This is a genomic window from Maribacter sp. TH_r10 (assembly GCF_033101095.1).
GTDB lineage: Bacteria > Bacteroidota > Bacteroidia > Flavobacteriales > Flavobacteriaceae > Maribacter_A > Maribacter_A luteus.
This window is the reverse complement of record NZ_JAWMPY010000001.1, coordinates 1-115,343: the sequence shown is the minus strand read 5'-3', so window position 1 is coordinate 115,343 and position 115,343 is coordinate 1. Positions and strand designations below refer to the sequence as shown.

Below are 115,343 nucleotides of genomic sequence, written 5' to 3'. Positions count from 1 at the left end.
CCTTTAAGCTTCCGGTCTTTTCTTTTAAAACATTCGCTTCCTGAGCTTTGCCACTTTTAAAAAGCATACCGATCTCTTTCGATAATTTGTTGGACTCGGCCAAGGTATTATCCAATAAAGATTGGGTGGTACGTCTTTTTTCATCCAATTGAAGTACTTTTTCCAATAATGGGGCAGCATCAATATTCCGCTTCTGTAAAGCGGTGATGATTTTATCCTTTTCTTCTCTTACGACCTGTAGCTGTAGCATGGAATTTTATTGTTAAGGGGCAAATTTAAGGTTAATTGGTCAATGTTTCAATCGAGGGTTTAACTATTTTATTCGGTCTTGTTTTTATGGTTTGAAGGGAATATCCATTCATGATGTTTTAAGTGATCCCATTTTTCATTCGCCAGGTCTACCTTGGGATCGATAAAGGCTTTGAGCGGCTTTCCGTTAATACTTACTTTGGAATTCAAGGCGTAGACCGATATGCTATCTCCTTTGGCTTGGTGTTCCTGACGTAGATGTTGTGAAAATTGCCAAATAAAATCGGGATAGGCAGCGATTTTCCGCATTTGTTTTTTCGATAGGTAGTCTTTCAGTTTTATAATATGGGCGCTACCGCTGGTATGGTTTACGACTTTGAATTGGATTTTCCCTGATCGGCTTCGAAGCATCATTCGCCAACTTAAGCGATGTCCTTCCTCGGTCCAAAGAACATCGTCAGCAATAAAATGATGCCTAATTGGGAGAATAATCTGTATAAGAAGATAAAGGCTACAACCCACTATGAATAAATTACCTTTTGAAGGTTTTGTGATGCTTTTATCGGCATTCTTGTTTTTGTCTCTGAAAAAGATGCCCCGAATGGTCTGGGGTTCAAAAAAGAATACAGTAAAAGCCAAGGCGAGATAAGGGAAAATGCCGATTTGGAAAATTATGGAATTGAAGAGGTGAAAAAATATGGCAATGATAAAGGCTATCTTTCGAGTGGGTTTCCAGAGCAAAGCAAGTATGACCAATGCATCAAAGACTATTCCGGTTATGGCAATGGTTTTATGAACCCATGGTTGCTGTAAAAAAGGGCCAACGATGGGGTAATTCTGCCTGCTACGCATTAAGATTTCGATTATGCCATAATCGAGCCAATCACCATACAATTTTGCTATAGAGGCGTAAGTATATACAATGAACAATTGGGCAACGACCATCCATTTAACATAAGAAAACATGGTATTGCTACGGATAGCTTCATTATGTTTCGCATCAATCGACAACCCGGTATTTGCAGGGAAAAAACACATCAAGAAAGAAACCAGGAACAATAGGTAGTAATGGTTGTTGTACGATGTTTTTTGCATTAGGTACACGCAAAGCCATAAGAGGGTAAAACCAATGATACTCCATCTGTACTTATATCCAAGGGCAACAAAGATCCCTAGTGTTCCCATGACTACAAAATAGAAGTACATACCGGGCCCGGGCAAGGGTTGAAGAAATTCAAAGCCAATGAACGAAAAGGTTGTTTTAGGCAGTATAAGGGTGTTCTTGACCCATCCGGTGGCAATGGCCCCGAAACTTTCCAAAGTGATGAGGATACCGAAGAAAACCCTAAAAACCAGTAAAGGTGCGTTATCGATCTTGCTGAAAAAAATACGATCGAACATTAGTTGTTTAGTAAAGCAAGTGAGGTTTCTTTGTCTTTTTGCAATTGATCCCTTAACGCGGAGACCGATTCAAATTTATGTTCATCACGTAGGCGGGCCAAAATTTCTACTTGTAGTTTTTGGTCATAAAGGTCTTGTTTAAAATCGAACAGATGTACTTCTATACTCTTTTCTTTACCCGCGACCGTAGGGTTATAACCAATATTCATCATGCCATAGACCAAATTGTCATTTATTTTGGTTTGTACCACGTAAACACCATTTTTAGGTATGAGCTTATACGTTTCTTTGATAAATAGATTGGCTGTCGGGAAATCGAGAGTACGCCCCAAACCCTTACCTTTCTGTACAACTCCCGTAAGCATGTAGGGGTAGCCCAAATAACTGTTTGCAACATCGATATCGCCCTCTTCCAGGGCTTTTCTTATTTTAGTGGAACTTACCGATACCTCGTCGATTTCTTGGGCAGGAATTTCGCTCACTTCAAAATCCAATGCATTTCCGAATGCGATCAGGTCATTGATGTTCGCTTCCCTGTTTCTTCCAAAACGGTGGTCGTATCCGATTATGATTTTTTTGGCCATTAGTGAATTCACCAAAATATCCCTAACAAACTCAGTGGCCGATAATCGGGAGAACTCCTTGGTGAATGGATGTATGATCAGGTAATCCAAACCTAAACGTTCCAATATCATTTTTTTCTCCTCGATGGTGTTCAACAATTTAATGTCGGTGTCCTTTTGAAGCACCATCCTAGGATGCGGGAAGAAGGTAAGTACGGTTGATTTTAAATTCAGGCTTTGGGCATTTTCGATAAGTTTGCCCAAGATTTTCCTATGCCCGATATGAACCCCGTCAAAGGTTCCTATGGTAATTGCCGTAGGATGTTCTTTATCATAATTATCGATGCGTTGGACTGTTATCACGAAGAATAAAAAATAAAAAGACTTATATTTGATATTGTTAAAAACCCTTGAATGGTTTCAAAATTACGTCTAGTTTTTTCAATATCCATATTATTTCTTTCCTTTTGCGGATATGCACAACGTAACTATTGGAAACAGGAATCCGGTTCCGCTAATTTAAAAACATCGATTTCCAATAGATTTGATGTAAAAAAAGGACGAATCTATTCCTTTGATGAGACTGCGTTCAAAACTGAAATCAGTCAAGGAAATACCGGAAAAAAATCATCAAGGACGGTTCGTTTCCCTAATGAAAAAGGGGAGATGGTTGAATATATGGTTGTTGAAACCCCGGTGTTGTCCAAAGAGTTGGCAGATAAATTCCCCCAAATAAAATCATATTCAGGTTATAGTTTAAAAAACAGGGATGATAAGGTGCGTTTCAGTTCGTCCCACAAAGGTATTCAGGCCATGTTTGTTTATGGGGATAAAAAAGGTAACACATATCTGCAAAAAACTGGTGAAGGTGAATATCTCATTTATTCCAGGGAAGGGGAAGCCAATGTTGACAAGGTATTTATTTGTGATACCAAAAGTTCGGTTATTCAAGGGCTACCTTCCTTAACCGCTAAGCAGGTAGATGATCGTAAATTACGAAAGTTCAGACTGGCAATTTCGGCTTCAGGGGAATATACCTCATATCATGGTGGTACGGTTGCAGACGCTTTGGCAGCTATCAATGCAACGGTTACGAGGGTTAATCAGGTTTTTGAGTCTGATTTGGGCGTTACCTTGGAAATCATACCTGATACTGATAAGATCATTTATACAGATAGTTCTACGGATCCCTATGGCTCCGATTTAAACTCCGAGGCGCAAAGTGCCATTACGGATAGTATCGGTTCTGAGAATTTTGATGTGGCCCATTTGTTCCATAGGGTAGAAAGTAGTGATCAAAATAGTGGTAATGCGGGTTATATTGGGTCTGTGTGTGCAGATAACAAAAAGGCCAGTGCATACTCGGCGAAAAAAAACCCGGTAGGTGATACTTTTGATTTGGATTATGTGGCCCATGAAATGGGACATCAATTCGGGGCCAACCATACCTGGTCTTTTGAATCTGAAGGTACCCAAGTACAAGCGGAACCGGGTAGTGGAACAACTATTATGGGATATGCCGGTATTTCAGGGGTAAACAATGTGGCTGCAAACGGAGATGATTATTTTCATTATTACAGTATCTTTCAGATATCGGAGTATCTGAATACGGTTGATTGTGCACAAATCGTAGATCTTACCAATACCCCCCCTGTCATAGTTCCTATCGGTGATTATGCTATACCACGGTCAACCGCATTCGCCCTAATGGGAAATGCTTCCGATGTAGATGTTGACGATATTTTAACCTATACTTGGGAACAAACTGACGATGGGGTAGTGACCCAATCATCCTTTGGGCCAACAAATGTAAGTGGGGCGAATTTCCGTTCCCAAAAACCAACAACCGATCCTACACGTTATTTTCCCAAGTTATCGAGCGTTTTGGCGGGTAATTTAACAGAAACGAATCCTGACGTAAATTCTTCATGGGAAACGGTTTCTGATGTAGAACGGGAAATGAATTTTGCATTAACGGTCAGGGACAACGCTGAAGGTGGCGGCCAAGTAGTGTCCGATCTAATGCAGGTTTCCGTGGTCAGTAGCGCAGGCCCGTTTGAAATGATATCGCAGGCCGCGAGTCAAACATATACCGCCGGGACCGCTCAAAATATAGTTTGGGATGTCGCAAATACCGATATTGCCCCGGTTAACGTTCAAACGGTTGATATTTTATTATCTATAGATGGGGGAGCGACCTTTACAATCCCTTTGGCGGAAGATGTGCAAAATGACGGTGACCATAAAGTGGTTTTACCAGGTACTCCGACTACTACGGCCCGAATTATGGTCAAGGCAAAGGACAACATATTCTTTGCGGTAAATGCAGCTGATTTTACTATTGAAGAGTCTAGTGTAGTATTGAATTTTACCGAGTTGGAATATGAAGTTTGTCAGCCCAATGAACTGGTCACTACATTTGAATATGAGACTTATGCCGGTTTTATGGATGAGGTCACCTTTAGTGTGCCTAACCCTCCGTTAGGCATGGATATTGTTTTTTCGCCGGAAACAGCTGTCAATGATACAACGGTTACCGTAACATTCTCAAATACCGCCAGTGTTCCCGAAGCGTTATATGCCATCGAAATTGAGGCGATTTCAGATAGTGTTACCAAGAATATTGCTTTGGAGCTACAAGTTTATGATGACGTTTTTCCGAATGCAGTGCCATTAGCACCGGCAGACGGGGCGGTCGATATTTCGGCGAGCTCCTTCTTGGAATGGGAAGATGCGGCCTCATATACTTCCTATGAAGTTCAAATAGCAACGGACGTTTTGTTCACGGATATTATAGAGACGAATACGGTTACCGATAATACATACTCCCCTTTGAACCTTGAATATGAGACGGAATATTTTTGGAGGGTGAAACCTATAAATGGTTGCGGGGAAGGTGAGTATTCCGATCCTTTCGGTTTCACTACTGTCGAATATAATTGTGATAGTAAGGAAGCAACGGATCTTCCTTTGGAGATATCCCCGGTAGAAACCCCTACGATTATTTCGAAAATCGCATTTTTTGATGATATAGCTTTGGCAGATGTAAATGTTCATGTGGAGTTGGATCATAGTTATTTGGCCGATTTAGTGGTTAAGTTGATTTCTCCCTCAGGAACTACAGTGGTCTTGATGTCAAGCTCATGTGGGGATTTGGAAAACGTGAATGCCACTTTCGACGACGATGCACCGAATTTTATCTGTAATGGTGACCCGGCCATTAGTGGTACCGTTAAACCTTTAGGCTCATTGAGCTCTTTTAATGGGGAGTCGCTCTACGGGGAGTGGATTTTGGAAATCGATGATACCGCGGCTTCTGACGGAGGGTCGTTAATAGCTTTTTCCATGGATGTTTGTGTAGAAGGTGCTTTTAGACCCGATGAGGATCAAGATGGCGTATTTGATGATGGTGATGATCTTTGTTTAGGCACTCCATTAGGTGCCGAGGTTGATGTTTTCGGATGCCCGGTATATAGGTTTGCAAGTGATAACTTTACGGTTACTGCCCAGAGTGAAGCATGTCATGATAGTAATGATGGTGCTATTGAAATCTCAACTTTGGAAACAATGGATTATGATATAGCCGTAACCGGTAACGGGGTTAGCGTAAACGATTCTTTCAGTAGCGATTACACCCTTGGCAATTTAATGGCCGGTACCTATAATGTGTGTGTTGGGGGAACTGATGGAATATTGGATTATGAGGAGTATTGTTTTGAAGTCGTAATTTCCCAGCCGGAAGCATTGTCAGTTCTCTCTAAAGTGTCTTATGAAGAAGACTTGACGGTCTTAACCTTGCAAGGCTCTGACGACTTTACGATTGAATTGAACAATGAAATTATTAGAACATCAGCTTCTCAAATTTCCCTTGGATTAAATAAAGGGGTCAATGTGTTGAAAGTGTATACCGATATACCTTGCCAAGGTGTATATGAAGAAACTATATTTATAGATGCCCAGCCTTTCATTTACCCAAATCCGTTTGTGGCATCTACAACGGTTTTTCTAGGGGTTTATATGGAGAACGTGAATATCGAGGTGTTTACGATGGAAGGTAGGTTGGTAATGGCCGGTACATTTACCGTTGATGGTATGGAGCTTCCTTTGGATATGTCAACATTGACATCCGGAGTATATATTGTTAAGTTTACGGGCGATAGAATAAAAGGAACAACTAAAATCGTTAAACAATGAGGGTAATCGCATTATTGCTATTTGGTGTTCTTCTGTTGGGATGTAGTAAAAAAAGCAGTCCTAGCCCTCCAGAGGCCGCTAGTTTGGTCTTTCCGGACAAAGACTCGGAATGTACGACCGGAAGTGATCTGAACGATACGACAAGTGAAATCGAGTTTAAATGGATAGCCGCCGACCATACCGATAGTTATGAGCTTAGGGTAACCAATTTAAATACCAATATTACCCAAACCTTGAATACAAGCGCCGTATCGGCCAAATTGCCGATTGAAAAGGGCGAACCTTTTTCTTGGTTCGTTAGATCTAGGAATACGGAGGTTTCCGAAACTGCCAGTAGTAACGTATGGTATTTTTATAATGCCGGCTCTGTTGAGACGCACACTCCTTTTCCGGCTCAAGTGGTTTACCCTGAAAATGGCGCATCACTTTTTAAGGATGTAAACAATGAAGTGACTTTAGAATGGACGGGAGCGGATGTCGATGGAGACATTACCGGATATGAGATCTATTTTTCTACTGAAAACCCACCAGTGGACCTTATCGCAACAATCACTTCCACGAATTTGGAACAGGTAGTCAGTGTAAGTGCCGATACTACATATTATTGGCGGGTAATAACAAGGGATGGTGAGGGTAACAGTTCGCAATCAGGTGTTTTTAGTTTCAAAGCACTTTGATTTTATGTATTGTTGAACTGGTTCATGGTTAATTTCACCCCAGAGAGAACAAAGGAGTTTATTAGTTGGGATGATCTTTCGAGCCTTTCGGTTAAGGCCGTTTTTTCTGTTTCATTCCATTCTCCAAGAACATAATCTATTTGTCTTCCTTTACTGAAATCGGCGCCTACCCCAAAACGGAATCTATTATAATTTGTTGAATTGAGAAAGAGTTGAATATCCTTGAGTCCGTTGTGCCCCCCGTCACTACCTTTTGTTTTCAGTCTTATAGTACCGAATTCCAGGTTGATATCATCGGTTACTACCAGAACATTTTCCAATGGAATTTTTTCCTTCTCCATCCAATACTTCAAGGCTTTGCCGCTTCGATTCATATATGTTGAAGGTTTTAGGCACAGAACACTACGTCCTTTTATCTTAAATGTACCTATATCACCAAGTTTCGCGGTTTCAAAAGTGAATTCCTGTGTCTTGGCCAATTGGTCTAAAACCTTAAAGCCGATATTGTGTCTCGTTTCGGCATATTCACTTCCAATATTACCGAGTCCTACGACTAAAAATTTTTTCATAGGGTCTGTTTCTTTCAAAAATGATCTTTCGCTTTTAAATATGGTCTTTAAAAAATGTAACATGGAAAGGTGAACATATTTATAAAAATACAAAAGCATCCCGAATGTTCGGGATGCTTTTTATTTAGGGTTAGACCCGATTTATTCGTTGCTCTCAGCTGCTTCGGCCGCTGGGGCTTCTGCACCTTCTGCTTCTTCATCTTCTTCATCCTCTTCAACAGCAACAGCGGCACGAGCGGTTTTAACTTGTACTACTACTGTGGTGTCAGGGTGTAAGATGGTGAAATCATCATTTCTTAACGACTCAACGGAAATGTTCTGACCGATTTTCAATTTAGATATATCCACATTGAAGAAATCGGGAAGGTTGTCCGGTAATGCCTTGATGGTAAGTTTTCTTTTTCTGAATAACAAACGACCACCACTTCTTACCCCAGGAGAGTTTCCTTCCAATGTTACAGGGATATCCATAGTAACCTCTTTGTCTTTGAAAAGTTGATAAAAATCAATGTGGATGATTTTATCGGTTACAGGATGAAATTGGATATCCTGCATTACCGCATCAATTTTGTCACCATTATCCAATTCAATCACAGCTGTGTGTGCATTTGGAGTGTAAACCAAGTTTTTGAATGATAATTCATCCGCTGAAAAATGTAATGGTTTTTCCCCTCCGTATATCACGCAAGGAACCTTTCCAGCATTACGTAGGGCTTTTGTTGCCTTTTTGCCCACGCTTTCTCTTTCTGATCCTTTAATTGTAATTGACTTCATTGTTATATTTAAAATTAATACTAAACTTTTTATGGTTACATCAAGAACTTTGAACTTATTGATGTATTGTGCTGTACCCTATGCATAACATCGGCAAATAAATCGGCACAACTAATAACTTTAACTTTATCACTTTTTATTTCTATCGGAATTGAATCGGTAATGATCAATTCCAATAATTGTGACTTTTCTATTTTTTCATAAGCATTACCGGAAAGAAGCCCGTGGGTCGTAATCGCCCTTACGCTAGTAGCACCGCGCTCCATCATTAAATCGGCTGCTTTGGTCAATGTTCCTGCAGTATCTACCATATCATCTACCAGTACCACATTTTTGCCTTTGACGTCACCAATGAGCTCCATATGGGAAATAACATTGGCCATGGCCCTTTGTTTATAGCAGATTACCACATCGCAATCCAATGCCTTGGAATAGGCATATGCCCTTTTTGAACCTCCCATATCAGGTGATGCAATGGTCAGGTTGTCCAAGTTTAATTTTTTAAGATAAGGCAAGAAAAGGGTAGAAGCGAACAAATGATCTACCGGTTTTTCAAAAAAGCCTTGTATCTGATCCGCATGAAGATCCATGGTGATTATACGGGTGGCCCCAGCGGTTTCGAGCATCTTGGCAATCAATTTTGCTGCAATGGGAACCCTAGGTTTGTCCTTTCTGTCTTGGCGTGCCCAACCAAAATATGGCATTACGGCTGTAATGTGTCTAGCTGAGGCACGTTTGGCAGCATCTAGCATCAACAACATTTCCATAAGGTTTTCTGAACTTGGGTTGGTAGAACCTATAATGAAGATACGGGCCCCACGTACCGACTCCTCGAATGAGGGTTGAAATTCCCCGTCGCTATATCGGGAGAATTTTACCTTTCCTAAATGGGTGCCATAGGCCTTGGCAATTTTTTCCGCTAATGCCGTACTCTGTGTACAGGCAAAAATCTTAGGTTCAGGTCTTTGGTAAGCCATGTTTAACGCGTTGTTTTTCAATTTATTGAACTCCTTTTGGCCAAAGGAGGTGCAAATTTAGAAATTTATTTGGGTTGCTAAAGGATAAATCTTGTTATTTTTTGTTCTGGAAAGAAAAATATTTTATAGTTTTGCAGTCCTAATTTGAAATGCTCGAGTGGCGGAACTGGTAGACGCGCTGGATTCAAAATCCAGTTCCTTTGGAGTGTGGGTTCGATTCCCACCTCGAGTACATAAAAAAAAGCCAAGACGTTCGTCTTGGCTTTTTTCATTTTGTACAGTTCATGATTACTCTATTTACCCCCTAAGTACATGGTGTGTATTTCTTATTTAACTGTCAGGAAGATGTTCTTATCCCCTTGAACGGATTTCACGTTTCATAAAGACGAGGTACGAAAACAAAAAACACAGCAGCGTCAATGCCAGTAAGCCGGTAAACTGTGGCCAAACCAATAAGATACTTTGCCCCAATGGCAGTGAAGTGGGGATGGCCCCTTGCAATTGTTCCATGGTAAGGGGTCCCAAGCTACGTACAGAAGGCATTAGAATGGCAGAGGTAATCTCATCGAACAGTTCATTGGGGATAATCTGTACTAAATAGAACTTAAGATTTTCATAAAAGTGAATGGCCTTGGGAGAAGCGTATTTTGTAGGTTCATATCCTTTTACGATCATATTCACGATCAAGGGGTAAAAAATGGTGAAAAACAACCAAACCGCAATTCCTGATAAAGCGGAAGTTGCCGGTTGTCTAAAACGTACGGAAAACAATATGGAAAGGTTCAGCCAGAAAGATACATAGATGATACTGAAAAACGTATAAACCATTATACGCATGAATTCTTCGGCCGAAGGAGGAATGCCCACGGCTATCAATCCAGTTCCCAAGACCAGGAAGGTCAAGGAGAACAGCATTACGCTTATCACGATTATACCTGCCAAAAATTTGGCATTAAGAATACTGTCACGGGGAATGGGTTGTGCCAATACACGACTTAACGTGCCTTTGTTCTGTTCGGAGCTAATGGCATCGAACCCCAAACTTATGCCGAACAAAGGCCCCAAGAATCCCACAAACACAAAATATGAGGGCAAGGTGCCGTCGGACTTGGTGAAGAGGTTCAAGAAAAAAAAGCTGTTTTCCGCATTGTCGGCCGCAAGTGTTTTCATTCCGTCATTCAATGTGGAGAATAAGGTTCCCATGCAGGCCAGGGAAATAATGGCAAATAGGATGATAAAACGCCAATTTCTAATATGGTCGGTAATTTCCTTTTGTACCATGGCTTTGAACGGTTCCCAAGGGAATGAACTTTTGTTTTCCCCTATGCTTTTGTCCATTGCGATTAAGGTACGTAGTTTCGATATCCGACCGGGAATGTCAATTGCTGTTATTTTTGAAACGCCTGTGGTAATGATATTGTTTTTCATGAACTTTTGCCTGCTTGAAAATATTGATGATAAATGTCGTCCAGACCATATTCTTTTTTGATTAAGTGGCTAAGGCCATAACCGGATTCCACGATCAGTCTGGATAACTCGTGGGAAACATCGTTTTGGGATTCAACCGTAAAATGATTGTCTTTGAAATCAACCTTTGCAACACCTTTAAGCCCTGTTAATCGATCGGTCAGTTCTTTTATGGGTTTGGGATTTTTACCAACACCATTGTTAATTAATGATATTCCTCCTTCTAGGGTAAATGTGTTTTTAGTGAACAATTGTTCTGCCAAAGAACTGATTTTACCTTCTGCCAGTAATTTGCCCTTGACAAAAATTCCAACCCGATCGCATACTTGCTGTATCTGATGTAAATGATGGGATGAGAATAGAACGGTAATCCCCTTTTTTCTGCTAAGTCCCACAATAAGTTGTAGAAATTTTTTCACCCCTTCAGGATCTAGTCCCAAGGTTGGTTCGTCCAAGATGATCACTTCCGGATTTTTTATAAGTACATCGGCAAGGCCAAGTCTTTGGCGCATACCTCTCGAGTAACTAGAGACTTTATTGTCCTTTGCATCTTCAAGACCTACTTGGGCCAAGATATCGAGGGCGGTATGCTTTGCCTGTTCCGAGGGAATGTTGTTCAAACGTGCAACGTATAAAAGGTTTTGTAGACCTGTATACTCATTGTAGAATCCGACGTCCTCCGGTAAATAGCCCACCTTTTTTTTGACCTCTAGCGGATATCTACTGGTGTCTATGCCGCACACATTTACACTGCCGGAATCGAATTGGGTAAGACCCAGTAGCATAAGAATCGTAGTTGATTTACCCGCGCCATTGGGTCCCAATAAACCGAAAATCTCGCCTTTTTTAATGGATAAGCTTAGGTTGTCCACAGCAACATAACCACCGTATTTTTTTGTTAATCCGGTTATTTCAATACTCTTTTCAGCCATTACCTTCTCCCGTATTTAGTAAATAGGTAATAAATAGCACCTAAGGTTCCCAATATAATGAAGATTCCCAGCCAACCCCATAATAAAGGAGTTTTGACCAGTACCCTGATTGAAGCTGTTGATGAGGCTTCCGGAGTCTTCGCTGTAATCTTGGGAAGGTAATCACCTGGAACTGATTTATCCGCTGCTTTAATGGTCGCTTGCACTTTTTCACTTCCACCTGCCTTTATCTGGGGAATAGTGTCCGGTTCAATGGTTACTTCCCAATCTTTGGGTTTCGTAGAGCTAAAAGTAACATTGCGTAATTCACTTGAACCTATGTTCCGCACCAGAAGTTCTATCTGTTTTTCCCTCCCTGAAGTAATGCTGGAACTCAATAATCCCGTGGGGGTGGTAAGTTCCATGTCATAGGAGCCTTTAATGACCACTTCAAGTTCCAATTCGGCAGTGCTATATTTATTGGCGGCCTTAATAGGTATTTTGTAGGAACCCGATTTTACAAGAGGCGAAGGCTTTATTTCTACGGTAACATTCGTTGTTTTGTTTGGGGCAATCTCTACTGCGGTCGCTTGCCTGCCATTAGGTTTAAAAGCTACGTTCCAGCCTCGTGGTGGTGAGGCCATCAATGAATAGACTTGTTTTTCGCCCGTATGGTTTTTTAATTTAGTGGAAAAGTTGAAATTGGATTTGGCATGCCCTTCCATGTTTATTTGATCGGAACTGAACTCGGTTTTGAATGTTCCTTGTTCAGAAACATTGATCACTAAGGGGAGAATGTCGTAATTCTTACCAATGAGTTTAATGTTATATTTTCCCTTATCTACCTTTAAAGGCACATTTATGGTAAGCGATAAGGTTTTTTTCTCTCCAGGAAGTACCGCTATACGATTAATGGTATAGCCGCCGGCCTTTAAGGTGTGGTCCCAGCCATCGGGAATACCTGTCAGGTTAATTTCTACATCCTTTAATTGGCTTCCATAGTTGTTTACCTCAATGGAGTAGTCTATCGATTCCCCAGGAGGTACCGAAATATTGGTGTACGGTGTGTAAAGGGTTATGCCGTTGCCGGCCTTTACGGTTTGACCATAAAAAAACAGAAAGGTGAACAAAAACAATACGCTTTGCACGTAATTTCTACTAGATTTCATATAAAAGTGTTTAATACAAAAGGGTTAAAGATTTTGCCGCTTAACCAGCGTATATTAAAATTGATTTTTCATAGTTTGGTTGGAAGTCGTTTTCATATGGAATCAGACCTCCCTGTTGTGTTGTGCATAAAGTCATGAAGCTGCCAGTTGATCGAACCTGAAAGCGGATTGATTCACTTCTGCCCTTGCTTTATCGGTCAGGTGTATTTTCAAGGTTCCTTTGTGAAAATGAACGGAATTTAAATGTTGGTGTAGTTTGTCGGGAAGACTGATATGAAAATCCATATCCCTATTGTATCCGATTGTGGGCATTGATTTTCCATAATGACCATAAATATCATCCGGTTGATGTATTTTCAAATGTAAAACCCCATTATTCACCGTTATGGAGTAGTTTCCTTTTTTAAGGAAATTGGCAGATATAAGGATATGGATACCTCTTTCGTCCAATTTCATTCTAAATTTTTTGAATTTAAGGGGAGGAAAGAAATTTAGGTTCCTACTATTATTTTTTCTTTTGGTTTTATGTAGTTGTTCCATGACTATTTTTTTAAATTATACTTCGTGTTAAAAAGTATTCGTCTAAAGAAATAGAACGAAAATAATCTATAAGTTATAGGGAAAAAATCCTGAATACCCTATACTTTCTTAAGGGGTACGTTCTCCGGTTACCGAAATAAGGAAGGGGATTTATGCACTCATCTATAAAACTTGAATTCAAAAAGATTGTTCTTGAACAGAAAAAAAGGGAGTATGTGATTAAACCACGACCTTATGGAAGGTGGTCGTGAAGAATGCCCGCTTTTGGTGTTATTTGATAATAGATGGTCCGATGTATTTTCAATTGACCAAACAGAAAACGCGGGCAAAAAACCGTCTTCATGTTTACTGAATTGCATGATATCGCTATTTCAAATTTTGAATAAAAATAATGATTCGAATAAAAATCAAAAGTTAAAAAATGTGAAAATATCACTCGGTCGCTGAAGGCTGGTTTTCACTTTATAATTGATCGGGTTTTTCTTTTAGGTTGATTCTGTTGGTGCAAATTAGATGGATTGCCGTTGACCTCAATCGTCTTCTTTCTTGTTTACCAGACCTTTTGTGAACTCGTTCAGGGTTTCTACTTTTTCTTCGAAATCACCTTTTATGGTCTTGCGGTATTCATTCAGGTTCTTAACAAGGTCGTCTATGTTTTCGGGAATAACATCTTCAAAAAACTGGCGTAGGCGTTTTGCCGTGGTAGGTGATTTCCCATTTGTGGAAATGGCGACTTTTACGTTTCCCTTAGTAACAATACCTCCCATATAAAAATCGCAAAAGGGAGGATTGTCCGCTACATTGACCAATATGTTTTTCTCTCTACAGTCATGGTACACTTTTTCGTTTATAGCGGTGTTATCCGTTGTTGCGATGACCATGTGTTTGTCTTTCAGGTACTTTGGGGCGTAGGTGTCTTCGATCATTTGTAAATTGAACTTTTTGGCCAATTCAATGGTCGGTTCCCTGAACATTGGGGAGACCAATTGCACTTGGGCGTCGGGGCTCGACTTCAAAAGAAACCTTAGTTTCTCTTCCGCTACATTGCCACCGCCTACAATTAAGATGTTCAGCTGCGATACTTTTAAAAAAACCGGGTATAATTGATTGCTTTCCATGCTATTCATCTGTTTTATCGGTTTTGTAATTAATAGTTATACGTGTTCCTTTTCCTAGCTCTGAATTTATGAATATTCGGCCATTGATATAATCTATACGTTCTTTCATAAAAAATAAGCCCATGCCGCCTTCACTACTATTTTTGGGTACTTGGGTCAAAATTGTGGGATCAAAACCCTTTCCGTCATCATCGATTACAATACTCAATATATCATTGTTGAAATTGATCGTGACCAGGATATAACTTGCTTTGGCATACTTAATCGCATTGTTTACCGCCTCTTGGGTAACCCGATAAATGTTGGTTTCTGCCAAGGAATCGAAACGTATGTTCTTTTCCGCTTTATTCTCGAACAAAATGGTCTTTCCCGTTAATTTGGATAGTTCTACCGTCATTTTGTGAATAGCGGGAAAAATACCATGATCGCTTAATTCCGGAGGGGTTAAATTAAAGGTTGCGGTTCGTACACCTTTTATGAGATCCGAGGTCAAGTCTTTTAAATAGGCTATTTTTTCGATGGTTTTTTCTTTATTTTCTATATCAATCGATTCGATATTGAACTTTAAGGCGGTCAACATTTGACCTATTCCATCATGGATATCCTTTGAGATGCGTTTACGTTCTTCCTCTTGTCCTTCAACGATCTGACTTGCCTGCATTTTCTTTTGTTGCATACGCTCCTCAAAATTCTGTTGGGTCAATTGCTCAACTTTCAACAGGTTTTGTTTACGTTCGGTAATATCGGAACATAGAATAAGGATACTTTGCTGCTTGCTTGCTTGGTGCATGGGAATGATCGAAATATCTAACCAAATACGGTCGCCGGTATTGGTTTTTATCTGAATTTCTTCTTTGCGTATATTGTTCTTCCGGTTGCTTTTCAGAATTTCCTTTAGGTATTGTTGTTGGCCTTCGTCAACAGTCAATAATTCGGATAAAGGTTTGTTCAGTTGTTCTTGTTTTATACCTAGAAGGTTAACGAATTTTTTACTTATGAACACAACGCTACCATCTTTTTTGGCACTTGCGAAAAGAGCGGCATTGTCTATGACGAAATTCAATTCTTGTAATTCCTTAAGTGATTTTTCCTTCTCCGATAATAAAGTTTCTATTTTTTTTGAATTGATATCCGATTCATGTTGGCTTTGCATCAAATTCGTAATCGTTTTACGTATTTGTATGGATAGGGGTCGAAATATGAATAGTATTTCCAAAATAAGGATCAAAAGGGAAAAGGCCAGCAAGAGGTACTCCTTTTGTTTTAGATTCTGTAATTGCTCCTTGCTACGTTTGTCATATTCATTAACAATCGTATCCATCAGATTTAAAAAAGGGCGTTCGTTTTTAAGTAAGATGGCAATATTGGAATCTAAGTTGCCTTGGGCCATAGTATCACCTTTTTTGGGAATTGAACCCAGGATAGATTCAACCGCTTTGACCATGGCAGTATGGTGGGGTTCAAGTTTACTGAACAGTTTTAATATCTCCGGGTCGTCTTCCAAAGGGAGGTTCATGGATCTGTTCCCTTCTATAAGGCCTCTATGCGAAGTTTTCCAAACCTCCAATGTTCTTTGCAGTTCTGAAACGATAAGGTCTGGGTTGTCTATTTCAAATGCGTCTTTAAGAAGAAGCGCCTCTTTGGTCAACTTTTGACTGTAGGCCCTTTGCCGACCGGCAACGTTTATGACCCTAGAGTCATCCAATTGCGAATTAAGATGTAGCTGAATCAGGATCTGAGCGATGATAATGGTAATCGCGATACCGGCCAATGCCAACAAATACCACTTACGAATCCTGACGAAGGTCGCTGAATCTAAGGGTCTTTCAAGTTGACTTTTTGACATTGGATGGTCGGATGTTATTATATACCTTCAAAACCAGGCATTAATTACTGATCGCTTTCGTGACCAATTCAAGCGCGTTTTTTGAAAGCGGTAGTTGTAAAGCGGCCTTATGGCCTTTTTCAGACATTTTACGCCATGTTTTTTGAAGAATGTCAATGGTTTTTTCCTCAGGGTGTTTATTAGCGAAAGGTTCAAAATAATAGGCAAGGAACACCAGGCATATCACATCTTCCAAGGTTTGTGTGTCTTCATTCTTCTTTAGCTGTTTCTTTTCTAAAAGAAACCTGACCTTTTTAATGGTCTCTTCGGAATATCCTACTTTTTCCAAAATGGATTCGGCTTTATCGGCATGGAATTTCTTCAGCTCCAGACGCCACCTTAAATACCCTTCCCTGTTCATCTCAAAGGAATCCCGAGGTATTTCCCAACGGCATATGTGTTGGCAACGGGCTGTCAATTGTAAGGCTTCGGAGGCGTTAGGGGCAAATGTGTTCAGTTGCTCCGTCATCCTAAGGGCGTACAACAATTCTTTAGGGTAAGTCTTACCCTGAAAGATCTCGGTGTTTGGATCCTGCTGATTGGCAGCATCAAAAAGTTGAAACGCAGCTTGAAGTTTTCCTGACATTGGCATAGTATTTAAATATAGCCAAAACTATTCAGAAAAGCCTACATATACAATGTCGTCCTCTACTTTTACCGGATAAGTTGCAATTGCCTCTAGATCCCCGTTCAAATGGTTTCCGTTTTTCAATGAAAATGTATTTTTATGTAAAGGGCAAGCCACTTTAGGTTCCATGTTCTCTTCCCCTATGATTCCGCGCGAAAGGACCATTTCCATTTTATGTGGACATAAGTTTTGACAGGCGTACCACCGACCCTCCCGCGCAAAATTGAAAACGGCTATTTGTTTGTCTTTATATTTGATGCAGGCACCTCCGTTTATAGGGAATCTTGATGTCGGTGCTGCTTTGAACCAGACTTTCACCTTTTCGGTAGTAACGGTTTCGTATGTTTTTATGCTTGAAATCATGATTATTGGCTATAATAGGTCTTGTTTGTGTGAGACCTCGGTTTATTCTAATACTTGATGTCTTTAGTTGTTTTTGGACAGTGAAAAGGGGATAAGCCTTTTTATGCCCATTCCTTTGGCATTTTTTGTTCTCTTAAGGCTACAAATTCAATATTGCTATCGGTTTCGTCAGAATTTACGAAATGGGTATAACGTTCCCGAATTTCGGGGGTTTCCACAGCTTCTTTCCATTCGCATTTATAAGAATCGACCAAAGCTTGCATTTCTTGGTCAAGTTCGTCGGCGATGCCTAAGGAATCATTGATGACCACATTTTGCAGATATGTGATTCCCCCTTCCAGTTTTTCCAACCATGGGGCGGTACGTTGTAAGGGCTGTGCGGTTTTAATGTAGTACATGATAAAGCGGTCTACATATTTTATGGCGGTGGCCTTGTCTACCTTTTCGGCCAATAATTCGGCGTGTTTAGGGCTGGCCCCCCCATTTCCTCCGACATATACGTTCCATCCTCCTTCTACGGCAATAAAACCGAAATCCTTGCCTCTTGCCTCGGCGCATTCACGGATACATCCGGATACCCCGCCTTTGAATTTATGGGGGGAGCGAATGCCTTTGTAGCGATTTTCTATCTCTACGGCAAAACTCACACTCTCATCCATACCATATCTACACCATGTTGAGCCTACGCAACTTTTGACGGTACGTAACGATTTTCCGTAAGCTTGTCCGGTTTCAAACCCTTCTTTTATCAAAGCTTCCCAAATTAAAGGCAGTTCATGTAGTTTAGCTCCGAACATATCTATACGTTGTCCTCCCGTTATTTTCGTGTATAGGTCATATTTCTGGGCAATACTCCCAATAGCGATCAGTTGCTTTGGGGTAATCTCTCCGCCTGCCACCCTAGGTACAACAGAATACGTTCCGTTACGTTGGATATTCGCTAAAAACCTATCATTGGTGTCTTGTATCGTTTCTTGTCGGTTAGCTGTCTCGTTATGTAGACTGGCGAATATGGCCGCAATAGTAGGCTTACAGACTTCACATCCATGCCCCGTGCCCACGGCATCCAATAGCTCATAATAATCTTTAATATCCCTGAGTTTTACGATATCGAACAGTTCTTGTCTTGAAAAGTCGAAATGTTCACAGATGCGCTCTTTAACCGTTTTTCCCAAAGTCTTCAGACTTTCCTTTACTAAATCGGCGACCATCGGTTTGCAGCCTCCACAACCCGAGGTGGCCTTGGTAGCTTTGGCCACGGCTTTTACGGTCTCGTTCCCATCTTCCAAAACGGAACAGCAAATGGCCCCTTTGGTTACCGCTTCGCAGGAACATATGACGGCGTCATCAGGGAGGTCCATTGCACTACCGAATGGTGAGCCACCTTCACCTCGCGCCCCTACGATCAATTCTTCGGCGTTCTCTGGAAGGGGAATGTTGTTCAGGTACATTTGGTGTAGAATACTATAATCTTCAGCATCACCTACCATTATACCTCCCAACAGTGTTTTGCCATCATGGCTTACATTAATACGTTTATATACGCCTTTTGTTTTGTTCTCGTAAATTATGGAAAGGCCTTTATCGGCGGGCATATAAGGAATGCCGAAACTAGCGACATCCACACCGATTAATTTCAGTTTTGTTGACATGTCTATATGCTGTTGCATCAACACCTCTTTTTGAAGAATTTGGTTCACGGCCACTTCTGCCATTTCGTATCCAGGGGCCACTAGGCCATAAATCATTTGATTGTAAAGGGCAACCTCCCCTATAGCGTAGATATTAGGGTCTGAGGTTCTCATTTTGTCGTCTACGACTATACCACCACGCACTCCCATTTCCAAGTTGCAGGTTTTTCCTAACTCGTCCCTAGGTCTGATTCCGGCCGAAATGACCAACATATCTACGTTTAGCATGTCATCTTCCCCGAAATCCAAACCGGTAATGGAACCGTTGCCTAGTATTTTATTGGTAGCTTTTCCTAAATGAATATTCATACCAGTAGATTCCAAGGTCAGTTTTAGTACATTGCTACTTCTACTGTCCAATTGTCTGGGCATCAACTTTGGGGCATATTCCACAACATGTGGCTCCAATCCCATGTCCATAACCGCTTTACCTGCCTCCAAACCTAAAAGTCCACCACCAAGAATGGCCGCTTTACCAATTTTATTCTCTTTCTTTATTTTTTCGGCATATGACAGCATGGATTCAAGGTCTTCGATGGTACGGTATACGAATACCCCTTCTTTTTCCACTCCGTTTATCGGGGGCACAAAGGGTACTGAGCCTGTGGCCAAAACCAAATGGTCATAAAAGAATTCTTGATCACTGGCGGTCGTTATCGATTTTTTGGACCGATGAATATCGGTTACCCTTTCGTTTACTATGAGGTCTATATTGTTTTCGGCATACCAAGTTAATGGTGCGAGCTCTAGGGCTTTTGCATCTTGGTTTTCAAAATATTCACTTAAATGTACCCGATCATAGGCTGCACGAGGTTCTTCCCCGAATACCAATAGTTTAAACTGTTTGCCTTCTTCTCGGGAAACCAATTTCTCGCAGAATTTGTATCCGACCATTCCATTGCCAACAACTATAATAGTTTTCATATGCTTTTGATTTAAAACTAAAGTACAATAATACGTAAAAATACGTATAAACTAAGTAGTTATATGAAAATAATTACGTATTCTTGTTGTAGAATTCTAAAAATAACATTTAAAGAATTGTACTGATGAAAATAAGGAACGAGTTAAAAGTAAGTTTGGTAGGTGCCGGCCCGGGGAGTGAAGACCTCATAACTGTTAGGGGTTTGAGGGTTTTACAAAGTGCTGACGTTGTTTTGTACGATGCTCTTGTCAGTGATGGGTTACTTTCCTTGATAGATTCGGATATACCTAAGATATACGTAGGTAAACGATGCGGTAAACACTCCTTTACACAGGATGACATTAATATAATGATTGTGGAAAATGCATTTAGGTTCGGTCATGTAGTTCGATTGAAAGGGGGTGATCCTTTCGTATTCGGAAGGGCATTGGAGGAAATTGAGTATGTGGAATCCTTTGGTATACCTGTTTCTGTTGTCCCTGGGGTTTCGAGTGCGCTTGCTGTTCCTGCCAGCCAAGGGATGCCCATGACCCTCCGTGGTGTAAGTAGTAGTTTTTGGGTGATGACCGCAACCAAACGAGATGGTTCTTTTACCGAAGATTTGAAATTTGCCGCGCAGTCTTCTGCCACCATGGTCATCTTGATGGGGGTTCGTAAATTAAAGGAAATCGTTGATGAAGTTAATAAATACAGGGGTTCATCAACCCCCATCGCTGTTATTCAAAATGGCACCAAAGCCAATGAGAGTTGTGAAATCTCCAGTTTAGGGAATGTGGATAATATAATAGGTGTCATAGATGTGACACAAGCTGGAATAATTGTTATTGGGGAAGTTGTAGCAAAACACCCGACTTTTTTCGAAGAAGAAGTTCAGCGTGTTTTACATTCAAATATGTAGTGCCTGATAGCTATATTACGTATTTATTTGAAAAATAGCTCATTTTATGTTAAGGTCAATTCTTCAAGGATATTAAAAATATAATTCTGGATGTGTATTTTCATCAATCTGAAAAAATAATGAATTGATTTTATCCAACTTCGTAAAAATCACCTTTAATTTTAATATTCTACGCAGATATACGTAAAAATACGTAGAAATACGTAAGTTTGAATCGATATTAAAATTAATAACCGGAAAAACTATTCACTATGAAAATGAATTTTAAAAAAATATCACTTCTATTGTCTACCGCTCTTCTTATGGTTGCTTGCGGGGGAAAAGAAGCAAAAAAAGCACAAACGGCTTCTGAGGTTGAAGATGCGGTCGCTTCAAAAACCAAAATGTTGGATATAGAAAAACCACAACTTACTTTCGGATTTATCAAATTGACCGATATGGCTCCTTTGGCCATTGCCAAAGAAAAAGGGTTTTTTGAAGATGAAGGGCTTTTTGTTTCCGTAGAGGCGCAATCAAACTGGAAGAACGTATTGGACCGTGTTATTGATGGCCAGCTTGATGGTTCCCATATGTTAGCGGGTCAACCTATTGCTGCCGGTGCTGGGTTCGGAAGGCAGGCCAAATTGGTCACACCTTTTTCAATGGATCTAAACGGAAACGGTATTACCGTGTCTAACGATGTTTGGTCTAAAATGAAGCCCAATGTTCCTAAAGACGGAGATGGAAAAACCATTCACCCTATTAAAGCAGATGCCTTGAAACCGGTGATTACGGAATATAAGAATAGTGGTAAGCCATTTAAAATGGGTATGGTTTTCCCGGTTTCCACGCACAACTATGAAATACGATATTGGTTGGCTGCTGCGGGTATACATCCAGGTATGTACACCGCCGATAATGTTCAAGGACAGATAGATGCTGAGGTGTTGTTGTCCGTTACACCACCGCCACAAATGCCTGCCACTTTGGAGTCGGGTACTATCTATGGCTATTGTGTAGGTGAGCCTTGGAACCAACAAGCCGTTTTTAAAGGGATTGGCGTTCCGGTGACCACGAATTATGATATTTGGAAGAACAACCCAGAGAAGGTATTTGTAATGACCAAGAAATTCGTTGATGAAAATCCGAATACCGCCATAGCAGTGACTAAAGCACTGATTCGTGCAGGAAAATGGTTAGATGAACCTAGTAATAGGGCAGAAGCGGTAAAAATTCTTTCTATGTCACAATACGTTGGTGCCCCGGAAGAAGTATTGGCGAATTCGATGACCGGTACTTTTGAATTTGAAAAAGGGGACAAACGTGAAATGCCCGATTTTAATGTATTCTACAAGTACAATGCCACATATCCTTTCTATTCCGATGGTATTTGGTTCTTGACACAAATGAGAAGATGGGGACAGATACCTGAAACAAAATCGGCAGCATGGTATGGTGAGACGATTAAAGATATTTACAGACCCGATATTTGGAAGAAAGCGGCGGATTTGTTAGTGGCCGAAGGGCAGATTCCTGCTACTGATATTCCAGATACCGACGGATTTAAACCAGCAACTTCGGATTTTATCGATGGCACCACTTTCGATGCCAAAGATCCTATAGGTTACATCAACAGTTTTTCCATCGGAAATAAGGATTAAGACTTACCCATAGTCGGACAAATCGAATCAAAAGTATAATATTATGAAACAAGACATCACTTTAAAGAGAGAAGGGCAGTTCCTGGCATTTTTGAAACCTTTGGTAGGTAAGTTTACCCCTAATTTTCAGAGAATGGATATCATGGGGTCTCTCAAGAAAACCGTAATTACCATATTCTCCGTACTTGTGTTTTTAGGTTTATGGCATTTGGGATCCAAGGCACTTTACAATAAAGAGGCCAATTTCAAAATAGAGAAAGCCTTGAATGAACAAGGCGCTGTAGCTGCTGAAGCGGAACGGGCCTGTATAGCTTCCGGTGATAGTAGTTGTCAGCCAAATACATTGCCTTCCCCACTACAGGTGTGGGCTTCTTTGCAATCTTTGATCGCTGACCATAAGGTGATAACCGCCGATAAAGCGGCTTTCGTTGAAAAGATGTCGGAAAGGAACGCACAATTAATTGCCCAGGGTAAAGATTCCATTGTTTATACCGGAAGGGCATCGTTCGTCGACATCGTATTAACGAGTATAAAAACGGTGTTCGCAGGGTTCTTGTTGGCACTTTTGATTGCGGTCCCTATCGGAATCGTTATCGGTTTGAGTCCGTCTTTGCGGAGCGCCTTTAACTGGTTTATCCAGATTTTTAAACCAGTCTCCCCTGTTGTATGGTATCTGTTGGTTTTTATGATCGTAAAAACATTGTACATAGGTGACAGCTCTGACAATGCCTTCGTAATCTCGTTTATAAGCGTAGGTTTATGTGCAATGTGGGCAACATTGGTCAATACGGCCATGGGCGTTTCTACGGTTGACAAAGACTATATCAATGTAGCAAAGGTCTTGAAGTTGGGTACTTTCCAAAAGATATTCAAGGTTATTTTGCCATCTTCATTACCATTGATATTTACGGGATTACGGATAACCCTTTCCGTGGCATGGATGGTGTTGATCGCCATTGAGCTTTTGGCACAAAGTCAAGGACTGGGACTTTTTGTGTGGGAAGAATTCCAGAATGGGGCCAATGATTCCAACTCCAAGATTATCGTGGCCATGTTCGTCATAGGTATTATCGGTTTTCTGTTGGATCGATTGATGTTGGCCATTCAGAACATGGTCTCTTTCAATAAGAACGAATCAGTTTAAACCTTATAAACAATATTCAAATGGCCTATTTAGAACTGAATAATATATATAAAACCTATGGGGAGGGGGATAGCAGTACAGAGGTGCTGTCTAACATTAACCTTTCTATTGAGGAAGGCGAATTCGTTGCCATCGTCGGTTTTACCGGAAGTGGAAAAACAACATTGGTGAATCTGATCAATGGACTTTTAAAACCTACAAGCGGGGAGGTCTTGTTCAAAGGACAACCGGTGGTAGATACCAGTCATGAACGTGGGGTTATTTTTCAGAATTACTCTTTATTGCCTTGGTTGACCGTTGGTCAGAATGTGTTTATGGCTGTAAAGGAAGCCTTTCCAAAAGAAAACAAGACTTTTTTGAAACAACGGGTAAGTGACTATGTAGCGATGGTTGGTTTGTCTCCGGCCATTAATAAAAGGCCGAAAGAACTTTCGGGAGGAATGCGACAGCGTGTTGCTGTTGCCAGGGCTTTGGCCATGAATCCCGAAATGATCATCATGGATGAGCCTTTAGGGGCCCTGGATGCTTTGACAAGAGGAAACCTACAAGATGAAATATTGAATATTTGGAGTCAGGACAAGCGTACTGCATTATTGATAACCAATGATGTGGATGAGGGTATTTATATGGCCGACCGCATAATTCCGTTGAAACCAGGGCCTAATGCAACATTGGGGCCGGAGTTTAAGATCGATATAGAACGTCCACGGGATAAGACGGCATTGAATGACAATCCCAATTTCAAGAAAACAAGAAATGCCATCATAGAATATCTGATGGATATCGGGAATGAGCGTAAGTCGGTTTCACAAAAGGAGTATGTGTTGCCGGATATCAGTCCAAAAAGTTTTGTAGCCTAAAATTTAAAAAAATTAAGATGAGCACAGAAAACACCCTCGAGACAGTAACGGTTCAGAATGGTATTTTTTATTCTTCCCAAGTTATGTTGGATCTGGCCAAATTAAAAAAAGTATATCCTACCCCAAAAGGCGACTATGTGGTGTTGGAAGATTTGGACCTTCAAATCATGAAGGAAGAATTTGTTACCATAATAGGTCATTCAGGTTGTGGAAAAACTACGATGCTATCAATGATTGCAGGACTTAATCCTATCTCTGGAGGTAACATAGCAGTATTGGGAAACCCTGTAAAAGGCCCAGGTCCGGATAGAGGGGTTATTTTTCAATCCCCCAGTTTAATGCCTTGGATGACTGCCTTGGAAAATGTTCTTTTAGGCGTAAACCAGGTCTTTAAACATGCCACTAAAACACAACGAAAAGATATTGCCAAATATTATTTGCATAAGGTGGGTCTGGAAGGCGCATTCGATAAGAAAGCCATTGAACTTTCTCAAGGTATGCAGCAACGGGTAGGTATTGCCAGGGCATTTGCAATCAAACCGAAGGTGCTGTTATTGGACGAGCCTTTCGGTATGCTCGATTCTTTGACCCGAGGGGAGTTACAGGATATTTTGATTGAAATTTGGAACAAAGAAAAGATAACCGCCGTTATGATCACACACGATGTGGATGAGGCCATATTCCTGGCAGATAGGGTCGTAATGATGACCAGTGGCCCACGAGCAAAAATCGGCGATATATTGAATATTGATTTTGAGCGGCCACGTACTCGAAAATCCGTTTTGGAACACGACGATTACTATAGCTATAGAAAGCACTTGATCGACTTTTTAGAACATTAACCAACAACCTAACTTTTTAATAAAATAAGATTATGAAAAAACAGTACACTCTTATATTCCTATTATTCCTATCGGTTCAATTCACTATGGCCCAGTTTACTTTAGACGGGGAGTTTAGGCCACGTGCGGAATACAGACATGGTTTTGGAAGTATAATTCCTGATGCGGCCGATGCGGGTTTCGCGATTTCAAGCAGATTACGGTTGAATGCAGGATATGAATTCGAATCCTATAAGTTTTATATGAGCTTACAGGATGTTATGGTTTGGGGAGAAAATAGACAGTTGAAACCAGAAGACAGTAATAACTCTTTTTCAGTATTTGAAGCTTGGGCCGATATAAAATTGGGTGAAGGATTCTCTACCAAACTTGGGCGCCAAACTTTGGTATATGATGATCAGCGTATCTTAGGTTCGGTCGGTTGGGCCCAGCAAGCACGTAATCACGATGCGGCTCTCTTGCGTTATAACAAAGGAAATTTTATGATGGATGCGGCTTTGGCCTTCAATCAGGATTTCAGTACTACGACCGGTAATCCAGGAGGTTTCCAATCAGTGGGCACGGCCTATAATACCACAGGGTTCTTTTCCTATAAAACCATGCAATACCTTTATTTGAAGCAAAAATGGGATACATTTTCGGCCAGTGCGTTGATCATGAACAATGGATATCAGAACTTTACTGGTGATGAAGCCCAAGTTGCCGATGGGGTCAGTAACCTTTTAACAGTAGGAGCACACTTAAATTATAAAAAAGGTGCTTTCGGAGCAGCTTTCAATGGTTATCTACAGAGTGGTGAGCGGCAAAATAGCGTTGATGTGGGCGGAGCATATTTGTTGGGACTGGATCTTAACTATAAAGTTTCTAAAGGAGTTGTTTTGGGATTGGGAGCTGAATTGATAAGTGGTAACGATACGGGCACCACGGATAAGACCGAGGCATTTTTCCCTCTTTTTGGTACCAACCATAAATTCAATGGTTTTATGGATTATTTCTACGTAGGTAACCATGCGAATTCCGTAGGATTGACCGACGTTCATGCTAGTGCCAAATTTACTTTGGGTGAAAAATCCAGCTTGTTGGTCAAAGTGTTGAATTTTAGTGGGGACCAAGAATTACCAAGTGGTGAAAAATCATTGGGAACAGAGCTCGATTTGGTGTATTCCCAAGGTTTTAAGGGTTTTGGCTTGGCCATAGGGTATTCTCAGATGTTCGCAAGCGATGGTATGTATGAATTAAAAGGTGTTACCGAGGATGCTGCAGCAGGAAGTCAAAATTGGGCTTGGGTACAATTGACCGTAAAACCTAAATTCCTGAATACGACCAAAAAAGATTAAGATAGGAGAACCTTAATTATTTTGATTCGATAGGCTATCATGACCTTTTTTGGTTGTGGTAGCTTTTTTTTTTGAATAACTATCCTATCTGTTACCACACTTATTTAATTGGAAGTAGTTTGATTACCATAATGCGAACATTTCTTATCTTTGTACGTATAACTACTTGCATATTGAATCAAACAACCATAGTTTTAGTAGACGACCATTCTTTGGTCAGGGACGGCATAAAGGCTCTTCTGGAAAGTGAACAAGATCTTAAGGTTATCGGTGAGGGTGCTGATGGTGCCGAGGCCATAACATTGGTAGAGCAGAAGAAGCCGGACATACTCGTCGTGGATATACGCATGCCCAAAATGACAGGTATCGAAGCTGTTGAAAGACTTAATAAGTTGAATTCCGATGTAAAATGTATTATACTTTCCATGCATGATTCTGAGGAATATATATTACAATCTGTGGCTGCCGGGGCAAAAGGCTATTTACTTAAAGACACAGGAAAGGCAGAGTTCATAAAAGCTATCCATACGGTTCGCGATGGTGGTAAATACTATAGTGGTGATATTTCCAATGTTTTGGTGAATAATCTACTGAACCCTACGGCCAAGATTTTGGAAAGTCCCAAAAAAGCAGTTCGTACAAGTAATCCTTTTGATTTGACCAATAAGGAAATCCAAATATTGGAATTGGTGCTTTCCGGGCTTACCAACAAACAGATATCCGAAAAATTGCAGAATAGCAAGCGTACCGTTGAAACCCATCGTTTTAATTTAATGAGAAAGATGGAAGTTAAAAATTTGATGGACTTGTCCAAAAAGGCCAAAGCATACAATTTAGTTTAAACTCATTTTCTTCATTCATTAGGAAATAGTCTATTCTAAGCCTATATTATTATCAAACCCTTAGAATAAGTCCGTACTTTTATTATAAAAACTACGTATTAATACGTATTTTTTGTATTTTGCTTCTTGAAATTTGATGTTTATCATCAAAATAATTTGCAATGCTAAAAAAGAAGACAGAAAAGACCATTTGTTCCTATTGTGGTGTAGGCTGTGGTATTTTGGTTGATGTTGATGCCAAGGGTACCATATCGGTAACGGGAAATCCCGATTACCCAGCTAATAAGGGTATGTTGTGTTCAAAGGGGAGAAATCTAAATTATGTTGCACAAGATACTACTGATCGCATACTTTATCCTGAAATGCGATGGAGTAGGAACCATCCCATGCAGAGAATTTCTTGGGATACGGCTTTTGAGCGTGCAGCGGCAGTTTTTAAAAGTATTATCCAAAAGCATGGTCCCGATAGTGTTGGTTTTTACGTTTCGGGTCAATGTTTGACCGAGGAGTATTATTTGGCCAATAAAATCACCAAAGGTTTTATAGGAACGAATAATATCGACACCAACTCCCGCCTGTGTATGAGCTCGGCAGTGGTAGGTTATAAAAAAACCGTTGGCGAAGATTCCGTACCCATTTCCTATGAAGACATTGAACTTGCCGATTGTTTTTTGATCGCTGGGGCAAATCCGGCATGGTGCCACCCTATCTTATATCGTAGATTGGAACAACGAAAAGCGGATAACCCGCAGGTAAAGGTCATCGTGGTCGACCCGCGGAAGACCCAGACAGCCGCCGCGGCGGATCTGCATTTGCAAATTCTTCCAGGAACAGACGTTATTTTGTTCAATGCCATTGCCCGATGGTTGATTGAAAAACGAAAAATCGACAAAAATTTTATAAAAAAGCATACCGTCAATTTCGAGGCATGTAAGCAAAGTGCCTTTACCCTTTCCATACGCCAAGCAGCTGAAAAATGTGGGGTAGCCATATCCGATATCCGGAAAGCTGCTGATTATATTGGAAACGCAGGTAAGTTTATCAGTATGTGGACCATGGGTTTAAATCAAAGCGTTATAGGGGTTGATAAAAATGTAGCCTTAATGAACCTGTCCTTATTGACCGGGCAGATCGGAAAACCGGGTTCTGGCCCTTTTTCATTGACCGGGCAGCCCAATGCCATGGGAGGAAGGGAAGTTGGGGGTATGGCCAGTCTCTTGGCGGCACATAAAGATCTGGGCAATCCCAGTCATAGAAAGGAAGTTGCCGAATTTTGGGGAGGTAAGGAAATTAAACAAGAACCGGGTTATACGGCCACTGAAATGTTCGATGCACTTGAAAAAGGTAAACTAAAAGCAATTTGGATCATTTGTACCAATCCTGTAGTGAGTATGCCCAATGCCCATAAAATAGAAAAGGCATTGAAAAAGGCCAGTTTTGTGGTTGTTCAGGATATTTCACATAACGCGGAAACAACCAAATATGCGGACTTGCTCTTGCCAGCTGCCGGCTGGTTGGAAAAAGAAGGGACCATGACCAATTCGGAAAGAAGGATAAGTCACTTGCCTAAAGTGATAGACGCTCCGGGTGAAGCAATGGCAGATGTAGAAATTCTATGGTGTTTTGCGAAAGCCATGGGTTTTGAAGGTTTCGATTACAATAATGCCAGTGAGGTGTTCGATGAGCATTGCCTACTTACAAAGGGCACGAATATCGATATCTCCGGTTTATCGTATGATAGATTAAAGAACGAAGGGAGTTTTCAATGGCCCGTACCCCACCCGACGCACAAGGGTACGCCTAGACTGTTTACAGACTTTCAATTTCATACAAATGATAAAAAAGCACATTTCAATGCCCCGAAAAAGCTTTATAATACTTCCGAGGAAACCGATGCGGACTATCCGTTGGTATTGACTACAGGTAGGGTTAGGGATCAATGGCATACACGTACGAAAACAGGAAAAGTCAAACGTCTCCTTACACATATTCCGGAACCGTATTTGGAAATGAATAAAGTAGATGCCTATTTGCGTAATTTAAAGGAGGGGGATATTGCCGTAATAAAGAGTAGAAGGGGACAAGTACAGGTAAAAGTGAAGGTCAATTATGATATCAGGGAAAATGTGGTTTTCTTACCCATGCATTGGGGAAAAGTATTGAACAATGATTTCGGTAGGGCAAATAACATAACGAACGATATTGTGGATCCCATCTCAAAAGAACCGGATTTTAAGTACTGTGCCGTTCAAGTTTCAAGTTTTGTAAAACCAAAACAAAAGATAGTCGTTGTAGGTGCCGGTGCTGCGGCCTATCGCTTTATTCAATCGTATCGGGAGAAAGATTCGCATGATGAGGTGCATGTGTTCTCAAAAGAGAAAGACCCGTTCTACAATCGGGTATTATTACCCGAATATGTTAGCGAGGAACTTTCATGGGAAGCTTTGGAAAAACTAAAAAAAGGGGAAGTTGCAAAATTGGGGGTCACCTTGCATTCAGGAGTTGGAATTATCGACATAGACGCTACGGATAAAACGGTTACCGACTCTAATAATGAAAAGCATAATTATGATATTCTGGTCATGGCTACGGGTAGTCGTGCTTTTGTGCCCAATGATGTACAAATGGATAGGCCCGGACGATTTACCATGCGCGAACGTACGGATGCCGATAGGTTGAGGCAATATTTGCAGAATACAGGGCTTCCGTCAGAAAAACAGCACGTTGTAATCGTAGGTGGTGGCTTGTTGGGTCTGGAATTAGCTGCGGCCCTTAAGAAAATAAATATAAATATCAGTATTGTTCAGCGTGCACCGAGATTAATGGAGCGGCAACTGGATAGTGTGGCCAGTAGACTTTTGGCCGAAGATGTTTCGGAAAGGAACATCAATCTATATTTCGACAATGAAGTCAGTACTGTTTTTGAGGAAAAAGGGAATGCGTTCAATCTACTGGTAAATCTTAAAACAGGTAGAACCTTACAATGTAATGCCATTGTATATGCCATAGGAACACGACCGAATATTGAGTTGGCCAAGGTCGCCAAATTAAACACAAGAAGGGGGGTTGTGGTAAATTCCTATTTACAAACCAGTGATCCCGACATTTTCGGACTTGGTGAAATCGCGGAGTTCGAGAATTCACTTTTCGGAATCACATCTGCGGCAGAACAACAGGCAGATATTGCCGCGAATTATATTTTAGGCGATTTCAGTAGTATTTATAAAGGCTCCGTGCTGATGAACATCCTAAAGTTCGAAAACCTTGATCTGTGCAGCATAGGTATGGTGAATGCCCCAAAAGAAGATCCCGGTTACGAGGAAATAATCTTAATGGATGTTAGTAAGCGCTTCTATAAAAAATGTATCGTAAAAGACGATACTTTGAAGGGTGCTATCTTAATGGGGGATAAAAACGAGTTTCCCGAATTTAAAAGATTGATTGAAGAGGAAATTGAACTTTCGGAAAAGAGGAACGAACTTCTTAGAGGGGCGACGAATACCGTTTCTTTAAAAGGGAAATTGGTCTGCTCTTGCAGCCAAGTGGGTGAAGGTAACATTGTCGATGCCATTTTGGGCGGGTGTTCCGATTTTAAGGAAATATGTTCGCAAACCGGAGCAGGGTTGGGCTGTGGAAGTTGTAAACCCGAAATAAAGGCTCTATTGGATAAGGAATTGAGTCTAAAGTAAAAAAAGTGTAAACCTAAAGGGAAGAAACATGAAAGACGATCTGCATCGCGTACTTTTAAAAGGAGGGGTTACATCCCCAGGAGAGTTGAAAGACATTATATCAATGCTTGAAACCGCTGGTTTAAAAGAAGTACATTTTGGGTCACGGCAAGACCTGTTGTTCCCTTTAAAAGAATATAAGGAGGGGGAAAAACTAGAGAATCTATCGAAATTCAATACGGATATTGTTGTTGATAGGGGGTATCAGAATATCGTGAGTTCCTATGTTTCCGCCGATGTATTCGACATGACCTATTGGTTAAAAGGCTCTACATACTTATATATTTTAGAGGGATTTGATTATCTGCCCCAATTAAAGATCAATATTACCGACCCAAAACAACGTTTGGTACCACTTTTTAGCGGCAACCTTAATTTCATTGCTTCCGAAAGTGAGGATTATTGGTATTTGAATGTAAAACTACCGCATTGGCAGAGCTCGGCCTATTATCCCGTTTTGGTCTATAGTTGGGATATGGTCACCATTTCTAAAACCATTGAAACTATTTATGAGGATATTTCTGATGTAGACGAACTATTCTATGTGTTGAGCAAGAAAATAGACACGAACAATAAAACAGTGGACAAACCATTGATCGTACCCTATCTTACCTTCCCTTATTATGAGGGTATGAACCGGATGGGAATTGATCAGTATTGGTTGGGATTATACTGGCGGAATAATAAATACGATCTTTCTTTCCTAAAAGAGTTTTGCGGATTTTGCTTGGACAATAGCATAGGGAAAATTTGTATTACCCCATGGAAATCGTTCATTGTAAAAGGAATCAAACAGAATAGTCGACCTGAATTGGAACGTTTTTTGGGCCAATGGGGAATAAATATAAGGCACTCACAATTAGAGATGAACTGGCATGTGCCGGTAGATGATTCTGAAGCCTTGGAACTCAAGAAATTCTTGGTACGTAGCTTCGACCAAAATGATATTAGTACTTACGGACTTACTTTCGGTATAAGTAACGATGTAGGGAAACGTTCACATTTTGCGTCGATTATCATTGAAAAGAATAGTGCTCCGACCCTAGTAAAGGATTTTGAGATCAGGCCAACTTATAATGTACTTCACTTCGAAAATTTTGATCCTAACAGTCAAAAATATCATGCTTATGCCCAAGATGTTGATAAAATTGAACTACCCGGACTACTCATGGAACTGAGTAAAAAGTATTTTGAACAACTAGGAAAGGCCAATGTTCAAAAAGAACCACAGGAAAAGAAAGAAGAGAAAATAATCCGATCCGTATACCAGTGCACCTCATGTTTTACAGTTTATGACGAATTCTATGGAGACGAAAAAGCTGGAATACCCAAGGGCACGGCCTTTGTTGATTTACCTGAAGACTACCATTGTTCTGTATGTGAAGCCCCAAAAAAAGAGTTTGATGTTGTTGAACTTCACATGGAAGGGGTGTAAGTATCATCTAACTGATTTTAAAAATAATTTCTCAAAAAGAATAAATAAAGGGAGGCTAATTTGCGTCCCTTTATTTAATGCATACGCTAAAAAAGTCGGCTACAGAATTAGGGTTGATTCATAAAACCGTATTATTCATATTTGAGATGGGAAACCAGATCCAACTTTAGGGCTTTTGCCGCTTGGGCCAGAATGATGGCTATGGTCAAAGTCAGCATGATAATAGGGGTAATAAGAAAGGGTGCCAGTGGAATATCGATGCGATAGGCAAAGTCTTGCAGCCATCTATTCGATAGGTAAAATGAGATGGGGAGGGCAATGAATAATGCGATTATGGTGATGAGAATAAAGTCCTTGATGAGTCCGAACACCAACTCTTTTTCCGAGGCTCCCAAGGTTTTTTTTATGGCCACTTCCTTATAACGCAGTTGAACGGTGTGCGAGGCAATTGCGAACAACCCAAGCAATGAGATGAAAATCATCAGTATGGAGAGTCCGGTCACCAGTTTTTCCAATCGTTCGTGTTTGGAGAATAGTTCGGCAAAATTCTGGTCAAGAAACTCATATTTAAACGGAAAACGGGGTTCAATACGAGTCGTCCAGAATTTTTCGATCTCGTTCAAGGTGGTTTTCATGTCCTGGTTGTTCAATTTTATCATTACAAAGGACGGTTTGCCCCAATCCCCATTATCACCTTTAAGATAGTTCATATATAAGGCAGGGTAGGCGCCTTCGTCAAACCCTTTGGAGATATAATTATCGACTACGCCAATTATGGTACCTTTATAGCCCCAATAGGAAACCTCTGTGCCAATAGGGTTTTCAAATCCGAATTTGTCCACCAATTTTTTGTTTACAATGATTTCATTCAAGAGTAAGGTATCCCCATCTGAATTCATTATGAATTTTGATCGATCCGTCTGCATCCAATCTTGAATGAAGTTTTTTCCTTCAGAAAGTTTTATGTCCATGGTGGGAAAATAGTCCGCATCGATAAAATGCATATCGGACTGATAGTTCAGTTCACGGTAATCAACATTTGAATTTGATCCATATCCTGCATAGGTACCTGGGGGCCTTGTGGTAGTGGCCACCCTTTCAATTCCGTTCAGTTTGGTGAGTTCCTGTTTGAATGTCTCCAACTTTTTCCAGGTTTCCCCCCCATTCTGAATGCGTATGAATAGCATTTGGTCTTTGTGGAACCCGAGATCCTTATTGTTCATATAATCCAATTGTGATTTTATGATGAATGCGGAAATCAGAAAGATCGCGGAAATACAAAATTGGAAGATGATCATCGTCTTTTTAAGGGTGTTTCCGCTTTTTGAACGCCCGAAATTACCTTTCAACACTTTTACCGGATTGAAGTTTGAGAGGTACATCCCAGGGAAAATGCCGGCAATAAAGACGAGTAACCCAATAATGCCTAACGCCCAGAACCACTTGTTGTACGGGTCAAGGATTTCCAATTCGGTGTTCATTAGGCTGTTGAACATGGGTAGAAGAATTTCTACCAGCGCCAAAGAAATTACGATGGCGAATAGGCATTGCAGGGTAACTTCAAAGATAAACTGCAATACGATTTTTGTTTTACTGGTGCCTAGGGTTTTTCGAACCGCAACTTCCTTGGCCCTTTGTGTTGAACCGGATATGCTCAGGTTTATAAAGTTGATCGAAGATATTACCAAGATAAGGAATGCCAATAAGGAAAGAATGAAAATGGTATTTGCCCCTTTGCCCTTATGGGCCTTTGAGAATAAGTGGATATCCCCTAAATTTTCTATCGACATTCGTTCTTCCTTCCCTTTTAGGTATTCTTCCCAAGAAATCCCCCAAGATTTATAGGTGTTTTCATCATAGAATTTATCGAATTTGGAAATGAAGGACCCAATATCGGTTCCGGGATGTAACTTGAATAGGGCCGTATAGTTGAAGTTGCCCCAATGGTCCATATTGTCGGTTTTCTTTATCAACTTTAAGATTGCAGGCTGGGTTTCACTGGGATAACCTTTGGTCGTATACACCCCGGTTATGAGGTACGTTATAGGTTCGTTTCTGAAGAGGGCTTCTATTGTTTTGCCAACGGGATTGGTGTCCCCAAAAAGTTCAAAGGCGAATGTATCGCTTAAGACAAGTTCATTCTCGTTTTTGAAAAGGTTCTCTTTTGTCCCATATTTAAATGGATAAGGATAAAAATCAAAGAAATTGGGAGTGGTACCCATGGCTCCTTTCATCAGTTTTTTTCCATCGGAATTAAAGAGAATGCTTCCCATCCAATTCATCATCATGGCATCTTCCAATTCAGGGAGTTGTTCTTTGGCCGTTTTTACCATGATGCCTGGTGAGGTGGTCCATACTTCCCCATTGTCGAATAGGCGAATGGGTCTGTATATATGCTCTAGGTTGGGATTCCATTTTTCATAACTCAATTCTTTGCTCACAAAAAGAATGACCATGATAAAACAGGTGATTCCCAAGGTAAGTCCAAGGGTATTGATGAGCGGGTAGAGTGGTCTTTTTTTTAGGTTCCAAAGGAAGATCTTAAGCCAGGAATTAATCATGAATGTTCGTTTTTTGATTGATTTAGATGATTTCTATTTGACGTTGATTTACTTTTTCGCCAACGATTATGCCATCACGCAGTGTTATGATTTTACTTGAAAAGCCAGCGTCGTAACTTGAGTGTGTCACCATAATGATGGTAGCACCTTGCGTGTTCAGCTCAGTCATTAATTCCAAAACCTCATTGCCGTTCTTACTGTCAAGGTTACCCGTGGGTTCGTCTGCCAAAATGAGTCTGGGTCTGTTTACCAATGCCCGGGCTACCGCGACGCGTTGTTGTTGGCCCCCTGATAGCTGTTGTGGGTAATGTTTGCTTCGGTGTGAAATATTAAGACGTTCCATGGCTTCCTCAACCCTGATTTTACGGTCTGCCTTGCCAATTTTATTGTAAATAAGGGGCAGTTCAATATTTTCATAAACACTTAGTTCGTCGATCAAATTGAAATTCTGGAACACAAAACCAATGTTCTGCTTTCTGAACATGGCACGGTCCCTTTCCTTTAATCCGAACATTTCCTTTTCTAAAAAAGAATAGCTACCCGTGTCAAAGGAATCCAAGAGACCTATAATGTTCAATAAAGTGGATTTTCCACATCCCGAGGGCCCCATAATGGCCAGAAATTCACCTTCTTTGACTTCGAGGGAAATATCATTTAAGGCTGTGGTCTCTACTTCCTCCGTGCTATAGGTTTTACTTAAATTTTTAAGGTGTATCATAATTGAATGGTTCTAACTGATTGATGAATGTTTTATACTGTTTTTTGGTTTCTTAGTTTAATGCCAGTACATCTTTGTCCTTAAAGTCGTCATAGGATGAGGTAATTACCCTGTCACCTTCGACAAGGCCCTCCAGTACTTGGTAAAAGTTGGCATTGGCCTTTCCAATGCTTATTTTCCGCTTCTTCGCAGTATTGTCATTGGTTAACACAAAGACATATTGTCCGCCCGATGATTGGTAAAATGAGCCCTTGGGAAGCAAAAGTGCCTTTTCTTTTTTATTGGATAAATAGATCTTAATGGGCAGTGTCATTCCCTGTTGTATGGTTTCGGGTGCTTTATCCTCGAAAACGAGTTCAATATCAAATTTGCCATTGATGACCTCGGCTACTACTTTTTCAACCTTTAGATGATATTGTTTATCGTTAAATTCCAAGAGGGCCATTTTTCCTGTTTTCAATTGATTGAAGTAATACTCATCGGCCCGAACCAAAAGTTTATATCCATCCTGCATGTCTACTTTTCCAATAAGTTCCCCTTTGTTATAGCTCTTTCCCAGTAAAGGGTTGAATGAAGATAATAGTCCGGTTGCGGGGGCTTTAACAATGAAATTTTCTTTGTTCTCTCGCAATTGTTCCAGGCTTTTTTCCATTTTTTCTATAGAGGCATTGATCAATCGTAACTGGGTTTCCCTATCCTTTTGTTCATTTTGCATGTATTTTTTGGTATTCTCTTGTTGTTTCCCTTGGAATTCGAAAGTCTCCTTTGATTTTAGATAATCATTTTTTGATATTACCCCTTTTCGGTACAATGTGGTGTCCATACGGTATTGTCGTGCCGCATTGTTGAAATTGTACGACATTTGAATAAGGTCCTTGTCCAGGGTCATTTGTTGGTTCTTAATCGATATCCGGGTGTTTCTGAGATTATTGATCTGTTCGATTATCGCTGTTTCCTGGGTGAGATAACTAAGTTCGGTATTGGGGTTGTAAAGTTCAAGTAAAAGTTCCCCTTCTTTGATAAGTGCACCATTTTGCCCGTGTATCTTTTTGACCGTGCCACTCTCAATAGTGTTTATTTGAAGGGTGTTCAGGGGTTGTACCTTTCCGTTGAAGAGGGCCATATCCTCAAAAGAATCATATTCCACGGTTTTTATACTTACCCTATCCCTGTCAATCGTTACTTTGTTGCCGGCTGCCAATGCCGACCATAATAGCAGGCATAATAAAATGGTAAGTAGGGTATACAGGAGTATGCGTTTGAGAGGATTTTTTTTATGTTCGATCTTTCTGTCCATTAAGGTAATTTTTTCAACTTATCTTTAGCGTATATCATGCCAAAGGAAACAGAAGCTGTTAAGTAGCTGTAAATCAGTAGATAAAATTTTTTAACAGACAAATAAGTGTCCGTTTTCGGACACTTATTTGTACGATATCGAACATATCATTAAAATTGAATATGGGAAAAAAGAAACATACATTGTTATTGGTCGATGATGACCCGGACATCCTTTATTCCCTAAAGCTATTCTTAGGTCGTTTCTACAGTGAGGTTATTACCCTGTCAGATCCCAAGAAGATTATGTCGACCTTAAGTCAATCGGTGGTAGACTTGGTGTTGATGGACATGAATTTTAGAAGGGGGGAACAATCGGGAAACGAAGGGCTTTATTGGTTAAAACGTATCAATGAAGTTTCCCCGGAAACGGTAGTTGTTCTTATGACGGCCTATTCCAGTGTTGGTCTGGCTGTTGAAGGGATTAAACTAGGGGCATATGATTTTTTGTTGAAACCATGGGACAATGATAAACTTTTGGTGACCATTGATGGGGGTATTGCCCAGAGAAAATCTAAGAAACAAGGGGAAAAGTTCAAAAAGATAACCACCTCGTTAGATATTGATGGCCATAGGGTAATCGGAACATCAAAGACATTTAAGGAAGTGGTAAATATGGCTGAAAAAGTTGCTGACACCAATGCCAATGTACTACTGTTGGGGGAAAATGGAACAGGGAAATACGTTGTTGCCAAGATGTTGCACAACCTATCCTCGAGAAGGGATAAGATTTTCGCACATGTTGATCTTGGGTCATTGAACGGTAATCTTTTCGAGAGTGAATTGTTCGGTTATGCAAAAGGCGCTTTTACCGATGCCAAAGAGGATAGTATAGGACGATTTGAATTGGCTGATGAAGGAACCCTTTTTTTAGATGAAATCGGTAACTTGCCCATACACTTGCAAACCAAACTATTGGCAGTACTTCAAAACAGGAAAGTGGTACGTTTAGGGGAGTCTCGGGAACGAGCGATCGATGTCAGGATAATCTGTGCGACCAATATGGATCTACATGCTATGGTAGAACAGAAAGAATTCCGTCAGGACCTTTTGTATCGCATCAATACCATGGAGATACTTGTGCCGCCCCTTAGGGATCGTGTGGATGATATTCCGTTATTGGCCACTTTTTTCTTGGAAAGGAATAAGAAAAAATATCAAAAGGGGAAGTTACAATTTTCACCCGAGGCCATTGAGGCATTAAAGAATTACAGATGGCCGGGAAACGTTAGGGAACTCGAGCATATGGTTGAGCGGGCGGTGATTCTTTGTGATGAAAATGAGATATCGGAATCCGATCTGCATTTTGGCCCCCAAAGAAAAAAGGAAAATTTAATTGCAAGCCTTAATTTGGAGGAGACCGAAAGAATGTTGGTGGAAATGGCACTTGAAAAGCACCAGGGCAATGTCACCAATGCCGCAAGGGATTTAGGTATAACACGTGCAGCACTTTATCGCCGCATGGATAAATTTAAGCTGTAACCTACCATGCGAAAACTAGGTATTTCATTTATTTTATTGGTTGGGTTATCCCTTGCACTTACCGTTTGTGGAACGATCTTGGTCATGAAAGGATATCCATTCGTGGCCTTATTGGTCTTTGTATTGGCCATTTCGGCAGCCTATTCGTTTTTCGATAAAACCAAGGAAACCTTACTTCGAACGTCACAGACTTTACAGGCAATGGTACAGCAGGATCTCTCAGTAAAGATCCCTAAAAGCAAGCTCACCAAGAACATCGCGAAACCATTACAGGAACTCTTGGTGCAATCGCAGGAGACAAGGGCCCAGTCAGAATCAATGAAGTTGGTATACGAATCGATTATCGGGTCGATGGATACAGGGATATTGATTTTGAAGCAAGATTCGGAACGGATATTTTTTTCGAACAAAGCATTTTTCGAAATACTTGAATTACCACAGTATACCAATTGGTCAATGGCCAAGAAATATTTAAATGCCTTTGAAAAATTTTTGAATGAAGAAAGTTGGCGGAATTTAAGGGATGTTATCACATTGAAAATAAATGATAAAGAGGAAGTTTTTAGTTTGCGAACCTATACTTCCGAAATTTATGGCAACCGTTATCTCGTCGTAAATCTTGATCCCATTCAAAATATCATGGATCGCACGGAAAAGGAAGCTTGGTTTAATCTGATGAAGGTAATGAGTCATGAGATCATCAATACCATAGCCCCAATAACATCCTTGACCAATAACCTTGAATTTTTGATTGGGGAAGAAAGTCAAGGAGTGGGGGAGCACCAAAAGGATATAGAGCAGAGTCTATTGACCATAAAAAAAAGAACTTTACATCTTCTGGATTTCATTGAGAATTACCGACTCTTGGCAGAACTGCCAACACCCAAGCCCACTTGGTTCGTTATAGAGGAACTTTTTAGGCATAGCAAGACGTTCCTCTCCGGATTATTGAAAGAAAAGGGAATCCAAGTCGAGATTGATTTAGTGACAAAATCTTTACGTCTGTATGCAGATAAAAACCAGTTGGAGCAGGTGTTAATCAATTTAATGACGAATAGTGTTTATGCACTGCAAAACAGTGAACATCCCAAAATTTCGTTGAAAGCCTATCGGGCAAATACGTCAACGATCATTGAAGTAAGCGATAATGGCCATGGTATAAAAGATTCGATCAAAAAGGAGGTTTTCGTTCCTTTTTTCACGACCCGAAATAATGGTTCTGGTATTGGCCTAAGCCTGAGCAGGAATATTATGAACGCACATTATGGGACGATCAGCTTCCATTCCATTGGGCAATCAACCACATTTAAATTGACATTTAAGAATCAGGTGGATTAAGGTTATCCTAGGATTATGTGTTAAGTTCAATCAATAGGTTTAGGTCATTGCAGTTCTTTCTTAAAAAAGGCAATGGTCCTATCCCACGCCAATTCTGCAGCTTCCCGATCATATCTTGGGGTAGTGTCGTTGTGAAAACCATGGTTTGCCTTTTCATAGATATGGGCTTCGTATTTTTTACCATGTGCTTTCAATGCAGCCTCATAGGCAGGCCATCCTGCGTTTACCCTTTTATCCAATTCACCAAAATGTAGCAGGAGAGGGGCATTGATCTTATCAATATCCTCGGTTGGTTGTCCCCCATAAAAAGGAACGGCTGCTTCAAGATCAGTTACCTTAACGGCCATCATATTCGATATCCATCCTCCAAAACAAAATCCAACGACACCAACATGGCCATTACAGTCAGGATGGTTTTTCAAATAGAGGAAGGCATTTATAAAGTCGGTCAGCATTTCGTCCCGATCACGTTTACGTTGTAGTTCACGTCCGTCGTCATCGTTCCCGGGGTATCCGCCCAAGGGCGTAAGGGCATCAGGTGCCAAGGATATGAATCCGGCCAAGGCCGCACGCCGACCAACATCCTCGATATGCGGATTCAATCCTCGATTTTCATGTACCACGACAATGCCCGGAAGTTTTCCCGTGGCATCCGAAGGTTTTGAAAGTAATCCTTTTATGGATCCCCCTCCATTAGGGGAATCGTAATGGATGTACTCCGATTTTAATCGGGGGTCATCTTGCTTTATCTGTATTTTTTTGACATAATCGGGGGAAATAAAACTTAATAAAGACGGAAGCGTGAGCCCACCAACTGCATAGGTCGATAATTTATCAAGGAACAGTCTTCTACTTACCCTATTATGGGCGTAATCGTCATAGAGGTCGAACACTTCTTGTTTAATATCCTCTTTTTTTAATTTTTTCATATCCCAATGGTTTAAATGCCTGTTTGATTGAAAGATACAAAAACTTGAAGTATTTTTTATAATGCTTGGGTTCTCGTTTTTGGCTTTCGGTATTAAAGCGTAATTTTAATACAAATCAAATTCAGAATGGGAACACGAAGGGATTTTCTCGGAAAAATGTCGCTTACCGCGCTAAGCCTACCGATTTTATATAGTCCAACCAGTCTTTTTGCTGCCTGCGAACAACCTTATGACGGTCCCATGTTAAGGGTCGCGATCATGGGTTTGGGTAGCTATGGGACCAGGGTGGCAAAGGCAATGGTAGATTGTAAGCGGGCAAAATTGGTGGGGGTGATCAGTGGTACACCTTCAAAAATCCTTAAATGGCAAGCTACATATGACATTCCACAGAATAACTGCTATAACTATGATGATTTTGATGCCATAAAGGATAATCCCGATATCGATGCGGTTTATATTATAACCCCCAATGCACTCCATTGCGGGCAGGCCATTCGGGTTGCCAAGGCAGGCAAGCATGTAATCTGTGAAAAACCCATGGCGATCAATGCTGAAGAAGCAGAGCGGATGATCAATGCGTGTAAAGACGCCAAGGTGAAACTATTGGTGGGTTACCGAATGCATTTTGAACCTAAAACAGTTGAGGTTATTCGAATGCGCCAAGCGGGTGAATTTGGGCAACCTAAATTTTTTCAAGGACAATCGGGATTCGTAATGGGTAATCCGAACCAATGGCGATTGGATAAAGAATTATCAGGTGGCGGTGCCATGATGGATATTGGTATCTATTCAATCAATGGCGCGCGATATATGTTGGGTGAGGAGCCTATTTGGATAACCGCCCAAGAAACCAAAACCGATCCGGTAAAGTTCAAGGAAGGTATTGATGAGACCATAACATTTCAAATGGGCTTCCCCAGCGGTGCGGTGGCATCTTGCCTTTCAACCTATGCCATGAACCATTTGGATTGTTTTTATATGACCGGGGAAAAAGGTTGGGTAGAAATGAGACCCTCCACGGGGTATGGTCCTATCAAAGGACGAACACATAAAGGGGAATTACTTCAGCCCCATATTACACATCAAACGTTGCAGATGGATGGTATGGCCCAACTCATTTTTGAAGATGTTCAGCCCTTGGTCCCTGTTGATGGGGAGGAAGGATTAAGGGATATGAAAATTATCGACGCTATTTATAAGGCCGTTAAAACAGGGGGGAAAGTTGATTTATAAAGATTTCTGATACAAACTATTTATTTACGCTGATCATTACCGCCTCACAACTTTTAAGATCGGAATTCAGGATAATGTTCTCAGAGGTCGTTCCGTCGGTAATCTCGACAGAAACGGTATTGGGGGCGTATTTTCCCAAGTTATGGGCATAGAGGAACAGGTCGTTTTTCTTATTGGGGTCTAAAGTGATTTCTATCTGCTTCTTGGAATAGGTCAATAGGTGTTTTGAAATTATAGTATACCCATTAAGATAAATGGAAACAATGTCTCCATCCTGTCGGCCATGGTCCCAAACACTTATTTTAATTTTCTCGTTTTTAAAGGTCAATTCCTTCACGTACGTAATATTACGCCCGTCGAACTCCATTCTCTTGGGAGCTTCATCGGTTTTTGGCGCTTCAGGTTTCTTAGGTGTTTCTGGCTTTGCCCCAGTATTGTTTTTTGATGCGTTCAAAAGACGATATTGTTCTTTGCGAGCATCCGATTCTTTATTCCGGATAGAAAAATAAGGTGTCGATACTTTTGCGATATGAAACTTATCATCAGGAAACATCTCAATGCCCACAACTTGATAATTATCCCCAGAGCTAATGTTCTTGGCTAAAATGATTCCGTCGGCCTTACCTGTATTTTTAAAAGTCCCCAGTTCCTGTACTACCATATCATCCTTTGCAAGGAAAAAACGGATGGATTTTGTCGCATCGATATTCTTCGTATTCCATTCCAGTTCTGCCGGCCCGGGTATGGTCCATATGGTATTTCTGTTCGGGGAGGTAATATTGATGGTCGATTTCAGAATATCGAATTCTTGGGTCTCCCCAATGGTCTCTGAAAGGTTTGAAGTGGTAAGTGCCTTATAAGAAGCTATAAAATCATTGTGGGTTGGTGCCAAATCAAATCCATAGGTATGCCCTTGTATACATTGACACAACAAAAAAGTACTGAATAAAAAAATAATACGCATATAAAAACCTAATCCGATTTGACGGTTAACAAGAATCAAAGTCTATGCCAATCCCTATATTTACGAAGATACAGCATAAATATTTGGTATGCTTCATATTTGTATACGTGTATTATGGGTGTCATGGATTTCTTCGTAGATTTAAGCGTAGTTTTTTCAGATACTTGTTAAAGTGAATAGTGAGATGCAAAAAAAACAATTGATAGAATGTCACCAAAGAATCACCCCTTTCATTCATAGGACCCCGGTACTCACTTCCCATTTATTGAATAAAATCGCTGGGGTCGAGGTTTTCTTCAAGTGTGAGAATTTTCAAAGGATGGGAGCTTATAAAATGCGGGGCGCTACGAATGCCATTCTACAATTGACCAAGGAGCAAAAGGAAAAAGGGGTGGTCACTCATTCTTCCGGCAATTTTGCCCAGGCCTTATCATTGGCAGCCAAAAGCTTAGGGGTCAGATCCTATATTGTTATGCCCTCATCAGCTCCACAGGTAAAGAAAGAAGCCGTTAAGGGGTATGGGGGAAATATTATCGAATGTGAACCTACCCTCCAGGCCAGACAGGCAATGGCCAAAAAGATTGAAAAACAAATGGGGGCCACTTTTATCCACCCCTCCAATGATTTGGATGTAATCGCCGGGCAGGGCACCGCCTGTATGGAATTGTTGCAGGAACATCCCGATCTTGATGTAGTGGTCGTTCCTGTTGGGGGTGGCGGACTCATTGCCGGGACAGCACTTGCAGCACATTATTTTGGGGATGATTGTACCGTGATCGGTGCGGAACCTTTTGAAGTCGATGATGCTTATCGCTCCTTGAAAAGCGGTAAAATAGAATCGAATGACACTACGAATACCATCGCAGACGGACTCAAGACCGAGCTCGGGGATAATACCTTTCCGTTGATCCAAAAATATGTGGAAGGTATTGTTCGTGTTGGCGAGGATGAAATAATAGCGGCCATGAAATTGGTTTGGGAGCGTATGAAGATCATTATAGAGCCTTCAAGTACGGTGGCTTTTGCCGCAGTGCTTCGTGAAAAGGAGCTGTTCAAGAATAAAAAAGTAGGAATCATTATTTCTGGAGGGAATGTAGATCTTAAGAATCTTCCTTTTTAGGTTATATCCGGTTGATTTAAATCATATCCATTTCATTTTCTTTAATCAGATTATTTGGTGCCACACCTGTTTTTCATTAGATCTTTACCAGATTTCTTTGTGGTCATATCAAAAATGTTGATAATATTATTATGGAAATAATCCATAAAATAGGAAATAATCCATAATTTAGCTATCCCGTTTTTTTAGAGGGATAGTTATGAGCAAGACCATTTTACATTTAGATCTCGATACTTTTTTTGTATCCGTGGAACGACTCTTGAACAGCGAGTTGCAAAATCGACCCTTATTGGTGGGTGGTACTAGTGATCGCGGAGTGGTAGCGGCCTGTAGTTATGAGACTCGTGGTTTTGGGGTGCATTCGGGAATGCCCATGAAAATGGCAAAGGAATTATGTCCTGAAGCGGTCGTCATTAGGGGCAATGCGGGTACCTATAGTAAACATTCCGATATGGTCACCGATATCATAAAGGAGCAGGTGCCCTTGTTCGAGAAGTCGAGTATTGATGAATTCTATGCCGACCTCTCTGGAATGGACCGTTTTTTTGGCTGTTACCAATATGCTTCCGAACTCCGACAAAGAATAAGTAAAGAAACGGGGTTGCCGATTTCTTTTGGACTTTCGGCAAATAAAGTGGTCTCCAAAGTAGCTACTGGTGAGGCCAAGCCCAACAATCAACTGAAAATAGATTTGGGGTATGAAAAACCTTTTTTGGCTCCCCTGTCGATAAAAAAAATACCCATGGTGGGCGATAAGACCTACCAGACGCTTCGCAATCTGGGGTTGCGGAAAGTAAAGACGGTTCAAGAAATGCCGATGGATTTGATGCAGCGCGTATTGGGAAAGAACGGGGAGGTCATCTGGAAACGGGCCAATGGGGTAGACCATACGCCCGTAATCCCTTTTTGCGAGCGAAAATCAATTTCCAACGAACGTACTTTTGATAAGGATACTATTGATGTGGTAAAACTGAGGGGCATTCTTATCGCGATGACCGAGAATCTGGCCTTTCAATTACGTAGGGGAGAAAAACTGACAGCCTGTATTGCCGTCAAGATCCGTTATTCCGATTTTAATACGTATTCCAAACAAATGCGCATTCCGTATACGAGTGCCGACCATATTCTCATTCCTAAGATTTTGGAAATGTTCAAAACATTGTACAACAGAAGGTTATTGGTTCGCTTGGTCGGCATACGGTTCAGTCATTTGGTGTCCGGAAATTATCAGATCAATCTTTTTGAAGATACCGAAGAAGCGTTGAACCTTTATGCGGCCATGGATCGTATGCGGGAACGCTACGGGGATAAAAGTGTGGTGAGGGCTTCAGCCATGGGGGCAAGGACCATAGGTAGAATGCATAACCCGTTCAACGGACAACCACCGATTGTGTTGGCACATCGGAAACAGTAGGTTTTGGGTTTGCTGTCACCTCGAGCGCAGTCGAGAGGTCTTTGAAGCATTGCAACTATCAACATGGGTCTCGACTGCGCTCGACCAGACAGTATGTAACGATTCATTTTGGCAACACCCAATATCCAACATCTAAAATCTAACGTCTATCTATCTAAATTGTCACACATATTACAGCCTTCGCTTTGGAACTTTTTCCGAACTGGAACTCCTGCAATTGGCCCAAACCAACCATGTGACCCAATTGGCACTGACCGATATTAACAATACCTCGGCCGGACTCAATTTCGTACGTAAGGCCAAGCAATTTAATATACGGCCTATTTTGGGCATCGATTTTAGGAATGGGATGGATTGTTGTTTTGTGGGTATTGCCAAGAATAATGAAGGCTATCAAGAATTGAATGCCTTTTTATCATGGCACCTGCATAAAGAGGAAAAATTACCCGCCATTGCCCCACATTTTGATAATGTCTATATTATTTATCCCTTTGAGAAGGTGTTGCTCAATGACCAGATTACCTTTTCCGAAGATGAATATATCGGTATTTCGATTGCTGATCTACGGCGATTGCCTTTTTCCAAATTGGTGGAGCTCAAGTCAAAATTGGTAGTGTTACAACCTGTAACCTTTAGGAATAAGCGTGATTACAATGCACATCGCCTTTTACGTGCCATTGATAATAACACGTTGCTGAGTAAATTACCTAAGACTGAGGAAGCCCATGAGGATGAAAAGATGTTTCCCGTACAGAATCTGGCGGCGGCCTTTTCGGAATATCCCTTTATTTTGGAGAATACCGAGAAGTTGATGAACTCCTGTAGCATACATTTTGATTTTTCGGAAGGACGCGAACCCCAGAATCAAAAGACGTATCTACAGTCTAAGGAAGAGGATGAAAGATTGCTCGAGGAACTATGTCGAAAAGGGTTGCCGTATCGCTATCCCGAGATGAACGAAACGATTTTGAATCGGCTGGATAAAGAGTTGGGATTGATTAAGAAAATGGGGTTCGTTTCTTATTTCCTTATCAATTGGAATATTGTTTCCCATGCCCAAAAGAAGGGGTTTTTCTATGTAGGCCGGGGTAGTGGGGCCAATAGCATCGTGGCCTATTTATTACGGATCACCGATGTGGACCCCATAGAGTTGGACCTGTATTTTGAACGTTTCATCAACCTTTATCGGGTGAATCCCCCCGACTTCGATATCGATTTTTCATGGCGTGACCGGGAGGAAATGACCCAGTATATTTTTGACACGTTCAAGAATGTCGTGCTTTTGGGAACCTACGTCACCTTTAAGCATCGTGGAGTGGTGCGTGAGTTGGGGAAGGTGTTCGGGTTGCCTAAAAACGAAATCGATTTATTGGCCGATGGGCGGTATCAACCTTCACGGTTGGATGAGGTTTCGAATTTGGTCCTGAAGTATGGGGAATTGATCAAGGGCATGCCCAATTATTTGAGCATTCATGCCAGTGGAATCCTGATCAGCGAAAAACCGGCACATTATTTTTCCGCGACCCATTTACCTCCCAAGGGATTTGCTACGGTTTTGTTCGATATGGTCATTGCCGAGGATGTCGGACTGTATAAGTACGATATTTTAGGGCAGCGGGGTTTGGCAAAAATAAAAGAGACCATGGAGATCCTGGAAGCAAGTCGCCCCGAGGAAATCGCTAAGTTCGATATTCATGATATCAAAGCTTTTAAGAACGACCCCAATATCAATAACATGATAAAGAGTGCACAATGTATGGGGTGTTTTTACGTAGAATCACCCGCCATGCGTATGTTGCTCAAAAAATTGCAGGTAGACAGTTATTTGGGCCTAGTGGCGGCAAGCTCGATTATACGCCCTGGAGTGGCCAAAAGTGGAATGATGCGGGAGTATATATTACGACATCGCAATCCGGGGCGGGCCGAAGAGAAAGCACATCCGGTAATGTTGGATATTATGCCCGAGACCTATGGCGTTATGGTCTATCAGGAAGATGTGATCAAAGTGGCCAATTGTTTCGCAGGTTTGGATTTAGGTGAGGCCGATGTACTTCGAAGGGGGATGAGCGGTAAATTCCGTTCACGGGAGGAATTTCAAAAAGTAAAGGACAAATTCATTGATAATTGTCGGGAAAAGGGTTATGATGATAAGCTTATTTTTGAGATTTGGGGGCAGATTGCCAGTTTTGCGGGTTATGCCTTTGCCAAGGGGCATTCGGCTTCCTATGCTGTGGAAAGTTACCAGAGCCTTTTTTTAAGAACGTATTATCCGTTGGAATATATGGTCGCCGTACTCAATAACGGAGGCGGATTTTACCGTGCTGAAAGCTATATTCATGAAGCCCGTATGTTGGGGGCCACTATTCATGCTCCTTGTGTAAATAAAAGTCAACCTGCCAATTGTCTTTACGGCACACAGCTGTATCTGGGACTTATGTATCTAAAGGAGTTGGAAAGTCGGGTTATGGATCGTATCCTTAAGGAACGGACAGCGAACGGACCTTTTACCTCTTTGGCCGATTTCCTGGATCGGGTGGTCATTTCCATAGAACAGGTAAGCATTCTTATCCGTATCGATGCCTTTCGGTTTACCCAGGTCAACCAGCACGAATTGTTGTGGCAAGCTCATTTGTTCCTATCCAAGGGGATGTTGGTAGAGCATCCAAAGTTGTTTCCCCCGCGACATCAAAAATTCAGCATTCCCAAGATGCATACCACCGATCTTGAGATGGCCTTTACCCAATTGGAGCTTTTAGGTTTTTGCCTGTGCAGCCCCTTTGAACTCTTGAAAGAACCACTAAAGAACGACCATGGCAGTAAGGATTTGGAACGCTATTTGGGTAACCATATCGATATTTACGGTTATTTGGTCACGGTCAAGAACACTAGCACCCATAACGGGAAACGTATGCATTTTGCCACGTTGTTAGATCAACACGGGGAAGTGTTCGATACGGTATTGTTTCCACCCGTAGCGGCCAAATACCATTTTAGGGGTAGGGGAGTATATCGTTTTTATGGTAAGGTGGTCAGTGAGTTTGGGTTTTTGAGTATCGAAGTCATTAAAATGTTGAAACAGGATTATATACAGGATCCAAGATATGCCGATATGAAGACAGCGAATAAGGTATTCTCAAATAAAAAATAGGGAAACCTTATGCTACATGCGTTCTAATGCCATAATCGCCCAAGGGTAATACTTCTTCCCATTCATTCAAAACTATTTCGAACACGGGGTCAATAATAAATTCATCTTCTTTTTTTGCTGAGAAACAAAAAACTTCCAAAGGGTTAATACCGGGTTTTATACATGAAGGGTCTAGAGCCAATTTTCGAATTAAAAACTTACCTAAGGCTTTATGCCTATTTTTAATCAGTATGTTTATGAGTTCAATGGCCCACTCCATATTCGAAAGAATTAATCTGGTACAATCACTATGGTCCTTTGTCAAGGTATAGTTTATTTTACAAGATCTACAACGAACCACTAACAATTCGTCGTGTTGATGGTTCCATAATTGCATTTTAAAGTCATTACACTGTTTGCATACTGGAGTCGTCTGTCCCAGATGTTCAAGTTGCTCCATCAAATCCCCATACCTGACAAGTGATCGCATATTTCGGGTTAACCATAATCTTTTCTCTTTTTTCTGCTTGATGCGGTCATAGGCGAAATACCAGTTTAAAAAAAGAAATAAGGAAAGGGAAAATGAAACCAGCAATATAGGGCCAATATCCAAAATAAAGGATTGGATAGAGACAGAAAGGCTCATCAAACTTGTTTGAGTAAGTGCTAAATACATAGTCGGGGGGACTTTAAAAGTCCATAAGATAGAAAATCGACTTATATAACGTGTATTTTAAATATTACGAAAATGTTAAGTTTCGCGTATTTTAGTTCCTTTTTATTACTGAAATGGCGTATTAGGGTTATGCTCCAAATTAAAGACAGAACGTTATGATAAAAATTGTAATACAGTTTTTGGGGAAATGAATTGAGTCTTTGGTTTAGGTGAAAAAAATGGTTTAAGCATTAGGTCGAGCTAAAGTCATCTGATTGTAAGGATTAAATAACAATATAGACTACGTATATTTGGTCAAGGCCTTTTATGCCATTAAACCAATGTCAGGAATACATTGGGAGTGTCTAACAAGAATTAACAGAACCATATGTGGGACGAACGATATGCCAATGAAGAATACGCCTACGGCACGGAACCCAATACTTTTTTTAAGAATGTAATAGCTCAACAGAGCCTTGGTGGTAGTATTTTATTGCCAGCCGAAGGTGAAGGTCGAAATGCGGTATATGCGGCAAAAACGGGTTTAGAGGTAAGTGCTTTTGATATAAGTATAGAAGGTAAAAACAAGGCCATGAAATTGGCCGAGAAAGAAATGGTAAGAATAAATTATGAAGTTGGGGAGTTTTTTAATCTGTCATTGGTTAATAAAGAATATGATGCGGCAGCCCTTATTTTTGCACATTTTCCACCCCAAATCGCATCAAAATACCATCATAAAATCGCTGATTTAATAAAACCGGGCGGACTAATGATCATTGAAGGGTTCAGTGTTGGGCATTTGGCATTGAGAAAGTTGAATCCGGAAGTTGGTGGTCCGGGCCATATAGATATGTTGTATTCCGAAGAAACGATACAAAGGGATTTTCCGAATTTCGAGATCATACAACTTGAAGAGGCCCATGTTGAACTGAATGAAGGTAATTTTCATAACGGTATGAGTAAGGTGATCCGATTTATTGGGAAGAAAATCGGATAAGGTTCAAAACTCATAAATTTCTAGTTGTCACTAAGGCGATCACGTTCGATCTTATCAATGTCCCGTTTATTGTCCTCCAATCTAAAATTACCAAAGTTGAAGGTGAACCCTAATCGCACATATTGTGTCTCTGGGCGCGTAAGATAGCTGTTGTCTTGATTTAGGTATTTCGATGAGATGCGGCTGTTCACTTTGTTCAAAAGGTCATTGGCCTGTAAACTGAGTACTGCTCTTTTATTCCAAAGTGTTTTGCGTAAACCAAGTGTAAGGTTGGTTCTTTCTTCTTGGGTATAGGACCCTTCTAAAAATCCGGATAAGTAAGTCAACCCAATTTCTCCTTTAAAAGTGCCATCCTTAGAGAGGTTCAGATAATTCGTAAGGTCTATGTAGGCGCCATTCACCTCATTGGTAACGGTTTGGTCATTACTTTCAAGGGCAATAAAGGTTTCATCTTCATGAAAGATGGAAATATAAGTATAGAGGTACCACCAATTCATCACAGACTTGCCATAAGTGAAATCCAATCCGTAAGATGTACTTTCGAGGACATTCTGGGTAATGTCGCGAAGAACGAGGTTTTGATTGTCCTGAAAGAGAAGTGAAGAGATGTATTTGCCATTATCGCGATAGTAAAGGTCAAAATAAAATTCCTCGTTTAAGGTATAGTTCAGATTAAAATTATGGCTGAAAGATGGACTTAAATTCGGGTTGCCCTCACTGAAATTATTCTCATTGATATAATATCGAAACGGATTCAATTCCTCATATCGTGGGCGGGTTAATTTTCGGGAATAATTAAAAGCGAAACTATGGTTGTCGTGTGGTTTATAGTTGAGGTGTACTGTAGGAAACAGTTCAAAATACATTAAATCATTTATTTCGGAAAGGGATGTTGAAAAACCGGTGCTTTTGGTCTGTTCTGCACGTAACCCAGCTTTGAAACTTGTTTTTTCCCAATCTTTGGACAAACTGAAGTAACCTGCATATACCTGCTCTTCGTAACGGTAATCATCTGACAGGTTTGAAATAAGCACCTTTTCGTCATTGGTGGTATTGTAATAAGCGATGCCACTATCCGAGTTGATAAAGGATCCTTTCAATCCAGTTTCAAAATCGAAAATGCCAATGGTAGTCGTTAGGTCCAATTGTGTTGTAAAGATTTCAATGTCCTGGTCTGCATCCGTATAAAAACCGAAGGTTCTCATAAATTCGTTATCCACATTAAAATAGTCAGATTGCGCATTTTGGGTATTGTCACCTTTGTATTTTGTAAAATGACCGTTTAAGACCAAGCTTCCTTCTTCCTTAAAACTGTATTCATACGTTAGGTCCGTTGAAAAATTGTTTTTATTCTCAAGTAAGTCACTTTGGGTTACAAAAGTCGAATCTAATTGCCCTTGTCCATTTCGCATTTCTGTAAATTGCATGTTGTCGAATGTCTTATTAGGGGAAATAGATGCACTAGAAGCAAGAATGATCGTATTCCTATCATTGATTGCATAATCAAGGTTGAGTTGAGCAGTATGGCTTTTTGCCTTTGTGGTTTTATCGTAATCGGTTAGCCATCGAGAAAAAACCCCGGTGTCGTCGATAAAATTTATGGCACTTTCGGTATTTTTAAAATCTTTTCGAGGCCCATGAATATATGAGGCGAACAAGTTTAATTTTTCGGTTTTATAAAAATGCGAGGTTCCTAAAGTGTATTTAGGAAAAATGGATTGGGTATAGGTGCTACTGATGTTGCCTTTGTACCCCATTGAGATATTCTTGTTGGTCACGATATTCAATACAGGTCCGCCTTCGGCATCATATTTTGCGGGAGGATTACTGATTACCTCAATTTGTTTAATGTGACCGGCTGAATAGTTCTCCAAGAGTTCACGGATTTCATCTGAGGACAATTGTACTTTTCGATCATTAATGTAGACGGTTGCCGCTTGTCCGCGGATCATTAAATTCTCCTGCATGGCAATAACCCCGGGAGTACGTTTAAGAACATCCCAAGAACTACCTTGGGACACCACGGAATTTTCTATATTGAAGACCAAACGATCTGTTAGTCGTTCTATTTTCGGTTTCATTGAGGTTACAATGACCTCATCTAGGTTTTCAGTGCTTTGGTCAATGATCAACGCTCCTAGGACAATGTCCTTTGAAACATCTAACCCTATTAAATTGGAAGATCTGCCAATATAACTGGCTTTTATTAAATAGGTGCTGGGCGTAACATTTTTAAAAGTGAACATTCCATTATCATCGGCTGATACCCCCTTTACCATTGTACTATCAGAGACTTTTAATAAGAACACCGATGCAAAGGGGATATTTTGGTCTTCTCCATTTTTAATAGTGCCGGAAACCTCGAAATTCTGGGCATTCAATTGAAGGGTAAAGGTGAATAAGGTCACTAAAATGAGGGGAATGTACTTCACTTAACATTTTTATTACACATCAAATCTAACAAAAATGATTCTTTTTCCTTACAAAATCTTCATTTGATTTTCCATTATTCTTTTGATTATATGGTATTTGCAATGTGGATTTTATAAAAAGAATCAAGAAAATGCAAAGGTGTGTTAAAAATAATTGTTCTCCTGTATTGATCTAAGGTAAATTTAGGTATGTGATTTGGTTTTAATGTTTTAAAAATAACACGATGAAAAGAAGATCATAATTACCTAGAAATAATGTAGTAAATTTTTAGTAGAGAAAATTTCAAACCAGAATAATTCATTTAATTTCTAAAAACTTACCGTTTTAATCTGTTTAATTGAATATGGACATCTTTGGCGGTATGTAATCTGGAATGGAGGTATTAGATGAATAGGATTCTATAAAGAGTTAACGGCGATCTTGTGTATTTCTTTAGGGGCAATAGCAGTTTCACGATAAACCTTCTGGACAATTTCATATAAATCCGGAATTACCGTCTTCGCTATTTGTGAATTGTTGTTCATTAGTACACAAATACCTAGATCGGATTCTGGGTAAAGGGCAATTTCATTTCTATAATTATTTACACTTCCACCGTGGTGCCATATGGTTTTTTCAGCAGTTGAATCCTCTTCGATGAATTTATGAATCCTCCATCCAAAGCCGTAATACGACCCTGTATGGCCGGGCCAACGTTGATAATATTTACTATGTCCCGAAATCTCGATAAAAGGATTAAATGCCTCGCCTATAGCGGTACTTTTCATGACATCAGGATTGTGTCCTAGTAAAAAACGCATCCATAAACCCATATCATGGGCATTGGAACTGATACCCCCAGCTGCTACGGCATTGTAATAATTGTCCCTGATATGTCCCGCTTTCCAACCATTATGGGTTTTAACATGGGGCATGGCAATATTGGACTCATGTGTCAAAGTTTCATATTCCGTAGTAGTGGCACTCATGTGCAAAGGCTTAAAAAATCTATCGTCTAACAGTGCATTTATTTTTTCCCCGGTTGCCTTGCGCATCATTTCACCACAAAGGGCGAACATGGCGTTTTGATAGCTGTACATGGTGCCCGGTTTGCTAATCGGCATTACTTCTTTAAAACGTTTGGCTATATCTTTCAGGGGCAAACCAGCTTCTACAAGATTGGTAAAACTGTGATATGGAGTACCCGAAGTGTGGGATAAAATATTGGCTAGGGTAATATTATTTGTGCTCGTGCCATCACCTAATTGAAATTCAGGAAGGTAATCACTCACTTTATCCGTCCAATTAAATTTACCTTCATTTTTGATATTTGCCGCCAGTATGCCCGCAAAACCTTTGGACAATGATCCTAATCTAAAAACGGTTTCTCCGTTTACCTGACTATTTTCAAAACTCTTCTTTTTGCCAAAACCTTCAGAGATTAGAATAGAATCCCCTTTTACAATACTCACTCCGGCTCCTACAATATCCCCGTTGGCGATGGCTTTATTAAAATAGTCAATTAATGCTGTTTGTATTTTTCTTTGTCTAATGGTGTAGCGTAAAGCTTCCTTTTTATTGCTCTTTGTATTCTCAGTTTTGGTTATCGCGGTCTCTATTTTTTTTGGAATTTCAGAAGAATTCGAATGAAATGGGCCTGTAGCAAACATCGATAATGTAAGGATAACGAGCGCCGATGCGATTAATATTTTATGTTTCTGCATAGAAGAACGTTTCTTTATAGATTAGAGGTAGAACAAAAATAGGATGAATTGCTTAAATAACGGTTGAAATGCACTTTTCTTGTAGTTTTTGGCTGTTTTTATGGTTTTTTAACATTAATTGGGGCTTAGATGAAAGTTGGTGGTGGTAAAGGGGTTTTCCTATCCGATTTCTTAATAAATTGTCCTCAAGTGAAAAAAATGTTTTAGTCGAAATCCTTATCAGTTTAATAAGTTTGAAGAATCAAAAAATTTCAGATTTGTATATGTGCTGTAATATATATCCGTGGGTTTAATTTAAAACAACCAACTTTTTATTTGATAATCCGACAACATCAATTTACATCTTATGCCGCTGATTTTAAAGAACAAAAACCTAGAGCTTCAATTAGATTATCCCAACGAAGGATATAATTCGGCACGTTTTGACTGGTCGGGGAAAATTACCAAAGTAAAGTTTAAAAGCCGTTCGATTACTGGGTTAGAAAGGACCGATTATAAAAACGATGGATTTTTGGGTAAAGGATTTTATAATGAATTCGGTATCGATTCTGCCTTGGGTTTCACCGATACCGAAATAGGGGGGTGGTTTCATAAAATAGGCGTAGGCTTACTTAAGAAAAAGAGTAATCAATATCTCTTTCATGAAAAATACGAGATCAAACCGGCCAAATTTAAGATAACGAAAAGTCCTTATGTCTTAACGTTCAATTGTATATCGGAATTGGTTAATGGGTATGCCTATACCTTGAAAAAAGTGGTTACACTTAATGAAAGTGGTTTTACAATTGATTATACCCTAACAAATACGGGGAGTAAAGATATTTATACCGATGAGTATGTACATAATTTTATGGCGCTGGACAAAGCATTGATGGGTAAGGGTTATGTTTTGAATTTCCCTTTTGCCTTGCAACCCGAAAAGTTTGGGGAAACTTTGAACCCGGAACAAAAGGTTGTTATAGGAACAAAAGGTTTTGGCTTTAACGGTACACCCAACGAGCAGTTCTTTTTTAGTAACCTTTCAGGTGGGGAAGATGTGAATGCCACTTGGGAATTGCATCATCAAGAAAGCAGGATCGGTATTTGTGAAACGGGTAATTTTAAAACCGATAAAATAAATCTTTGGGGCTGGAGGCATGTGATCAGTCCAGAATTGTTTTTTTCAATTTCCATACGTTCAGGGGAATCGGCAAAATGGTCCAGAACCTACAAGGTGTACGATTTAGATTGAATTGGATGTAAAAATGGTTTAATAATTGAAATCCGGCCTTGTAATTAGTGATATCTTTAAGGGTCTTAAATAACCCGAACCAATGAAGAGGATATTATTGTCATTACTGGTGATTGCCCATTTTGCGGGAGTTGCCCAGAATACGGAAAACGATTCTAAAAAAACCACTGTAAAAGATATACGCAGAACCAATCCCTTTGCGGCACATCCCAATCCCAATGACCCAATAACCTATAAGAATCCTGTAATACCCGGATTTTACTCTGATCCAAGTATATGTAGGGTAGGAGAAGATTATTATTTGATCACAAGTACATTTGAATATTTTCCAGGCGTACCCGTTTTCCATAGTAAGGATTTGGTGAATTGGGAACAGATAGGACACTGCATTCATCGAAAAGAGCAATTGCCCAATGGAATTAATATTTTTGCCGCCACGATCCGTTACCATAAGGGTATTTTTTATATGATTACGACTAATGTGGTGAATGGAGGTAATTTTTATGTTACATCTACAAATCCGGCGGGACCGTGGTCAGATCCAATTTGGGTTGATATTCCGGGAATAGATCCCGATTTGTTTTTTGATGGGGACGGAAAGTCTTACGTCATTTCATCCCCGTTTATTCTATATGAAATAGATTTGTCTACAGGCAAACTATTGACAGAAGGTCGAAAAGTCTGGAACGGAACCGGTGGTAGGTATTCCGAAGGTCCACATATTTACAAAAAAGATGGTTTCTATTATTTAATGGGAGCCGAAGGGGGCACAGAAGAAGCGCATTCGGAAACCATTGCGCGCAGTCATGATATCTGGGGCCCATATACCGATAACCCTGCTAACCCAATTTTGGCACATGCCAATGCAGCGGGTCAAGGAAATCCTATTCAGGGTGTTGGGCATGCCGATATGATTGAAGCACATGACGGATCACGATGGGTGGTCTTTCATGGGTATCGCGATATATCGGGAATGGCAGGTGGGGTACATCATATTTTGGGACGGGAAACTTGTTTGGCACCTGTAACATGGCCTAAGAATGGATGGCCTGTTATAAATGGAAATGGTACCGTTAACATGAACATGACCGTGCCTACCTTGCCATTGAAGCCTTTTCCCGAGAAACCCAAAAGGACTGATTTTAATAATGACAAACTTGGGCTCGAATTCAATTACTTACATATGCCCCAAGAAGCTAATTATACGTTGGATTCCCGTAAGGGCGTCTTACGGTTAAAGGGATCCGATCTGGTGATTGGGGATGAAGGTTCCCCGACTTTTGTTGGCCGTAGGTTGCAGCATCTGGATTTCACAGCAAGCACTAAGGTCGATTTTGACCCCAAAAATGAAAATGAAGAAGCAGGTGTGATTCTTCTGAACAACGATTCGCACTTTGATCTTTTGATCCATAGGAAAAACGGGAAACGAATACTTCAGGTAAATCTTCAATTTGGTTCTACGAACTACTCATCCAAAACGTTTGAACTGAAACCTGGTCCGGTTACATTAAGGGTCAAAGGGGAGCGAACATCATTTACATTTTCTTATTCCCAGGGCAATGGGGAATTCACAGATATCGAATCGGTTGATGCTAAGTTTCTGAGTTCGGAAACTGTTGGCTGGTTCACAGGGGTGTATGTAGGCATGTATGCAACGGGTAACGGTAAAAAAAGTAAAGAAATAGCTTTTTTTGATTGGTTTGAATATGAGGGGAAATAATCTCTTGTTCGTAATAAATCAAAAGTAAGTAGGATTGATATGGTCGGCTGAGCGAGCGATTCTTGCGATTTTATGGTTTAACGGTGTTAGTGTATTCAAATATTTTTGAGGTATTCTAAAAATCATCACCTTTTTGTTGAATAATCCGTAAATTACCACTCAAATAAAGAGTGTTTATTACAGATGAAACAAGTTATTCCTTATAAACCCAAGAATAAAGTACGTATCGTTACGGCAGCTTCCCTCTTCGATGGGCACGATGCATCTATAAATATTATGCGACGCATTATCCAAGCCACCGGGGTCGAAGTCATTCACCTAGGGCATGATCGTAGTGTGGAAGAAGTGGTGCAAACTGCCATTCAGGAAGATGTGAACGCCATTGCCATGACCTCCTATCAAGGAGGGCATAATGAGTATTTTAGATATATGTATGATTTGCTCAAGGAAAAAAAAGCAGATCATATCAAGATTTTTTGTGGAGGGGGAGGTGTTATCCTTCCAGAAGAGATAAAGGCTTTGATGGATTATGGTATCACTAAAATTTATTCTCCTGATGATGGGCGCACCATGGGCCTTCAAGGTATGATTAATGATTTGGTGCAAAAGTCAGATTTTCCCAATCCGCCATTGGTACTTCCTGAAGGAAAGGGAATAGAACAGCTTCTTCAAGGGAAACATGTGAAAACCATTGCACGTGGTATCAGTTTGGCTGAGAACAGGCCTGAAGAGTTCAAAAATATTTTTGCCCATTTAAGTGCATCTGATGCCGGTATTTTTCCCGTACTTGGGATTACCGGGACAGGGGGTGCCGGCAAATCTTCGTTAGTGGATGAGTTGGTACGTCGATTCTTAATTGATTTCCCTAATAAAACGATTGGTATAATATCGGTCGACCCTTCAAAACGTAAGACAGGCGGGGCATTGCTCGGTGATCGTATTCGAATGAACGCCATTAACGATCCTCGGGTTTATATGCGTAGTTTGGCCACCCGTCAAAGTAATTTGGCCCTTTCAAAACATGTACATGAAGCTGTTGGTATATTAAAGGCCGCCCAATTTGATTTGATCATCCTGGAGACTTCGGGAATTGGGCAATCCGATACCGAGATCATAGAACATAGCGATGTTTCGTTATATGTAATGACACCCGAATTTGGGGCCGCCACCCAACTTGAAAAGATAGATATGCTAGATTTTGCGGATCTGGTGGTCATCAACAAATTCGACAAACGAGGTGCCCTGGATGCTCTTCGTGATGTTAAGAAACAGTATATGAGGAGCCATGGTTTGTGGGAGACAAGTCAAGACGACCTTCCGGTTTTCGGAACCATAGCCTCACAATTCAATGACCCAGGGATGAATACCCTTTATAAGGCGGTCATGAACCAACTAGTAGAAAAAACCAATGTAGATTTGAATTCTACCTTTACCGCTTCAGAGGAACAATCGGAGAAGGTTTTTGTTATCCCTCCGGCTAGGACACGTTATCTCTCTGAAATTGCCGAAAGTAACCGGGCATACGATAAAAAGGTCAATGAACAAGTGCAATTGGCCCAGAGGCTTTATGGTGTTTTTAAAACGATTGAAACCATTTCGGATATTGCTCCAAATAGGGTTGAGACCTCTTACCTGACAATGGTTGGATTGAACGAGGAAGAGATTCTGAAACATGTCCGGGATAATGAGGAAAAAGAACACCTACTAAAAATGTTGTTCAAGGAATTCAGTCGTATAAAAATGGATTTTGACCCCTATTATTGGGAAATGTTGGTGCAATGGGACCAAAAGGTCAAGAGATACAAAGATCCCGTTTATAGTTTCGAGGTAAGAGGGAAAGAAATAAAGATCCAGACACATACCAAATCCCTTTCGCATAGCAGTATTCCTAAAGTGGCCTTGCCCAAGTACCAGGCTTGGGGTGATCTTTTACGATGGATGTTGCAAGAGAATGTGCCTGGGGAATTCCCGTTTACTTCAGGTTTGTATCCGTTTAAACGAACAGGTGAAGATCCAACGCGCATGTTTGCTGGTGAGGGTGGTCCCGAACGAACCAATAGACGGTTTCATTATCTGAGTATGGGTATGCCAGCTAAAAGACTTTCCACTGCCTTTGATAGTGTAACCCTATATGGCGGCGATCCAGACCATCGTCCTGATATTTATGGTAAAATAGGTAATGCCGGTGTTTCAATCTGTTGTTTGGATGATGCCAAGAAACTTTATTCCGGCTTTGATCTGGCAAATTCGATGACCTCGGTTAGTATGACAATCAATGGTCCTGCTCCCATGCTCCTCGGCTTTTTCATGAATGCGGCCATTGACCAACAATGTGAGTTGTACATCAAAGAAAATGGACTCGAAAAAGAAGTGGGGACCAAGATTGCATCCATTTATAAGAAGAAAGGTATAGAGCGGCCAAAGTACAACGGGGATCTTCCAAAAGGGCATAATGGTCTAGGCCTGTTTTTGCTCGGTGTCACAGGAGACCAGGTACTACCAAAAGAAATCTATGAAAAGATAAAGTCGAAGACCCTTTCCCAAGTACGAGGAACGGTGCAAGCAGACATTTTAAAGGAAGACCAAGCGCAGAATACCTGCATTTTTTCTACGGAATTCGCCCTACGTCTAATGGGTGATGTGCAAGAATATTTTATTCGCGAAGAGGTGCGTAACTTCTATTCGGTCTCAATTTCGGGCTATCATATTGCTGAGGCCGGTGCCAATCCCATATCCCAATTGGCATTTACATTGGCTAACGGATTTACGTATGTGGAGTACTATTTGGCAAGGGGGATGGACATAAACCAATTCGGCCCTAACCTTTCCTTTTTCTTCAGTAACGGTATCGATCCCGAATATGCGGTGATCGGTCGTGTGGCCCGTAAAATTTGGTCAAAGGCAATGAAAGATAAATATGGTGCGAACGAAAGGGCTCAGATGCTCAAATACCATATTCAAACATCGGGTCGCAGTTTGCATGCGCAAGAGATAGATTTTAATGATATTCGCACAACGCTGCAAGCATTGTATGCCATATATGACAATTGCAACTCCTTACATACCAATGCCTATGACGAAGCCATCACTACCCCGACCGAGGAATCGGTTCGTAGGGCGATGGCCATTCAATTGATCATTAATAAGGAATTGGGTCTTGCCAAGAACGAAAACCCTATTCAAGGGGCTTTTATCATTGAGGAGTTGACCGATTTGGTAGAGGATGCCGTACTTCAGGAATTTGACCGCATCACGGAACGCGGAGGTGTATTGGGGGCTATGGAGACGATGTACCAACGGAGTAAGATTCAGGAAGAAAGTTTGCATTATGAAACACTGAAACACACAGGGGAATACCCTATTATCGGTGTAAATACCTTTTTGAGCTCCAAGGGCTCACCGACCATTATGCCGGCTGAGGTCATTCGGGCTACCGAGGAAGAAAAGCAATTACAGATCAAAACCAAGGAAAACCTGAACAAGGCGAATGCGGACCAAGTTGAAGCTCAGGTCAAATCCTTGCAACAGGCGGCCATAAACAACGATAACCTATTTGAAAGGTTGATGGAAGTAACCAAGTACTGTACCTTAGGCCAGATTACTTCTGCATTGTTCAAGGTAGGGGGGCAATATCGCAGAAATATGTAGTGGTTTATAGTATCCAAAATCATTATCTTTGGAATACTACAAAAAAAGGATATGAAAATACGGATCAAAGAAAATTCTGTGCGGTTTCGATTAACACCCACTGAGGTGAAAAGGTTTTGTACTGAAGGCTCCATTGAGGAATCTACCCGATTTAGTTCAACCACCTTTAATTATGGGGTGAAGCAGAAAAATATTGAGAATTTACAGGTAGATTTCAACGGTAATACCATTACACTTTACGTGCCCGAAAGTTTTGCTAAAGAATGGTATGAAAATGACGTGGTGGGTATTGACCATCGTGAATCACTTGATGATGGGGGTACATTCTTTCTTTTATTGGAGAAAGATTTCGCTTGTTTGGATAACACCCATGAAGACCAGACGGATAAATATCCGAATCCCAAGGCAGGGCAATGCTGATGTGACTTTCCTCATTCATCGTTAGATGCGAATTAGGAAAAAGTACATTTTTAGTGAAAGGCCCGATTTGATAATAGTGTTAGATTCAGGCATATGTATTGATATTGACTTTAAACAATCAGCATGGTATTAAACCGATTTCGCCCTCTCTTTTTTCTGTTCTTATGTATTCCCGCCATCGTTCTAGGCCAAGTTCGTAGTGTTTTGACCCTTAAAAAAAATTGGAAATTCCACAATGGCCAGGATAGTATGGCTTATAAGATGGCTTTCGACGATTCTAAATGGCAATCGGTGACCATTCCCCATGATTGGGCTATTTATGGTCCTTTTGATAAGGAAATAGATAAGCAGGTGGTTGCTATTGAACAGAATAATGAGACTGTGGCCACTGAGAAAACCGGGAGAACCGGAGCTTTGCCGTATGTTGGCCAAGGTTGGTATCGAAACAAGTTTAGGATTCCCCAGTATAAAAAAGGGCAAAAGGTAATCTTGCTTTTTGAAGGGGCCATGAGCGAACCTAAAGTTTACGTGAACGGCAACAAGGTAGGTGAGTGGGGCTATGGATACAGTTATTTTCATTTTGATATTACAGAGCAGGTTTTGGCCGATAAGTTAAATACGATCGCAGTACAACTTACGAATGTTGAATCTTCATCGCGCTGGTATCCAGGAGCCGGACTATACAGGAATGTTCGCGTAATCGTCAAGAATAATGAGAGTATCGATCTATGGGGTACGTTTATAACCACACCGTTTATTTCCCCCGAAATGGCAAAAGTGAACATTAAGACAAAAGCATCTGGCGATGGTGTTCATTTGGTAACCCGGATAATCGATGCGGTAGGTGATACCCTTTCCACCGATATAACCCACTTAAAATTCGGTAATGAATTCGATCAGAACATTGCAGTGCCTGATCCAAAATTATGGAGTCCCGAGTCACCTTATCTCTATACGGCAGTTTCTCAATTGTTTGTTGGTGACGAATTGAAAGATGAAGTAACCACTCGTTTTGGAATACGTGATATTAAATATGATTCAAAAACCGGTTTTAGCTTAAACGGTAAAACCAGGAAGTTCAAAGGAGTTTGTCTGCATCACGATTTAGGACCCCTTGGTGCCGCTGTTAACCGTTCAGCGTTAAAAAGACAATTGCGGATATTAAAAGATATGGGTTGTGATGCCATTCGAAGTTCACATAATATGCCGTCGTTGGAACAACTGGAGTTGTGTGATGAGTTGGGTTTTATGTTCTTGGCTGAAAGCTTTGATGAATGGGCAAAACCTAAGGTTGAAAACGGATATAATCGTTTTTTCGAAGAATATGCTGAGAAAGATATCGTCAATTTGGTTCGGGCAACCCGTAATCACCCAAGTATCGTAATGTGGAGTGCGGGGAATGAAGTACCCGACCAATATGGCCTAATTGGGGTAAAACGGGCAAAATGGATACAGGATATTTTTCATCGTGAGGACCCAACACGACCGGTTACGGTAGGTATGGATCAAGTACAGAATTCGATGGAATCCGGCTTTGGTGCCATTCTCGATATCCCAGGACTTAATTATCGTTTACCGTTATACGAAGAAGCTTATGAAAAATTTCCCCAAGGGTTCATTTTGGGGTCAGAGACTGCTTCAACGGTAAGTTCGCGTGGTATTTACAAATTTCCCGTGGTCGAGGCTAAAATGAAACAATACAAGGACTATCAAAGTTCTTCCTATGATTTGGAAACCTGCAGTTGGTCGAATATTCCTGATGACGATTTTGTTTGGCAAGATGATAAGTCTTGGGTCATTGGTGAGTTCGTATGGACAGGTTTTGATTATTTGGGAGAGCCTACACCATATGACGAAAAGTGGCCATCGCGCAGTTCATATTTTGGCATCAATGATTTGGCAGGGCTACCAAAAGACCGTTATTATTTATATCGTAGTCGATGGAATACCGAGGAGGAAACTTTACATATACTGCCCCATTGGAATTGGGAAGGACGTGAAGGCGAGACTACGCCGGTTTTCGTTTATACAAGTTATGACAGTGCAGAGTTGTTCGTGAACGGGAAAAGTATGGGTGTTCGGAAAAAGCATTTTGGAACATCGAAGAACAGATATCGCCTTATGTGGATGGATGTTCAATACGACCCCGGCTCTTTAAAAGTCGTTGCTTTTGACGGCCAGGGTAAAGTAGCGGTGGAGAAAGAGATGGTCACTGCGGGTAAGCCTTATAGAATAGTACTTGACCCCGATAGGACCGAATTGAATGCCGATGGCGAAGATTTGGCATTCGTTACCGTTTCTGTAGTAGATAAACATGGGATTTTATGCCCGACTGCTACAAACCAATTAAAGTTTAAGGTCAAGGGCGAAGGTAAGTATAGGGCTGCGTGCAACGGTGATCCTACATCCTTAGAGATGTTCCATCATCCGACCATGAAATTGTTTAGTGGAAAACTGGTCGTTTTGGTAACAACTACGGAAAAGGCCGGTTCAATTGAATTATCCGTAACAGGTAAAGGATTGAAAAGTGCTAAAATCGGTTTGTCTTCTAAAAAGCCTTTGTAATCCAAGGCCCTAACATATAGAAAGGTGTTAACTAAAAAGAGTCCGATCAATAAAGACCGGACTCTTTTACGAGAACACTATATGAAAATGAAAAATTTTATTTCGTTTTTATTACATGGTAAATGTACCCTAAGCAACACATTAGTGAAAACAAATGATGTGTACCTACCGAAAGTTGTGGTGTACGCTTCTAATTTTGTTTTTAAGGATGGAGTAAGGTTTAGAATTGGCTTCATAATCAATCCATACGAACCGTTTACTTAAAAAACTGATAGATTCGATTGTGTTAGAACGCGGATAGTCCTGTGATATCGGCCCCTGTAATCAAAAGGTGAATGTCATGGGTGCCTTCGTATGTGATAACACTCTCAAGGTTCATCATATGCCGCATAATGCTGTAGTCACCCGTTATCCCCATCGCGCCCAATACTTGTCTTGCTTCCCGGGCTATATGTAAGGCCATGTCCACATTATTGCGTTTGGCCATTGAGATTTGTGCCGAAGTTGCGCGTTCCTCATTTTTCAATTGTCCGAGGCGAAACGTCAATAATTGAGCTTTTGTGATCTCCGTGATCATTTCGGCCAATTTTTTCTGTTGTAATTGTTTGGCGGCTATAGGTTTACCAAATTGAATACGTTCCTTGGCGTAACGCAAGGCGGTATCGTAACAATCCATCGCAGCTCCGATTGCACCCCATGCAATGCCATAACGGGCAGAATCCAAACATCCTAAAGGTGCACCAAGACCATTTTTGCCCGGTAAAAGATTTTCTTTGGGCACTTTTACATTGTCAAAAATGAGTTCTCCGGTTGCCGATGCCCTCAAAGACCACTTGCCATGGGTTTCAGGGGTGGAAAAACCTTCCATACCACGCTCAACGATCAAACCGTGTATACGGCCTTCTTCATTTTTGGCCCATACTACGGCAATGTCGGCGAAAGGGGAGTTAGATATCCATAATTTCGCCCCATTTAAAAGGAAATGATCGCCCATATCCTTGAATTTGGTTTCCATTCCCCCTGGATTGGATCCATGGTTGGGTTCAGTAAGTCCAAAACAGCCCATAAATTCGCCAGAGGCCAATTTTGGTAAGTACTTTTTACGTTGTTCTTCCGTCCCATATTTGAAAATAGGATACATCACCAATGAAGATTGTACAGAGGCCGTAGAGCGCACGCCACTATCCCCACGTTCTATTTCCTGCATAATGAGTCCGTAACTGATCTGATCCAAACCAGCCCCACCATATTCCTCAGGAATATAAGGGCCAAAAGCCCCGATTTCTGCCAAACCACCTAAGATTTGCTTGGGAAACTCTGCTTTTTGGGCATATTCTTCAATAATCGGGGTAATATCACGCTTTACCCATTGGCGGGCTGCGTCGCGAACCAACAGATGTTCTTCAGAGAAAAGTTCATCTAAATTATAGTAATCGGGAGCTTCAAATAGGTCAGGTTTCATAGCGCTTGTTTTTCTCAAATATAGATAAAGAAATATAACATATCAAAAGCATATTGTTACATATTTAAATAAAAATCTTTTGTCAGGGCAATATAATCATCAGTATACTGGTGTCTTTCCTTCTCAATTACCAGTTCATTGATTTCAATTTTTTGTTCAGAAAATGAAAACTGTAAAAGGCTCCTTTTTACATCGGTTGTTGAATTTCCTTTAACACGGGTGATTCGTGAAGGGTAAAGTCCGTTTTGCCTGGTCAAGTTTAAAAATTGGCTTTCTTCTTTAAAAGGGATAATCGTAGAAAATGAACCGTCTTTTGTTAATAATTTGGTAACACCCTCTACTAATTCATTAAAGGGTAGGGATGTATTCTGTCTTGCTGAATCCCTAGCATAATCCCCGCTGGTAACTTCTTCTTTATAGAAAGGGGGATTCGATACAATCAGGTTGTATAGTTCAGATTCATCAGGTTTTTCTTCTGTGTATTCATCAACAAATTCATCAAAACCGGCATGAAAACAAAACAACCGGTCTCCCCAAGGCGAATTTTCGAAATTCTCCGTGCATTGTTCAAAAGCGTCTCCATCTAATTCTATGGCTTCAATGTTCTCCGCGAAACTACGTTGTGCCAGCATCAATGCTATTATCCCTGTGCCAGCGCCAATATCCAAAATGTTATAAGTGTTGTTATTTATTGCTGTCCAAGCCCCTAATAGTACACCGTCAGTGCCTATTTTCATGGCACAACGATCTTGTTTTATTGTGAATTGTTTGAATTTAAAAGGCTTCATGATTTCATTGTGTTAGGTGATTCTATAAGACCTGTTTAGAGGTTTGGGTTTACCGTGATTTTAGTCAAGCCTTCCAGGTTGCCGTGTCTCGCTACCTTCCAATTCCAATAATGAGTCTCCCAATCTTGACCGCATATCATTGGCAAGTAATTTTATTTCGGTTACGATGTTAGGGTGCTGATCGGCAATATTTTGGGTCTCACTCTCATCGTTCTCCACATTGTACAACTCAATTTCTTCCAAGTCGACCATTCGGTATTCGCCGGGTTGACCATCTTTTCCGGGGTCCTGTCCTTCCATGGTTCTATAGCGATGGGGAAAGTACATTTTCCATTTGCCATAACGTACCCCGAAAAGTTCATTGACCCGATAATAAAAGAAATAGGCTTTTTGAGGACTTTTAGTTGTTTGTCCTGAAATAACCTGCCAGACATCCTTGCCATCAATGGTCAATTCTGGAAGTTTGGATTGTGTAAGTGAGGCTAGGGTAGGTAACATGTCGATGGCCATCACGGGAACGTCAACAACCTTTCCTGCCGGCAGTTTATCCGGATATTTAATTATGAAAGGTTCGCGCTGACCGCCTTCCCAGGCAGTTCCTTTGCCTTCACGGTGCGGCAATGCACTGCCCGCATGATTACCATAAGATAGCCAAGGACCATTGTCAGAGGTGAAAATTACGATAGTGTTATCTTCCAGTCCATTCTTTTTTAAAGCATCCATTATTTGCCCCACTGACCAATCAATTTCCATAATCACATCACCATATAAACCCCTTTTTGATTTCCCTTTGAATTTGTCCGATACGAACAAAGGTACATGGGGTTGCGGATGGGGTACATATAAAAAGAATGGATTTTCTTTGTTTCTGTTAATGAAATCAACGCTGCGCTCAGTAATTTGGGTAGTTAATTGTGACTGCTCGGTCAAGGTATCAATGACCGTTTCATTTTCATAAAGGGGAAGGTCCGGAAAATTGAAAATAGGACCTTGTTGGGGATGGTAAGGCCACATATCGTTGGAATACGGAATACCGAAATATTCATCAAAACCATGGCGATTTGGCATAAATTCTGGATAATGGCCTAAATGCCACTTTCCGAAAATTGCAGTTTTATACCCTTTGGTCTTTAGCATTTCCGCAATGGTGGTTTCTTCACTATTTATGCCATGGGTATTGTCTGGTCCCAAAGCATTGTGTATTCCTATTCGGTTGGGATAGCACCCTGTCAATAAACCGGCCCGTGATGCCGAGCATACGGCTTGGGCGGCATAGTAATTCGTTAATTTTACACCTTCTGAGGCCATTTGGTCCAAATGGGGTGTTTCTATATTCGGAGACCCGAATACGCCCACATCTTGGTAGCCTTGGTCGTCTGTGAGAATCAAAACAATATTTGGTGGAGTGTTGGGCCCGGATTTTTTTGTTGCCTTATTTTGGCACGAGCAAAAGCATAAAAACAGTAGAGGGAGTAGTATTCTGTACATAAGGGTTTTGGTTCGATTATACCCTAAAGATAACACTAATAAAAGCCAAACCTGATTTTTGAATTTAGTTTTAGGGTTGAATATTGACTTACCCTAAATAGAGGTCTACCAAACCTTCCGGAGTACTTACATGAATGGTCTTGTTTTCCCGATCTACTTGGGTAATGATTTCGTCATTGATGGGGATCAACAATTCCTTTCCCTCCTTATCTACTTCAAAAAGGGCCTGGGAAGTGTTGTCATTAACGCTTTTGATAATTCCGATATCTCCATGCACACTATCTATAAGTGTAAAACCGATTACTTCATGAAAATAGAATTTATCCCCGCTAAGTTTGGGAAGAAAAGAAAGGGGAAGGTAAAGTTCGGAACCCATGATGCGGTCCGCATCACTTTCGGTTTTTACCTCTTCAAAATCTATACGCAGAAGACTGCTCTTGTGCAGGCGGCATTTATCAATAAAAAATGGAACCAGATTGTTTCCTAAAGAAACAAAAACTGATTCCATGTTTTCGTAAATCTCAGGCTCATCGGTATCGAGTTTAACGAGTACCTCACCTTTGAAACTATATTTTGAAACGATCTTACCTAAGTAGAAACAAGAAGACTTGTCCATCGTTTCGGGTTATTTTACTTTTCTTCTTTAGGAGCTTCTCCTTTTGCTTCTTCTACAGCAGCATCAAGGGCGGAAACTTCTTCAACTGGTGCTTCGTCAACTACAGGTGCTTCCTCAACTATTTCTTCTGGTTCAGGTAAAGCGGCAGCGGCTGCTTCGGCAGCACGTTTTTCGTTGATTTCTTTTTCAGCAGCCAATGCTTTAGATTTAGCATCTGCTTTTTCTTTATCCAATCCACTTACTTTAGATGCAACGGCCTGTTCTTTTTCAGCGATCCAAGCATTGAATTTTTCTTCAGCTTGCTCTTCGGTCAAGGCTCCTTTACGAACACCACCTAATAAATGGTGCTTTAAAAGAACACCTTTATAAGAAAGTATTGCTCTGGCGGTATCAGTGGGTTGTGCCCCATTGTTCAACCACTCTACGGAATTGTCTATTTTTAATTCAATGGTTGCTGGGTTGGTGTTGGGATTGTAGATTCCTAGTTTTTCCAAGAATTTACCATCTCTCTTTGCACGGGAATCAGCGGCTACGATCCAATAGAAAGGTTTTCCTTTTTTTCCGTGTCTTTGTAATCTAATCTTTACTGGCATATCACATTAATTTTGTAGGGTGCCCGACCCTCGGTTATTAATTCTTTTTTTTTGTCCCTTAAAATGGGCTGCAAATATACTTCAATTCTTGAAATGCACAATAGGTTTTGTTGTTATTTGTATTGAATTGGGGTGAGGTTAATAACTCATGATAACTAGATATTTGCCTAAAGCCCCTTTTTGTATATTTTTATAAGCTATTTTCTTGTTACTAAAACACACTGAATGTACCTTATTTTTGATACTGAGACTACTGGTTTGCCCAAGCGATGGGATGCACCCATTACCGACACCGATAACTGGCCACGCTGTATTCAGATTGCTTGGCAATTGCATGATGCCATGGGTAATTTGGTCGAAAGTCAGGATTATTTGGTGAAACCCGACGGATTCAACATACCCTATGATGCAGAGCAGATCCATGGTATTTCTACCGAGCTTGCCGCCCAAAAAGGGATTCCGTTGGCCGAGGTTTTGGAAAAGTTCAATGTTGCCATGTCCAAAACAAAATTCATTGTGGGGCAGAATGTAGGGTTCGATGTGAATATCATGGGGGCTGAGTATCACCGACTGGATGTTGCGAACCCCTTACAAGAACTACCGGTTTTGGATACCTGTACCGAGGAGACGGCATTACTATGCAAGATACCGGGAGGTCGTGGGGGAAAATTCAAGTTGCCTACACTGACAGAACTCCATGAGTATCTTTTTAACCAGCCATTTGCAGAGGCGCATAATGCCACTGCCGATGTGGAGGCAACTACACGGTGTTTCTTGGAATTGGTGCGCCAAGGGCATTATACCCAAGAGCAACTCGATGTGCAACCCGATTATTTTCGACAATTCTCCGAAGCCAACCCTAAGGAGATAGAGCTTATTGGGCTAAAACACATCAATCTAAAGAAGGCTTCCAAGAAAATTGCCGATGCCCTTTGGAAAAAAGATACTGGTGGTGCAACACATGAAGAAATTCAGGAAAACCTTGCATCATTGGAGTCGGCGGAGTTCGTACACCTTCACAACCATACCCAGTTCTCCATATTGCAATCAACAATCAGTGTGCCCGATTTGATCCAGGCGACAGCGAAGAACAATATGCCCGCCGTTGCCATGACCGATCATGCGAATATGATGGGTGCCTTTCATTTTGTGAACGGGGTCATGAACCACAATAAGGGGGTCGTTTCAAGAAATAAGGAGCTGAAAAGAAGGTTTGAGGCGACCCAAAACGACACTTTGGAAGAAGGGGAAGAGCCTTTGAATGAGTTGCCGGAATTAGAAAAGGAAATAACCCCAATTGTCGGATGCGAGTTTCAGGTCTGTGAAAATCATACCGATAAAACCCAAAAAGATAACGGGTATCAAATCGTGATGTTGGCCAAGAACAAGAACGGCTACCATAATTTGGCCAAAATGTCCTCTATCGCATTTGTAGACGGGAAATACTATGTTCCGAGGATTGATAAAAAAATTGTTGAACAGTACAAGGAAGACATCATTGTACTTACAGGTAACTTGTATGGCGAGGTGCCGAGCAAGGTGCTGAATGTTGGTGAGAAACAGGCAGAAGAAGCTTTGTTATGGTGGAAAGGGACATTCGGCGATGATCTTTACATTGAGCTGATGCGCCATGGTCAAGAAGATGAAAACCGTGTTAATCAGGTATTGATCCAATTTGCCAAAAAACACGACATTAAATTAATAGCGTCGAACAATACCTATTACGCCAAAAAAGAAAATGCCAATGCGCATGATATTCTTTTGTGTGTAAAAGATGGTGAAAAGCAAGCAACGCCTATAGGTCGTGGGCGTGGATATAGATACGGACTACCCAATCAGGAGTATTATTTTAAGTCCTCCGAAGAGATGAAAGAGCTCTTTAAGGATATTCCTGAAGCTATTATCAATATACAGGAAGTAATAGATAAGATTGAAACCTATACCCTGGCTCGGGACGTATTGTTACCTGCTTTTGATATTCCCGAGGAATTTCAGTTCGAAGAGGATAAAGTGGATGGAGGTAAACGCGGGGAAAATAAATTCTTGCGACATATAACGTATGAGGGTGCTAAAAAACGATATGGTGAAATTACACCTGAAATCGCGGAACGCATAGATTTTGAGTTGGAGGTCATTGAGAAAACCGGATATCCCGGCTATTTCTTGATTGTTGAGGATTTTATTCGTGCGGCCCGTAAAATGGATGTATCAGTAGGTCCGGGCCGTGGATCGGCAGCAGGTTCGGTAGTTGCCTATTGTTTATGGATCACGAATTTGGATCCTATTAAGTACGATCTGCTTTTTGAGCGTTTCTTGAATCCGGATCGTGTGTCAATGCCCGATATCGATATCGATTTTGATGATGAAGGTCGTGGGCGTGTCATGGATTATGTGATCGATAAATATGGCGCCAATCAGGTGGCGCAGATCATCACCTATGGTACTATGGCGGCAAAATCATCTATTCGGGATACCGCCCGTGCCTTGGACTTGCCTTTGGGAGATGCCGATCGTATGGCTAAGTTGATTCCCAACATGTCCAAACTCAAAAAGATCATTGGGGTCGATGAAGCTGTTTTAAAGAAAAAATTCAACAGTGAAGAACTGCTCAAGATCAATGAGTTGTTGAACATATCGGAAGGTCAGGGCTTGGAGTCGGAAACCTTGAACCAAGCATTTGTATTGGAAGGCTCGGTTCGTAATACCGGAATCCATGCCTGTGGGGTGATCATTACCCCTGATGATATAACCAAGTTCGTACCCGTGGCTTTGGCCAAGGATTCTGACATGTATTGCACACAGTTCGACAACTCTGTTGTTGAAAGTGCCGGACTGTTGAAGATGGATTTCTTGGGATTGAAGACCTTGACCCTTATTAAGGATACGGTTAAGATCGTAAAAGCCAAACATGGTATTGAGCTAGATCCGGAGAACTTTCCTTTGGATGATGAAAAAACCTACGAACTTTTCCAACGGGGTGAAACGGTAGGGGTGTTCCAGTATGAATCCCCTGGTATGCAAAAACACATGCGGTCGTTAAAGCCTACCGTATTTGCCGACCTTATTGCCATGAACGCTTTGTACCGTCCAGGTCCGATGGAATACATACCTAGTTTCATTGCCCGTAAACACGGTACCGAAGAAATTATCTATGACCTTGATGCCTGTGAGGAATATTTGGCCGAAACGTATGGTATTACGGTTTATCAAGAGCAGGTGATGCTACTTTCCCAGAAACTGGCGGACTTTACCAAAGGTGAGGCCGATGTTTTGAGGAAAGCGATGGGGAAAAAGCAGAAGCATGTGCTTGATAAGATGAAGCCCAAGTTCATTAAGCAAGCTGCGGCCAAAGGGCACCCTGAAGATGTTCTTGAAAAAATCTGGAAAGACTGGGAAGCCTTTGCTTCCTATGCATTCAACAAGAGTCACTCTACGTGTTATGCATGGATTGCCTACCAGACAGCTTATTGTAAGGCACATTACCCTGCTGAATACATGGCGGCGGTACTGTCTAACAACATGAACGACATAAAGCAGGTTACCTTCTTTATGGAAGAGTGTAAGCGAATGGGCTTGGATGTTTTAGGTCCTGATGTGAATGAATCTTACTATAAATTCGCCGTGAACAAAGAGGGGGCCGTTCGTTTTGGAATGGGTGCTATCAAGGGCGTCGGTAGGGGAGCTGTTGAAACCATTGTAGAGAACAGGAAAGAAGAAGGGCCTTACAAATCGGTTTTCGATATGGCCAAGCGAATAGACTTAAGGGCCTCGAACAAAAAGGCTTTCGAGAGTTTGGCCGTTGCAGGTGGGTTCGATTCTTTCGGTACCACCCATAGGGCACAATATTTTCATCATGATGGTGATGGGGTTACCTTTCTGGAAAAGGTAATCAAGTATGGTTCAAAATTTCAGGAAAACCAGAACTCTTCACAAGTAAGTCTGTTCGGTGAAGCCAGTGAGGTGCAGATTCCCGAACCTGAGGTTCCGCCATGTGAAGAATGGGGGACCATGGAAAAACTCCGTAGGGAAAAAGAAGTGGTCGGTATTTATATTTCCGGTCACCCTTTAGATGATTTCAAGACCGAGATCAATGCATTCTGTAATGCCAGTGTGGCCAATGTCCAGAATTTAGAGGAAATCGTAAACCGTGAAATCTCAATTGCCGGGGTAGTATCTGACGTTCAGCACCGTGTATCGAAGAACGGGAAAGGATGGGCCATGTTTACCATTGAAGATTATACCGATTCTTTTGAGTTTAGGATTTTCGGGGAAGAGTACCTCAAGTTCAGGCATTTTCTTATGATCAATTCCTTTGTATATATCAAAATATTCATTCGTGAAGGATGGGTCAATAGGGATACGGGAAAAAAAGGAGATCCGAGGATGCAGTTCAATAATTTCATGTTGCTTCAAGATGTAATGGAAACCTTTGCCAAGAAACTGACCATTAAATTGAACATAGACGAGTTACGGGAGGAAAGTATAGAGGATCTAAAGGATACCTTGGTCGCACATAAGGGAAACCATCCATTGAATTTTGTCGTATATGAAATGGAGGAGGAAATAAAGGTGAACCTATCCAGCAGAAAACAAAAAGTACAGATAACCAGTGACTTGTTACATCGGTTGGAAGCCCAAGAAGTACATTATAAGTTAAATTAACGATAAATTCCTTCGATACGGCAATAGGTAAAATGTATATTACGTTAGTAAGGTTAAGGTAAAATAATTGACTAAATTTGCATAATAATTAAACATACAGACATGGCATTAGAAATAACAGATGCTACTTTTGATGAAGTAGTCTTAAAAAGTGATAAACCAGTAGTAGTGGATTTTTGGGCAGCTTGGTGTGGTCCTTGTAGAATGGTAGGTCCTATCATCGATGAGGTAAGTACCGAATATGAAGGAAAAGCCGTTATCGGCAAAGTGGATGTTGATGCTAATCAAGAGTTCGCAGCAAAATATGGGGTACGTAATATCCCGACCGTATTAGTGTTCAAAGATGGTGAGATCGTAAATAGACAAGTAGGTGTTTCACCTAAGAAAGTCTATACCGATGCTATTGATGCACTATTGTAAAAAGAAAATTTCTTGTATTTAAAGGACCCTGACGACATCGCCAGGGTCTTTTTGTTTTATATTAGAGGTACAAAAATCAAGTATGGATCTAAGATCGGAGTTAGACAAGGCAAGCTTATTCCAGAATTTGGAACTTTTGGCGCAACAAGTCGTTGAGGGTTTCATTAGTGGTATACATAAGAGTCCGTTTCACGGTTTCTCGGCCGAGTTTGCCGAACATAAGATCTATAATAATGGGGAAAGTACAAAGCATATAGATTGGAAGCTGTTCGCCAAGACCGATAAGTTGTATACCAAGCGATATGAAGAAGAGACCAATCTACGGTGCCATATGATTTTGGATAACTCCGCCTCAATGTATTATCCAGAAATCGCGAACCCGACCATTGATAACCTGAACAAAATAGGATTCGGGGTATTGGCCATTGCAGCGATCATGAATATACTTAAAAGGCAGCGTGATGCAGTTGGGCTCAGTGTATTCTCAGATAGCTATAGTTTTTATTCCACGGAAAAGGGAAGCGAGCGCCACCATCAAATGCTCCTATCCAAATTAAGTGAGATCAGTTTGGATACCAAACCGGCAAAACAAACCGATATTTATACCTATTTGCATTTAATCGCCGAAAAGATAAAACGTAGGAGCCTTATTTTTTTATTTACCGATATGTTCCAGACCACTACGGATGATGAACGTATATTCGATGCGTTAAGGCATTTAAAGTACAATAAGCACGAGGTGGTTTTATTTCATCTGTTGGATGCGGATAAGGAATTGCATTTCGATTTCAGTAACGCCCCCAAGCGTTTTTTGGATGTAGAGACCGGGGAACATATAGATTTGTTTTCCGATACGGTGAAAGAAGGGTACGAAAAAGCCATAAAAACCTATTTCGATAGCTTAAGATTAAAATGTGCCCAATATAAGATAAAGTATGTTGAGGTCGATGTACGGGGCGATTTCTCAAAGGTCTTGAACACTTTTATGGGGGAACGGCAGAAATTCCTTTAATGTTGCGAAATATTTTTTAAAAAAATGTTTGTGCAATTGAATAAGCAATGTATATTTGCACTCGCTAAACGCCACGGTCTGGTAGTTCAGTTGGTTAGAATACCTGCCTGTCACGCAGGGGGTCGCGGGTTCGAGTCCCGTCCAGACCGCAAGTAAATAAAGGGCTTCCGATAAATCGGAAGCTTTTTTATTTTTGGGTTGCACGTAGATTGCACGCGGTTTGTGGTTGCATTTTAAAGAACTATTTTAACTGAAATATTTATCGTAAATATTGATTAATAGTTTTTTAAACTTCTATTAGCCTTAAGTTGTCTAGCGGTTGTGGCTATATCCTATATATTATTAAAAATTTACTCTAGTTGTATTTTATAGCTGCAATTAAGCTAACTTTTCAGCTTCCGAAACTTCGGCCAATATAGTCACCCCAATAAATTATCCCTAGCTTTGCGTATTAACAAAGATTCAATACCACGTGCTGATAGAACGATTAAAACATATCATCGAACAAGGCGAGGGCACTAGAACCGAATACAAGGAAGCTCGGTCAAAGCTGCCCAAAAACCTATTTGAGTCCATTTGTGCCATGCTCAATAGAGACGGTGGGGATATCGTTTTGGGGGTAACTGATAGCAGTGTTATCACGGGAGTGGATAAAAAGAAGGTCGAAGAACTTAAAAACGATTTGGTCACGCTCTCCAACAACCCCAACAAGTTAGACCCTCCATTTATTCTATTCCCACAGGTATATGAAATTGAAAATGAATCAATAATTCATATTCAAGTGCCGGCAAGTTCCCAAATGCATAAGAGCGCAGGTCATATTTATGATAGAAGTAACGATGGGGATTTTAAAGTCGGCGAGCCACAATTAATAGCGGATATCTATAATAGAAAACGCAACCATTATTCTGAGGGTACGATTTATCCATTTGTACAACTATCTAATTTTAATTCAGAATTGTTCACTCGAGCAAGGAAATTGATTTGGGGAAATAATCAAAACCATCCATGGTTATCACTCTCCGACGAACAATTGTTGCAGAAGGCAGGGCTCTGGAAAAAGGACTTTGCCACTGGTAAAGAAGGATACACTTTAGCGGCCATTTTGCTATTTGGCAAAGACGAAACCATTCAGCAGATTTTACCGCATTATAAAATTGATGCCTTGGTACGGAAGGATAATGTTGAGCGTTTTGACGACAGGTTATACTGCACTACCAATCTTATCGATGCATACGACCAGTTAATGGATTTTGCTGCCAAACATCTTTCGGACCCTTTCTTTTTGGAAGGCACACAACGAAGAAGTTTACGAGGTATTATTTTCAGGGAAATTATCGTGAATATGATAGTACATCGGGAATATACCAATGCACAGTCGGCCACTTTCATTATTTATAGGGATAGGGTCGAAACCGAGAATGCGAACAATCCGCATGGAGAAGGGGTTATATCACCGATTAATTTTTCGCCCTTTCCCAAAAACCCGTCCATCGCCAAGTTTTTTATGCAATTGGGCCGCTTTGATGAATTAGGCTCGGGAATTCTCAATGTAAATAAATATATCGAAGCCTATTCTGGAAAGGATAATCCTCAATTTATTGAAGGAGCTACTTTTAAAACTATAATTCCTGTTCCTATTCGTGGAGCAGATGACGGAGGAACTAGTGGAGCTAATGAGGGAGCAATTGAGGGAGTAATTGAGGGAGCAGTTGGAGGAGTAACTGATGGAGTAAAGGAAAGACTTGCTCTTCTTTTAACTGCTATCGCTGATAATGAAGGTAAAAGAGTTCCTGATTATAAAGAAAAGACTAATCTTCCTGAAAGTTCAATAGAAAGATACATTGCGCAGCTCCGCAACGCTGGTCTAATAGAATTTAGAGGAAATGCTCCTCAGACCGGCGGGTATTTTTTAAAAGACAATGTTAGACAATTGATAGAAAAAGACAAAATGTAGTATTGGATAAATTGCAGTATAAATTTTAGACTTCACTATTTCTGAAAAAATTGTCGGCCTAAAGAGTCAAGACAACAATTGTTCGCTCATTCATGGTTTTGACAAAGAGGTGATTAAACTAATCATTTCAGACCTTGGTTTGTATCAAATACTTGATAAACGAAGCTCCACAACGAATTAATGAACGACTGGTCGAAATGGAAGTTTTTAATACAAGAAATAGGGTAACTTAAAAATTGAATTGTGTTTTAAAGAACCTATGCAAGTCGTCTGTCTACAAGAAGAAGCCTTTTATGCCTTATTCACGAAGGTTATCGAACATGTCGAATCTAAAAGGCAAGACACGCTCGACAGATGGATAGATGGTGAGGAGGCCATGTCCATTTTACGGATCAAGTCGACCACTACACTCCAAAAGCTGAGGGACGAGGGTAAAATAAGGTTCTCCCAGCCCCAAAAGAAAATCATACTTTACGATAGGGAATCGATTATGGAATATATCGAAAAACACGCCCGAGAAACTTTTTGACTATGGAAGAAGATATCAAAGTAGATGAAGCTTTTAAAAAATCCTTTAACTTGGGCTACCGAGTTGCAGCCGAACTAAATCTCAAAGTTCCCTTGCTTCAGAACCAAGAAAAAATTATGCCCAAAAACCCTATGCATTTGGGTATGCAACAGTTTATTGACGAAGCTAGTCTTTCCCAAAGCAAAAAACTGGATAATTCTTTAGAACAAAACAACGCAGATAGTGTTAAAAAGAAAAAGGGCAAATCCCATGGTAGAGGGCCGAGCTTGTAATTGCCAGAAAATCTGGTAAAAATCAATGTATTGCCGAACAGTAAATTTCCATAACCTCTAGAATTTCCTGACAGGTATATTCATCCACTAACGATAAATCAAATTCACTAGCGAAATTACATAAGAGTAATTGGAGTTCGTCAATAGTATCCTCCTCCAATCCACTAGCACAAGGTTCATAAATTTTATAGGCAAGAGACCTGCCAAATTCTTCATCGAATTTCTGTTCTGAATAGTTATCACAATCACCTAAAAAATTCTCTAAATAGCATATATATTTCCGGTTCACACACCAAAAAAATAAAGCGGTAAGCTCTTCCTTGTCCAGATTGTTTTTAAATTGCTGTAGCCTTTCCAATAGGGCAAGTTCAATATCATAAGGCAGGTCAAATCCATAATAGTTGACATTTTCGAACAAGTCGGTAATAACCCTATTATTTGATTGCAGTCCGAAGGAAAATTCCATAAACAATTTACGGAGCACTATCTTTTTGAAATAGGCTACCGTGGCCAAATTTACCTCTTCTGTGATGAACATTTTGTCGCTGATACTGATCAAGGTGCTATAAATTTTCTTGCTAATGGATATTCGAATCTGGGGATTACCCAAAGATACCGAGTAAAGAATTTAGCGAACAAGGTAATACTGATTTTAACTTCTACTATTTATATTCCCAAGCCCATACGGAAGTCGCACAAACCTTCCACTCCAATCCTCCCCTAGCGGACACGCTTCGCCGGTCCGCCTGGGAAGTCTCTCCGTTACAGTTTTAAACGACACCCTCAGAGCCACGCGAAAGCAAAAGCGGCGAAAAACCGCTTTACCTTTCTTCTCCCTACCCACAAAAAACTTTAATCCTTCCGTATTTCTTCCCGTTTTTTAAACACCATATTAGACCATGTTATTTTTATGCCTGTACCTATTTATATTGATATGGCTCTATATGAAATAACGAGTTAAATAACTGATTATAAGTTAGTTGAAATCAAATATGATTATTTATATTTATCCGTGAAACGGATAGCGAGGTGCATTCTAAGTTACTTAGAATTGTCTACTTCTGGCGAAGTGTTTAGCTTAAAAAACAACGAAAATGGAACAACGGAAAAGAGGTCGAAAACGATTGGGAAACAAGAAGCGATACCATAACGTAATGCTGCGGTTCAACGATATGGAATATCAAAAACTGAGAAAGATCTGCGAATCCTATAACTTGGATATAGAACAAAGAGGAACGATAAGTCCGTTGCTAAGGAGACTGGTTTTGCGGCAAGAGGCCGAAGAAAAAGATAGGCTCCCCGACATCTCAAACCTTGCCTACCATATCAACAAAATCGGAAACAACATCAACCAACTTGTAAAGATTGCGCACCATAAAAATCTGAGGAGTCCGAACAGTAGTTTACAAAACGAGATACAAAAGACGAACGAATTGCTTTACGCACTTTTGAAAATTACGATGGAAGAAAAACCAGCATGATAGCAAAGATCATTTACGGCCAAACCTGTACCGGAACATTGAACTATGTCTTCGGAAAGGAAGGTATGCAAATTCTCGGCTATGGCAATACATTTTCACAAAACATATCGCCAAAATTCTTCGGGAGTGTGCTGTATTTTCAGGGACAGCGCAACGCCACCAAGAACCGGTATGCCCATATAAGTTTGAACCTTCCCCATGGCGAACATTTGGACGATAGGGCTTTCTATAAAATCTCCGAGGAGTATATGGAAAATATGGGCTTTGGAAATCAACCCTATGTAGTGGTGCGCCACAACGATACCAAGCACGAACATGTTCATATTATAACCACTACAGTAAAGGAAGACGGAAAAGTACTCGGAATCTTCAATAGCCATAAAAGGAGTATGGCGATACGGCAACACCTCGAAAAAAAGTACGGACTTACACCTGCACCGACCAAAAAACAGAAAAGCCAACTACCGATATACCGATTACCGGAAAAACAGTTCGGAATGGAAGCGGAAAAGGGAACGAAGTACTATCTACAGGATGTCCTGAACAGCATTAACCAAAAATACAAGGTGCGCAGTTTTGATGAGCTTGCACGGTTGGTAAAACCTTATCATATAGAAATAAGAACCACAAAGAACAAAACGGGAAGGATAGGGGTCGCCTATGGCCTAAATAACCAAAATGGATATAAAACCCGATTTATTAATGGCTCCGAAGTGCATAGAGGGTTGAGCGGCCCGAAACTTCAAAAGGTATTCGATATCCATTCAAAATCTAAGCTGTTGCCAATGTACCGGAAACGCCTCTTGAAGCAAATAGAGACCACTTACGACCTATTCCAGACCATCAGTCCGCATAATCTCGAAGACGTGCTAAAGGAATATCAGGACATAGACATCAAACTGGACATAAAGGAGGATGTTATAGAGGGATATACCATCTTCGATAGATCACGATATGTGTTCAAGGCATGGGAACTTAGCAAAAATATACGGATGCAGAACTGTTTGGAAATTTTTGGTAAAGGCGATGTCTTCACACAAATTGACACCGAGAGCAAGCAGTTCAAATTGGAAGTCCAAAAAACAATAAAAGAGGCATTGATGAAATCTTATCTGAACTCCCCGAAGCAGAACGGGTTGCTATCGGAACATATCAGGAATATGAAGTACAAGGATATCGTTCCGAACTTGCTGGCCTCGGGAAGGCATCAATTCTTGGAACATTATGTTTCACGGAATCAAAAGGCGGAGTTCAGGAAATCGGTGGAAAAGACCTTTCCCATTGTCAGGGAAAGATTGTACAAACTGGAAACCAAAAAGGAAAAGGAAACCTTGGAGAAAAAGTTCAAGCTCATAGGCAAGGTATTGGAGAAAGGTATTTTCAATGTCGGCACGGAACAGGGAAGTATCCTACTTTTGTTCCAAGCTTTGGGTGTGAAGTATAGTGACAATCAATTGTCCTTTACCCAATCAAACAAGCATACCGTACCCTTGAAATTGGGTAATCTACCTTATCCCGAGAACATGGAGAACTATGTGTCCACGGGATTTGTCCGTCAAAACCATTTGATGCTAGAAATGTTGACGGAACAATCTTCTGAAAATAGCCCCAAGCTGACGGCATCTACTATATTCCTGCCTGTAATATTCCCTAAGCTCTATGAACTAATGAACCCCGATTACAAAAAGCAGTATGAAAGAGTCGCCTTGGGTTCTTATGTAAAAAATGTGGAACGGATGCACGTACCTTTTGAAAAATCCCCGAAAGACTATATCGCCCTTTTCAATGCCAAGGGGTTCTACTTTGTAACAGGAGAAAAAGGGTTCGAAGTCAAATCAATTTATACGGACAACAAAACAAGTTGCCCGTTGCCAAAACGGACGGGTCAGTATTTGAATTCAATCCCTGATTTGACAACGATTCTAAAACAACAACACATCATTCTTCAAAACTTGGTCGGACAAAAAAGGGACAATCTGAAAAATCTATGGGCGGGACATTTGATGGAAAGGGGGCTATATGACAAAGTAGCTTTTATGCTAACCGCTGAAAAAGTGTATCCGAACCTGCACCGTGAAATTTTGCAGCACCATATGGACAATGGGCTTCGTAAAAGTCTGAACGAGGTAACGGTACGGGCGACAAATTTCCGACAAAACCGCGCGTTAAGAAAAGGCGTTTATGCCCTTGGCACCCTGTTGGGAGGCAGTAGCTATAAAGAAGAGGAACCATTCAATGGCTTCAAGGATGAGCTGACCGACTACTCAAAATTTAAGAAGAGTAAAGGAATTACATTGTAATCCTAAAAAAATTTGATATTTATTCATAGTTCTGAAAATCATTGATTTTATAAAACAATACAATTCGAAGGATAGCCAATCCAAAACAAATACTTGTTTTCAGTTTGAATAAAAAACTACCCAACAATCCTCCTCTCAACGGCAAATGGCTGTTCATAATGTCGCTTTCCAGTGGCATTATATAAGGCGTTGGCCAACGCACCGAAAATAGGTGGAAAGGGTGGTTCTCCCATACCGGTCGGGGCTATTTCGTTTTGCACAAAATGCACATCTATTCCTTTGGGAGCATCTGCCATTCGAATCATTTGATATTGGTCAAAATTCTTCTTTTGGGGCACACCATCCTTAAAGGTCAATTCCCCATATAAGGCATTGCCAATGCCATCGATTATGGCACCCTCTGCCATGTTTTTAGCTGCATCCGGGTTTACCACTATTCCGCAATCAATGGCACAGCATACGTTTTGTACGACGGGCGTACCGTTCTCCATGGTCATATCCAAAACATGGGCAGCGTATGAATTATGACAAAAATAGGCCGATACACCCCTATGGACATTGGCTTTTTTCGTTCCCCAAACTGCTTTTTCTCGAAGCAATTCCAAAACTCCCGCGTAACGTTCGGCATCATAATCATTCCGTTCTCCCACGGGGTCTTCCTTCGCTTGCTTTAGAAGTTCCAATCGGAACTCGATGGGGTCCTTGCCCATTGTTTCTGCCAATTCATCCAAGAATGCTTGTTCCGCCCCGGCCATGAAATTGGAGCGAGGTGCGCGGAATGCCCCTATGGTAATATTGCTGTCAACGGCCCATTCCTCTGCCATATAATTTGCAATGGCCCCGGCCGGAAAACGATCGGCGAACAACGGACTTTCAGGAATACCACCTGCTTTCACATGTAAGGCCGTCAAATTGTTGTTTTCATCCAAGGCTGCACGGTAGGTCGCATGATAGGTAGGGCGATAAATTCCATTGGTCATATCATCCTCTCGGGTATAGATCAACTTTACCGGTGCCTGGACTTTTTGTGATATTAAGGCCGCTTCAACCACATAATGTGCATAGGCCTTACGACCAAATCCACCTCCCATACGTGGGATTTCCATTTCAATATTCTCAGCGGGAATTCCCAGGCTGGCAGCAATTGTAGGAACAATCAAGGATGGTATCTGTATTGGCGCAGCAATCTTCACTTTATTGCCAACGACATGGGCAAAAGCGTTCAACGGCTCCATGGAATTATGCGCAAGGTAAGGTGCTGAATAACTTCTTTCTATAATTTTGGTGGCTTTCTTGAAAGCTGCCTCAGGATTTCCATCTTTACGAACCAGCTTTCCTTCTTTAGCGGCCAATTCTTCAATTTTGGCCATATGCCAATCTGTGGATTCGAAACCAGCCGGAATATTTATTGTCTCTTTTCCTCTAAATCCATTGATGGTTTCGGTATAGGCAGTAATGGGCTTCCATTCCACTTTTAATTGTTTTTTGGCCTGCATCACTTCCCATGTGGAGTTGCCGACTATTGCCACCAATTCGGGAAAGGCATTGGTATCGAACCCGCCTTTTTCAAATCCATCCTTAAAACTTTTGATCCTTACAACATCCTTGATGCCAGGCATGGCTTTAGCGGCTGTACCGTCAACGGATTCCAAGGTCATACCGAAAGCGGGAGGATGTTCGATCATCGCGATTAGCATACCCTCTTTTTGATAGTCGGATCCGAACATGGATTGGCCTGTGACAATTCCTTTGGCATCTACATTTTTTCTCGACTCACCAATAATAGTAAAGTCCTTTACTTCTTTTAATTTCACCTCTTCAGGTATGGGCAACTGTGAAGCTATTGAAGCCATTTCCCCATAACCCGCGGATTGCTTACTTGCTTCATGTTGTAGTAGACCTCCTTTGGCTGTGATTTCTTCCAGGGCTACTTGCCAAGATTGGGCCGCCGCTTCCCGCAGCATCTCTCGGGCCGTTGCACCTGCCATGCGAAGGGGTTCCCATCTTCTTCTAATTCCCTGACTACCACCGGTGAACTGGAAGCCATATTTTTCTGGGTGATAGGGAGCTTGTGCAACGATTACGTTTTTCCAATCCACATCCAATTCCTCTGCGATCAACATGGGCATGGAGGTTCTGATATTTTGTCCGAATTCAGGATTTGGGGTATATATGGTTACCAAGCCATTGTCTCCAATTTTCAGGTAGGCGTTTATCTCGAACCATTCTTTCGGCATTTCAACAGTCGCCATTTCTTCGGCTTTTTCAGGTTTACAGGCATTGAAGATATTAAAGCCGAGAACAAGTCCGCCACTGGCCAAACTGGTGTTCTTGATAAAGGCGCGACGTCCGATTTTTGTTTTTATGAGTGTCATTGATTTTGCTTTAAGAATTGGTGCTTTCAGCAGCTAGTTGAACGGCTTTTTTTATTCTGGTATATGTCCCACATCGGCAGATGTTGCCGTTCATGGCCATCTCGATCTCCGAATCGGAAGGATTGGGATTGTTATCCAACAGGGCTGCTGCGGTCATAATTTGACCAGGTTGACAATACCCGCATTGCGGTACATCGACCTCAAGCCAAGCCTTTTGAACGGGGTGGTCCGCGTTTTCAGAAAGTCCCTCAATCGTAGTGATTTCTTGATTGCCCACGGCAGATACGGTAAGCACACACGCCCTAACCGCTATCCCACCTAAATGAATGGCGCAAGAACCACATTGTGCGATTCCACAGCCATATTTTGTTCCGACCAGATTTAGGTGGTCACGCAGCACCCATAGCATGGGTGTATTGGGATCTACGTCAACTTCTTTTGTTTCTCCGTTGATATTTAATTTAAATGTAGCCATGATTCAAGTGATTTGTTTGAAATTATGAAATTTTTTGATCAAAAAGGAATGTAAAATTCAGATACAAGGATTTATATGTGTTAAAGTTTGGCATTCCTTTTATTTTGGGGTACTTATTTTGAGTTCATTTAACCATGATTTTACCTGCAACTTGGCGTCCTTTCTTCTTTTACCTTTAATGGCCAGAAAAATTCCGTCCCTTTCACTGCCTCCTTTTATGGAAAACCCTTTAAGAACAGTACTCTCAGGACAAAGTTCCTTGACCTTTTTAAAGCTATTGCCCAAACCATAACCCCCATGGGTGTTAAAGGGGATAACAGTCTTTCCCGACAAGTCATTTTCAGCTAAGAAACTTTTCATGGGTGGGGGAAGTTGCATGCCCCACGTTGGAAATCCCAGGAAAATGATATCGTATTTGTCCATGTCAACTTTAGTTTTTAAGGCAGGTAAAAACCCAGATTCGTTTTCTTCTGCCACCAGTTTTACAATGGTCTTATATTTTTCAGGATAGGGGTTTTCCAATTCCAGGGCCACCAAATCGCCACCTACTTGATCATGTATGATTTCCGCTAGGACTCTGGTGTTGTTGGTTCGGGATAAAAAGACAATCAAGATAGTATCCGATGTTGATTGTTTTATTTCCCTTGTATCCATTCGAAAACATGAGGAAAATGAAACAAAGAAAATAATCAGGCTTTTCATCGGAATCTCGATTTTATCTTGTTATTGATCCACCAAAGCGGTTTCCGGTCCCCTGACGCCCACCAATGGCAATTTTTCCAAAGCTTCCCTAAATTCCTTCAATTCGCTTACGGTAAATTTGATATCGAGGGCACCCATATTCTCTTTCATGTGATGCAACTTCGTAGTCCCGGGTATAGGTATGATATACGGTTTTTGTGCCATGACCCAGGCCAATGCAATTTGGGCGGGCGTGGCATCCTTTTTTCTGGCCCATTCCCGAACAAGAACAAGTACTTCCATATGCACTTTGATAGCTTCAGGGGTAAAGTAGGGTACCGCTGCGAATCGGGAATCTTCCGAAAAACGGCTGTATTCATTGAATTTATCGCCTAAAAAACCTCTGTTCACGGCACCCCATGGCACAAAACCAATGCCCAGCTCACCACAGGTGTCGATGACCTGATTTTCCAAGGCTCTTTGTATCATTGAGTATTCGCTTTGAACAGCGGCAACGCTTTGCTCGGCATGAGCTCTTCGAATCGTGGCCGGGGAAACTTCCGATAGGCCGAAATGCAAGGCTTTACCTTCTTTAATTAAATCTTTAACCGTTCCGGCAACATCTTCAACTGGTACATTGGGGTCTAACCGGTGTAAATAAAGCAGATCTATACGATCTGTTCTAAGTCGTTTCAACATACCTTCAACGGCCTGTTTGATAAATTCAGGTTTGCTGTTGCGCCCTCCTCGTTGTCCACTGGTCAAATCGAAACCGAACTTGCTGGCAATTACTACTTTATCACGCATTGGGGCCAATGCTTCACCTACCAACTCCTCATCGGTAAAGGGCCCATAAACCTCTGCTGTATCAAAAAAAGTAACTCCTAGGTCTACAGCTCCACGTATAACGGGAATCATATCTTTTTTATCCCGCGGCGGGTTGTAACTTCCGCTTTTCATGCTCATACATCCCAACCCGATAGGGGAAACTTCGAGCATGCCCAACATGCGCTTATCTGGGTTAAAATCAGGGTGCTTTGCTATCTTTGCACTAGAGGTAGAATGGTCATTCGCAAAGGTCAATGGTGCCGCAGTTAAACCAGCACCTAAGAGCGCTGATTTTGAAATAAATTCCCTTCTTTTTATTGCATTGTTCCCTTGTTTATCCGATTTCATATTTTTGGTGTTCTCATTCATGATAACTATTATTTTAGGGTTTAACTCTCAGTTCAAATGTATCTTCAAAAAACCAATCACACTTTTTCTTATGTCGTCCGTATCGAACATTTCCCCAAAATGGGGGGCATCTTTAACGATAATCAATTTATTCTCAACTCCCTGAGCCGTTAACCATGCACTTAGGAGTTGGGAGTGTCTAGGGGATACCATGTCATCCTTTTCACCATGGATCAGTAGAAAAGGCGGATCATCTTTATCTACATAAGTAACGGGACTGGCTGCTTTGGCCAAGTCAGGTCTATCTAGCGGGGCGGCACCTATCAATAATGCTTCCGGGGATTTTGGGTCGTTTGCCCCGGGAAACAATATCAATTCGGCCGGACCGTAAAAATCGACCACCGCTTTAAAATCGAATGCTTTTGTCGTTTCTGGCATAAAAAAGTCCGGGATATTGTTGTTTTTGGAAAGTCCCATCAAAGAGGCCAAATGTCCGCCTGCTGAAAAACCCATTACAGCAATGCGGTCTTTGTCAATCCCATATTGATCAGCATGATCGACCAAAAAAGAAACCGCCCGATTACAATCCTGTATTTGAGCCGGGAATATCGCTTCTGTGGCGAACCGGTAATCAATGGAGGCCAACGCATACCCATTGCTAACAATTTCGGCAACGGTTTTTTTCATATACCCCATATCGGCGTATTTATCGTTGACCAGCCATCCGCCCCCATGCACAAAAACCACCAAGGGCACTTTATTTTTAATATTGGAAGGTAAATAGACATCCAACAAGTGCTTCTGTATGGTGTCCTTGTTGTAATTGACATTGCCATGTAAAATGGTTCCTTTTGGAAATACATCAATGATGGGGTTTGACTGTGCAAAACCTTGACCTATTAAGGTTAAAAACAGTACTGCTGTTGCTATTAGGTTTATGATTTTATTCATGGAATTCACTACTGGTTTATATTCCCCGTGTTTGCAATTTGGTTCTTATCTTAACGCCCTTTTCAATTACATCCAATCTCTCTTTCCTAGGATCCGGTTTCCCAACTGGTTTCCCATCAACTTGTATGTCCAAAATTTCGCCATCCTTTTGGTTATAAACAGGCCATTTTGGTAATCCGTCACCGTTAGGATTCCCGTTTTTGGCGAAGTTTACCCAATAGGTATTCATCATTTCTGCGACCTTTACGTCTTCAGGTGTTGTTTCAGGGTTACCCCAACGGGCATTAAGGTTGTTAAAAACATAACCTACTTCAGAGCCATGTCCAGCCCCATATTTCATTCTTTCTTTCATTGGTTCTGGCACAAAACCAAAATGGTACATATAGGCGGGTTCTCCTTGTGCGGCATAAGCCTTGGCGGCAAAACGGCCGGGTTCACCCCAAACCCAATCGGTATTGAACTTTGTAATGATCTCGGTGAATTCTTTCTTACCATCTGGGTCATAGGCCGCTTTGGCTTCTTCCTTAAGATCACCGAAAAGTAAAAACAGCTCTTCTTTTGTTTTGCTGATGTTGACAAAACTTCCACCTATTTCTGCACTGTTAGAACCAATAATTAGAGGGACGTTTGTCTGCCTACCGGCTTTATAAGCGCTTTCGGCAGTTTCTACCACCAATGTACCATCTAGAATTGGACCGGAATACGTTCTTGGACCACCTTCACCATCCGTTTCCTGTCCGCTATCAACAATTTTTTCCACTGGCAAAGCCCGTAACTTGGATAAGGCCTCGGCATCAGTACCTTCTATGCCCTGTTTTTTGGCAAAATTAATTCCAATGGTCTCCGCGGAAACAGGATAAAAAGGGGATGCATTTTCGTCCTTTATGGGTCTTCCAGTAAGGACACCATCACGACCTCCACCAGATTGACTTATGGCTTTGTGAAAAAGACCTTTTGCATATGGAATAGTCAAAAGGGAATGTACGGACACCCCACCGGCAGAAAAACCAAAAATCGTTACATTGTCTGGATCGCCCCCAAAGGCAGCAACGTTCTTTTGAACCCATTGAAGGGCCTTAATCTGGTCCATAAAGGCATAGCTGCCCTTGGGTTCCTCAGGGTACTCAACACTCAATGCAGGGAACGCGAAATGACCTAGACGGCCTAGGCGATAATTGATAGTGATTAAGATGACTCCTTGCTTTGCAAAATTAGTTCCCACTATGCCGGGACCAGAGCCACTACCACCTACGAAAGCCCCACCATGTATCCACACCATGACCGGTAATTTTGATGTTGTTTCTATATCCGTAGGTTTCCATAAATTTAGGTAAAGGCAATCTTCTGATGAACCTTCACTAATGGTTCCCGGAGCGCCACCCCAACCAGATTGTGCACAATTGGAACCGTATTCAGTTGCGTCCAGTTCTCCTTCCCAAGGTGTCACTGGTTGAGGAGGACGCCAGCGAAACTTGCCTACTGGTGGGGCAGCAAAGGGAATCCCCTTAAAACTAGCTACACCATCTTCGTGGACACCTCGAATTACCCCTAATTCGGTCTTTACTTTGGGTGCACTTTCTTGCGCGGAAATAGTAACTCCAAGGAGTACAACCAATCCTAAAATGTATTTTTTCATTTTTGTGTTTATTACGTTGCGTTGTTCAAGTTATTCCCTTGTCATTGTTTTGCTAAAGGTCAAATCGGCCAATTTCCAATTGTTACTTTCTTTTACATAGACTTCGGTTACCATAAATGGGTTGGTAACTTCATTGCTGCCGACTACGGCCAATAGGGTTATTTGGTTCCAAAGTATAACGGTGGTTTCATTTAATACTTCTACCATTACATCGTGTACATCGGCTTTTTTGTAGTGGATGAATCCGCCTCTGATAATTTCAATTTCACGATCTTTGCCCCACGTACCACCCATGTGCACAAATTTTGCCTTGTCATGAAAAAGGTCTTCCAATTTGTCCTCATCCTTATCGGCCATCCATTGCCATTTTTGGGTGGACAGCTCCCTGATTTCCTTTTCTAAATCGGTCGATTGGGCAAGGGTGACTTGACTGGTAATCAGCATAAACAAGAAGCCTAGTATTATATTTTTGTTCATAATAATGTATTTTGTTCAGATGTATTAATGGGCAATTTTATGGGTGTCGCGGACACTGCTAAAGGTAAGGTCCAATAACTTCCAATCTGCTCCTTCTTTTTTATAGAATTCGGTTACTGTAAACTCATTGGATACATCGTTACCACGAACATGGGCCATAAGCGTAATTCGGTTCCAAAGTACCACGGTATTATCATCAAAAGTTTCCACGACCACATCGTGTACATTGGCATTTTTATACCAAATGCTTCCCGTCTCGATGATTTCCAATTCCCTGTCCTTTTTCCAAGAGCCGCTCATGTGCACGAACCGGGACTTATCATGAAACAAATTGGCCAACTTTTCCACATCCTTATCGGCCATCCATTCCCATTTTGCTTTGGATAGGTCCTTGATTTCTTGTTCGATAGTCGCTTCTTGAGCCAGGGATGGAATGCTTAGCAGCATCAAAAAAATTCCGATTCGTAATGTTCTCATATTAATAGTATTAATGGATTATGATTATAATTTTTTATCATTTCTTTCTGAAGGGTTGAAGCTCTAAATACGTTCCACTGCGCCATAGCCATTCAAGGGGACCATATAAAAAATGTTTAAGCCAGTATTTACTACATACAATTTGCACAACATAAATTACGATACCCAATAAAAATAGCGATGTAACTCCCCAATTGCTAAAAGTTGAACCCAAGGCCCAAGGCGCAAAAAGTAGGGCCCCTATTACGCCCTGCATTATATAATTTGTCAATGCCGTTCGTCCATAAGGGGATAAGACCTCAAGATATTTTCCAAATTTCATGTTTTGATAAAGTAATGTGAACCCCAGGGCCAAGGCCCCCGAAAAAAGTACCAACTCCAAATCTTGCAAGGTCATTACAGCAAGTAGCGATGAAGCCATGTATTGGCCATTGGGCCTGAACAAAATTGAAAAATCCGGGGGAGGCAACATTGTTTGAACCCAAATAACGAGTAAGGTCGCCGAAACAAAACCAATAAACAGGTAGAAGCTACGTTTTCTCCACTCATCCAATCTTTCAAAAAAGCGAATACGGCCAACAATGAGTCCGATTATAAATAAGGCAAACGTAACATACCCACGCCCAAAGTAACCGAACTGATAATTTATCTTTCCAGGGAGGCGTTCCTTGTAATTGTGTTTTAAGGAGTTTAGAAAAGAAGGGTTGGCAAAATGCTCTGCCAAATCACGGGGAGCTTGTCCATTGTTCATTGGTTCCACTGCATCTACTTGTTCTGTCCCTAATTCACTATTATGGTTAATGGCCTGAATGGTGCGTGGGCCACCTAGTAAAAGAAAAGCAACAATCGATAGCAATAGCCAATTTTTAACTCGGTACAAGGGTAACATTAGAAGACCAAAAAAAGCATATAGTGAGATAATTTCAAGGTTAAAAAAGGAATGGGCCAGCAACCCCATTACCAATAATAGTATCATCCTCCAAACAAACCTCAAACGGAAATCCACCCCTTTTTTTGTTGCCCTGTCCATTTGGATAAAAAAGCTCAATCCGAACAGAAAGGCAAAAATATTAATAAACCTTCCCATTATAATGTTGTTCCCAATCCATTGTACAGCTTCATCCAGTACAGGAAAACTTAGGAATTCAATTTCTGATGGTAGCGAACGTATTCCAAAATGTTGGATCATGTGCATTAGTATGACGCCCAAGAGGGCAAACCCTCTAAGGGAATCCAATATTTTTATTCGTTTAAGCGGTGATGATAATGGTATATTTTTATCCATAAATAACTAGATTCCTATTATCTGAGTCAAAATTTATTGTTTTAACGGAGCTTCAACTTTTGAAAATTGCAACACAAATTCCGGCAACCGTTCACCTAGGATTTGTATTGTTTCTAATTCGCTATTGAATTGCTGCCATTCCGCTTCAGTTAATTTTATCGCATCCGCGCCAATATTTTCCAACATATGTGCCATTTGAGTAGTGCCGGGAATTGGTACGATCCACGGTTTCTGAGCCGATAACCAGGCCAGCGAAATTTGAGCAGTGGTAGCTTGTTTTTGTATGCCCCACTTTTTAAGCAAGGTTACCAGTGCCAGATTATTGGATGTGTTTTCTGGTGAAAACCGGGATTCTATACCACGTATATCACCTTGGGCATAGCGGGTTTGGGCATCAATAGCTCCTGTCAGAAAACCTACACCTAGGGGACTCCAAGGAACGAACCCGATACCTAGTTCTTCACAAAGTGGTATTACATCTTTATCCGATCCGTGATACAATAAAGAGTGTTCGTTTTGAATAGCTGTAATAGGATGGATGGCATGTGCGCGTCTTATGGTTTGTAAACCAGGTTCCGAAAGCCCGTAGTGCAACACTTTTCCTTCTTTCATCAACTCTTTTATTGTCCCTACCACATCTTCAATGGGTACTTCAGGATCCACCCGATGTTGGTACAACAGATCTATTCTGTCGGTACGCAAGCGTCTCAGCATACCCTCTACTACCAATTTAATATGTTGTGGTTTACTGTTTAATCCTGGCAGGCGTTGGCCCGTTTCCTGGTCAATATTCCAACCAAACTTAGTTGCAATAACAACTTTGTCTCGAAAAGGGGCAATACCTTCCCCCAGTATTTTTTCCACTTCGAAGGGCCCATAAGCTTCGGCAGCATCAAAAAACGTGACACCATGGTCAAAAGCTGTACGAATGATATTGTGCATTTCGGAACGCAAAGGAATCAATGTTTGATAAGTTCTACTCATATTCTGAACGCCTAGACCAATACTCGAAACCTCAAGGGATCGACCGAGTTTTCGTTTGCTAACGAGTGTTCCTTGTTGTCCATTTTTTTTACCAAAAATGGTATTTGGAATAATGGTTTGTGCGGAAGTATTGCAAGGTATGAGTGCGCCACCGGCCAAAGCCAATCCCGCAGTTTTTAATATTGATCTCCGTTGCATATTTTATTTTTTAAGTTTAAAGGAGGGGCTACTTTCCCTATATCATTTTACGGTAATCGAATCGCGAAGATCAATGAAGTTGCCCGTTATTGTTGATGGCTTTCCCTTTCGCTATTCCATTGAAAGGAATATACTGTGCAAACCAAACGATAAAATGCGTTTTTATTATCATAGCCTTCACAATCTGGCAAAGCAATGCCTTGAAAGACTCCAGTTCACATAAAGGGCATATCAACTCCGCTCTCTTCAAAAATATGAAGTAATAAAATCAAAACACTTACCTTAATTACGGATTCACTTACCATTTTTACGGATTACAGGGCGCTAAATGATTTGTTCACAAAACATTAACTAAATTCTAAAACAGAAAAGGGCCCCTTGGAAAAAGGGCCCTTACCTATATTCTGAATAAGATTATTGAATCGGTCTAACTTTATTTGGAATGACCTTCTGAAATCACTTGGTTAAATCTCACCCATCTTTATGTCATTTTCTAATCTGATTATAAGTTTTCTTTCCCCTTATTTTGACAATAGATGCCGTAACATTCTTAGTTTCAAACTCTTGATTTTTAAGCTGCACGGTCTGACAAGCAGCGCTGAGCGTCCAAGGACTTATACAGAGGTTAGCATATAATTTTTCAATTGTCTTTTTTTGATTTTAACAGGCAAAGGAAAAAATGGATTACAAATTGAAAGACGTCAAATGTCGTCTAATTTTATCTTATTTTCCTTTTCTATTTTCAATGGTCGTTTGGTCACCTTTAGATCCTTGAAGTACCCGATTGTGCCGATATCGACATACAACCCTATATAGCCTTTTTTGTTTTTCCCTAACATCTTATTCACAATAAAGGACGAATATTTCATATCATTGACAAACAATTCGGCTGTTTCCCCATTAACTTCAATCCTCATGGTAATCCATTCATTAAGGGTTACTGGAGCAGAACCTTCGTATGTTCCCGCTGGAAAATCATCTCGCAAGGTTTGAAATTTATAATCTGGATATGAGAAATATTGTACAGCATGATTTCTCGCATACTGGTTATTGATCCTACCTACTTTGGGACGCAAATAAATGGATTCAAAAGCGGAATCATCTTCTTTTATTCTAAAATATACCCCTATAAAACCAGCTGCAGGTGTATATGGGGAAGGGTCTTGAATTTGGCTATACATTTTAACATCTATAGTGCCGTTCTCAAAATCGTCTAGGTCAACAAGACGGGCATAATGGGTTTCATCAACAGTTTCTTCCAAGCGATCAGCATCAAAGGGCAATGCCTCTAGATCACGCTCAATTTTCAATACTTTTTTACCCTGAAATTTGATAATGGAGCCTGTGACGTTATGTAATTCAAATTCCTGTTTTTTTAACTGTAAGGTCTGACCGTAGGAACTTAGGGTCCAAAGACCTATGATGAATAGTAAAATATTATTTTTCATGGTTTTGCTTTAAAATTAATGCCACAAAGGTTGGAAGATCTAGAAGGTTCTACCCTTAAACTAGTTTAAGAAATAGTAACAAACTATTGTTTTTTGGTTTTTCCTTGTACCATCTCCTTACGGATCATGCTCAAAAATTCTGGTGTAATGCCTAAATAGGAAGCAATTTGGGTATTGGGAAGACGGGAGGCCAGATGTGGATATTTTTCGTAGAAATAGGAATAACGCTGCTGAGCCGTGGAGCTAATATTTTGGAACACCCTGTTTTGAAGTTCTACGTATTTTTCTTCCATTATAACTTTAAAGATACGGTCTAGCTTTGGAATGTTCGTGTAAAGAAAATAAAGGTCCTGCTGTGCGATCTGAATGATTTCAGAAGCTTCAATTGCTTGAATATTCGATGCTCCGGGTTTAGTATCATGAAAACTTGTGATGTCCGCGATCCAGTCATTTTCAGCAGCAAAAAGTATATTGTGTTCCTTCCCGTATTGGTCAATCGCATAGAGGCGCAAAACGCCTTCTACCACAAAAGTATAGTGTCTACAGACATCTCCCATGGTCATAATGTGTTCTCTGCGCTTTAGCTTTCGTCTTGAAATCTTGCTTTCAATCAATTTGATTTCGGCTGCTTCAAAAGGGAGGTAGGTCTCGAAATGTTCAATAAGGGGTACAGCTTTCATGCTGAAAAATACAACTTTTTGGTATCAGTGAATAACATATATTATTTATGTCTATAATAATGTGTTATTGTGAATATAGCGCTGCCACATTACTAATATCCGCGCATCCCAAAAACCATTTTGAAGTTATTGCTTGGACTTACTGAAAATCAAAGGCATTGATTCTGGATCTATGGATTTCATCGCAATGAGTTTTAGATCTTTTACCATGGCCATGGTAGATGTTTTATACTTTTTAAAATGAGGTGTTTGGAGATGTGATTCATAAGCCTCTTTATTGGCATAGATTTCCAGTAGCCTAATTTGCGTAGGCTCCTCTTTTTGAAACATGGGATATATGCAAATTACCCCAGGCTCCAACCGTACCGATGCCTCAGCCTCCTCTTTTAAGATGGCAATATATTCGTCCAAGTAATTGGAATCGATTTCGATTTCAGCCATTCGGATCATCATATCGCCTTTGCTAAAATCGGTTTTATCTTTTTTAGATTTTTGACCACAGGAACTTACCGATATGACCATTAAAAGAAAAAGCCATCCAAATTTATATAGTTTCATTTTGTTTTGTGTTAGTCCAATTCTTTTTCCTTTATCCATGCCGACATCAGGTCGGCAACCTCCACATTATTCAGGTCGGAAAAAGGAAAATGCGTATTGCCTTTAATACCCACTTCAGGCAAATGTACGACCGTTACATCACCACCGTGTTTGTTTACAACATCGCGCCACTTTCTTGCCATTTCAAGACGCACACGCCAGCCGTCGGTTCCGGGGTTGGGGTCATATGTAGCTGGTATAAAGTCGCCATAATAAATGATGATTGGGATTTTGGTCAGCTTCATAAATTTCTCTTTGGAAACACCAACAGCCTCCAATGCCCCTGAAGAACTTTCAATAGGTTCTGGTACTTCCCCTTCAGGAAAAGGGAAACCCGAGCCGGGTTCATAAGAGACAATAGCCTTCACATTTTCGTTTTTTATGGCGGTCGCCCAGCCGAAGCCTCCGGAGTGGGAATGGGTCACCAGAATGCCATCGCCAATTTTATCAAAGAGTTCCGATGCAGCATCGGTAATCACTTCTGTATCAAACCCCCCGATATTGGGTGTCATTTGACGAAAATATTGGTTTAGCGTTTCCTCGTCTTGGGCAAATTGTACCCCGGGGAAATAATCGGGCCATACACCAACCCGAAAAATGTTGAACCAAAACTGCTCATCAGGAGTAGGGGTTATCGTAGTTTCTGCCATGCTACGACCAGCCCGCCCACGTCTGGGCTGATCCATCACATAGGTGCTGAAACCACGTCTTAGAAAAATATTCTGGTATCCGTCCCGTCCATCAGGCGTAGTTTCCCAGGTCTTTGAAAACTGGCCGATACCGTGCCACATGATCAATGGATATTTACGGGCATCAACCGGGATTTGATAAAAGACATAAGCATGGTCGCCATGAAAAGTCTGGCCCTCTGGACCACGTTTGATGGCATCAAAAGTTCCTGAGGTTTCAATAACGCTACCGCCCACCGCAAAACTGCCCTGGTCTTGAATGATCATGGGCTCTTTTTGCGCAAATAGGTTCGATATCATTACCAATGAGATGCCAATCGACCAAAATAGTGTTGCTTTTGTGTACTTCATAGTTAAGATTTTAAAATATTTGATATATCCAAATAGACCTTACTTTTTACTACCTACTTCAAGTATTCCTTTTCTGTTACAGGTTCGAGCCATTTCGTTGGTCCGTCTACGCGGCTGGTAATGGCGATTTGAATAAATTCTTTATCGGCACTTGCCCCGTGCCAATGTGGGAGGTTTGCTGGACATTTGACCACATCCCCTTTATGCAGCATTTTTTTAGCACTTCCCTTTTCCTGATAGTAGCCTTCGCCATCCAAAGCCATTATAATTTGTCCGTTGGGATGGGAATGCCAATTAGACCTTGCCCCGGGATCAAACGTTACCGTTCCCACAGAATTTTGGTTCACACTATCGGCCCTCACTTGCATATGCACCCAAACATCGCCGATGAAATTGTTATTCGTAATTTTTTCGCCTTTCGGAAAAATCAATTCATGTTGTGTCGTTAAATCGACGGTTTCATTTTTCTCCTCCGATGGTTTACAGGAAAATATTAGCATTCCGATCAAGACAATCGCTAAAAGATTTTTGCTACTCATAGGGATTCATTTAAAAGGTTGTTTTGGTAGAAGTCCACTAGTTTGTTTACCGCTTGATCAACATATTCTGGTTTCCAATAGGTTTCTATATGCGTGGCACCTTTAATAAGGAATAATTCCTTGTTTTTTGCATGGGTCGCTTTCGCGAAAGCTTCATCCGTCATATAATAGGTATCTGCCTTACTTCCGGCCATCATCAACAAGGGTTGGTCGATCAAATCCATATTCGTAGCGGCGTCAAACGTCATTAAATACAGCAAACTGCTCATCGTATAACGAAAAGTCGAATTCGGATGTGCGTGTGTTTTTCCGTAGTACATATACCCTTCACGATAGAGTTCAAATGGAATATTGTTCAATGCTGCTTCCTCTGTAATCATAGGGCCATTGGCCGCGTAGATTATTTCTCCTCCGCCGGCTTCTTGAGCTCTTGCATCTGATGCTTGTTTCAATCGTTCTTGAATGGTATTCACTTGTGAGTTCATAAATCCGTTGCGTCTTACCACACCTGAGTTGAACATACTTAAGGTGGCAATGGCCTTAAATCGCTTGTCGGACTGGGCCGCCTTTAGGGAATACCCACCCCCGCCACAAATACCGAGCAAACCTATCTTTTCGGAATCCACACCTTTGTATTGGGATATGAAATCCGCCATTCCATGGATATCTTCGATACGGTTTTGAGGGATGTCCACGTTGCGTGGGTTGCCGCCACTGGCACCTTGATAAGCAGCATCGGCAGCAATGGTTATATACCCTTGTTCCGCCAATCGCTGTGCGTACAGCCCCGCTACCTGCTCTTTGACCCCTCCATTAGGATGGGCGACGACTATCGTTGGATATTTCTCGGCAGCATCGTAATTGGCAGGAGTATACACGTTTGCCGCGATGTCCAATCCGTTCAAGGTATAAGTAACGGGATGAATGTTCACTTTCCCTTTTACATTTTGGGTAATGGCCCCCTCGTACACCAAGGTAAATGGGTTTTTCTCACTTTGAGCCATAATCGTATGATGTATTGCTAGCATGTTCAATAAAACTAATAATCCTATTTTCTTCATTGCTTTATTTTTTAGATTCCAATAATTCGTTCAAAACTTCCTTGGCCGATTCGATCTTTGCCTGATCCACATTTTTTCCTACTATAACAACCAATTCTTTCAGTTGCGTTGGCGTGATGCCCTGTATCAAACAAATGTTCATATGCGAACGTAACATGGGTTCTAAATCTCCAATGGTTATAAGCACAGAGACCGTGACCAGTTCCCTTTGTTGATAGTTCAGAACATCGCGTTCAAAGATATCGGCAAACAGATGTTCCTTTAAAAAGACTTCGATGATAGGGGCAAACTCGGCATAATCTGTTGGTGGCCCGTCCAATTTTCGTTGCACCAATGCTTCTAAATTCGCTTTTCCCCTGTCGTATTTAGTATGCGTATCTTCAATTGGGGAAGCTTCTGTCCCCATATTATCTTCAATTCCTTTTGCCTTGCGTTCGTCCAAAACTTTGATAAAAGTTTGTAATCCACGCAGGCTGCGTGGAAATCCACAGTAGGCATAGAGATGCACCATGACCTCCTTTATTTCATTAACGGTCAATCCTGCATCCAAGCCTTCAACCAAAGCATTTTCCAAATTTTCCAAATCTCCTTTTGCTGTCAATGCTGAAATGGTGACTATGGATTTTTCTTTCGCTGTTAAACCTCCGGGATCACTTGCATTTGAGTTGTGAGTAAAGCCCAATAATATGATAAAACAGCTAATTGATTTAAATAATTTTGTAGTTTTCATATCTCCCATCTTTTTATTGATTTTGGTATCGAATACAATTTAGGTTTTTTAATCCTTTTGGGTTATTAAAAACTGTACACCAAGGAGATGTTCCAAATAAAATCATCTTCAGGTACTATTTCAGTGTCTATGGCCTTGTTCAAAATGGATGAAATTGAAAGTGGAAAATCTTTTTTCGCCAAGGTGATAAAGGTGACGACATAATAGCCTTGATCGTCATCAAGAGTTAGGTAGTATGCTTGTGGTGATATATTAAAATATAAGTTTTCAGTAATATTAAGATTTGTGAAGGATGAATTCAATACCAAAAAATTGGATTGTTTAATCCCTTCATCAAATCCTTGGCCACGTAAATAATACATACCTACACTTACCTTCTCGGAAATTTTATAGTTCGGCACAATTTCGGCAGCAATGTATCGGCGGGATTCAAGCAATTCTTCGGTTTGCCCATCTCTAATAACACTGACTGTCCTGAAATTCAATGCAGGATGGGCCCCTATACGTAACGAAAAACGTTCCTTTTCAATTGCCTTGTAGCGAAACCAAAATAGGAATGACCATGGCTTGCCTTCCAAGGCAAAGCGCATATCGGGTTCAAAACTCAACTTACCCTTGGTTAATTTCAAATCAATGATTGCAGCCGGGTCGCCCAATGAAAAAGAAGGTACCAATGAAATCCCATTATGGGTGAGACTTGCTGTTCCCCTAAAGTCATCAAGGAAGCGCTTATCTTCTTCTTGGTTTTGTCCTAGTATTGGTAATGAAACCACAAAAAGGAAGATCATAGGAAAATAGGAATGGCTTTTCTTTATTTTTTGCATGATATTATAGATTCAACCAGTAGGTCAATTTCAAGTTAATGGATCGGAACCTTGGCGCAAAAGTTTGGGTAAAATAATTGTCGTTGTAGACCAAATATAGATCGGACAAGGGGGCGAATCGCCACTGCAAACGTGAGTTGACCCCTAGGTTATCGCGTTGGTTGCTATACTGTACCAAGGTAGACCAAAACAGTTTTTTGTTGAAGGTCACGTCAATCCGAGGGGTAACCAACCAAATGTCAGCGCTTGCATAAGGTGCTGGCAATCGGATCCCGTCATAATTCAGGGCCACGCTGAACTGTGCCCATGGTTGAACCCGGAAGGCTACCTGTCCACCTACCGAAATGATGTCCCCATTGAAAAAACGACCTACCGTGCCATTGGCCCCATAGGTGAGTAGTTTGGTATTGTTGGATAGGTAAGCAAAATTGAATTGATTAAAATGATAGCCCTGATTTCCTGGAATCGGAATAGCCCCTTCACTACGTGTAGGATCAAAAGGCGTCGTTAAAAAAATAAAGTTGTTTGAGAATGAGGCTTCGGCAGTGGCTTGGTCTTTAAATGCAGCCTCCCAACTAAAAATGTATTCATGATCTGTTTTTTTGTAATCAAGGGTTGGTCTCCAATATACTAGCGATAAAAATTGTAAGGCATGGGTATTGAAGATTCCTTTCTTTGGATAAAGAATGCGCTGTAATCCATTCCCCCATTTAAGGATGTCCGTTCTGGGAACAAAACCCAAATCGGCCCTGAAATCCTCATCGATATACACCAGGTCTTCTATGATACGCCATTTTCGTGGACTATAGGTGAAGGTGGCTTGTGTTGAAAGGTTGCCTTTGTGGTCCTCAGGCTGAAACGATTTATGTATGTAGAACTTCCCATTCCATATATCATCAGCCGAAGCTAGGTTATAGTCGATGCCGATGACCCGGTTGTAGTTCTCGGAGGGTTCAATATAATCCTCATCGCCAGTGGCTTGCCGGTTTACCCAAAAAACACCAACATTGGAACGTTTCCCAACCTTACGTTGCAAGGCCATCATCATATTGTTATTTGAGGCAATTTCATTGGATTCATCCTTGGCCGTCTGTATGTTGAGTACGCCAAGGCGCCAGTTCTTGTTCAAATTTCCACTAAGGCGAATCCCTCCAATGATATCGTTTTGTATTAAGTTGCCATTGGCATCCCTTGCCAAACCAATGCGCCTCGAGAAAAAGGGTTTTGCTTCATTGAAGGTATTCCCGAAATTCTCGAATAGATCGCTATTGTCGATAAAAAATTGTCGCTTTTCAGGAAGCCTAAGTTCAAAGCGGGTAAGGTTGGTGAAAATATCATCCACTTCAACATTTGAAAAATCGGGGTTTACCGTTATATCGAGATTCATCCCATTACCTATGGCGACTTTGGCATCCCCACCTACCTTAAAATCGGTAGTGCTTAGGTCGGTGACATAATCCTTATCGCTAAGGGTGTTTACATAGGGTATCAAGGCAAAGGGCGTTCTTGATTTTCCTAGTGGAGGCTCAAAATTGAGTTCCCCCATATAGGCCAGACTAGAAAGCTTTTGTTGTTGGGGTACACGAGCCCAGGTGCTTTGTTCGTTCGATTGGTTGTTCCATCGATATGGCCTAAAACGCCATTTTGTATCACCCTCAGTAAATTTAAGAGAGGTAAAGGGGATGGCTATCTCTACGGTGTAATGGTCATCAAAACGCTGGGCCTCGGCCTGCCATTTCACATCCCAGGTATTATTAAAATCGTCTCCTCCTGCCGAGACCAATCCTTCCCTTTGTACCCCATAAGGGGTCACCCCAAAAAAGAAGGCGGTATTGCCATCGTTAAAGGTATCGAACAACAACGAAAAATTATCATTGGTCAAAGCACTGAAGTCACGTTTTAGGGAGGACACCACGTAATTGCCATTGGCAGCTTCGGCTTTTACACCTACGTAAAGGGTAGTTTTAGAATAAAGGACCTTGAAACTTGTCTGATATTCGGCTTGCTCTGTATCCGAAGGAAAGAATTGCCAAAAATCCCCACCTGTTCCTGCGGTCTGCCAAACCCCTTCATCCATATTTCCGTCCAAGACAATTTCTTCCATAATGTATTTGGCCGTGATGCTTTTGGGTGTATTTTGCCCTAATGCAAAACCACCTATTGCGAATAGGAATCCCAATAATACCCCCTTTTTCATACCCTACATTGATTTAATACTACCTTGATAATTGATATAGATCAAAAGTACGAGGTAAATAACCGCCAAATCATACCCAGATTACGGATATATCTACCACTATTACGGATTTTGAAATAACTGTTTGATTTACTGGGAATCAATGGCTTATCTTTAACAAAAAATTAGAGGCATGCAAAATGTTCTGCACATTGATACGGTAAGTGATTATCTCAATTTAAGAAAACAAGAGGTGCTACATCCTTTGGTCGGTGTGGTTGATTTTGATACGTTGGGCGGTGATAGCTATACGAATAAAGAATATGATGCTTTCCATTATAAGTGTTATGCTATTTTTCTGAAAGATGCCAAGGGTTGTAAAATGCATTACGGAGGTAAACCGTACGATTATGATGAGGGAACACTTGTTTTTATGGCCCCTAACCAGACCATCGAACTAGGCGGCTTCGACCCTGATTATGTACCTAAAGGTTATGCGCTATTATTTCATCCGGACTTGTTATTGGGCACCGAATTGGGCAAAAAAATGAATAGCTATAGCTTTTTCTCCTATTCCAGCAACGAGGCACTTCACCTTTCGGCCAAAGAGCGGAAAGTGATTTTAAGCTTGGTCGAAAAAATACAATTTGAACTGGAACAAAACTTGGATAAGCACAGTAAAAAACTGATTGTGGCCAATATTGAATTATTTCTGGATTACTGCACACGTTTCTATGACCGACAATTCTTGACCCGTGACATTGAAAATCAAGGCTCTTTGGAGAAGTTCGACAATTTGTTGAACGAATATTTTAAATCTGAAAAACCCCAAAAACACGGTACCCCATCGGTGGGTTATTTTGCAGACCAGTTACATCTATCATCCAATTATTTTGGGGATTTGGTCAAAAAGGAAACAGGAAACTCAGCCCAAGTATATATTCAGAACAAGCTTATAGATATTGCCAAAGAAAAAGTCTTTGACTCGAACAAATCGGTCAGTGAAATTGCCTATGAATTAGGTTTTAGGTATCCACAGCATTTCACAAGGCTCTTTAAACAAAGGGTAGGGCACTCGCCTAGTGAATTTCGGAATTTGAACTGATTCTTCAGTTAAAAAGGAAATAGGATTGAGAATAGGGTTCTTTTTATTTTCACACTCATTTTTTCAAAACTACAATTCTTTAAAATGGCCATTTTACGGCACAAACAAAATACCCTAAAAAAATATCTCATCGTAGTTCCATTTGCGGTTCTTTTTAGTAGTTCTGGTAATTCGCCTTTTGCGGAACTAAATGTCTTAACGAAGATTTGGCACAAGATATAAATCTAGCACCCTACGGGCGCTTTTCTGTGGATAGGGAGAAGAAAGAACATCGTGAAATTCTAACGTTTTTTAGCCCAATCAAATACCATTATTCACTCGATAGCTGCCCGAAAATTTCGTCTTGGTATTCATCCATTTTGCTTTTTCTCAAATTGGCTAGGTATGCTTGGGTCGTGCTAATCCGTTTATGACCCAACATTTGGGAAATTGCGGTAAGGGGAATTCCCATTTCATTTGCGCCAGAAGCAAATGAGTGGCGCGCGGCGTAACTTGTTATATTTTCTTCTATTCCTGCAAATGCGGCAAGCTTTTTCAAATTATCGTTATAACGTTTTCTGGCCCAAACAATTTGATTATAACTTTCGATTGGATTTTCACTTTTGACAACATCCAATAGATACTCAGTTTTTTTCTTTCCCTCAGTAAAATATGATAACAACGGATTAAGTTGGTCATGGATTTTAATATTGTAAGGTTGATCTGTTTTTTTACGGGAGTATTTGATGCGACCGTCAACAATGTTGGACAACTTTAAATGAGCCATATCGACAAAGGACATGCCGTTGAGCAGGAAGCTCATCATAAAAATATTCCTGTCCCTGAAAAGAGCCGTGCCTTCTTCAAGATCAAGTGCGGCAATTTTACGAATGGAATCGATGGGCAAGGCCCGTTTTTCGGGTTTTCCGCTACGTATGACGTAATCGTCAAAGGCATATCCTTCCTTGTCGGCCACACCTGCCTTAATGGCTTTTCGATTGATTGCCCTTACTGTTCTCAAATAGACGCTAAGGCCGCCTAGCTTGTTACCCTTGGCCAAGTGGTGCTTTTCAAAACGATTAAGGAAATCAAGGTTCAGTTCATCAAAAGTGAAGTCCTTATTGTTCCTGAAATTTTTAATGGCTTTCAGGGCATGTCTGTAAGTCCTTGCATTTCCTATGCGGTTCGCTTTTATCAGGTCTGCTATCTGCTTTTCGGCAAACTGGTAAAAAGTAACCTTTTTTGTAGTACGGGTAATATGGCTCCTTACCTCGGATACGCTCATATATTTCAATTTGTCCCCATCCTCCAATTTGGTAAGGATATCCACCATACGGGCCATTTTCTTTTGCAGAAGGTTGTTCAAACGGGAAGGCGATTCCGTGCCTCTGAAGGATGGCCTGATTTTTTGCCTTTTATCGTCCCATTCGGAAGCTGCTAATTTATGTCCCGTACCTATACTTGTAGATTTTCGATTATGGGTCAATCGAAAAATTAATGGGAAGATTTTGATATCTTTCCTTCGTTTATCCAATGAGAGCTTTATGTATGTAGCCATATCAAATGTTAAAGTCTGCGTGCAAATTTGCACGCAGTTTGCACGCAGAAAGTGGTTTTTTATGGTCTTAAATGTACTTAAAGATACAACTAATCGCTGAAAACCCCTGTATTTATTGGATTTTTAATTCATATGAATTTAAATAAAATCTGCCTGTCACGCAGGGGGTCGCGGGTTCGAGTCCCGTCCAGACCGCAAGAAGCCTTGAAAACACTATGTTTTTAAGGCTTTTTTTATTTTAGGGGACGAATGAATTTTTTATTTCTCCCAATTCTTAGTTATCAGATTCCCGTTAAAAATTTCATTCCAACACCACAAGTGAGTCTTTTTCCTTTCATATGGGTATCTTTATAAGTAGATTACTTTCCAATATGTGTGCTAGAACATTCCAAAATAAAGAAAACGGTTGTGTATTTCCGTCCTACCCATACCTGAAAGTTAAAGGGCAATTGTGCGCTGATCAATTCGCAGATCGTATTCCAAATCCGGATATGGAAGTGGTGAACAAAATAGCTGAAAAACTTGGATTGACTTTTGTTTTTGATAAAGAAACGGAAAGTAATGTCTGTTTTATAAATAGTCCGGAAATAAGGGATGATTACAAATCAACCTTTACTACGACTGATATTTTAGACTATTTCTATGCCGTACTGCAGACGCCCGCTTATAGCCGGTCCTTGAATTCCCGGAATTTCGATTTTTCGCATATACCCCATCCAAATGACCCAGATGTTTTTTGGAAATGTGTGCGGTTAGGCGGACAATTACGTGAACTTCATACGCTGGAGTCATCTAAAAAGGGGAATTTCAACACAAGCTTTCCCATAGAAGGGGATAATATAATAACGCGGGATCTTACCGAAAAGAATAAGGTTTATGATCCTATAGACAAATCAAAAGGTAAGGTTTGGATCAATGATAAGCAGTATTTTGATACCGTTCCCCTAGTAGCTTGGGACTTTTATGTCGGTGGTTATCAAACGGTCCGAGAATGGTTGAAAGTCCGAAAAGGGAGAACCCTAACGTCTGATGAAATAAGGCACTTTCAAAAATTCGTTGTCATAATTACCGAAACCGATATTTTAATAAGGAAAATAACGGAAATCACGGCGGATTAAAGACTTTCTGTCTTTATTCAAAATCAGTTACCAGCTTCTTTAGTATATGTTATATTTGAGTTTCAATTAAAAAAAGATTTTTATATGAGGAGGAAGATTTGTTTTGTTTGGGGTATTGTTCTTTTTCTTTTTGGAATGCAGCAAGTATCCGCACAAAATGGAAATATTACCATTACCGGAAAAGTCGTGGACCAGGCCAATGGTACCCCCATTGAGTTTGCTACGGTGCTTGTGGGGGACCCTATCAGTGATAAACCGATTGCAGGTACCACCACCATTGAAGATGGTAGTTTTACTTTGGAAACGAATGCTACTGACTTTTATATAGAAATTAGTTTTATCGGCTATACCACAAAACGAATCGACAATGCGAAAGCCGAGGGCGGTCGCCTAGATCTTGGTAGGGTGGTACTTGGGGAAAATGCACAACAATTGAACGAGGTCGTGGTCGAAGGGGAAATTTCACAAACGGTATTCAAACTTGATAAACGTGTGTTTAATGTAGGGGCCGATTTGAGCAGCACAGGGGCAAGTGCGTTGGAAGTGTTGAACAACGTACCCTCAGTAAACGTCAATATTGAAGGCGAGATCAGTTTGCGGGGTAGTTCGGGGGTGCAAATGCTCATTAATGGGAAACCTTCGGTTATTGCCAATGAACAGGGTAATGCCCTTGGTACCCTGACCGCCGATATGATCGAGCGTATTGAGGTCATTACGAATCCTTCTGCCAAATACGATGCCGAGGGTACTTCGGGTATCATCAATATTGTGTTGAAGAAAGAGGAGAAAAGGGGTATGAACGGTGCAGTTACCCTCAATACGGGTGTCCCCAATAACCATAGTGTTGGACTTAGCCTGAATCGGCGCACCGAAAAATTCAACCTGTTCAGTCAATTGGGTTTAGGTCGTAGGACCTTTCCCAGTGATGACGAAACCGAGAATCGTAATTTAGACGAAAATACGGCCATCAACAGCATTGGTGAAAGGGATAAGAATGAGACCTTTTTCAATCTTATTCTCGGTACAGATTACCATATAAACGAATACAATGTACTCACCCTTTCGGGGAATTTCGCCTACGAATGGGAAAAGGAGAATTCCGATGCCGTTTTTAGTACGTACGATCCAGGAAATACGATAACCGATGCCTTTAAACGCCGTGAGCTCACCAAGGCCACCAACCCGAAATACTCCTATGAACTACAGTATAAAAAAGATTTTGAGGGCCATGAGGACCGGTCGTTGTTGATCAGTGCCACGGGCAATCTTTTTGCCAAGGACCAATCTTCCGATTTCATGAATACCACAACGGTGGGTGATGGGGAAGACGAACAACAAAATACCCGGACCGACTTTAGTCAGGCCGATTATACCTTTAAAGTTGATTATACCCATCCTTGGGCCGAAAAATACACCCTTGAGACCGGAGCACAATACCAAATCAACGATGTGGAGAACGACTATGCCGTTAGTGATTTTAATGGTGTGGATTTTGAAGAGAACCCCGATTTGACCAATGTCTTCGAATGGACACAGAAAGTATTGGGCATTTACACAACGGCCGCTTATGAAGATGATACTTGGGGATTGAAATTGGGGGTCCGTTTTGAGGATACCGATGTAAACACCCTCTTACAAACGAACAATGCGGAGGATAATAAACGCTATAACAACTTTTTCCCCAGTGGGCATACTTCTTACAAGATCAATGATGACCTATCGCTACAAGCAGGATATTCGAAAAGGATATTCCGTCCTAGGATGTGGGATCTGAATCCCTTTTTCAACATCCGTAATAATTACAATATTCGTACAGGTAATCCCGATTTGCAGCCCGAGTATACCGATAGCTATGAAATTACCAGTATTTACAAGGTGGGTAAATTATCTATGAACTTGGGCGTATACTACCGCCATACCGAGGATGTGGTAGAGCGGGTGGTTGTTTTTGAAGACAACGTGAGCGTTTCGCAGCCCCAGAACATAGGTACGAACAATACAACGGGCATTGAGTTCAATGCCAAGTTTATTCCGGTAAAATGGCTTTCGTTTACTAACGATTTCAACTTTGGACACTTTGAGAGGGCGGGCTCTTTCGAAGGTACTTCCTTCGATTTTACGGGAGAGCAGTGGTCAACAAGACTTACCGGTAAGGTTAAGCTTCCGGCGGATATCGATATAGAATTAATGGGCAATTATGTTTCAGGCTATCGAACGTATCAAGAGGAAATCACGGAAAACCTATTTATGGATTTCGGTGCACGAAAGAAAATCCTAAAGGGGAAGGCCATACTAAACCTGAGTGTACGCGATGTCTTCGCTTCTCGGATTCGTGAAAGTATAACCGTTCAGCCCGACTATTATCTAAGGAATTTCAGTCAGCGTGGGCGTTTTGTCACCTTTGGGGTCAGTTTTGGTTTCGGAAAAGGGGAGGCCATGGAATTTTCAGGACAAAAACGGTTTTAAGATACGGTTGGCCCGGTAAAGGCATGAACGCCATGGGAATGCAATTAATCCTGACAAACGGCACAATTCGATTCCCCAGTTAAGCGGTCATTTTTATCGAGCTCGTATTTACAGCATTCGTTGAAGTTTTTCTTTAGGATGTCTTTGGCCCTACGTATCCTTGCCTTTACATTCACTAGGCTTATATTCAATATTTCGGCTGCGTCATGCTGTTTTTTTCCTTGGATATAAACAAGTTCGATCACGTCTCGGTAGATTTTGGGCAAATCGGTTATGAACTTATCAAAACAACAGATATATTGGTAATTTTGCAGGGGTGTGTCGGTATCGTTATGGGTTTTTGCCACATATAACGATTCTTTATTGAAATGGTTCGCTATCTCGTTCCGGGCAATCTGAAAGACCCACGCCCTTAGTTTCGTTTCGTCTTGAAGCTGCGACCGGTTTTTATGGACCTTTAGGAAAGTGTTCTGGAAAATATCGCCGGTAGCGGTTTTATCATTCACCTTTTTAAGAATGAAGAAATAGACTTCATTGTTGAAACGATCCCATATTTCTTGTGTTTCCATGATTAAAAATAACAAAAGGTTAGCTTTTGGGGCTAACCTTTATGGGGTTTAACAACAATCACATTTGTCGCATTCGCATTTGTCACAAGGACAGTTGTTTGTTGAACAATTGCCGCAATTGCATTTGGTGCAATCACAGTTGGTGCATGTACATGTATTCATAGATGTATGATTTTATGGTTCATTAGGTAGACCCATAAAGAGGGAAAAAGATACATGAAATCTTGTTTTTTTTTGATTATGTGTGGCACTAAAAAAGTCCAACCAAAGCAAGACAAAAGGTTTTCTTGAGTAATTGGGCGCTATGCGCATAACGCTATGCGGTTTTTATTTGTTTTTGAAATACTTATCAAGTTTCATTTCTATAGATTCTTCCCTGCGTAAAAGATAGATTGCCGCCCATAATCTGTTTTTAGGAATATCGAAATCAAATTTCTTATGGTTTCTGACAAACCATTCCGATGAACCTTGCATCAGGTTTCCAACTCTTTCAAACTCCTGCTGCAGGAATTTGTAATATGGATCATCTTTCCCTATTTCCTTTAAGTAATCCATGTATTTACTAAATGGTTTTAATTCCAGTATGGTTATAAAGTCAGGATTTCTATAAATACTATCTCGATATTTAATGACTCCAGCGTTTTGGCTGAAATTCCATAGCATGGCGAATTGTGTAGAATCCAAACTTTTTAAGAACCGATACTTGACATTTTCTTCAAACGGAACCATGTATTCTGGAGTTTTTGAAATTTTTTCAAAATACAGATGGTAAGCTTTGTTGGGGTTGTCTTCATTCGTGCTTTTCTCCACCATGTTGTCCACAAATTGAACCATCGATTTTAAACCTTCGATTTCTTTTTGGTTAAAAATTTTATTCAGTGATTTATCACTATTAAAATCGATCTCTTTTTGACCTGAAATATGCGGAGTTGCCACTAAAAACATGACGATAACCATAAATTTATTCATGACGATATTCTTATTTAAGTGTCTTGACTTATGATACGGCTACGGATTACCATTGAATGTAACCGGCATCTAGATGCCCGTAATTAAGGGTTTTGTAATCTAAAGATAAAAGTAATCGTATACTGTTGTACGGCTTGATTGCATTTTTTGTTCGCTTTTTTAGCAGGATCCACGCCCGTAAATATAATACCGCCCGTTATTTATTCTTTTACATAGGTCAGAAAGAACAGGATTCTTACACGGTCATTATTAGCTATAATTCTAAGAGGGTAGTACTTTTGCAGTAGAAATAAATAGTTATGATCAGACAATTGTTCTTGATACTCGTATGTCTTGCCCTGGGCGAGGTCGTGGTCTATTTTACGGGTATTAAGATTCCCTCGAGTATCATAGGCATGCTGTTGTTGACGGCAGGCCTTCATTTTAAAATCATCAAACTTAAATGGATCCAAGGTATTGCCGATTTCCTTTTGGATAATATGGTGTTCTTCTTTATTCCACCGGGCATCGCCATTATGTGTTATTTGGATTTGATCTCCAAAGAATGGATACCCATACTGGCATCGGTTATCGGAAGCACGGTCTTGGTATTGATAAGCACGAGTTTTACCCATCAGGTATTGCGAAAAACAAGATCCAAGAAACCAAATACCGATAAATAATGAAACTGATTTCAGAACCTTATATCCTATTGACCATCACAATTGGGATTTATTGGTTGACAAAGTATCTCCAAAATAAAACCAACTCGGTTTTTTTAAATCCCATATTGATCACCATAATCGCGGTAATAGCCATTTTAAAAGCTGCTGGAATCTCTTATGACACCTATCACGAAGCGGGAAAGTATATCGAGTTTTTTCTAAAACCTTCGATTGTGGCCTTAGGTGTGCCATTATACCTTCAAATAAATAAAATAAAGAAACAGGTGATACCTATTGTTATTTCGCAATTGGTGGGAGCCGTGGTAGGCATAATTTCGGGTGTGTTTATCGCGAAATGGTTGGGCGCTTCCGATGCGGTCATCATTTCAATAGCACCCAAGTCGGTAACAACGCCCCTGGCTATTGATATTTCTACCTCAATAGGGGGTATACCATCACTTACGGCCTCAATGGTCGTAATGGTAGGGATCTTTGGGTCTGTAGCGGGTTTTAAGATCTTGCAACTCTTTAAAGTGAAAAACCCCATGTCTAAAAGTCTATCTATGGGCACCGCAAGCCATGGTCTTGGAACTGCCCAAGCTATGGCCATAAGTCAACGGTTTGGTGCGTATTCCAGTATGGGACTTATTTTGAACGGATTGTTTACGGCCCTATTTACGCCTATTATCTTGGCGCTTCTTGGGTTTATTTAGCGGGTTTTTATTTCATTTTCGATGTAAATATATCCTTAATGGTATCTAATTCTTTTTTGTATTTCAAATCTGTTCTTGATGCAAAATATAAGGTGTTTTCCGTTTTAACTTTTCCTTCCCAAACTAAATTTATTTCCTTTCTTAAAATTTGTTCTTGACATAAAAAATCCGGAACTAATGCAAGTCCGTTCCCATTGTTTAAACATCTTATAATAGAAGTAATATTCGGTAAAATATAGTTGGGTTTAAAAGCAGGTTTCTTATTAAAATTCTCAAACCAAAAACGTCTAAAATGTTCCATTTCGTTTGATGAACTATACCAAACATTTTGAAGCAATTCTTCTTCTAACTTACTTAAATCTTTTGATTTTAGGTGTTCTTGTATTTTGGTTGTATCTGTTTTATTGCCAGCTATTAAAACGATTCTTTCTTTTGAAAACGGAATATACTCAACTAATGATTTTTTTTCATTCTGTTTTTTAGGTGTTATTACTAAATCTAAAATTCCATTGTTTAGGTCTTTTATTAAATCTGTATGTGCTCCAAATCTAGCTACTAGGTCAAAGTCTAGTTTGGGAATTTCGGGTTCAATAATGAGTTGAAACATTTCTGAACACATTCCAATGTTCAGGGATGGATTTTTTTCTTGCGTTGTTTTTTTAAAATGCTGTTCTGCTATTTCAAGTTTTTTTAAAGAATCAATAATATATTCATATAAAAATTTCCCATCTTCTGTTGGTATCATTTTTCTCGAAGTACGTTCAAATAGTTTTTTGCCAACATAAGCTTCCAAAGCATTTAAGTGTACACTAACTCCGGGTTGGGAAGCATATAAAGCAATAGAAGCTTTTGTTAAGGTTCCGTTTTCATAAATTTCCTTAAATGTTCTATACCATTCTAAATTTACCATAACTATTAAAATATTGATACAAAGGTATGATTAGTATTATTTTTACAATAACAAATATCGATTTAATTTTGCCTCAAATAAAATAGGGGATAAATGAAAAATATATTTATAATCAATGGAAGTCATCCATTTGCACATTCAGGAGGAAGATTTAACGAAACACTTTTCACTAATACGATTTCATATTTTGAATCTTTAAAAGGATTTGAAGTTAAGGCTACACAAGTAGGTGACAATTATAATACAAAGGAAGAAGTTGAAAAATTTAAGTGGGCCGATATCGTGATTTACCATACTCCGATTTGGTGGTTTCAAATACCTTTTGGATTTAAAAAATATATAGATGAGGTTTTTACCGAAGGTCATCAAAATGGAATTTATGCAAGTGATGGAAGAAGCAGAAAAAATCCAGACATCAATTACGGGACTGGTGGTTTAATGCACGGAAAAAAATACATACTTACTACAAGTTGGAATGCACCTAAAACCGCATTTACTTTAGAAAATGAATTTTTTAATCAAAAAAGTGTAGATGAAGGTGCTATGTTCGGGTTTCACAGAATGAATGCTTTTACAGGAATGGAATTATTGGCAACACATCATTTTCACGATATGGAAAAAAATGCGGATGTTCCTTTTGAGTTGAATAATTACAATACTTTTTTAAATGATTTAGTGATTAATTTGTAATTATCTGGTTTCTTTTCGAAAATGCAGTATAACGCAGCACTTTATAAAGCGCACATTATTTAAAGGAAATATAGTAAAAATCATCAAATGTTTTCGGCGATATGGTAATAAATCTCCTGTACCACCGAACAAAACGACCGATGAACACCCGTAAATAAACAAGCAACGGCGCATACATTGCATATAGCGGGTTCATATGCTACATTGTTGAGCCGTAGCGGTGAGTAGGATGCACGGGCCAGCGGGGGATTGCCTACAGCCTGAAGAAATACCTGAATTTCATTGGAAAACACTCAAAAAGCTGGGCGGGAATACTTGTTTCGGCATCATTGGTGGGGATTGTCTTCTACGACTTTTTTTAGCCTTGGTTCGGTCTCGATAACGACTTTTCAATACTGAAACACAATAAAAAAAGCACCTTGAAGAGGCTTATATGAATCCGCTTGTCTAGGAATTAAGGGCTTGTGCAACGGTAACCGTTGTTGGCAATTGTGTTTTTCATTCCGTTTCCAAATTTCATCGAACTCTTTTAAGTCCAGCCGCACTTAATTCATAAAGGAAGTATGGAGGGTCAAAGGAGTCGCTCACATTTTCGTCGTGTGATTCAGAATATTCCTTTAGGTTTTTCTCCAATTTATAAAAGTCCGCTTTTTCGTATATTTTTTCAACCAGTTTTTTGTCAAAAATATAATTCTTTTCATCGGCAAGTAGCAATATTACAGGGATACTGTCCAGATAAAAAAGTCCTTTCATTTCGTCGTCCGAATAGATTTCGCTTAAATTGATAGCCACTCTATTGATTCCATCATATTTGTCGAGTGATAAGCATAAAGGTAAATCCCTATGGTTTTTATCATCAGAATATTCTTTCCAGTATTCCAAAAGTCCCTTTTCGATTTTTGGATTCAAGACAATTGGTGTTCTATCCGATTTGGTACAGCTAACTGAAATTTGCGATACTAAAAGTAGAAGAAGAAGATAACTTTTCATTAATTTCTTAAATGTCGATTTACATAGTTGCTAACGGTATTTAATACATTATATATTTTATTCAATTGTATCGATAAAAACTATAATCAGAAAAGAAACGAATAATAAAATAAACAATGCCCAAATTCTCAATATTGCGTTCCATCTTATTGATTTGACTTGTTTCGCAAAAACTTCTTTATTTAACCCGTTATATCTCAAATCATATTCCAGTTTATTAATTTTTCTATGCGCGACTATCCAACTGTAAATAACAAAAAGAAAAGTACATATGAATAATATTAGAAAAATAAATACATATGGTTTCATAATTTTTTAATGAAGGTTTTTGTATAAATGCTAACACCTAAGCTATGGCAAGTTGGGCAGGCAAGGAAACATTTTCGTTTCCGACTTCGCACATAGCCGAAACTTTTTGTTTGTATTTAATTTTTTTGTCAAAAGTGAAATCCATAAGATTTAGCGACATTATAAATATACACGGACCTTTCGGTTTAGCCCTAAACTCCGCATTACGTTTTGGTTTTGTTTTATTTACAGTCGCTTTTTTCCGTTATAATTCGTCTTTGATTGCGCCAATACTCTATGAATTCTTTCGATCGAGTTTTGCTATTATAAAGTTGGTCGCCAATCAAGAAATGAAATTTTTGATTATCCCTTATAATATAAAGTGTGTCGGAACATTTACTTTTTTCCAAAAAATCTCCTTTCCGCAAAAAATCAGCAATAAAAGGCTCTGAATAGTCATGATTTGAGCTACTATCTATTTTCCAATATTCATTTTCTTGTTCGAGAAGAATATAAGTGAATCCTTTGTACTGATTTAGATCGTTGATAACTCCAGTAATTGGAGTTTCCCAGATTATTGGTTTCGAGTTTTGAAAAATTCCAAAAGTTAGGTATCCAAACCATGTTAAAAATGACGCAAGTCCAATTAAAGTCAGAGATATGATTAAAATTTCATCTCGTTTCATCCTCTTCTTAAAACGATTTTTCAAAATTAGAGATAACGGCTCAGCCATGATCTGTTGCCGAAAAAGTCCTCAGGACTTTTTCATTTAGCCCCGAGCCATTGTATAAATTTAAGGATTTTCGTTAGGAAATCCACCGCAAGCAATTGATTATAGGTATTGTTAGCTAACGTATTTATATATAAGTTCAATTATAAAAATCCGTTTGACAAAATAATCGCTAAAATCAGGATTATCCCTAAGAATCATATCGCAAAAAAGTCTGCTATCCATATCTCCTACGGTAGTTTTTTTACTATAGTATTCATTTATGAATGAATTGCGATTTTTTACTTGTTCAAGGGCCTTCATATATGCTCCTCTATGATTCAAATACTCCCAATCCAATGCTTCAATCATTAATGAATCAGGATTGTTCACATACTTTTCGGGAAGTCCTCTCATCCCATTGTTGAGAACGCCATTTTCAGAATTATAGATAAGTCTTACTGACAAGCTCCCATCTTCATTAATCCATGTTGAATCCACTTGAGAGAACACTTCGTTCCACATCTGAGTTTTTTTGAATTTATAAAAATCCAATTCTTGATTTTTCAGTAGCTCAATAGCCCCTTTTTCAGAACAATCTTGGATGAGATAAGTATACTTATTCGAAAGACTGTTGGAGTCAAAGTTTTTGTCGAGAACCTGTTTTTCAAAATAATCGACCAATTTGGTCAAATCCGCAGAGTTTTTTGCTCCGAGTATTTGTTTAAAGTCCGAAATGGCTTTCTTGTTCGAACTACAACTAAAAAACACTAAAGCCAATGATAAAATCCAAAAACCTTTTTTCATATGTTAGCTAACGGTTA

At 40.5% G+C, this 115,343-nt stretch carries 92 protein-coding genes and 2 tRNA genes (1 of these 94 running past the window's edge); 39 read left to right on the top strand and 55 right to left on the bottom strand.

All coding sequences use genetic code 11. The features are described 5' to 3' along the window. The 3 genes from serS to R3X28_RS00460 all read right to left on the bottom strand — a co-directional run. On the bottom strand, positions 1-250 hold the 5' portion of the coding sequence (gene serS, locus R3X28_RS00470; protein ID WP_317661601.1) for a serine--tRNA ligase. It extends 1,022 nt beyond the left edge of the window; the window shows 250 of its 1,272 coding nt (coding positions 1-250); the start codon lies at positions 248-250; its stop codon lies beyond the left edge, outside the window. A gap of 68 nt (positions 251-318) precedes the next feature. Next, the gene (locus tag R3X28_RS00465) at positions 319-1,650 is read right to left on the bottom strand and encodes an HTTM domain-containing protein (protein ID WP_317661599.1); all 1,332 of its coding nucleotides are present in this window, start codon (positions 1,648-1,650) and stop codon (positions 319-321) included. Next, positions 1,650-2,576, bottom strand: coding sequence for a bifunctional riboflavin kinase/FAD synthetase (locus R3X28_RS00460; RefSeq protein WP_317661597.1), 927 nt, complete (start codon positions 2,574-2,576; stop codon positions 1,650-1,652). Before R3X28_RS00460 ends, R3X28_RS00465 begins: the two co-directional genes overlap by 1 nt. Positions 2,577-2,627: 51 nt before the next feature. Here R3X28_RS00460 and R3X28_RS00455 point away from each other — a divergent pair, with 51 nt between their 5' ends. Next, positions 2,628-6,407, top strand: a complete 3,780-nt coding sequence (locus R3X28_RS00455; protein WP_317661595.1) for a reprolysin-like metallopeptidase — start codon at positions 2,628-2,630, stop codon at positions 6,405-6,407. Further along, the gene (locus tag R3X28_RS00450) at positions 6,404-7,084 is read left to right on the top strand and encodes a fibronectin type III domain-containing protein (RefSeq protein WP_317661593.1); all 681 of its coding nucleotides are present in this window, start codon (positions 6,404-6,406) and stop codon (positions 7,082-7,084) included. Before R3X28_RS00455 ends, R3X28_RS00450 begins: the two co-directional genes overlap by 4 nt. 2 nt (positions 7,085-7,086) lie before the next feature. Here R3X28_RS00450 and pth read toward each other — a convergent pair whose 3' ends face one another. The 3 genes from pth to R3X28_RS00435 form a co-directional block, all read right to left on the bottom strand. Beyond that, positions 7,087-7,716 carry an aminoacyl-tRNA hydrolase gene (gene pth, locus R3X28_RS00445; protein WP_154364642.1) on the bottom strand — a complete coding sequence of 210 codons (630 nt, stop codon included), beginning with the start codon at positions 7,714-7,716 and terminating at the stop codon, positions 7,087-7,089. Between the two features lie 78 nt (positions 7,717-7,794). After that, positions 7,795-8,427 (bottom strand): 50S ribosomal protein L25/general stress protein Ctc, encoded by a 633-nt coding sequence (locus tag R3X28_RS00440; protein WP_154364640.1) that lies wholly within the window; start codon positions 8,425-8,427, stop codon positions 7,795-7,797. Between the two features lie 35 nt (positions 8,428-8,462). After that, on the bottom strand, positions 8,463-9,404 hold the full coding sequence (locus R3X28_RS00435; protein ID WP_154364638.1) for a ribose-phosphate pyrophosphokinase: 942 nt from the start codon (positions 9,402-9,404) through the stop codon (positions 8,463-8,465). Between the two features lie 151 nt (positions 9,405-9,555). Between R3X28_RS00435 and R3X28_RS00430 the strand changes: the two genes are divergently transcribed. Then, positions 9,556-9,636, top strand: a tRNA-Leu gene (locus R3X28_RS00430). Positions 9,637-9,755: 119 nt separating this feature from the next. On the opposite strand, the gene R3X28_RS00425 is transcribed toward R3X28_RS00430, so the two are convergent. The 9 genes from R3X28_RS00425 to nirB all read right to left on the bottom strand — a co-directional run bounded on the left by R3X28_RS00425 (position 9,756) and on the right by nirB (position 20,100). Continuing rightward, positions 9,756-10,832, bottom strand: coding sequence for an ABC transporter permease (locus R3X28_RS00425; protein ID WP_317661588.1), 1,077 nt, complete (start codon positions 10,830-10,832; stop codon positions 9,756-9,758). Continuing rightward, positions 10,829-11,803, bottom strand: a complete 975-nt coding sequence (locus R3X28_RS00420) for an ABC transporter ATP-binding protein (RefSeq protein ID WP_317661586.1) — start codon at positions 11,801-11,803, stop codon at positions 10,829-10,831. The genes R3X28_RS00425 and R3X28_RS00420 overlap by 4 nt, the downstream gene beginning before the upstream one ends. Beyond that, complete coding sequence (locus R3X28_RS00415; RefSeq protein ID WP_154364634.1) at positions 11,803-12,951, bottom strand: NEW3 domain-containing protein; 1,149 nt, start codon at positions 12,949-12,951, stop codon at positions 11,803-11,805. The genes R3X28_RS00420 and R3X28_RS00415 overlap by 1 nt, the downstream gene beginning before the upstream one ends. Positions 12,952-13,083: 132 nt before the next feature. Further along, positions 13,084-13,407 (bottom strand): hypothetical protein, encoded by a 324-nt coding sequence (locus tag R3X28_RS00410; protein WP_154364633.1) that lies wholly within the window; start codon positions 13,405-13,407, stop codon positions 13,084-13,086. A 614-nt stretch (positions 13,408-14,021) separates the two neighbouring features. Continuing rightward, complete coding sequence (locus R3X28_RS00405) at positions 14,022-14,609, bottom strand: bifunctional precorrin-2 dehydrogenase/sirohydrochlorin ferrochelatase (RefSeq protein ID WP_317663031.1); 588 nt, start codon at positions 14,607-14,609, stop codon at positions 14,022-14,024. 1 nt (position 14,610) lies between these two features. After that, on the bottom strand, positions 14,611-16,455 hold the full coding sequence (locus tag R3X28_RS00400) for an ATP-binding protein (protein ID WP_317661582.1): 1,845 nt from the start codon (positions 16,453-16,455) through the stop codon (positions 14,611-14,613). Between the two features lie 40 nt (positions 16,456-16,495). Then, positions 16,496-17,086, bottom strand: coding sequence for a DUF4202 domain-containing protein (locus R3X28_RS00395; protein ID WP_282055481.1), 591 nt, complete (start codon positions 17,084-17,086; stop codon positions 16,496-16,498). A gap of 21 nt (positions 17,087-17,107) precedes the next feature. Beyond that, positions 17,108-17,485: a nitrite reductase small subunit NirD gene (gene nirD, locus R3X28_RS00390; RefSeq protein ID WP_317661579.1), complete on the bottom strand. Its 378-nt coding sequence runs from the start codon at positions 17,483-17,485 to the stop codon at positions 17,108-17,110. A 101-nt stretch (positions 17,486-17,586) separates the two neighbouring features. Next, positions 17,587-20,100 carry a nitrite reductase large subunit NirB gene (nirB, locus tag R3X28_RS00385; protein ID WP_317661577.1) on the bottom strand — a complete coding sequence of 838 codons (2,514 nt, stop codon included), beginning with the start codon at positions 20,098-20,100 and terminating at the stop codon, positions 17,587-17,589. Positions 20,101-20,225: 125 nt separating this feature from the next. Here nirB and cobA point away from each other — a divergent pair, with 125 nt between their 5' ends. The 9 genes from cobA to R3X28_RS00340 all read left to right on the top strand — a co-directional run bounded on the left by cobA (position 20,226) and on the right by R3X28_RS00340 (position 32,827). Next, positions 20,226-20,999 carry a uroporphyrinogen-III C-methyltransferase gene (cobA, locus tag R3X28_RS00380; protein WP_317661575.1) on the top strand — a complete coding sequence of 258 codons (774 nt, stop codon included), beginning with the start codon at positions 20,226-20,228 and terminating at the stop codon, positions 20,997-20,999. A gap of 251 nt (positions 21,000-21,250) precedes the next feature. Next, positions 21,251-22,639: a CmpA/NrtA family ABC transporter substrate-binding protein gene (locus R3X28_RS00375; RefSeq protein WP_154364626.1), complete on the top strand. Its 1,389-nt coding sequence runs from the start codon at positions 21,251-21,253 to the stop codon at positions 22,637-22,639. A 43-nt stretch (positions 22,640-22,682) separates the two neighbouring features. Next, positions 22,683-23,783: an ABC transporter permease gene (locus R3X28_RS00370; protein WP_317661572.1), complete on the top strand. Its 1,101-nt coding sequence runs from the start codon at positions 22,683-22,685 to the stop codon at positions 23,781-23,783. A 20-nt stretch (positions 23,784-23,803) separates the two neighbouring features. After that, positions 23,804-24,643 carry an ABC transporter ATP-binding protein gene (locus R3X28_RS00365; RefSeq protein ID WP_282055477.1) on the top strand — a complete coding sequence of 280 codons (840 nt, stop codon included), beginning with the start codon at positions 23,804-23,806 and terminating at the stop codon, positions 24,641-24,643. 17 nt (positions 24,644-24,660) lie between these two features. Further along, entirely contained in the window at positions 24,661-25,485 is an 825-nt protein-coding gene (locus R3X28_RS00360; RefSeq protein ID WP_317661569.1) for an ABC transporter ATP-binding protein, read from the top strand. Between the two features lie 32 nt (positions 25,486-25,517). After that, positions 25,518-26,822, top strand: a complete 1,305-nt coding sequence (locus R3X28_RS00355) for an alginate export family protein (protein ID WP_317661567.1) — start codon at positions 25,518-25,520, stop codon at positions 26,820-26,822. 131 nt (positions 26,823-26,953) lie between these two features. Next, positions 26,954-27,664: a response regulator gene (locus R3X28_RS00350; RefSeq protein WP_411556585.1), complete on the top strand. Its 711-nt coding sequence runs from the start codon at positions 26,954-26,956 to the stop codon at positions 27,662-27,664. 161 nt (positions 27,665-27,825) lie between these two features. Beyond that, positions 27,826-31,353, top strand: coding sequence for a molybdopterin-dependent oxidoreductase (locus R3X28_RS00345; RefSeq protein WP_317661563.1), 3,528 nt, complete (start codon positions 27,826-27,828; stop codon positions 31,351-31,353). Positions 31,354-31,381: 28 nt separating this feature from the next. Beyond that, positions 31,382-32,827, top strand: coding sequence for a rubredoxin (locus R3X28_RS00340; protein WP_317661561.1), 1,446 nt, complete (start codon positions 31,382-31,384; stop codon positions 32,825-32,827). Between the two features lie 131 nt (positions 32,828-32,958). On the opposite strand, the gene R3X28_RS00335 is transcribed toward R3X28_RS00340, so the two are convergent. Genes R3X28_RS00335 through R3X28_RS00325 form a run of 3 tightly spaced genes read right to left on the bottom strand, consistent with a single transcriptional unit; the run spans position 32,959 to position 37,403 of the window. Then, entirely contained in the window at positions 32,959-35,388 is a 2,430-nt protein-coding gene (locus R3X28_RS00335; protein ID WP_317661559.1) for an ABC transporter permease, read from the bottom strand. 22 nt (positions 35,389-35,410) lie between these two features. After that, a complete protein-coding gene (locus R3X28_RS00330; protein ID WP_317661557.1) occupies positions 35,411-36,106 on the bottom strand; it encodes an ABC transporter ATP-binding protein in 696 nt (231 codons plus the stop codon). Between the two features lie 52 nt (positions 36,107-36,158). Beyond that, positions 36,159-37,403: an RND transporter gene (locus tag R3X28_RS00325; protein ID WP_317661555.1), complete on the bottom strand. Its 1,245-nt coding sequence runs from the start codon at positions 37,401-37,403 to the stop codon at positions 36,159-36,161. Positions 37,404-37,564: 161 nt separating this feature from the next. Here R3X28_RS00325 and R3X28_RS00320 point away from each other — a divergent pair, with 161 nt between their 5' ends. Next, on the top strand, positions 37,565-38,923 hold the full coding sequence (locus R3X28_RS00320; RefSeq protein ID WP_154364605.1) for a sigma-54-dependent transcriptional regulator: 1,359 nt from the start codon (positions 37,565-37,567) through the stop codon (positions 38,921-38,923). A 6-nt stretch (positions 38,924-38,929) separates the two neighbouring features. Further along, entirely contained in the window at positions 38,930-40,261 is a 1,332-nt protein-coding gene (locus R3X28_RS00315; protein ID WP_317661553.1) for a HAMP domain-containing sensor histidine kinase, read from the top strand. Between the two features lie 44 nt (positions 40,262-40,305). Here the strand turns inward: R3X28_RS00315 and R3X28_RS00310 are convergent, their stop codons facing one another. Further along, a complete protein-coding gene (locus tag R3X28_RS00310) occupies positions 40,306-41,190 on the bottom strand; it encodes a dienelactone hydrolase family protein (RefSeq protein WP_282055467.1) in 885 nt (294 codons plus the stop codon). Between the two features lie 126 nt (positions 41,191-41,316). Between R3X28_RS00310 and R3X28_RS00305 the strand changes: the two genes are divergently transcribed. After that, positions 41,317-42,423: a Gfo/Idh/MocA family oxidoreductase gene (locus R3X28_RS00305; RefSeq protein ID WP_317661550.1), complete on the top strand. Its 1,107-nt coding sequence runs from the start codon at positions 41,317-41,319 to the stop codon at positions 42,421-42,423. A gap of 16 nt (positions 42,424-42,439) precedes the next feature. On the opposite strand, the gene R3X28_RS00300 is transcribed toward R3X28_RS00305, so the two are convergent. Continuing rightward, positions 42,440-43,315 (bottom strand): hypothetical protein, encoded by an 876-nt coding sequence (locus R3X28_RS00300; RefSeq protein ID WP_317661548.1) that lies wholly within the window; start codon positions 43,313-43,315, stop codon positions 42,440-42,442. A 256-nt stretch (positions 43,316-43,571) separates the two neighbouring features. Between R3X28_RS00300 and R3X28_RS00295 the strand changes: the two genes are divergently transcribed. From R3X28_RS00295 to R3X28_RS00285, 3 genes are all read left to right on the top strand, one after another. Then, entirely contained in the window at positions 43,572-44,507 is a 936-nt protein-coding gene (locus R3X28_RS00295) for a pyridoxal-phosphate dependent enzyme (RefSeq protein ID WP_317661546.1), read from the top strand. Between the two features lie 199 nt (positions 44,508-44,706). Then, positions 44,707-45,921, top strand: a complete 1,215-nt coding sequence (locus R3X28_RS00290) for a DNA polymerase IV (RefSeq protein ID WP_317661544.1) — start codon at positions 44,707-44,709, stop codon at positions 45,919-45,921. A 148-nt stretch (positions 45,922-46,069) separates the two neighbouring features. Continuing rightward, on the top strand, positions 46,070-49,069 hold the full coding sequence (locus tag R3X28_RS00285) for a DNA polymerase III subunit alpha (RefSeq protein WP_317663029.1): 3,000 nt from the start codon (positions 46,070-46,072) through the stop codon (positions 49,067-49,069). 7 nt (positions 49,070-49,076) lie between these two features. Here R3X28_RS00285 and R3X28_RS00280 read toward each other — a convergent pair whose 3' ends face one another. Then, the gene (locus tag R3X28_RS00280; RefSeq protein ID WP_154364589.1) at positions 49,077-49,694 is read right to left on the bottom strand and encodes a hypothetical protein; all 618 of its coding nucleotides are present in this window, start codon (positions 49,692-49,694) and stop codon (positions 49,077-49,079) included. Between the two features lie 397 nt (positions 49,695-50,091). On the opposite strand from R3X28_RS00280, the gene R3X28_RS00275 reads away from it, so the two are divergent. Continuing rightward, positions 50,092-50,700: a class I SAM-dependent methyltransferase gene (locus tag R3X28_RS00275; RefSeq protein WP_154364587.1), complete on the top strand. Its 609-nt coding sequence runs from the start codon at positions 50,092-50,094 to the stop codon at positions 50,698-50,700. Between the two features lie 20 nt (positions 50,701-50,720). Here R3X28_RS00275 and R3X28_RS00270 read toward each other — a convergent pair whose 3' ends face one another. After that, positions 50,721-53,132 (bottom strand): outer membrane beta-barrel family protein, encoded by a 2,412-nt coding sequence (locus R3X28_RS00270; protein ID WP_317661540.1) that lies wholly within the window; start codon positions 53,130-53,132, stop codon positions 50,721-50,723. A gap of 399 nt (positions 53,133-53,531) precedes the next feature. After that, on the bottom strand, positions 53,532-54,836 hold the full coding sequence (locus R3X28_RS00265) for a serine hydrolase domain-containing protein (protein ID WP_317661539.1): 1,305 nt from the start codon (positions 54,834-54,836) through the stop codon (positions 53,532-53,534). 346 nt (positions 54,837-55,182) lie between these two features. On the opposite strand from R3X28_RS00265, the gene R3X28_RS00260 reads away from it, so the two are divergent. The 5 genes from R3X28_RS00260 (at position 55,183) to R3X28_RS00240 (ending at position 64,420) form a co-directional block, all read left to right on the top strand. After that, positions 55,183-56,067: a hypothetical protein gene (locus R3X28_RS00260; RefSeq protein ID WP_317661538.1), complete on the top strand. Its 885-nt coding sequence runs from the start codon at positions 55,183-55,185 to the stop codon at positions 56,065-56,067. Between the two features lie 82 nt (positions 56,068-56,149). After that, positions 56,150-57,787: a glycoside hydrolase family 43 protein gene (locus tag R3X28_RS00255; RefSeq protein WP_317661537.1), complete on the top strand. Its 1,638-nt coding sequence runs from the start codon at positions 56,150-56,152 to the stop codon at positions 57,785-57,787. Between the two features lie 183 nt (positions 57,788-57,970). Next, complete coding sequence (locus R3X28_RS00250) at positions 57,971-61,435, top strand: methylmalonyl-CoA mutase family protein (RefSeq protein ID WP_317661536.1); 3,465 nt, start codon at positions 57,971-57,973, stop codon at positions 61,433-61,435. Between the two features lie 51 nt (positions 61,436-61,486). Then, positions 61,487-61,855 (top strand): DUF7009 family protein, encoded by a 369-nt coding sequence (locus R3X28_RS00245; protein ID WP_154364577.1) that lies wholly within the window; start codon positions 61,487-61,489, stop codon positions 61,853-61,855. A gap of 123 nt (positions 61,856-61,978) precedes the next feature. Then, positions 61,979-64,420: a glycoside hydrolase family 2 TIM barrel-domain containing protein gene (locus R3X28_RS00240; protein WP_317661534.1), complete on the top strand. Its 2,442-nt coding sequence runs from the start codon at positions 61,979-61,981 to the stop codon at positions 64,418-64,420. 286 nt (positions 64,421-64,706) lie between these two features. Here R3X28_RS00240 and R3X28_RS00235 read toward each other — a convergent pair whose 3' ends face one another. The 5 genes from R3X28_RS00235 to R3X28_RS00215 all read right to left on the bottom strand — a co-directional run bounded on the left by R3X28_RS00235 (position 64,707) and on the right by R3X28_RS00215 (position 69,367). Further along, positions 64,707-65,882, bottom strand: coding sequence for an acyl-CoA dehydrogenase family protein (locus R3X28_RS00235; RefSeq protein ID WP_317661533.1), 1,176 nt, complete (start codon positions 65,880-65,882; stop codon positions 64,707-64,709). Positions 65,883-65,938: 56 nt separating this feature from the next. After that, entirely contained in the window at positions 65,939-66,673 is a 735-nt protein-coding gene (locus tag R3X28_RS00230) for a tRNA1(Val) (adenine(37)-N6)-methyltransferase (protein WP_282055621.1), read from the bottom strand. A gap of 57 nt (positions 66,674-66,730) precedes the next feature. Continuing rightward, the gene (locus R3X28_RS00225; RefSeq protein ID WP_246200121.1) at positions 66,731-68,059 is read right to left on the bottom strand and encodes a sulfatase; all 1,329 of its coding nucleotides are present in this window, start codon (positions 68,057-68,059) and stop codon (positions 66,731-66,733) included. Positions 68,060-68,246: 187 nt separating this feature from the next. After that, positions 68,247-68,774 (bottom strand): ribosome maturation factor RimM, encoded by a 528-nt coding sequence (rimM, locus tag R3X28_RS00220; protein WP_154364566.1) that lies wholly within the window; start codon positions 68,772-68,774, stop codon positions 68,247-68,249. Positions 68,775-68,788: 14 nt separating this feature from the next. After that, positions 68,789-69,367 carry a 30S ribosomal protein S16 gene (locus R3X28_RS00215; RefSeq protein ID WP_154364564.1) on the bottom strand — a complete coding sequence of 193 codons (579 nt, stop codon included), beginning with the start codon at positions 69,365-69,367 and terminating at the stop codon, positions 68,789-68,791. A gap of 225 nt (positions 69,368-69,592) precedes the next feature. Between R3X28_RS00215 and dnaE the strand changes: the two genes are divergently transcribed. From dnaE to R3X28_RS00180, 7 genes are all read left to right on the top strand, one after another. Next, positions 69,593-74,029, top strand: coding sequence for a DNA polymerase III subunit alpha (dnaE, locus tag R3X28_RS00210; protein WP_317661529.1), 4,437 nt, complete (start codon positions 69,593-69,595; stop codon positions 74,027-74,029). A 102-nt stretch (positions 74,030-74,131) separates the two neighbouring features. Continuing rightward, positions 74,132-74,449, top strand: coding sequence for a thioredoxin (trxA, locus tag R3X28_RS00205; RefSeq protein ID WP_109651383.1), 318 nt, complete (start codon positions 74,132-74,134; stop codon positions 74,447-74,449). A gap of 82 nt (positions 74,450-74,531) precedes the next feature. After that, on the top strand, positions 74,532-75,461 hold the full coding sequence (locus tag R3X28_RS00200) for a DUF58 domain-containing protein (RefSeq protein WP_317661524.1): 930 nt from the start codon (positions 74,532-74,534) through the stop codon (positions 75,459-75,461). A 75-nt stretch (positions 75,462-75,536) separates the two neighbouring features. Further along, positions 75,537-75,610 (top strand) — tRNA-Asp (locus R3X28_RS00195). 323 nt (positions 75,611-75,933) lie between these two features. Further along, positions 75,934-77,418, top strand: a complete 1,485-nt coding sequence (locus tag R3X28_RS00190; RefSeq protein WP_317661522.1) for a helix-turn-helix domain-containing protein — start codon at positions 75,934-75,936, stop codon at positions 77,416-77,418. 259 nt (positions 77,419-77,677) lie between these two features. Further along, positions 77,678-77,947 (top strand): helix-turn-helix domain-containing protein, encoded by a 270-nt coding sequence (locus tag R3X28_RS00185; RefSeq protein WP_149273064.1) that lies wholly within the window; start codon positions 77,678-77,680, stop codon positions 77,945-77,947. A gap of 2 nt (positions 77,948-77,949) precedes the next feature. Further along, positions 77,950-78,219 (top strand): hypothetical protein, encoded by a 270-nt coding sequence (locus R3X28_RS00180; RefSeq protein WP_317661517.1) that lies wholly within the window; start codon positions 77,950-77,952, stop codon positions 78,217-78,219. A gap of 22 nt (positions 78,220-78,241) precedes the next feature. On the opposite strand, the gene R3X28_RS00175 is transcribed toward R3X28_RS00180, so the two are convergent. Then, a complete protein-coding gene (locus R3X28_RS00175) occupies positions 78,242-78,829 on the bottom strand; it encodes a hypothetical protein (RefSeq protein WP_317661515.1) in 588 nt (195 codons plus the stop codon). Between the two features lie 484 nt (positions 78,830-79,313). Between R3X28_RS00175 and R3X28_RS00170 the strand changes: the two genes are divergently transcribed. Both R3X28_RS00170 and R3X28_RS00165 read left to right on the top strand, forming a co-directional pair. Continuing rightward, positions 79,314-79,700, top strand: coding sequence for a hypothetical protein (locus tag R3X28_RS00170; RefSeq protein WP_317661513.1), 387 nt, complete (start codon positions 79,314-79,316; stop codon positions 79,698-79,700). Continuing rightward, positions 79,697-82,000, top strand: coding sequence for a relaxase/mobilization nuclease domain-containing protein (locus R3X28_RS00165; RefSeq protein WP_317661511.1), 2,304 nt, complete (start codon positions 79,697-79,699; stop codon positions 81,998-82,000). The genes R3X28_RS00170 and R3X28_RS00165 overlap by 4 nt, the downstream gene beginning before the upstream one ends. Before the next feature lie 116 nt (positions 82,001-82,116). Here R3X28_RS00165 and R3X28_RS00160 read toward each other — a convergent pair whose 3' ends face one another. From R3X28_RS00160 to R3X28_RS00070, 19 genes are all read right to left on the bottom strand, one after another. Beyond that, positions 82,117-84,375 carry a xanthine dehydrogenase family protein molybdopterin-binding subunit gene (locus tag R3X28_RS00160; RefSeq protein ID WP_317661510.1) on the bottom strand — a complete coding sequence of 753 codons (2,259 nt, stop codon included), beginning with the start codon at positions 84,373-84,375 and terminating at the stop codon, positions 82,117-82,119. Between the two features lie 10 nt (positions 84,376-84,385). Then, positions 84,386-84,850, bottom strand: a complete 465-nt coding sequence (locus R3X28_RS00155; RefSeq protein WP_317661509.1) for a (2Fe-2S)-binding protein — start codon at positions 84,848-84,850, stop codon at positions 84,386-84,388. Between the two features lie 99 nt (positions 84,851-84,949). After that, on the bottom strand, positions 84,950-85,552 hold the full coding sequence (locus R3X28_RS00150; protein WP_317661508.1) for a flavodoxin family protein: 603 nt from the start codon (positions 85,550-85,552) through the stop codon (positions 84,950-84,952). Between the two features lie 21 nt (positions 85,553-85,573). Further along, positions 85,574-86,728 carry an aldo/keto reductase gene (locus R3X28_RS00145; RefSeq protein WP_317661506.1) on the bottom strand — a complete coding sequence of 385 codons (1,155 nt, stop codon included), beginning with the start codon at positions 86,726-86,728 and terminating at the stop codon, positions 85,574-85,576. A gap of 27 nt (positions 86,729-86,755) precedes the next feature. Then, the gene (locus tag R3X28_RS00140; RefSeq protein WP_317661504.1) at positions 86,756-87,658 is read right to left on the bottom strand and encodes an alpha/beta hydrolase; all 903 of its coding nucleotides are present in this window, start codon (positions 87,656-87,658) and stop codon (positions 86,756-86,758) included. Positions 87,659-87,674: 16 nt separating this feature from the next. Then, positions 87,675-89,294 (bottom strand): carboxylesterase/lipase family protein, encoded by a 1,620-nt coding sequence (locus R3X28_RS00135; protein ID WP_317661502.1) that lies wholly within the window; start codon positions 89,292-89,294, stop codon positions 87,675-87,677. Between the two features lie 30 nt (positions 89,295-89,324). After that, positions 89,325-89,771: a nuclear transport factor 2 family protein gene (locus tag R3X28_RS00130; protein ID WP_317661500.1), complete on the bottom strand. Its 447-nt coding sequence runs from the start codon at positions 89,769-89,771 to the stop codon at positions 89,325-89,327. A gap of 24 nt (positions 89,772-89,795) precedes the next feature. Beyond that, positions 89,796-90,248: a nuclear transport factor 2 family protein gene (locus R3X28_RS00125; RefSeq protein ID WP_317661498.1), complete on the bottom strand. Its 453-nt coding sequence runs from the start codon at positions 90,246-90,248 to the stop codon at positions 89,796-89,798. A gap of 37 nt (positions 90,249-90,285) precedes the next feature. Continuing rightward, positions 90,286-91,533: a DUF418 domain-containing protein gene (locus tag R3X28_RS00120; RefSeq protein WP_317661496.1), complete on the bottom strand. Its 1,248-nt coding sequence runs from the start codon at positions 91,531-91,533 to the stop codon at positions 90,286-90,288. A gap of 33 nt (positions 91,534-91,566) precedes the next feature. Further along, complete coding sequence (locus R3X28_RS00115) at positions 91,567-92,715, bottom strand: aldo/keto reductase (RefSeq protein WP_317661495.1); 1,149 nt, start codon at positions 92,713-92,715, stop codon at positions 91,567-91,569. 701 nt (positions 92,716-93,416) lie between these two features. After that, a complete protein-coding gene (locus R3X28_RS00110) occupies positions 93,417-94,163 on the bottom strand; it encodes a family 16 glycoside hydrolase (RefSeq protein WP_317661494.1) in 747 nt (248 codons plus the stop codon). Between the two features lie 83 nt (positions 94,164-94,246). After that, complete coding sequence (locus R3X28_RS00105; protein ID WP_317661493.1) at positions 94,247-94,843, bottom strand: Crp/Fnr family transcriptional regulator; 597 nt, start codon at positions 94,841-94,843, stop codon at positions 94,247-94,249. A 126-nt stretch (positions 94,844-94,969) separates the two neighbouring features. Continuing rightward, positions 94,970-95,401, bottom strand: a complete 432-nt coding sequence (locus R3X28_RS00100; RefSeq protein WP_317661491.1) for a putative quinol monooxygenase — start codon at positions 95,399-95,401, stop codon at positions 94,970-94,972. Between the two features lie 11 nt (positions 95,402-95,412). Beyond that, a complete protein-coding gene (locus tag R3X28_RS00095; RefSeq protein WP_317661489.1) occupies positions 95,413-96,480 on the bottom strand; it encodes an alpha/beta fold hydrolase in 1,068 nt (355 codons plus the stop codon). A gap of 53 nt (positions 96,481-96,533) precedes the next feature. Next, on the bottom strand, positions 96,534-97,019 hold the full coding sequence (locus tag R3X28_RS00090; RefSeq protein WP_317661488.1) for a cupin domain-containing protein: 486 nt from the start codon (positions 97,017-97,019) through the stop codon (positions 96,534-96,536). Beyond that, positions 97,016-98,080, bottom strand: a complete 1,065-nt coding sequence (locus R3X28_RS00085) for an alpha/beta hydrolase (protein ID WP_317661486.1) — start codon at positions 98,078-98,080, stop codon at positions 97,016-97,018. Before R3X28_RS00085 ends, R3X28_RS00090 begins: the two co-directional genes overlap by 4 nt. Positions 98,081-98,084: 4 nt before the next feature. Continuing rightward, on the bottom strand, positions 98,085-98,810 hold the full coding sequence (locus R3X28_RS00080) for a carboxymuconolactone decarboxylase family protein (RefSeq protein ID WP_317661484.1): 726 nt from the start codon (positions 98,808-98,810) through the stop codon (positions 98,085-98,087). A gap of 65 nt (positions 98,811-98,875) precedes the next feature. Further along, a complete protein-coding gene (locus tag R3X28_RS00075; RefSeq protein ID WP_317661482.1) occupies positions 98,876-99,634 on the bottom strand; it encodes a hypothetical protein in 759 nt (252 codons plus the stop codon). A 4-nt stretch (positions 99,635-99,638) separates the two neighbouring features. After that, entirely contained in the window at positions 99,639-101,831 is a 2,193-nt protein-coding gene (locus R3X28_RS00070; RefSeq protein WP_317661480.1) for a DUF5916 domain-containing protein, read from the bottom strand. A gap of 172 nt (positions 101,832-102,003) precedes the next feature. On the opposite strand from R3X28_RS00070, the gene R3X28_RS00065 reads away from it, so the two are divergent. Beyond that, entirely contained in the window at positions 102,004-102,915 is a 912-nt protein-coding gene (locus R3X28_RS00065; protein ID WP_317661479.1) for a helix-turn-helix transcriptional regulator, read from the top strand. Positions 102,916-103,225: 310 nt separating this feature from the next. On the opposite strand, the gene R3X28_RS00060 is transcribed toward R3X28_RS00065, so the two are convergent. Beyond that, the gene (locus tag R3X28_RS00060; protein ID WP_317661478.1) at positions 103,226-104,452 is read right to left on the bottom strand and encodes a site-specific integrase; all 1,227 of its coding nucleotides are present in this window, start codon (positions 104,450-104,452) and stop codon (positions 103,226-103,228) included. A gap of 338 nt (positions 104,453-104,790) precedes the next feature. Here R3X28_RS00060 and R3X28_RS00055 point away from each other — a divergent pair, with 338 nt between their 5' ends. Next, a complete protein-coding gene (locus tag R3X28_RS00055; RefSeq protein WP_317661477.1) occupies positions 104,791-105,570 on the top strand; it encodes a type ISP restriction/modification enzyme in 780 nt (259 codons plus the stop codon). A gap of 84 nt (positions 105,571-105,654) precedes the next feature. Further along, positions 105,655-108,036, top strand: coding sequence for an outer membrane beta-barrel family protein (locus tag R3X28_RS00050; protein ID WP_317661476.1), 2,382 nt, complete (start codon positions 105,655-105,657; stop codon positions 108,034-108,036). A 44-nt stretch (positions 108,037-108,080) separates the two neighbouring features. Here the strand turns inward: R3X28_RS00050 and R3X28_RS00045 are convergent, their stop codons facing one another. Continuing rightward, positions 108,081-108,605 carry a sigma-70 family RNA polymerase sigma factor gene (locus tag R3X28_RS00045; protein WP_317661475.1) on the bottom strand — a complete coding sequence of 175 codons (525 nt, stop codon included), beginning with the start codon at positions 108,603-108,605 and terminating at the stop codon, positions 108,081-108,083. Positions 108,606-108,932: 327 nt separating this feature from the next. Beyond that, the gene (locus R3X28_RS00040) at positions 108,933-109,574 is read right to left on the bottom strand and encodes a hypothetical protein (RefSeq protein WP_317661474.1); all 642 of its coding nucleotides are present in this window, start codon (positions 109,572-109,574) and stop codon (positions 108,933-108,935) included. 299 nt (positions 109,575-109,873) lie between these two features. On the opposite strand from R3X28_RS00040, the gene R3X28_RS00035 reads away from it, so the two are divergent. Together R3X28_RS00035 and R3X28_RS00030 are read left to right on the top strand one after the other, a co-directional pair. Then, complete coding sequence (locus R3X28_RS00035) at positions 109,874-110,236, top strand: CidA/LrgA family protein (RefSeq protein ID WP_154364538.1); 363 nt, start codon at positions 109,874-109,876, stop codon at positions 110,234-110,236. After that, positions 110,236-110,931, top strand: coding sequence for an LrgB family protein (locus tag R3X28_RS00030; protein WP_154364536.1), 696 nt, complete (start codon positions 110,236-110,238; stop codon positions 110,929-110,931). Before R3X28_RS00035 ends, R3X28_RS00030 begins: the two co-directional genes overlap by 1 nt. Before the next feature lie 7 nt (positions 110,932-110,938). Here the strand turns inward: R3X28_RS00030 and R3X28_RS00025 are convergent, their stop codons facing one another. Further along, positions 110,939-111,841, bottom strand: a complete 903-nt coding sequence (locus R3X28_RS00025; protein WP_317661467.1) for a LysR family transcriptional regulator — start codon at positions 111,839-111,841, stop codon at positions 110,939-110,941. Between the two features lie 93 nt (positions 111,842-111,934). Here R3X28_RS00025 and R3X28_RS00020 point away from each other — a divergent pair, with 93 nt between their 5' ends. Then, entirely contained in the window at positions 111,935-112,531 is a 597-nt protein-coding gene (locus R3X28_RS00020; RefSeq protein ID WP_154364532.1) for an NAD(P)H-dependent oxidoreductase, read from the top strand. Positions 112,532-113,047: 516 nt separating this feature from the next. On the opposite strand, the gene R3X28_RS00015 is transcribed toward R3X28_RS00020, so the two are convergent. The 3 genes from R3X28_RS00015 to R3X28_RS00005 all read right to left on the bottom strand — a co-directional run bounded on the left by R3X28_RS00015 (position 113,048) and on the right by R3X28_RS00005 (position 115,326). Next, a complete protein-coding gene (locus R3X28_RS00015) occupies positions 113,048-113,521 on the bottom strand; it encodes a hypothetical protein (RefSeq protein WP_317661465.1) in 474 nt (157 codons plus the stop codon). A 530-nt stretch (positions 113,522-114,051) separates the two neighbouring features. Continuing rightward, a complete protein-coding gene (locus R3X28_RS00010) occupies positions 114,052-114,543 on the bottom strand; it encodes a hypothetical protein (protein ID WP_317661464.1) in 492 nt (163 codons plus the stop codon). A gap of 111 nt (positions 114,544-114,654) precedes the next feature. Then, positions 114,655-115,326, bottom strand: a complete 672-nt coding sequence (locus R3X28_RS00005; protein WP_317661462.1) for a hypothetical protein — start codon at positions 115,324-115,326, stop codon at positions 114,655-114,657. Between the last annotated feature and the right edge of the window lie 17 nt (positions 115,327-115,343).

Bases quoted from the DNA above. Each gene is read 5' to 3' on its own strand.
- R3X28_RS00145 (WP_317661506.1), bottom strand. From the start codon at position 86,728: ATGAATGAGAACACCAAAAATATGAAATCGGATAAACAAGGGAACAAT.
- R3X28_RS00375 (WP_154364626.1), top strand. From the start codon at position 21,251: ATGAAAATGAATTTTAAAAAAATATCACTTCTATTGTCTACCGCTCTT.
- R3X28_RS00070 (WP_317661480.1), bottom strand. From the start codon at position 101,831: ATGAAAAAGGGGGTATTATTGGGATTCCTATTCGCAATAGGTGGTTTT.
- R3X28_RS00440 (WP_154364640.1), bottom strand. From the start codon at position 8,427: ATGAAGTCAATTACAATTAAAGGATCAGAAAGAGAAAGCGTGGGCAAA.
- R3X28_RS00365 (WP_282055477.1), top strand. From the start codon at position 23,804: ATGGCCTATTTAGAACTGAATAATATATATAAAACCTATGGGGAGGGG.
- R3X28_RS00395 (WP_282055481.1), bottom strand. From the start codon at position 17,086: ATGCCAATGTCAGGAAAACTTCAAGCTGCGTTTCAACTTTTTGATGCT.
- R3X28_RS00110 (WP_317661494.1), bottom strand. From the start codon at position 94,163: ATGAAAAATAATATTTTACTATTCATCATAGGTCTTTGGACCCTAAGT.
- R3X28_RS00050 (WP_317661476.1), top strand. From the start codon at position 105,655: ATGAGGAGGAAGATTTGTTTTGTTTGGGGTATTGTTCTTTTTCTTTTT.
- rimM (WP_154364566.1), bottom strand. From the start codon at position 68,774: ATGGACAAGTCTTCTTGTTTCTACTTAGGTAAGATCGTTTCAAAATAT.
- pth (WP_154364642.1), bottom strand. From the start codon at position 7,716: ATGTTACATTTTTTAAAGACCATATTTAAAAGCGAAAGATCATTTTTG.
- R3X28_RS00065 (WP_317661479.1), top strand. From the start codon at position 102,004: ATGCAAAATGTTCTGCACATTGATACGGTAAGTGATTATCTCAATTTA.
- R3X28_RS00010 (WP_317661464.1), bottom strand. From the start codon at position 114,543: ATGGCTGAGCCGTTATCTCTAATTTTGAAAAATCGTTTTAAGAAGAGG.
- R3X28_RS00020 (WP_154364532.1), top strand. From the start codon at position 111,935: ATGAAAAATATATTTATAATCAATGGAAGTCATCCATTTGCACATTCA.
- R3X28_RS00255 (WP_317661537.1), top strand. From the start codon at position 56,150: ATGAAGAGGATATTATTGTCATTACTGGTGATTGCCCATTTTGCGGGA.
- R3X28_RS00435 (WP_154364638.1), bottom strand. From the start codon at position 9,404: ATGGCTTACCAAAGACCTGAACCTAAGATTTTTGCCTGTACACAGAGT.
- cobA (WP_317661575.1), top strand. From the start codon at position 20,226: ATGAAAATAAGGAACGAGTTAAAAGTAAGTTTGGTAGGTGCCGGCCCG.
- R3X28_RS00360 (WP_317661569.1), top strand. From the start codon at position 24,661: ATGAGCACAGAAAACACCCTCGAGACAGTAACGGTTCAGAATGGTATT.
- R3X28_RS00060 (WP_317661478.1), bottom strand. From the start codon at position 104,452: ATGGCTACATACATAAAGCTCTCATTGGATAAACGAAGGAAAGATATC.
- R3X28_RS00290 (WP_317661544.1), top strand. From the start codon at position 44,707: ATGAGCAAGACCATTTTACATTTAGATCTCGATACTTTTTTTGTATCC.
- R3X28_RS00045 (WP_317661475.1), bottom strand. From the start codon at position 108,605: ATGGAAACACAAGAAATATGGGATCGTTTCAACAATGAAGTCTATTTC.
- R3X28_RS00355 (WP_317661567.1), top strand. From the start codon at position 25,518: ATGAAAAAACAGTACACTCTTATATTCCTATTATTCCTATCGGTTCAA.
- R3X28_RS00030 (WP_154364536.1), top strand. From the start codon at position 110,236: ATGAAACTGATTTCAGAACCTTATATCCTATTGACCATCACAATTGGG.
- nirD (WP_317661579.1), bottom strand. From the start codon at position 17,485: ATGATTTCAAGCATAAAAACATACGAAACCGTTACTACCGAAAAGGTG.
- dnaE (WP_317661529.1), top strand. From the start codon at position 69,593: ATGTACCTTATTTTTGATACTGAGACTACTGGTTTGCCCAAGCGATGG.
- R3X28_RS00180 (WP_317661517.1), top strand. From the start codon at position 77,950: ATGGAAGAAGATATCAAAGTAGATGAAGCTTTTAAAAAATCCTTTAAC.
- R3X28_RS00055 (WP_317661477.1), top strand. From the start codon at position 104,791: ATGGGTATCTTTATAAGTAGATTACTTTCCAATATGTGTGCTAGAACA.
- R3X28_RS00330 (WP_317661557.1), bottom strand. From the start codon at position 36,106: ATGATACACCTTAAAAATTTAAGTAAAACCTATAGCACGGAGGAAGTA.
- R3X28_RS00130 (WP_317661500.1), bottom strand. From the start codon at position 89,771: ATGAACAAAAATATAATACTAGGCTTCTTGTTTATGCTGATTACCAGT.
- R3X28_RS00325 (WP_317661555.1), bottom strand. From the start codon at position 37,403: ATGGACAGAAAGATCGAACATAAAAAAAATCCTCTCAAACGCATACTC.
- R3X28_RS00090 (WP_317661488.1), bottom strand. From the start codon at position 97,019: ATGAGTAGCAAAAATCTTTTAGCGATTGTCTTGATCGGAATGCTAATA.
- R3X28_RS00260 (WP_317661538.1), top strand. From the start codon at position 55,183: ATGCCGCTGATTTTAAAGAACAAAAACCTAGAGCTTCAATTAGATTAT.
- R3X28_RS00040 (WP_317661474.1), bottom strand. From the start codon at position 109,574: ATGAATAAATTTATGGTTATCGTCATGTTTTTAGTGGCAACTCCGCAT.
- R3X28_RS00410 (WP_154364633.1), bottom strand. From the start codon at position 13,407: ATGAAATTGGACGAAAGAGGTATCCATATCCTTATATCTGCCAATTTC.
- R3X28_RS00465 (WP_317661599.1), bottom strand. From the start codon at position 1,650: ATGTTCGATCGTATTTTTTTCAGCAAGATCGATAACGCACCTTTACTG.
- R3X28_RS00320 (WP_154364605.1), top strand. From the start codon at position 37,565: ATGGGAAAAAAGAAACATACATTGTTATTGGTCGATGATGACCCGGAC.
- R3X28_RS00035 (WP_154364538.1), top strand. From the start codon at position 109,874: ATGATCAGACAATTGTTCTTGATACTCGTATGTCTTGCCCTGGGCGAG.
- R3X28_RS00075 (WP_317661482.1), bottom strand. From the start codon at position 99,634: ATGCAAAAAATAAAGAAAAGCCATTCCTATTTTCCTATGATCTTCCTT.
- R3X28_RS00200 (WP_317661524.1), top strand. From the start codon at position 74,532: ATGGATCTAAGATCGGAGTTAGACAAGGCAAGCTTATTCCAGAATTTG.
- R3X28_RS00140 (WP_317661504.1), bottom strand. From the start codon at position 87,658: ATGAATAAAATCATAAACCTAATAGCAACAGCAGTACTGTTTTTAACC.
- R3X28_RS00120 (WP_317661496.1), bottom strand. From the start codon at position 91,533: ATGGATAAAAATATACCATTATCATCACCGCTTAAACGAATAAAAATA.
- R3X28_RS00350 (WP_411556585.1), top strand. From the start codon at position 26,954: ATGCGAACATTTCTTATCTTTGTACGTATAACTACTTGCATATTGAAT.
- R3X28_RS00370 (WP_317661572.1), top strand. From the start codon at position 22,683: ATGAAACAAGACATCACTTTAAAGAGAGAAGGGCAGTTCCTGGCATTT.
- R3X28_RS00165 (WP_317661511.1), top strand. From the start codon at position 79,697: ATGATAGCAAAGATCATTTACGGCCAAACCTGTACCGGAACATTGAAC.
- R3X28_RS00305 (WP_317661550.1), top strand. From the start codon at position 41,317: ATGGGAACACGAAGGGATTTTCTCGGAAAAATGTCGCTTACCGCGCTA.
- R3X28_RS00085 (WP_317661486.1), bottom strand. From the start codon at position 98,080: ATGAAGAAAATAGGATTATTAGTTTTATTGAACATGCTAGCAATACAT.
- R3X28_RS00215 (WP_154364564.1), bottom strand. From the start codon at position 69,367: ATGCCAGTAAAGATTAGATTACAAAGACACGGAAAAAAAGGAAAACCT.
- R3X28_RS00405 (WP_317663031.1), bottom strand. From the start codon at position 14,609: ATGGAAAGCAATCAATTATACCCGGTTTTTTTAAAAGTATCGCAGCTG.
- R3X28_RS00420 (WP_317661586.1), bottom strand. From the start codon at position 11,803: ATGGCTGAAAAGAGTATTGAAATAACCGGATTAACAAAAAAATACGGT.
- R3X28_RS00280 (WP_154364589.1), bottom strand. From the start codon at position 49,694: ATGAGCCTTTCTGTCTCTATCCAATCCTTTATTTTGGATATTGGCCCT.
- R3X28_RS00155 (WP_317661509.1), bottom strand. From the start codon at position 84,850: ATGGCTACATTTAAATTAAATATCAACGGAGAAACAAAAGAAGTTGAC.
- R3X28_RS00295 (WP_317661546.1), top strand. From the start codon at position 43,572: ATGCAAAAAAAACAATTGATAGAATGTCACCAAAGAATCACCCCTTTC.
- R3X28_RS00080 (WP_317661484.1), bottom strand. From the start codon at position 98,810: ATGAAAACTACAAAATTATTTAAATCAATTAGCTGTTTTATCATATTA.
- R3X28_RS00240 (WP_317661534.1), top strand. From the start codon at position 61,979: ATGGTATTAAACCGATTTCGCCCTCTCTTTTTTCTGTTCTTATGTATT.
- R3X28_RS00275 (WP_154364587.1), top strand. From the start codon at position 50,092: ATGTGGGACGAACGATATGCCAATGAAGAATACGCCTACGGCACGGAA.
- R3X28_RS00100 (WP_317661491.1), bottom strand. From the start codon at position 95,401: ATGAAACTATATAAATTTGGATGGCTTTTTCTTTTAATGGTCATATCG.
- R3X28_RS00135 (WP_317661502.1), bottom strand. From the start codon at position 89,294: ATGAAAAAATACATTTTAGGATTGGTTGTACTCCTTGGAGTTACTATT.
- R3X28_RS00025 (WP_317661467.1), bottom strand. From the start codon at position 111,841: ATGGTAAATTTAGAATGGTATAGAACATTTAAGGAAATTTATGAAAAC.
- R3X28_RS00150 (WP_317661508.1), bottom strand. From the start codon at position 85,552: ATGAAAAGCCTGATTATTTTCTTTGTTTCATTTTCCTCATGTTTTCGA.
- trxA (WP_109651383.1), top strand. From the start codon at position 74,132: ATGGCATTAGAAATAACAGATGCTACTTTTGATGAAGTAGTCTTAAAA.
- R3X28_RS00115 (WP_317661495.1), bottom strand. From the start codon at position 92,715: ATGCAACGGAGATCAATATTAAAAACTGCGGGATTGGCTTTGGCCGGT.
- R3X28_RS00450 (WP_317661593.1), top strand. From the start codon at position 6,404: ATGAGGGTAATCGCATTATTGCTATTTGGTGTTCTTCTGTTGGGATGT.
- R3X28_RS00335 (WP_317661559.1), bottom strand. From the start codon at position 35,388: ATGATTAATTCCTGGCTTAAGATCTTCCTTTGGAACCTAAAAAAAAGA.
- R3X28_RS00015 (WP_317661465.1), bottom strand. From the start codon at position 113,521: ATGAAAAGTTATCTTCTTCTTCTACTTTTAGTATCGCAAATTTCAGTT.
- R3X28_RS00250 (WP_317661536.1), top strand. From the start codon at position 57,971: ATGAAACAAGTTATTCCTTATAAACCCAAGAATAAAGTACGTATCGTT.
- R3X28_RS00455 (WP_317661595.1), top strand. From the start codon at position 2,628: ATGGTTTCAAAATTACGTCTAGTTTTTTCAATATCCATATTATTTCTT.
- R3X28_RS00245 (WP_154364577.1), top strand. From the start codon at position 61,487: ATGAAAATACGGATCAAAGAAAATTCTGTGCGGTTTCGATTAACACCC.
- R3X28_RS00005 (WP_317661462.1), bottom strand. From the start codon at position 115,326: ATGAAAAAAGGTTTTTGGATTTTATCATTGGCTTTAGTGTTTTTTAGT.
- R3X28_RS00340 (WP_317661561.1), top strand. From the start codon at position 31,382: ATGAAAGACGATCTGCATCGCGTACTTTTAAAAGGAGGGGTTACATCC.
- R3X28_RS00400 (WP_317661582.1), bottom strand. From the start codon at position 16,455: ATGTCAAAAAGTCAACTTGAAAGACCCTTAGATTCAGCGACCTTCGTC.
- R3X28_RS00160 (WP_317661510.1), bottom strand. From the start codon at position 84,375: ATGACACTCATAAAAACAAAAATCGGACGTCGCGCCTTTATCAAGAAC.
- R3X28_RS00095 (WP_317661489.1), bottom strand. From the start codon at position 96,480: ATGAAGTACACAAAAGCAACACTATTTTGGTCGATTGGCATCTCATTG.
- R3X28_RS00310 (WP_282055467.1), bottom strand. From the start codon at position 41,190: ATGAAAAAATTAAAAAAAGAGGATATTAAACAAGAAGTGTTCGACCTC.
- R3X28_RS00315 (WP_317661553.1), top strand. From the start codon at position 38,930: ATGCGAAAACTAGGTATTTCATTTATTTTATTGGTTGGGTTATCCCTT.
- R3X28_RS00425 (WP_317661588.1), bottom strand. From the start codon at position 10,832: ATGAAAAACAATATCATTACCACAGGCGTTTCAAAAATAACAGCAATT.
- nirB (WP_317661577.1), bottom strand. From the start codon at position 20,100: ATGAAAACTATTATAGTTGTTGGCAATGGAATGGTCGGATACAAATTC.
- R3X28_RS00185 (WP_149273064.1), top strand. From the start codon at position 77,678: ATGCAAGTCGTCTGTCTACAAGAAGAAGCCTTTTATGCCTTATTCACG.
- R3X28_RS00235 (WP_317661533.1), bottom strand. From the start codon at position 65,882: ATGAAACCTGACCTATTTGAAGCTCCCGATTACTATAATTTAGATGAA.
- R3X28_RS00125 (WP_317661498.1), bottom strand. From the start codon at position 90,248: ATGAGAACATTACGAATCGGAATTTTTTTGATGCTGCTAAGCATTCCA.
- R3X28_RS00105 (WP_317661493.1), bottom strand. From the start codon at position 94,843: ATGAAAGCTGTACCCCTTATTGAACATTTCGAGACCTACCTCCCTTTT.
- R3X28_RS00265 (WP_317661539.1), bottom strand. From the start codon at position 54,836: ATGCAGAAACATAAAATATTAATCGCATCGGCGCTCGTTATCCTTACA.
- R3X28_RS00170 (WP_317661513.1), top strand. From the start codon at position 79,314: ATGGAACAACGGAAAAGAGGTCGAAAACGATTGGGAAACAAGAAGCGA.
- R3X28_RS00415 (WP_154364634.1), bottom strand. From the start codon at position 12,951: ATGAAATCTAGTAGAAATTACGTGCAAAGCGTATTGTTTTTGTTCACC.
- R3X28_RS00345 (WP_317661563.1), top strand. From the start codon at position 27,826: ATGCTAAAAAAGAAGACAGAAAAGACCATTTGTTCCTATTGTGGTGTA.